Source organism: Vibrio agarilyticus (genome assembly GCF_012641465.1).
GTDB lineage: Bacteria > Pseudomonadota > Gammaproteobacteria > Enterobacterales > Vibrionaceae > Vibrio > Vibrio agarilyticus.
Genome location: NZ_JABAIK010000004.1, coordinates 173,014 through 266,257 on the forward strand (window position 1 = coordinate 173,014; position 93,244 = coordinate 266,257).

The 93,244-nt window shown below is 47.3% G+C and carries 107 protein-coding genes (1 of these 107 cut by a window edge); 40 read left to right on the top strand and 67 right to left on the bottom strand.

Annotated elements, in window-relative coordinates:
* From HGP28_RS05535 to HGP28_RS05550, 4 genes are all read right to left on the bottom strand, one after another.
* Positions 1-56 carry the 5' end (the start) of a hypothetical protein gene (locus HGP28_RS05535; RefSeq protein WP_168835463.1) on the bottom strand. It extends 1,045 nt beyond the left edge of the window, so the window shows 56 of its 1,101 coding nt (coding positions 1-56); the start codon lies at positions 54-56; its stop codon lies beyond the left edge, outside the window.
* A gap of 438 nt (positions 57-494) precedes the next feature.
* Positions 495-1,961 carry a methyl-accepting chemotaxis protein gene (locus HGP28_RS05540; RefSeq protein ID WP_246225591.1) on the bottom strand — a complete coding sequence of 489 codons (1,467 nt, stop codon included), beginning with the start codon at positions 1,959-1,961 and terminating at the stop codon, positions 495-497.
* A gap of 1,001 nt (positions 1,962-2,962) precedes the next feature.
* Complete coding sequence (gene glmS, locus HGP28_RS05545; RefSeq protein WP_168835465.1) at positions 2,963-4,795, bottom strand: glutamine--fructose-6-phosphate transaminase (isomerizing); 1,833 nt, start codon at positions 4,793-4,795, stop codon at positions 2,963-2,965.
* A gap of 119 nt (positions 4,796-4,914) precedes the next feature.
* Positions 4,915-5,676, bottom strand: coding sequence for a DeoR/GlpR family DNA-binding transcription regulator (locus tag HGP28_RS05550; protein WP_168835466.1), 762 nt, complete (start codon positions 5,674-5,676; stop codon positions 4,915-4,917).
* A 430-nt stretch (positions 5,677-6,106) separates the two neighbouring features.
* On the opposite strand from HGP28_RS05550, the gene pykF reads away from it, so the two are divergent.
* Both pykF and HGP28_RS05560 read left to right on the top strand, forming a co-directional pair.
* On the top strand, positions 6,107-7,519 hold the full coding sequence (gene pykF, locus HGP28_RS05555; protein WP_168835467.1) for a pyruvate kinase PykF: 1,413 nt from the start codon (positions 6,107-6,109) through the stop codon (positions 7,517-7,519).
* A 155-nt stretch (positions 7,520-7,674) separates the two neighbouring features.
* Positions 7,675-8,355, top strand: coding sequence for a GntR family transcriptional regulator (locus tag HGP28_RS05560; protein ID WP_343033813.1), 681 nt, complete (start codon positions 7,675-7,677; stop codon positions 8,353-8,355).
* A gap of 123 nt (positions 8,356-8,478) precedes the next feature.
* Here the strand turns inward: HGP28_RS05560 and ilvN are convergent, their stop codons facing one another.
* The 6 genes from ilvN to HGP28_RS05590 form a co-directional block, all read right to left on the bottom strand.
* Positions 8,479-8,973, bottom strand: a complete 495-nt coding sequence (ilvN, locus tag HGP28_RS05565; protein WP_168835469.1) for an acetolactate synthase small subunit — start codon at positions 8,971-8,973, stop codon at positions 8,479-8,481.
* Positions 8,973-10,694 carry an acetolactate synthase 3 large subunit gene (locus HGP28_RS05570; protein WP_168835470.1) on the bottom strand — a complete coding sequence of 574 codons (1,722 nt, stop codon included), beginning with the start codon at positions 10,692-10,694 and terminating at the stop codon, positions 8,973-8,975. Before HGP28_RS05570 ends, ilvN begins: the two co-directional genes overlap by 1 nt.
* A 404-nt stretch (positions 10,695-11,098) precedes the next feature.
* Positions 11,099-12,907, bottom strand: a complete 1,809-nt coding sequence (locus HGP28_RS05575; protein WP_168835471.1) for an AMP-dependent synthetase/ligase — start codon at positions 12,905-12,907, stop codon at positions 11,099-11,101.
* 244 nt (positions 12,908-13,151) lie between these two features.
* Positions 13,152-14,114 (bottom strand): transcriptional regulator LeuO, encoded by a 963-nt coding sequence (gene leuO / locus HGP28_RS05580; protein ID WP_168835472.1) that lies wholly within the window; start codon positions 14,112-14,114, stop codon positions 13,152-13,154.
* 374 nt (positions 14,115-14,488) lie between these two features.
* Positions 14,489-15,547, bottom strand: a complete 1,059-nt coding sequence (locus tag HGP28_RS05585) for an MJ1255/VC2487 family glycosyltransferase (protein ID WP_168835473.1) — start codon at positions 15,545-15,547, stop codon at positions 14,489-14,491.
* Complete coding sequence (locus HGP28_RS05590) at positions 15,544-16,089, bottom strand: phosphatase PAP2 family protein (RefSeq protein WP_168835474.1); 546 nt, start codon at positions 16,087-16,089, stop codon at positions 15,544-15,546. The genes HGP28_RS05585 and HGP28_RS05590 overlap by 4 nt, the downstream gene beginning before the upstream one ends.
* A 587-nt stretch (positions 16,090-16,676) precedes the next feature.
* Here HGP28_RS05590 and leuA point away from each other — a divergent pair.
* The 5 genes from leuA to HGP28_RS05615 all read left to right on the top strand — a co-directional run bounded on the left by leuA (position 16,677) and on the right by HGP28_RS05615 (position 22,624).
* Positions 16,677-18,224 (top strand): 2-isopropylmalate synthase, encoded by a 1,548-nt coding sequence (leuA, locus tag HGP28_RS05595; RefSeq protein WP_168835475.1) that lies wholly within the window; start codon positions 16,677-16,679, stop codon positions 18,222-18,224.
* A gap of 60 nt (positions 18,225-18,284) precedes the next feature.
* Positions 18,285-19,376, top strand: coding sequence for a 3-isopropylmalate dehydrogenase (gene leuB, locus HGP28_RS05600; protein WP_168835476.1), 1,092 nt, complete (start codon positions 18,285-18,287; stop codon positions 19,374-19,376).
* 19 nt (positions 19,377-19,395) lie between these two features.
* Entirely contained in the window at positions 19,396-20,814 is a 1,419-nt protein-coding gene (leuC, locus tag HGP28_RS05605) for a 3-isopropylmalate dehydratase large subunit (RefSeq protein ID WP_168835477.1), read from the top strand.
* Between the two features lie 9 nt (positions 20,815-20,823).
* On the top strand, positions 20,824-21,426 hold the full coding sequence (gene leuD / locus HGP28_RS05610) for a 3-isopropylmalate dehydratase small subunit (RefSeq protein WP_168835478.1): 603 nt from the start codon (positions 20,824-20,826) through the stop codon (positions 21,424-21,426).
* Positions 21,427-21,823: 397 nt separating this feature from the next.
* The gene (locus tag HGP28_RS05615) at positions 21,824-22,624 is read left to right on the top strand and encodes a DUF547 domain-containing protein (RefSeq protein WP_168835479.1); all 801 of its coding nucleotides are present in this window, start codon (positions 21,824-21,826) and stop codon (positions 22,622-22,624) included.
* Positions 22,625-22,637: 13 nt separating this feature from the next.
* On the opposite strand, the gene djlA is transcribed toward HGP28_RS05615, so the two are convergent.
* The gene (djlA, locus tag HGP28_RS05620; protein WP_168835480.1) at positions 22,638-23,492 is read right to left on the bottom strand and encodes a co-chaperone DjlA; all 855 of its coding nucleotides are present in this window, start codon (positions 23,490-23,492) and stop codon (positions 22,638-22,640) included.
* A gap of 136 nt (positions 23,493-23,628) precedes the next feature.
* Here djlA and lptD point away from each other — a divergent pair, with 136 nt between their 5' ends.
* From lptD to HGP28_RS05650, 6 genes are read left to right on the top strand one after another with little or no spacing between them, the layout of a single operon-like run.
* A complete protein-coding gene (lptD, locus tag HGP28_RS05625; protein ID WP_168835481.1) occupies positions 23,629-25,977 on the top strand; it encodes an LPS assembly protein LptD in 2,349 nt (782 codons plus the stop codon).
* A 51-nt stretch (positions 25,978-26,028) separates the two neighbouring features.
* Positions 26,029-27,312, top strand: a complete 1,284-nt coding sequence (gene surA, locus HGP28_RS05630) for a peptidylprolyl isomerase SurA (protein WP_168835482.1) — start codon at positions 26,029-26,031, stop codon at positions 27,310-27,312.
* Complete coding sequence (gene pdxA / locus HGP28_RS05635; RefSeq protein WP_168835483.1) at positions 27,302-28,291, top strand: 4-hydroxythreonine-4-phosphate dehydrogenase PdxA; 990 nt, start codon at positions 27,302-27,304, stop codon at positions 28,289-28,291. The genes surA and pdxA overlap by 11 nt, the downstream gene beginning before the upstream one ends.
* Complete coding sequence (rsmA, locus tag HGP28_RS05640) at positions 28,288-29,094, top strand: 16S rRNA (adenine(1518)-N(6)/adenine(1519)-N(6))-dimethyltransferase RsmA (protein WP_168835484.1); 807 nt, start codon at positions 28,288-28,290, stop codon at positions 29,092-29,094. Before pdxA ends, rsmA begins: the two co-directional genes overlap by 4 nt.
* A 55-nt stretch (positions 29,095-29,149) precedes the next feature.
* Positions 29,150-29,530, top strand: a complete 381-nt coding sequence (gene apaG / locus HGP28_RS05645) for a Co2+/Mg2+ efflux facilitator ApaG/CorD (RefSeq protein ID WP_168835485.1) — start codon at positions 29,150-29,152, stop codon at positions 29,528-29,530.
* Positions 29,531-29,541: 11 nt separating this feature from the next.
* On the top strand, positions 29,542-30,348 hold the full coding sequence (locus tag HGP28_RS05650; RefSeq protein ID WP_168835486.1) for a symmetrical bis(5'-nucleosyl)-tetraphosphatase: 807 nt from the start codon (positions 29,542-29,544) through the stop codon (positions 30,346-30,348).
* Positions 30,349-30,391: 43 nt separating this feature from the next.
* Here HGP28_RS05650 and folA read toward each other — a convergent pair whose 3' ends face one another.
* From folA to rplU, 6 genes are all read right to left on the bottom strand, one after another.
* Positions 30,392-30,874, bottom strand: a complete 483-nt coding sequence (gene folA, locus HGP28_RS05655) for a type 3 dihydrofolate reductase (protein ID WP_168835487.1) — start codon at positions 30,872-30,874, stop codon at positions 30,392-30,394.
* A 15-nt stretch (positions 30,875-30,889) separates the two neighbouring features.
* Positions 30,890-31,354, bottom strand: coding sequence for a threonine/serine exporter family protein (locus HGP28_RS05660; protein ID WP_439333837.1), 465 nt, complete (start codon positions 31,352-31,354; stop codon positions 30,890-30,892).
* Between the two features lie 2 nt (positions 31,355-31,356).
* Positions 31,357-32,124, bottom strand: a complete 768-nt coding sequence (locus HGP28_RS05665) for a threonine/serine exporter family protein (protein WP_168835489.1) — start codon at positions 32,122-32,124, stop codon at positions 31,357-31,359.
* 139 nt (positions 32,125-32,263) lie between these two features.
* Positions 32,264-33,436: an Obg family GTPase CgtA gene (gene cgtA, locus HGP28_RS05670; RefSeq protein ID WP_168835490.1), complete on the bottom strand. Its 1,173-nt coding sequence runs from the start codon at positions 33,434-33,436 to the stop codon at positions 32,264-32,266.
* A 233-nt stretch (positions 33,437-33,669) separates the two neighbouring features.
* Positions 33,670-33,927 carry a 50S ribosomal protein L27 gene (gene rpmA / locus HGP28_RS05675; RefSeq protein ID WP_004401772.1) on the bottom strand — a complete coding sequence of 86 codons (258 nt, stop codon included), beginning with the start codon at positions 33,925-33,927 and terminating at the stop codon, positions 33,670-33,672.
* Between the two features lie 20 nt (positions 33,928-33,947).
* Positions 33,948-34,259: a 50S ribosomal protein L21 gene (gene rplU, locus HGP28_RS05680; protein WP_168835491.1), complete on the bottom strand. Its 312-nt coding sequence runs from the start codon at positions 34,257-34,259 to the stop codon at positions 33,948-33,950.
* A gap of 266 nt (positions 34,260-34,525) precedes the next feature.
* Here rplU and ispB point away from each other — a divergent pair, with 266 nt between their 5' ends.
* Entirely contained in the window at positions 34,526-35,497 is a 972-nt protein-coding gene (gene ispB / locus HGP28_RS05685; protein WP_168835492.1) for an octaprenyl diphosphate synthase, read from the top strand.
* 56 nt (positions 35,498-35,553) lie between these two features.
* On the opposite strand, the gene mdh is transcribed toward ispB, so the two are convergent.
* Positions 35,554-36,492 carry a malate dehydrogenase gene (gene mdh, locus HGP28_RS05690; RefSeq protein ID WP_168835493.1) on the bottom strand — a complete coding sequence of 313 codons (939 nt, stop codon included), beginning with the start codon at positions 36,490-36,492 and terminating at the stop codon, positions 35,554-35,556.
* 497 nt (positions 36,493-36,989) lie between these two features.
* Here mdh and argR point away from each other — a divergent pair, with 497 nt between their 5' ends.
* Complete coding sequence (gene argR, locus HGP28_RS05695; RefSeq protein ID WP_168835494.1) at positions 36,990-37,460, top strand: transcriptional regulator ArgR; 471 nt, start codon at positions 36,990-36,992, stop codon at positions 37,458-37,460.
* A 96-nt stretch (positions 37,461-37,556) separates the two neighbouring features.
* On the opposite strand, the gene HGP28_RS05700 is transcribed toward argR, so the two are convergent.
* The 8 genes from HGP28_RS05700 to mlaF all read right to left on the bottom strand — a co-directional run bounded on the left by HGP28_RS05700 (position 37,557) and on the right by mlaF (position 43,091).
* Positions 37,557-38,297, bottom strand: a complete 741-nt coding sequence (locus HGP28_RS05700) for a 1-acylglycerol-3-phosphate O-acyltransferase (RefSeq protein ID WP_168835495.1) — start codon at positions 38,295-38,297, stop codon at positions 37,557-37,559.
* Between the two features lie 202 nt (positions 38,298-38,499).
* Positions 38,500-39,765, bottom strand: a complete 1,266-nt coding sequence (gene murA, locus HGP28_RS05705; RefSeq protein WP_168835496.1) for a UDP-N-acetylglucosamine 1-carboxyvinyltransferase — start codon at positions 39,763-39,765, stop codon at positions 38,500-38,502.
* A 9-nt stretch (positions 39,766-39,774) separates the two neighbouring features.
* Positions 39,775-40,029: a BolA family iron metabolism protein IbaG gene (gene ibaG / locus HGP28_RS05710; RefSeq protein WP_168835497.1), complete on the bottom strand. Its 255-nt coding sequence runs from the start codon at positions 40,027-40,029 to the stop codon at positions 39,775-39,777.
* A gap of 4 nt (positions 40,030-40,033) precedes the next feature.
* Positions 40,034-40,351 carry an STAS domain-containing protein gene (locus tag HGP28_RS05715; RefSeq protein ID WP_168835498.1) on the bottom strand — a complete coding sequence of 106 codons (318 nt, stop codon included), beginning with the start codon at positions 40,349-40,351 and terminating at the stop codon, positions 40,034-40,036.
* On the bottom strand, positions 40,351-40,971 hold the full coding sequence (locus HGP28_RS05720; RefSeq protein ID WP_246225596.1) for an ABC transporter substrate-binding protein: 621 nt from the start codon (positions 40,969-40,971) through the stop codon (positions 40,351-40,353). Before HGP28_RS05720 ends, HGP28_RS05715 begins: the two co-directional genes overlap by 1 nt.
* Before the next feature lie 33 nt (positions 40,972-41,004).
* Positions 41,005-41,493: an outer membrane lipid asymmetry maintenance protein MlaD gene (gene mlaD, locus HGP28_RS05725; RefSeq protein ID WP_168835500.1), complete on the bottom strand. Its 489-nt coding sequence runs from the start codon at positions 41,491-41,493 to the stop codon at positions 41,005-41,007.
* A 1-nt stretch (position 41,494) separates the two neighbouring features.
* A complete protein-coding gene (mlaE, locus tag HGP28_RS05730) occupies positions 41,495-42,274 on the bottom strand; it encodes a lipid asymmetry maintenance ABC transporter permease subunit MlaE (protein WP_439333838.1) in 780 nt (259 codons plus the stop codon).
* A gap of 13 nt (positions 42,275-42,287) precedes the next feature.
* Entirely contained in the window at positions 42,288-43,091 is an 804-nt protein-coding gene (gene mlaF / locus HGP28_RS05735) for a phospholipid ABC transporter ATP-binding protein MlaF (RefSeq protein WP_168835501.1), read from the bottom strand.
* A gap of 408 nt (positions 43,092-43,499) precedes the next feature.
* Here mlaF and HGP28_RS05740 point away from each other — a divergent pair, with 408 nt between their 5' ends.
* From HGP28_RS05740 to mgtE, 12 genes are all read left to right on the top strand, one after another.
* Positions 43,500-44,465, top strand: a complete 966-nt coding sequence (locus tag HGP28_RS05740) for a calcium/sodium antiporter (RefSeq protein WP_168835502.1) — start codon at positions 43,500-43,502, stop codon at positions 44,463-44,465.
* A gap of 30 nt (positions 44,466-44,495) precedes the next feature.
* Complete coding sequence (kdsD, locus tag HGP28_RS05745) at positions 44,496-45,470, top strand: arabinose-5-phosphate isomerase KdsD (protein ID WP_168835503.1); 975 nt, start codon at positions 44,496-44,498, stop codon at positions 45,468-45,470.
* Positions 45,470-46,027 (top strand): 3-deoxy-manno-octulosonate-8-phosphatase KdsC, encoded by a 558-nt coding sequence (kdsC, locus tag HGP28_RS05750; protein ID WP_168835504.1) that lies wholly within the window; start codon positions 45,470-45,472, stop codon positions 46,025-46,027. The genes kdsD and kdsC overlap by 1 nt, the downstream gene beginning before the upstream one ends.
* The gene (gene lptC / locus HGP28_RS05755) at positions 46,024-46,587 is read left to right on the top strand and encodes an LPS export ABC transporter periplasmic protein LptC (protein WP_168835505.1); all 564 of its coding nucleotides are present in this window, start codon (positions 46,024-46,026) and stop codon (positions 46,585-46,587) included. Before kdsC ends, lptC begins: the two co-directional genes overlap by 4 nt.
* A complete protein-coding gene (lptA, locus tag HGP28_RS05760; RefSeq protein WP_168835506.1) occupies positions 46,568-47,065 on the top strand; it encodes a lipopolysaccharide transport periplasmic protein LptA in 498 nt (165 codons plus the stop codon). The genes lptC and lptA overlap by 20 nt, the downstream gene beginning before the upstream one ends.
* The gene (lptB, locus tag HGP28_RS05765; RefSeq protein ID WP_168835507.1) at positions 47,065-47,790 is read left to right on the top strand and encodes an LPS export ABC transporter ATP-binding protein; all 726 of its coding nucleotides are present in this window, start codon (positions 47,065-47,067) and stop codon (positions 47,788-47,790) included. Before lptA ends, lptB begins: the two co-directional genes overlap by 1 nt.
* A 92-nt stretch (positions 47,791-47,882) precedes the next feature.
* Complete coding sequence (locus HGP28_RS05770; RefSeq protein WP_439333839.1) at positions 47,883-49,304, top strand: RNA polymerase factor sigma-54; 1,422 nt, start codon at positions 47,883-47,885, stop codon at positions 49,302-49,304.
* A gap of 23 nt (positions 49,305-49,327) precedes the next feature.
* Positions 49,328-49,615 (top strand): ribosome hibernation promoting factor, encoded by a 288-nt coding sequence (gene hpf / locus HGP28_RS05775; RefSeq protein WP_168835509.1) that lies wholly within the window; start codon positions 49,328-49,330, stop codon positions 49,613-49,615.
* A 2-nt stretch (positions 49,616-49,617) separates the two neighbouring features.
* A complete protein-coding gene (gene ptsN, locus HGP28_RS05780) occupies positions 49,618-50,064 on the top strand; it encodes a PTS IIA-like nitrogen regulatory protein PtsN (protein ID WP_168835510.1) in 447 nt (148 codons plus the stop codon).
* Between the two features lie 19 nt (positions 50,065-50,083).
* Positions 50,084-50,947, top strand: a complete 864-nt coding sequence (gene rapZ, locus HGP28_RS05785; protein WP_168835511.1) for an RNase adapter RapZ — start codon at positions 50,084-50,086, stop codon at positions 50,945-50,947.
* A gap of 2 nt (positions 50,948-50,949) precedes the next feature.
* Positions 50,950-51,225 carry an HPr family phosphocarrier protein gene (locus HGP28_RS05790; protein ID WP_168835512.1) on the top strand — a complete coding sequence of 92 codons (276 nt, stop codon included), beginning with the start codon at positions 50,950-50,952 and terminating at the stop codon, positions 51,223-51,225.
* Positions 51,226-51,339: 114 nt separating this feature from the next.
* A complete protein-coding gene (gene mgtE / locus HGP28_RS05795; protein WP_168835513.1) occupies positions 51,340-52,698 on the top strand; it encodes a magnesium transporter in 1,359 nt (452 codons plus the stop codon).
* Between the two features lie 62 nt (positions 52,699-52,760).
* Here mgtE and pmbA read toward each other — a convergent pair whose 3' ends face one another.
* Positions 52,761-54,104 (bottom strand): metalloprotease PmbA, encoded by a 1,344-nt coding sequence (gene pmbA, locus HGP28_RS05800; RefSeq protein WP_168835514.1) that lies wholly within the window; start codon positions 54,102-54,104, stop codon positions 52,761-52,763.
* Between the two features lie 118 nt (positions 54,105-54,222).
* Here pmbA and yjgA point away from each other — a divergent pair, with 118 nt between their 5' ends.
* Positions 54,223-54,750, top strand: a complete 528-nt coding sequence (gene yjgA / locus HGP28_RS05805) for a ribosome biogenesis factor YjgA (RefSeq protein WP_168835515.1) — start codon at positions 54,223-54,225, stop codon at positions 54,748-54,750.
* Between the two features lie 96 nt (positions 54,751-54,846).
* Here yjgA and HGP28_RS05810 read toward each other — a convergent pair whose 3' ends face one another.
* Positions 54,847-55,497 (bottom strand): flavin prenyltransferase UbiX, encoded by a 651-nt coding sequence (locus HGP28_RS05810; protein ID WP_168835516.1) that lies wholly within the window; start codon positions 55,495-55,497, stop codon positions 54,847-54,849.
* A complete protein-coding gene (gene mpl / locus HGP28_RS05815) occupies positions 55,494-56,873 on the bottom strand; it encodes a UDP-N-acetylmuramate:L-alanyl-gamma-D-glutamyl-meso-diaminopimelate ligase (protein ID WP_168835517.1) in 1,380 nt (459 codons plus the stop codon). Before mpl ends, HGP28_RS05810 begins: the two co-directional genes overlap by 4 nt.
* Before the next feature lie 493 nt (positions 56,874-57,366).
* On the opposite strand from mpl, the gene fbp reads away from it, so the two are divergent.
* Both fbp and ppa read left to right on the top strand, forming a co-directional pair.
* On the top strand, positions 57,367-58,380 hold the full coding sequence (gene fbp, locus HGP28_RS05820) for a class 1 fructose-bisphosphatase (protein ID WP_168835518.1): 1,014 nt from the start codon (positions 57,367-57,369) through the stop codon (positions 58,378-58,380).
* Between the two features lie 599 nt (positions 58,381-58,979).
* Positions 58,980-59,510 carry an inorganic diphosphatase gene (ppa, locus tag HGP28_RS05825; RefSeq protein ID WP_168835519.1) on the top strand — a complete coding sequence of 177 codons (531 nt, stop codon included), beginning with the start codon at positions 58,980-58,982 and terminating at the stop codon, positions 59,508-59,510.
* Positions 59,511-59,583: 73 nt separating this feature from the next.
* Here ppa and HGP28_RS05830 read toward each other — a convergent pair whose 3' ends face one another.
* The 5 genes from HGP28_RS05830 to tamA all read right to left on the bottom strand — a co-directional run bounded on the left by HGP28_RS05830 (position 59,584) and on the right by tamA (position 67,194).
* Positions 59,584-59,934 (bottom strand): DUF2799 domain-containing protein, encoded by a 351-nt coding sequence (locus tag HGP28_RS05830; RefSeq protein ID WP_168835520.1) that lies wholly within the window; start codon positions 59,932-59,934, stop codon positions 59,584-59,586.
* 807 nt (positions 59,935-60,741) lie between these two features.
* On the bottom strand, positions 60,742-61,089 hold the full coding sequence (locus tag HGP28_RS05835) for a DUF2799 domain-containing protein (protein ID WP_168835521.1): 348 nt from the start codon (positions 61,087-61,089) through the stop codon (positions 60,742-60,744).
* 79 nt (positions 61,090-61,168) lie between these two features.
* A complete protein-coding gene (locus tag HGP28_RS05840; RefSeq protein ID WP_168835522.1) occupies positions 61,169-61,534 on the bottom strand; it encodes a gamma-glutamylcyclotransferase family protein in 366 nt (121 codons plus the stop codon).
* 99 nt (positions 61,535-61,633) lie between these two features.
* Complete coding sequence (gene tamB / locus HGP28_RS05845; RefSeq protein ID WP_168835523.1) at positions 61,634-65,485, bottom strand: autotransporter assembly complex protein TamB; 3,852 nt, start codon at positions 65,483-65,485, stop codon at positions 61,634-61,636.
* Positions 65,482-67,194: an autotransporter assembly complex protein TamA gene (gene tamA / locus HGP28_RS05850; RefSeq protein WP_168835524.1), complete on the bottom strand. Its 1,713-nt coding sequence runs from the start codon at positions 67,192-67,194 to the stop codon at positions 65,482-65,484. The genes tamB and tamA overlap by 4 nt, the downstream gene beginning before the upstream one ends.
* Positions 67,195-67,385: 191 nt before the next feature.
* Here tamA and msrA point away from each other — a divergent pair, with 191 nt between their 5' ends.
* The 7 genes from msrA to HGP28_RS05885 all read left to right on the top strand — a co-directional run bounded on the left by msrA (position 67,386) and on the right by HGP28_RS05885 (position 73,589).
* The gene (gene msrA, locus HGP28_RS05855; protein WP_168835525.1) at positions 67,386-67,994 is read left to right on the top strand and encodes a peptide-methionine (S)-S-oxide reductase MsrA; all 609 of its coding nucleotides are present in this window, start codon (positions 67,386-67,388) and stop codon (positions 67,992-67,994) included.
* A gap of 131 nt (positions 67,995-68,125) precedes the next feature.
* Positions 68,126-68,677 (top strand): YtfJ family protein, encoded by a 552-nt coding sequence (locus HGP28_RS05860; RefSeq protein WP_168835526.1) that lies wholly within the window; start codon positions 68,126-68,128, stop codon positions 68,675-68,677.
* Positions 68,678-69,016: 339 nt separating this feature from the next.
* On the top strand, positions 69,017-69,655 hold the full coding sequence (zrgA, locus tag HGP28_RS05865) for a zinc uptake protein ZrgA (RefSeq protein ID WP_211091897.1): 639 nt from the start codon (positions 69,017-69,019) through the stop codon (positions 69,653-69,655).
* A 74-nt stretch (positions 69,656-69,729) separates the two neighbouring features.
* A complete protein-coding gene (locus HGP28_RS05870) occupies positions 69,730-70,431 on the top strand; it encodes an ABC transporter ATP-binding protein (protein ID WP_168835528.1) in 702 nt (233 codons plus the stop codon).
* Positions 70,428-71,687, top strand: coding sequence for an ABC transporter permease (locus tag HGP28_RS05875; RefSeq protein WP_168835529.1), 1,260 nt, complete (start codon positions 70,428-70,430; stop codon positions 71,685-71,687). The genes HGP28_RS05870 and HGP28_RS05875 overlap by 4 nt, the downstream gene beginning before the upstream one ends.
* Positions 71,688-71,716: 29 nt before the next feature.
* Positions 71,717-72,211: a DUF3299 domain-containing protein gene (locus HGP28_RS05880; protein WP_168835567.1), complete on the top strand. Its 495-nt coding sequence runs from the start codon at positions 71,717-71,719 to the stop codon at positions 72,209-72,211.
* 481 nt (positions 72,212-72,692) lie between these two features.
* Entirely contained in the window at positions 72,693-73,589 is an 897-nt protein-coding gene (locus HGP28_RS05885) for a TIGR03899 family protein (RefSeq protein WP_168835530.1), read from the top strand.
* A 9-nt stretch (positions 73,590-73,598) separates the two neighbouring features.
* On the opposite strand, the gene cobA is transcribed toward HGP28_RS05885, so the two are convergent.
* Complete coding sequence (cobA, locus tag HGP28_RS05890; RefSeq protein WP_246225578.1) at positions 73,599-74,456, bottom strand: uroporphyrinogen-III C-methyltransferase; 858 nt, start codon at positions 74,454-74,456, stop codon at positions 73,599-73,601.
* Between the two features lie 196 nt (positions 74,457-74,652).
* On the opposite strand from cobA, the gene HGP28_RS05895 reads away from it, so the two are divergent.
* Positions 74,653-75,102 carry a GNAT family N-acetyltransferase gene (locus tag HGP28_RS05895; RefSeq protein ID WP_168835532.1) on the top strand — a complete coding sequence of 150 codons (450 nt, stop codon included), beginning with the start codon at positions 74,653-74,655 and terminating at the stop codon, positions 75,100-75,102.
* Positions 75,103-75,184: 82 nt separating this feature from the next.
* Positions 75,185-76,060 carry a DMT family transporter gene (locus HGP28_RS05900; RefSeq protein WP_168835533.1) on the top strand — a complete coding sequence of 292 codons (876 nt, stop codon included), beginning with the start codon at positions 75,185-75,187 and terminating at the stop codon, positions 76,058-76,060.
* Positions 76,061-76,108: 48 nt separating this feature from the next.
* Here HGP28_RS05900 and HGP28_RS05905 read toward each other — a convergent pair whose 3' ends face one another.
* Positions 76,109-76,732: a LysM-like peptidoglycan-binding domain-containing protein gene (locus HGP28_RS05905; RefSeq protein WP_168835534.1), complete on the bottom strand. Its 624-nt coding sequence runs from the start codon at positions 76,730-76,732 to the stop codon at positions 76,109-76,111.
* 246 nt (positions 76,733-76,978) lie between these two features.
* On the opposite strand from HGP28_RS05905, the gene bamJ reads away from it, so the two are divergent.
* Positions 76,979-77,599, top strand: a complete 621-nt coding sequence (gene bamJ, locus HGP28_RS05910; RefSeq protein WP_168835535.1) for a BamJ family beta-barrel-assembly machinery protein — start codon at positions 76,979-76,981, stop codon at positions 77,597-77,599.
* Positions 77,600-77,860: 261 nt separating this feature from the next.
* Here the strand turns inward: bamJ and rplQ are convergent, their stop codons facing one another.
* The 31 genes from rplQ to HGP28_RS06065 all read right to left on the bottom strand — a co-directional run.
* Complete coding sequence (gene rplQ / locus HGP28_RS05915) at positions 77,861-78,244, bottom strand: 50S ribosomal protein L17 (RefSeq protein WP_011078810.1); 384 nt, start codon at positions 78,242-78,244, stop codon at positions 77,861-77,863.
* Between the two features lie 26 nt (positions 78,245-78,270).
* A complete protein-coding gene (locus HGP28_RS05920) occupies positions 78,271-79,263 on the bottom strand; it encodes a DNA-directed RNA polymerase subunit alpha (protein WP_168835536.1) in 993 nt (330 codons plus the stop codon).
* Between the two features lie 24 nt (positions 79,264-79,287).
* Positions 79,288-79,908 carry a 30S ribosomal protein S4 gene (gene rpsD, locus HGP28_RS05925; protein ID WP_168835537.1) on the bottom strand — a complete coding sequence of 207 codons (621 nt, stop codon included), beginning with the start codon at positions 79,906-79,908 and terminating at the stop codon, positions 79,288-79,290.
* Positions 79,909-79,935: 27 nt separating this feature from the next.
* The gene (gene rpsK, locus HGP28_RS05930) at positions 79,936-80,325 is read right to left on the bottom strand and encodes a 30S ribosomal protein S11 (RefSeq protein WP_001118870.1); all 390 of its coding nucleotides are present in this window, start codon (positions 80,323-80,325) and stop codon (positions 79,936-79,938) included.
* An 18-nt stretch (positions 80,326-80,343) separates the two neighbouring features.
* Positions 80,344-80,700 (bottom strand): 30S ribosomal protein S13, encoded by a 357-nt coding sequence (rpsM, locus tag HGP28_RS05935; protein WP_011078812.1) that lies wholly within the window; start codon positions 80,698-80,700, stop codon positions 80,344-80,346.
* Positions 80,701-80,847: 147 nt separating this feature from the next.
* Entirely contained in the window at positions 80,848-80,961 is a 114-nt protein-coding gene (gene rpmJ / locus HGP28_RS05940) for a 50S ribosomal protein L36 (RefSeq protein ID WP_000868186.1), read from the bottom strand.
* 39 nt (positions 80,962-81,000) lie between these two features.
* Complete coding sequence (gene secY, locus HGP28_RS05945; RefSeq protein WP_168835538.1) at positions 81,001-82,335, bottom strand: preprotein translocase subunit SecY; 1,335 nt, start codon at positions 82,333-82,335, stop codon at positions 81,001-81,003.
* A gap of 20 nt (positions 82,336-82,355) precedes the next feature.
* Positions 82,356-82,790, bottom strand: coding sequence for a 50S ribosomal protein L15 (rplO, locus tag HGP28_RS05950; protein ID WP_168835539.1), 435 nt, complete (start codon positions 82,788-82,790; stop codon positions 82,356-82,358).
* A 5-nt stretch (positions 82,791-82,795) separates the two neighbouring features.
* On the bottom strand, positions 82,796-82,972 hold the full coding sequence (gene rpmD, locus HGP28_RS05955; protein ID WP_004398455.1) for a 50S ribosomal protein L30: 177 nt from the start codon (positions 82,970-82,972) through the stop codon (positions 82,796-82,798).
* A 7-nt stretch (positions 82,973-82,979) separates the two neighbouring features.
* Positions 82,980-83,483, bottom strand: coding sequence for a 30S ribosomal protein S5 (rpsE, locus tag HGP28_RS05960; RefSeq protein ID WP_168835540.1), 504 nt, complete (start codon positions 83,481-83,483; stop codon positions 82,980-82,982).
* 14 nt (positions 83,484-83,497) lie between these two features.
* Positions 83,498-83,851 (bottom strand): 50S ribosomal protein L18, encoded by a 354-nt coding sequence (gene rplR / locus HGP28_RS05965; protein ID WP_168835541.1) that lies wholly within the window; start codon positions 83,849-83,851, stop codon positions 83,498-83,500.
* 9 nt (positions 83,852-83,860) lie between these two features.
* On the bottom strand, positions 83,861-84,394 hold the full coding sequence (rplF, locus tag HGP28_RS05970; protein ID WP_168835542.1) for a 50S ribosomal protein L6: 534 nt from the start codon (positions 84,392-84,394) through the stop codon (positions 83,861-83,863).
* A 12-nt stretch (positions 84,395-84,406) separates the two neighbouring features.
* A complete protein-coding gene (gene rpsH, locus HGP28_RS05975) occupies positions 84,407-84,799 on the bottom strand; it encodes a 30S ribosomal protein S8 (protein ID WP_168835543.1) in 393 nt (130 codons plus the stop codon).
* 29 nt (positions 84,800-84,828) lie between these two features.
* Positions 84,829-85,134: a 30S ribosomal protein S14 gene (rpsN, locus tag HGP28_RS05980; protein WP_168835544.1), complete on the bottom strand. Its 306-nt coding sequence runs from the start codon at positions 85,132-85,134 to the stop codon at positions 84,829-84,831.
* Between the two features lie 17 nt (positions 85,135-85,151).
* On the bottom strand, positions 85,152-85,691 hold the full coding sequence (gene rplE, locus HGP28_RS05985) for a 50S ribosomal protein L5 (RefSeq protein ID WP_114787356.1): 540 nt from the start codon (positions 85,689-85,691) through the stop codon (positions 85,152-85,154).
* A gap of 23 nt (positions 85,692-85,714) precedes the next feature.
* Positions 85,715-86,032 (bottom strand): 50S ribosomal protein L24, encoded by a 318-nt coding sequence (gene rplX / locus HGP28_RS05990; protein ID WP_168835545.1) that lies wholly within the window; start codon positions 86,030-86,032, stop codon positions 85,715-85,717.
* A gap of 11 nt (positions 86,033-86,043) precedes the next feature.
* Positions 86,044-86,415, bottom strand: a complete 372-nt coding sequence (gene rplN, locus HGP28_RS05995; protein WP_168835546.1) for a 50S ribosomal protein L14 — start codon at positions 86,413-86,415, stop codon at positions 86,044-86,046.
* A 156-nt stretch (positions 86,416-86,571) separates the two neighbouring features.
* The gene (gene rpsQ, locus HGP28_RS06000) at positions 86,572-86,826 is read right to left on the bottom strand and encodes a 30S ribosomal protein S17 (RefSeq protein WP_168835547.1); all 255 of its coding nucleotides are present in this window, start codon (positions 86,824-86,826) and stop codon (positions 86,572-86,574) included.
* Positions 86,826-87,017: a 50S ribosomal protein L29 gene (gene rpmC, locus HGP28_RS06005; protein WP_004398465.1), complete on the bottom strand. Its 192-nt coding sequence runs from the start codon at positions 87,015-87,017 to the stop codon at positions 86,826-86,828. The genes rpsQ and rpmC overlap by 1 nt, the downstream gene beginning before the upstream one ends.
* Positions 87,017-87,427: a 50S ribosomal protein L16 gene (rplP, locus tag HGP28_RS06010; RefSeq protein ID WP_168835548.1), complete on the bottom strand. Its 411-nt coding sequence runs from the start codon at positions 87,425-87,427 to the stop codon at positions 87,017-87,019. Before rplP ends, rpmC begins: the two co-directional genes overlap by 1 nt.
* Before the next feature lie 11 nt (positions 87,428-87,438).
* Entirely contained in the window at positions 87,439-88,137 is a 699-nt protein-coding gene (gene rpsC / locus HGP28_RS06015) for a 30S ribosomal protein S3 (protein WP_075651044.1), read from the bottom strand.
* A 19-nt stretch (positions 88,138-88,156) separates the two neighbouring features.
* Positions 88,157-88,489 carry a 50S ribosomal protein L22 gene (rplV, locus tag HGP28_RS06020; RefSeq protein ID WP_168835549.1) on the bottom strand — a complete coding sequence of 111 codons (333 nt, stop codon included), beginning with the start codon at positions 88,487-88,489 and terminating at the stop codon, positions 88,157-88,159.
* A gap of 10 nt (positions 88,490-88,499) precedes the next feature.
* Positions 88,500-88,778 (bottom strand): 30S ribosomal protein S19, encoded by a 279-nt coding sequence (gene rpsS / locus HGP28_RS06025; protein WP_168835550.1) that lies wholly within the window; start codon positions 88,776-88,778, stop codon positions 88,500-88,502.
* Between the two features lie 19 nt (positions 88,779-88,797).
* Positions 88,798-89,622: a 50S ribosomal protein L2 gene (gene rplB / locus HGP28_RS06030; RefSeq protein ID WP_168835551.1), complete on the bottom strand. Its 825-nt coding sequence runs from the start codon at positions 89,620-89,622 to the stop codon at positions 88,798-88,800.
* A 16-nt stretch (positions 89,623-89,638) separates the two neighbouring features.
* Positions 89,639-89,941, bottom strand: coding sequence for a 50S ribosomal protein L23 (gene rplW / locus HGP28_RS06035; RefSeq protein WP_168835552.1), 303 nt, complete (start codon positions 89,939-89,941; stop codon positions 89,639-89,641).
* Positions 89,938-90,540 carry a 50S ribosomal protein L4 gene (gene rplD / locus HGP28_RS06040; RefSeq protein WP_168835553.1) on the bottom strand — a complete coding sequence of 201 codons (603 nt, stop codon included), beginning with the start codon at positions 90,538-90,540 and terminating at the stop codon, positions 89,938-89,940. Before rplD ends, rplW begins: the two co-directional genes overlap by 4 nt.
* Before the next feature lie 16 nt (positions 90,541-90,556).
* Positions 90,557-91,186, bottom strand: a complete 630-nt coding sequence (gene rplC / locus HGP28_RS06045; protein WP_168835554.1) for a 50S ribosomal protein L3 — start codon at positions 91,184-91,186, stop codon at positions 90,557-90,559.
* Between the two features lie 12 nt (positions 91,187-91,198).
* A complete protein-coding gene (gene rpsJ / locus HGP28_RS06050; protein ID WP_004410492.1) occupies positions 91,199-91,510 on the bottom strand; it encodes a 30S ribosomal protein S10 in 312 nt (103 codons plus the stop codon).
* Positions 91,511-91,993: 483 nt separating this feature from the next.
* On the bottom strand, positions 91,994-92,470 hold the full coding sequence (gene bfr / locus HGP28_RS06055) for a bacterioferritin (RefSeq protein ID WP_168835555.1): 477 nt from the start codon (positions 92,468-92,470) through the stop codon (positions 91,994-91,996).
* A gap of 73 nt (positions 92,471-92,543) precedes the next feature.
* Positions 92,544-92,732 (bottom strand): (2Fe-2S)-binding protein, encoded by a 189-nt coding sequence (locus HGP28_RS06060; RefSeq protein ID WP_168835556.1) that lies wholly within the window; start codon positions 92,730-92,732, stop codon positions 92,544-92,546.
* Between the two features lie 334 nt (positions 92,733-93,066).
* A partial coding sequence (locus HGP28_RS06065) for an EF-Tu C-terminal domain-related protein (RefSeq protein WP_500691549.1) occupies positions 93,067-93,244 on the bottom strand: 178 nt, incomplete at its 5' end.

A 93,244-nucleotide genomic window follows, 5' to 3' on the forward strand; every position in this document is an offset into this window, starting at 1 on the left:
GTCGTTGCACCACAAGCGGCGCTCGCCATTACAGCAGCTAACACTGTTTTTCTCATGTTTAACTCCAAAAATATTGATTGTTATTTTTATGCCGCTCTCTTGTCTTATTAACGATGCGAGCAAACGCCCAACGAGTGTCAAACATCTCATCGAATTCAAAGAACTAGAGAACAATACCGATACCTTGAAGCCACACATTTAAATCAACGCAGCAACGCATCATTTCATCACGTTCACTCGGTCATTTATGCCGATGATATGTCATGCTCTCAAGCAAATGACGCGCACGCGCAACCCCCTCATGTTGATAGCGAAATGGTAGGAGCCCAATCGCAATTCGACGGATAAGGTGGTGATTAAAAATGGGGTCAAGGAGAGTGATGGCAAGTTATCGCCACCATGATAACTGAATCGCGACAATTCAATCCTGAAGCGCTTGGCTACCCACCTTACGCTAATTCAGAATGTCATCGTCGCTATCAGTGAAATTGCGCCTAACTCACTTTAAAGACACTCGTCAGTTGAGTTAAGTTAGACGTAATGTGGTTGATATCTTTCGCTACTTGGTCAAGCTGGCTGACGCTACTTGCCGTACCTTGTGCCATCACCTTGATATCATTGATCGTAGATTCAAGCCTTGAAGAGCTTTGTTCTTGCTGCTCGGTTGCCGAAGCAATTAATTCGTTGCGCTGACTGATTTCAGACACATCTGTGGTAATTCGCAGTAACGATTGTTCAGCCACCAACGACTTTTCAACACAGCCTTGTGCTTTTTCGGCACTTTCACCGATCAGCATTGACGCCTGTTTGGTTTGTTCTTGCAACTGCTGCAATACGCTGTGAATTTCTTGAGTAGAAGATTGAGTGCGCGAAGCCAGTGTACGAACTTCATCGGCCACCACGGCAAATCCACGGCCTTGCTCTCCCGCACGAGCCGCCTCAATTGCGGCGTTCAAAGCAAGTAAGTTGGTTTGCTCAGCAATCGCACTGATGGCATCCAAAATCGAACTGGCACTTTGCGCGCTGGCGTTCAAACGCTGCACCAATTCCGAGGCATTTTGCACATCTTGCGTTAGCTCTTGAACCGCTAAGATGGTGCTCTTCACTTGCTCATCACCCGTCAACGCTTGTTCACGTGCGCTGTTGGCAGAGCTAGATGCATCATTTGCGTTTTGTGCAATATGGCGAGCCGCTTCAAATAGTTGACTTAACGCATGAGAAACATCGTCAATCGCTGCGTATTGGCGAGTAGAAAGTGCACTCGTTTCATGGCTTGATTCCACGAGCGAATTGGAAATGCTGTCTAGTTTTCCCACGTTATCAATGGTATTCGTGACGTTATTTTGCAACTTCTCCACAAAACTATTAAATGAATTGACCAACCCATTTAATTCGTCATTTTTATCGTGCACCAGACGGACGGTGAGGTCACCATCGCCCTCAGCAATGTCTCTCATCTTATCGCTAATTCGTGCTAGATCATTTTTGATCCCACGTACGACAAAACCACCGACACACGCGATCAATGCTAAAGCAATCACACCAAGGGTATTCATTAGACGAGCAGACTGTTTATTTTCACGTTCAAGAGTATCCACTGAGGCTTCAAACTCCGTAACGCGATCTTCCGAAAAACGGTTGATCTGGTCAGTAATTGACTCTAGCAACGTATTATTTTTTACAGCGGTCTGTGAGGCTTGCTGTAAATTAATCGTACCTTCAATCATGCCGCGAGCCATGGCAAACGCTTGATCAAAATAACGTTGCAACTGAGAACGAAGCTGAACAATCTCATTGCTCAAATCTTTATCCAGCTGCTGCTGCAATTCTAAATTATCAACAATTTGTTGATAGGTTGCTCGGTTCATCTCCAGTAGCTCGATATCGCCAAGCGTCACGGCCAAATTAAAACGCTCAGCAAGTTGACTCAGCAAAAAACGATTCAGTGATGCTGAGTTCATTTCCGGATAATACACTTTGTCGATTTTTGTCACTTGCAATGTATTATCAGAAAGGGTCTGACTTGCGACGTAAAGTATGCTGACAAAACCCATTAATGACAGTAAACAGAGTGCAATGATTTTATTTTTAATCGACAGCGAAATCATGTTAAATCCTTGTTAAGCTAACACATAAATTATTTATATTTTTATTATTTAATTTGAATATGCCACAAGGACGTAATTAAATGAAAGACACCAATAAGAACGGAATTTTATCGTAAGGTTAACGCTTTTTTATCGAACTAATCGTTTTGTTTATCTTACTGTTTTAAAAGAAAATTACAGCAAACATCTGTACGCACATTTGTTTCAGTTTTATTTATTTCATAATAAATAATATTAAAATAATGACAATGATCAAATTTCCACTTCAAAATATAAAATCGAGCTAACTTTATATTTTACATACTCTTTTATGAATTATTTGCACTGACATTATATTTATCTTAAAAGTTGAGTTATTTATATCCAACAAATAGCTCACACCACCAACAAACTCATATCAATTCACCAACTATTCATCTGTCATTATTTTTATGTCGCATGTGTTTTTCATATCTATTTGCCTGCCAAATGAATTTAAAATGAAGATGTATCAAAAAGTTACATTCGCAAATCGAATAATGGTTAACAATTTTAGCTGTGAACAAATCCGTGGGTTGCAATAGACAGTCGCATAAAAAAAAGAAAGATTTAAAATAGAAAAAAGTCATATCGAAATAACTTGAAAATGCAGGCAGGTGGCAAATGGTCAAAGACTCTGATCATCGACCAATTATGTAATGATAGCCAGCTAACAACTCTGTCACGTCAAGAGAGGCGAACATATACCCAATGCATCAATCGATGCACTGGGTATATCAAATCATTAAAACAATATTTTCATATTAATGAGGGGAATGACTACAAGCGCAAAATAAAAATTAAGACGCTTAGTAAAAACGTTATCCTACTGCGGTTTATTCCACGGTCACGGCTTTAGCTAAGTTGCGCGGCTGATCGACATCCGTGCCTTTAATTAGGGCAACGTAGTAAGACAATAACTGCATTGGAATGGTGTAATAAATTGCAGCTGTAATATCACTGACGTGCGGCATGGTGATGATTTTCATTGTATCGTCCGCTTCAAAACCCGCTTTTTCATCAGCAAACACGTACAAGAGCCCACCGCGAGCACGCACTTCTTCGATATTCGATTTAAGTTTTTCCAACAGGTCATTGCTTGGTGCTACTACTACGACAGGCATATCTGCATCAATCAACGCCAGTGGTCCATGTTTAAGCTCACCAGCTGCGTAGGCTTCCGCATGAATGTAGGAAATCTCTTTGAGTTTTAATGACGCTTCCATCGCAATAGGATAAAACTCGCCGCGACCTAAAAAGAGCGTATGGTGCTTGTCTGCAAAATCAGTCGCCAGCGCCTCAATCTCTTTCTCAAAGGTTAAGGCATCATGAATGTGGTTTGGCAGCGCATGCAAAGCTTCAACAATTTCTTTTTCACGCTCTCGGCTAATACGATTTTGCTGTTTACCCAATGCTGTGACTAGCATGAGTAAAGCGCATAACTGAGTCGTGAACGCTTTTGTTGAGGCGACACCAATTTCAACGCCTGCGCGTGTCATAAAGGCAAAGTCAGACTCACGCACCAAAGATGAACCAGCAACGTTACAAATGGTCATTGCCGCCATGTAACCTTTTTCTTTGGCTAGGCGAAGAGCTGCGAGCGTGTCTGCCGTTTCACCCGATTGGGATAAGGTGATCAACAAGCTGTTTGGTCGAGTGACAAATTTGCGGTAACGAAACTCAGAAGCGATCTCCACGTCGCAGCTCACACCAGCAATATCCTCAAACCAGTAACGTGCGGTCATGCCTGCATTATAAGAGGTGCCACAAGCGACAATTTGAATGTGCTCAACCTTGCTAAGGATCTCAGGCGCGTTCACACCGATGGATTCGGTGATCACCGCATCGGCGGTTAAACGACCTTCCATCGTGTTAATCAATGCCGTCGGCTGCTCATAAACTTCTTTTTGCATAAAGTGACGGTAAGGGCCTTTGTCACCCGCGTCATGCTCGGCATTCGATTCAATCACATCGCGTGTCACTTGTTCACCAGTAACATCAAACACATTCACTTCGCGACGGGTAATCTCAGCAACATCGCCTTCTTCAAGGTAAATGAAACGACGCGTAACGTTTAACAGAGCCAACTGATCAGAGGCCAAAAAGTTCTCACCCACGCCTAAGCCAATCACAATCGGGCTGCCAGAGCGTGCAACAACCAAACGGCTTGGATCTGTGCGCTCAAGCACCACGGTGCCATACGCACCTTCCAACTGCGCAACAGTTTTCTGCACAGCCTCAAGCAGTGAGCTAGCACTGCGACGTTCCCAAGCCACAAGATGCGCGATAACTTCAGTGTCGGTTTGTGATTCAAAATGATAGCCGCGCGATTGCAACAAGCTTCGAAGCGCTTCGTGGTTTTCAATAATGCCATTGTGCACCACTGCGATGTCACCTGACATGTGAGGATGTGCATTAATTTCAGACGGTTCGCCATGCGTTGCCCAACGCGTGTGGGCAATACCTGTGCCACCCGTAACTTGCGCGGTTTCAACCGCATCAGCGAGCGCTTGAACTTTGCCCAAGCGGCGAATACGCGTAAGGTTTGAGTCACCATCAATGATGGCAACCCCGGCTGAGTCATAACCGCGGTATTCCAAACGGCGTAAACCTTCGACTAAAATTTCTGCTACATCACGCTGCGCAACGGCGCCAACGATTCCACACATGGGGCTCTCCCTTAATTTTTAATTTCGTTGTCGTGACACCCGTCCCCATGCCACCTAGCGTTGTTTGGGGACTTAATCAGCAAGCAAAAACATCAAGTGCACGACAGCCAGATAATAAATTAGGCGCAAATCACTTTGACGCCCTGTTCCTCAATAAGTAATTTTTGCTCGGCAGATAAATCGCTGTCTGTGACTAAGACATCGATGTGTTGCCAAGCAAGTTCAAGATTCGGAATTTTACGGCCGATTTTCTCCGACTCGACCATGACGATAACTTCACGCGAGACATCGGCCATCACGTTACTTAGGCCAACCAATTCGTTAAAGGTGGTTGTGCCGCGCTCGAGATCGATACCGTCTGCACCGATAAAAAGCTGGTCAAAGTCATAGGCTCGCAACACAGATTCTGCGATCTTGCCTTGAAATGAATCTGAGTGAGCGTCCCACGTGCCACCTGTCATTAATAATGTCGGCTCGCTTTCTAATTCATTCAGCGCATTGGCAACATGTAACGAGTTGGTCATCACCACCAATCCACGTTTCTCATTCAACTGCTGAATTAATGCGGCGGTGGTACTGCCACTATCAATCACGATTCGATTGTGATCGCGAATCAATAATGCTGCCGCTTTTGCCAATTCAATCTTTCGAGTCGAAACATTTTTTGCTAATTCGTCTTGCACCACTTCCGTCGGCAAAGCAATGGCACCACCATAACGGCGTAACAGTTGACCATTTTGTTCCAGCGAGGCCAAATCCTTTCTAATTGTCACTTCTGAGGTGGAAAATTGCTGAGCCAGCGCATCGACACTGACTTCGCCAAGCTCATTAACCAGCGCTGAAATTGCGTGTCGTCTTAGTTGAGTATTTCGTTTTGACATTCTGGTGCAGACTCAAAGTTTCGATTCGAAATTTATTCTAACCGATTCAAAAGATGCTGCGCCATTTATTTCGCTGCAAAAAATTAATAATTGCATCAAAACCTTGTTCTAAGACAAATCTTAAACAGTGATATCACGGTAATTCGGTGGTAGAATTTGCCCGCGAAAAGAAAGTAAATTACAAAACCCGCTGTTATTTATTTGCAACTATCCGCATATAAAGTGGCTTAAATCACAGAAGTGCGGCATGTAACCCCATCAAGTTAGTCATTTAGTAACTAAACTTGATGAAAGACTTTCAGATCTAAAGCGGCCGCTCGTTGAGGTTTTACCCCGGGCTAAACTACCCTTTACAACGGGTCACCAGTACGCTTTAGTCTCAAGCAATAGACTTTCAAATTGTAACTATATTGACCGGAGAGTATCTTCCATGAAAAAGACCAAAATCGTATGTACGATTGGCCCGAAAACTGAATCTGTAGAGAAGCTAACTGAGCTTGTAAACGCTGGCATGAACGTTATGCGTCTTAACTTCTCTCACGGTGACTACGCGGAACACGGCACTCGCATCGACAACTTCCGCAAAGTTATGGAAGCAACTGGTAAACAACTTGCAATTCTTCTTGACACTAAAGGTCCTGAAATCCGCACTATCAAACTAGAAAACGGCGACGACGTTGATCTAGTTGCAGGTCAAGAATTCACGTTCACAACTGACACTACTGTTGTTGGTAACAAAGACATCGTAGCGGTAACTTACCCAGGTTTTGCTAAAGATCTTGCTGCTGGTAACACTATCTTGGTTGACGACGGTCTTATCGAGATGGAAGTCGTTGCGACTACTGAGACTGAAGTTAAATGTAAAGTACTGAACAACGGTGCTCTAGGTGAGAACAAAGGTGTTAACCTACCTGGTGTTTCAGTTAACCTACCTGCTCTATCTGAAAAAGATAAAAACGACCTTAAATTTGGTTGTGAGCAAGGCGTTGATTTCGTTGCTGCTTCTTTCATCCGTAAAGCGGCTGACGTAAAAGAAATCCGTGAAGTGCTTGCAGCTCATGGCGGCGCAGACATTCAAATCATCTCTAAAATTGAAAACCAAGAAGGTGTGGATAACTTCGATGAGATCCTAGAGCTTTCTGACGGTATCATGGTTGCTCGTGGTGACCTAGGCGTTGAGATCCCAGCAGAAGAAGTTATCTTTGCTCAGAAAATGATGATCGAGAAATGTAACCGCGCACGTAAAGTGGTTATCACTGCAACTCAAATGCTTGATTCAATGATCAAAAACCCACGTCCAACTCGCGCAGAAGCGGGCGACGTAGCGAACGCGATCATGGACGGTACTGACGCAGTTATGCTTTCTGGCGAAACAGCAAAAGGTAAATACCCTGTTGAAGCGGTTACCATCATGGCTCAAATCGCTAACCGTACTGATGGCGCTCTAAAAGCTGAATTGGGTTCTCGCCTAGACAGCCCACGTCTACGTATCACTGAAGCGGTATGTAAAGGCGCGGTAGACACAGCAGAGAAACTAGCAGCTCCACTTATCGTTGTTGCAACTGAAGGCGGCAAGTCTGCTCGTTCAGTACGTAAGTACTTCCCAACTGCAAACATTCTTGCACTGACTACCAACAAGAAAACTGCAGCGCAGTTGGTTCTAACCAAAGGTGTTCGCCCTGTTCTTGTTGACTCTATCGACAGCACTGATGCGTTCTACATCAACGGTAAGCAAATTGCGCTTGAGTCTGGTCTAGGCAAGAAAGGTGACATCGTTGTTATGGTTTCAGGCGCACTTGTTGCTTCTGGCACTACCAACACTGCGTCAGTTCACGTTCTATAAGATACAGTAACAAATTTAACATTTTTATAAAAGAGAGCGCTGGCTCTCTTTTTTTTATGAAATCAATTGCGTTACATCACGAACACTCGTACTATTATTGCACTTCGTTGCACACTTTGCGGCGAAGCTAGGAAGAATATGTTAATGGATGTAATGTGAGGTTTTCTGTGTCAAGCCCAACTCTTGCCAATAAAGTCGCCCAAATGATTCGAAATGATATTTTGATGGGTGAACTGAAGCCAAATCAAAAATTGGTCGTTGCTGATCTGAAAGAGAAATACAACGTTGGTGCCTCTCCAATTCGCGAAGCTCTTGTCGAACTCTCTTGGATTAAATATGTCAAACTCGCACCTCAAAAAGGGTGCTGGGTTGCGCCATTGTGCTTAATTGAATTGCATGAACTGTACGAAAGTTTGCGCGTGGTCTCTGGCGTGTTATTACGTAAAGCCATCGAAACGGGCGATGAGAGCTGGGAGCTTGCCGTATTGACCTCATTCCACAAATTATCGCGCATTAAACAAGATGCTTACAGTATCGATTGGATTGATTGGGAAGAGAAACACCACTCATTTCATTCCGCATTGTTAGAAGGTTCAGGCTCTAAACTGATGTTTGAGTTTTTCAATGATGTGTTATGCCAAGTAAAACGCTATCGTCATTTCGCCGCTCAATCGTTGTCACGCGATGCCGCTCAATTATGCGAACTCGAAGAGCACGAACAAATTATGAAACTGGTGTTGGCGAAAAAGCCAGATGAAGCTATCGCATTACTGGATAAACATCTTGAAACGTCGTTAATGCAAATTACATCAAGCGTACAAGCTCACGCAGCTTAAGCGTCAAAAACGCCTTATGTTGAGGTAAGGTGTTTGACAATGGCCTATTTAAACGATGTGTTTCAAATAAAAAAACCCAATGATACTGACTCATTGGGTTTTTATTTTTAATCCAACAAATCGTTATGCGCGCAGCGCTCGTTCACCTCGAGCAATGCCGACCACACCGCTTCGCGCCACTTCAATCACATCCGTCACTTCACTTAATGCGGCTAAAAATGCGTCCAACTTGTCGCCCGATCCGGCTAACTGTACGGTGTACTGAGAAGCGGTCACATCGACAATCTGACCTCGGAAAATATCGGCGGTTCGCTTTACTTCAGCTCGAGCAAAACCACTGGCTTTGACCTTAACCAGCATCAACTCACGCTCAATATGTTCAAGCTCAGACACTTCTTGAACCTTAAGCACATCAATAAGCTTATGCAGCTGCTTTTGAATTTGCTCTAGCTGCAACTCACTCGATTTGGTGGTGATGTTGAGTCGCGATAAAGTGTCATCATCGGTCGGCGAGACCGTCAAAGATTCAATATTGTACCCACGCTGAGAAAATAGCCCCACCACACGAGATAGCGCACCCGGTTGGTTTTCCATAAGCAATGAAATTATGTGTCGCATTAGGTTCTCTCCGTTTTACTCAGCCACATTTTATCCATCCCTTCGCCTTTAATTTGCATCGGGTACACATGCTCAGTTTCATCAACATTAATATCAACAAACACCAATCGATCTTTCATCTCAAGTGCTTTCGCCAATCCTGACTCCAACTCACTTGGCGATGAAATGCGAATGCCGACATGACCATAAGCCTCTGCAATCGCGGCAAAATCTGGCACCGAACTCATGTATGAATTCGAATGACGACCTTGGTAGATAATATCTTGCCACTGCTTAACCATACCGAGGAATCGATTATTAAGGTTGATGATTTTCACGGGGATCGCATATTGCAGTGCGGTCGACAGCTCTTGAATATTCATCTGAATACTGCCATCGCCTGTCACGACAACCACCTCTTCATCGGGGAACGCAAATTTAACCCCAAGACCTGCGGGCAGCCCAAAGCCCATGGTGCCCAGTCCACCCGAGTTGATCCAGCGACGCGGTTTGTTAAATGGGTAGTAAAGCGCGGCAAACATCTGGTGCTGACCCACATCTGAAGCGACAAAAGCATCACCTTGTGTCAAGCGATGTAAGGTTTCTATCACTTGTTGTGGTTTGATTCGCTCAGGATCGGTTTGATACGCCAAGCAATCACGTTCTTGCCACGTTCGAATCAATTGCCACCAGGCTTCAAGTGCTTCACGATCGTTAGTCTCACCCTGCTCTTCGAGCAGTGCGACCATGGTGGTCAACACTTTGTCGGCAGAGCCCACAATAGGCAGGTCAACATGAACGTTTTTGGAGATCGAAGAAGGATCAATATCGATGTGGATCACTTTGGCATCGGGACAATATTTTTCCAAATTATTGGTGGTACGGTCATCAAAACGGACACCGACCCCAAAAATAAGATCCGCATTGTGCATCGCCATATTGGCTTCATATTTGCCATGCATGCCCAGCATACCCAGTGCATTGGCGTGCATTCCAGGAAACGCCCCCAAGCCCATCAAGGTACTGACTACAGGTAAGTTGAGTGCTTCAGCAAGGCGCAATAACGGCTTATCAGCTTCTGAAATGATCGCGCCACCACCGACATAAAGCACCGGTTTCTTTGCCGCTAATAACGCTTTGAGCGCTTTTTTGATCTGCCCTTTATGGCCGGATGTGGTTGGCTTATAAGAGCGCATCGTCAACGTTTCTGGGTATTGATACGCCAGTTTAATTTGTGGATTAAGCACATCTTTTGGCAAATCAATCACCACAGGACCGGGGCGGCCTGTGGTCGCGATGTAAAACGCTTTTTTAATTGTTTCAGGAATGTCTTCGGCTTTTTTAACCAAAAAGCTGTGCTTTACCACCGGACGAGAGACCCCAACAATATCGCACTCTTGAAAAGCATCATTACCAATAAGGTTGTTTGGCACGTTCCCAGAGATGACAATCATCGGGATCGAGTCCATATAAGCGGTTGCAATACCGGTGATGGTGTTGGTTGCGCCAGGTCCAGAGCAAACTAACACCACGCCAGGCTTGCCTGTGGCCCGTGCGTAGCCATCGGCCATATGCGTTGCTGCTTGTTCGTGGCGAACTAATACGTGTTTGATTTGAGATGTTTTTTCGTGCAACGCATCGTAAATATCCAGTACCGATCCTCCGGGGTAACCAAATATTTGCTCAACCTGCTCTTCTATCAGAGATTGGACTACCATCTCTGCGCCGGATAACCATTCCATCGCGTCTCCTTATTCGCTCAATGATGCGCTCGGTCAGCGCAATCGGCGAGTGTCTACATAGTTAGGGCTTATTTGTAGCCTAATTCGAAATACTTCCACTTTCGGCTATGTCTTGAAGCGGTCATAACCGACCTCAAGCGTGATTTCACTCTACCGCGTTCAATGCTGAAGATCTACGCGAAAACGGTTCAGATCTTAGACTTCGCCTCTCTTTTTTTGACAAGTCATAGACAAAATTTCCATATTTAACCCCAAATTTAGTACGACAATGAAACCATAACGTCATTTACGCCATAAAACTTCAAAATAACCGTTTTGTTAATTATTGAGGAAACGTCAAAGAGATAAAAAAGCGCCCTGCAACGCTTAGTTGCAGGGCGCTTAATATTGAATCGAAAAGGACGTTATTTGCTGGATGCGTTATCGCGATACATCTCTTCGATTTCATTTTGGTAGCGATCATTAATCACTTTGCGGCGCAACTTTTGTGTTGGCGTCAACTCACCATCGTCCATCGAAAAAGCTTTAGGCAATAATTTGAATTTTTTCACTTGCTCAAATTTAGCGAGCTCTTTTTGCAGATCATTTAAGCGAGATTCAAACATCGCCATCACTTGGTGGTTTTTAATCAGCTCAAGACGGTCTTGATACGCAATATTGAGCTCTTTGGCGTATGTCTCTAATGAATCAAAACACGGCACTATTAGCGCAGAGACAAATTTTCGAGTATCGGCAATCACGGCAATCTGTTCGATAAAGTGATCTTTTCCAATCGTGCCTTCAATGTGCTGCGGCGCAATGTATTTGCCATTTGATGTTTTCATCAGTTCTTTGATGCGATCTGTGATGAATAGGTTGCCATTTTCATCAATATGGCCGGCATCTCCGGTTTTTAAAAAGCCTTGCTCATCAAACGCATCTAGCGTTTCTTGGTCCAGCTTATAATAACCGCGCATCACCATAGGCCCACGCACGAGGATTTCATTATTCGCGCCGATTTTCACTTCCGCGCCAGGCATCGACATACCGATTGAGTCCGGAGCAAAGTGTTTATCATCCCAGCACGATACAGTCGCCGTCGTTTCCGTCATGCCGTAGCCAAGCTTAACGTTAACCCCAATAGCGTGGAAAAAACGCCCAATGGTCGGATCCAGCTTTGCACCGCCACACGGCATGAAATGAATGCGACCGCCTAAAAGCGCACGCAGCTTACTCAGCACCAATTTGTCTGCCAAGGCGTGTGAACGGCGCAGCAAAGACGATGGCGTTCGGCCTTCTTGGTGACACAGCGCGACACGAGCGCCCATGTTAACAGCCCAAGTAAACAGTAGCTTACGAATGACTGGCGCTTTAGATACGCGTTCATGAATCGCTGAAAAAATCTTTTCATAAAAACGCGGTACAGCCGCCATGACGGTTGGACGAACTTCACCTAATGCATCACGCACCTGCAGCGTATCTTTGAGATAACAGTTCGTTGCGCCGTTATACAGTACGTAATAAGTCCAAGCACGCTCAAACACATGCGACAGCGGCAAAAAGCAGAGCGAAACATCGCTATCACTAAGGCTTAGGCGTTGATCGTGTCCTTCAAGCTGGGCACCAATATTGGCGTAATCGAGCATGACGCCTTTAGGCTGACCTGTGGTACCCGACGTGTAAATCAAGGTTAACAAGTCATCCATTTTGGCACCGGCCAGACGTTCATCCAAAGCCGCTTGGCACGTCTGACTGCCTTGTGCGATGAACGTTTGCCAATCACAGCTGTGGGCAAAATCGCCGTGTTCAATGTCATCAGAAAGCGTCACGACTAATTCGAGCATTGGGCAGGTGTCAAAAATCGTCACCGCCGCATCAAATTGGACCTGTTCGCCAACAAACAGCACGCGAACATCGGCATTTTGCAAAATATACGCGGATTGAGCGGGCGTATTCGTCGGGTAAATAGGCACCGTCACCAAGCGCGCTTGCAGCGCAGCGATATCGGTGATGGTCCATTGAGGCATGTTGTTGGAGAAGATCCCAACCTTATCTTGAACTTCAAGACCTCGATTAAGTAACGCGAGCGATAAAGCGTCAATTTGCTCGCCAAATTGCGACCAGCTAATGCTGTGCCACGCGCTATCGATTTTATGTTTGAGCGCCGCTTTGTTACCGCCTTTGGCGATTTGCTCACGAATGCGTTTTACAATATGAAAATCTAAGTTGGCCATGCTACTACCTTTTGGCTTACACATGTAAGCTAATTTCAGCGGACAGTGTACTGCTGAGCGCACAAAACGCAACTGATGCGGGTCAAAGTTTGATGACAAATTGATGAATAACTGGTCTGATGACGCTGTTAGATATTGTTTTTATAAGAAATAAAACTAGCGGGAATGCGCTGTGTCAGCATGAAAAGAGTGTAAAAATGAGTAACGAAATGCTGAGTTTCGTTACTCATGATGATTTGTTTCGTTAACCGCGACTTGCGATCACTTCACCACAGGTGACCATCAACAAGTCACGTAACCAAATGTGGCCTTTGTCTTTCTCACTCGACTCATGCCAGCTGAGATAGCCGCTAATTTCACTATGCGCAAAAGGACAAGATAGAATTTGCAACTGCGACTGATTCGCTGCATTTTCAACCATCCAACGTGGCGCTATCGTGACCAACTCTGACTGACCTACCACATACAGCACATTACTCAAACTTGTGCCTTCATAGTGAGCGACAACATCAAGATCGCGGTAGGCTTGTTCCGAGAAACTGCGCAGTCCGTGAATACGCGACAGCTTAGCATGGCGCTCACTGTGGAGCTGTTCCAGCGAAACCGTGTCGCTAATACGCGGGTGATTTTTCGCGGCAACCACCACAAGCTCATCTTTAAAAATTTCTGTGCTGGAAAAGCCTTGTTCATCAAACCGAGCGTAATCAATCACAAAATCGACTTCTTGATAACGCATTCGCTCCGAGAGACGGCGATCAAACTCCGCATCCACATGCAATTGAACATGAGGCGCTTGCGTATAAACGTCGGCTAAAATACGTGGCGTAAAACGCATATCGCAGGGGCTGCAAATAGCAAGCTTAAACATGCGAGTAGAATTGTCTGGCTGAAACACAGAGCTTGGTAACTCGTTGCGGATCAATTGCAAGGCTTGACGAATTGGACCAAAAAGTTGACGGGCTCGTTGAGTGGGTTGAATTCCCCGTCCTTGGCGCATAAACAGTTCGTCGTTGAACATCACTTTTAGCCGCGCCACAGCGTTACTCACTGCAGGTTGCGACATCCCCAAATTGTGTGCGGCGCGAGTAATATTTTGCTCTTGCATAACAGCATCAAATACCGTCAGCAAGTTCAAATCCACACCGCGTAATGTGCTTTCCATTCGATAACTGGCAATCGCACTAATGGCATCTTTTTTTTCTAACATCTCGAGCGCCTCATATAAAACGGTCAATTTTTACTGTCATCAGTGTTCACCATTGACTCGTCAATGCACTCAAATCAAAGCTTACAAAACCGTGCTATTGAAACGCACAGTCCAATGTAAGACACTGAATTGAGCCAATTGATAGTTCGAATAAATTCGAACCTAAAGCGCATATCAGCCTATAATATTACTTTTGGCAATAAGATTGACAATTTATCACCAAATTTTACCTACCCTGGACAAAAACCCTTAAAATACAAAGAAATACGCAAAACATAAAAAAACACAAAAAATCAAAAAGTAAACGCTTTCTTTTTGATTTTATTATTTTGCAAAGCAGATCTAAAATTACCCATTCTGTATTTTCTTATTAATCAATATTCATTGGCAAAATTTGAGACATAAGTCGGAAAATTCACCTGAGACCAGAGATGACTCGCCAGATTTTTCTGATCATGCCAAGCACCTTGAAGTAACCAATCACAGATGGCACCGGCCACATCCGGATAACCAACGCGCTCCGCCGCAGGCTCTTGAAGCCAATCACCTAGTATTGTTAAATCGAGCTCTTCCATCATGGTCGCCAAACCCAACGCATCAAGTGTGGCTGCGTTACTCAATTGTTCAAATTGCCCCTTAAGTGGCTTGAGCAGTATTTTTTTGCCAAGCGAAAGAGCTTCTGACGGCAACTCAAAGCCACCATTTGCGACCACGCCTAAACACTGTTTTAGCGCGCGCTGAAACCCGTGTCTTGATGGTGGACGAAATTCAATATTATTCGAACGGTATGGCTCACGAACTTCGGGGTGATAACAGATAAAATGTTGATTTGGCACTTGCCGCAACCAATGACCAATATCAGCGCAAGCTTCAAACGGCAAATAAACTAAAATAAACGACTCCAGCTCGGCCTCAACGGGTAAGGTCGCAATAATGGGTGGTAACAATGGCTGCTCAAAATGATACCAATGCAAACCAATGTGATGGGTTGCTGGCGCGAAATGCTGAATCATCTGTTTGTCGAACCAATTGGCACCACGCAATGGGACATTATGACGAAACGCATTTTGATGGCTGATGCTAATGGTGGTCTTACCCTGACGCTTTGCCGCCCAAGCGGAAACGGGTTCAAAATCATTCAGGATAAGGGTGTACGGCGAGAGATCCAGCGTCTGAATGTCACGCATCAATCGCCAAGGCCGCACTGCAGCGGCGGTTTTACTGTAACTGACCTTGCCCTTTTCCGTGACAAAACTCAGACCTTTGCAAGTGCGATACGCACCAAATTCTTCCATCGCAAAATAGTTCGACTCATCACGCCCTGAAAACAGATAATCAACCTCAACCCCTCGTTTTTTGAGTGCACTGCACATCGCTCGAGCGCGTGCGATATGACCATTTCCAGTCCCTTGCACTCCATAAAGCACTTTCATAACGCCCCCGAAAATAGGTGTAGTGCAGACTGAGCGCATGCCAACCCAAGACCTGCGCCAAGCACAACATCGGTAAGAAAATGCACGCCGAGTAAAATACGAGAAAAGCCAATCAGATGCGCCCAAACAAAACTGAACAAAGCCAGCGATGGAAAGTAAGCACTCACTACAGAGGCCATTAAAAAGGCGGCGGCAGTATGCCCTGATGGCAAGCTGTATCGATCTGAGGGGGTAATAAATGCCATGAGGCCTTCACACAATTCAGCAGGACGGCGGCGTTTAACGGCATTTTTGACCCACCAATAGAGTGGCAATTGCAACCCAAATGCGACTAAACCTGTCAGTAAAAATTGCCCACCCAAGTCACCATAATGCCACCAAGCAAATAACCCAACCAGCGCGTAAAGTGGCCCATCACCACTACGCGAAACTAGGCGACTGACTAAAGCGATTTGCTGGTTGAAGCGGTGTTGCAGGAAGAGAGTTGAAATTGCCATATCGAATTGGACAATCGGTTTTGTCATGTCAAGCCACGCTCTCATCGTGTCTCCTTATCACTTCACTGTTCTATTGGTGAGGTTTGAAAAACCACTCTTAAGCTTCATTAGGTATAGGTTGGTTGCGTGACAAAGCCGTGACGCTGATTTGGCGGTTTAGTGACATTCAAGCACCACACAGCAACCGCGCTTTTTTCACCATGTTTCGCGATCAGGTCGGACAAGTTCATTCTTTGTTTAAATATTGCACTTAAAGGTTGACGCTAGAGGTTATGTGCGGTACTAATTTGTTAATTGATTAAGTGGATTGCATTATTTTTGCGTCGAATTCATGTCAACTTTGAGTAACTGGATAACAACCCAATGATTGCACGTTTTTCTCTCCTGCTCAGCCTCCTCCTTATCGTGGATAACTCGCGCGGGTAGGCAGTGGATAGAAAACACCACAACATTTTTAAAAAGCCCGCTGATTTAGCGGGCTTTTTTGTTTTTCGACTTGCGATTTTGGATGTATCGCAAACACGTAAGCGAAACCTGAATTACGGCCAGTAACGCGGGCATTCGAGTGGCAATGGCATGGGCAATCGGCAACCTCCGCCGCCCCAACACCAAAAGTTTAAAAGGACGTACTTATGAAGGATCAAGTCATTATTTTCGACACCACACTACGTGATGGTGAACAAGCGCTATCGGCCAGTTTGACGGTCAAAGAAAAGTTGCAAATTGCGTACGCCCTTGAACGTCTTGGTGTGGATGTTATCGAAGCCGGCTTTCCCGTCTCATCACCGGGTGATTTTGAATCCGTTCAAACCATTGCTCGCCATATTAAAAACAGTCGCATTTGCGCCTTATCTCGCGCCGTGATTGGCGATATCGACGCGGCCGCGGCCGCGCTCAAAGTGGCTGACGCGTTTCGCATTCACACCTTTATTTCCACCTCGACCATTCATGTGCAAGACAAACTGCGCCGCAGTTACGATGATGTGATTGAGATGGCCGTCAAAGCGGTTAAACACGCTCGCAACTTAACCGATGATGTGGAATTTTCTTGTGAAGATGCTGGCCGTACGCCAATTGACAATCTGTGTCGTATGGTGGAAGCGGCCATTAATGCCGGCGCACGCACCATTAATATTCCTGACACGGTCGGCTACACCGTGCCCAATGAATTTGGCGGCATCATTCAAACGCTATTTCAACGCGTGCCAAACATTGATAAAGCGGTCATTTCAGTGCACTGCCATGACGATCTTGGTATGTCTGTCGCCAACTCGATTGCCGCTGTGCAAGCGGGCGCGCGCCAAATTGAAGGCACCATCAATGGTATTGGTGAGCGCGCGGGTAACTGCGCCTTGGAAGAGATCGCCATGATCATCAAAACGCGCCAGGATCTACTTGGGGTTCATACCGGTATTAAACACGATGAAATTCATCGCACCAGTAAATTAGTGAGTCAATTGTGTAATATGCCGATCCAATCGAACAAAGCGATTGTTGGCTCAAATGCATTCAGCCACTCTTCTGGTATTCATCAAGACGGCATGCTGAAAAATAAAAATACCTACGAAATCATGACGCCTGAGTCGATTGGCCTCAAGCAGCAAAGCCTGAATTTAACCAGTCGCTCCGGGCGCGCTGCGGTAAAATCACACATGGATACGCTGGGTTACCAAGAAGACGAATACAACCTAGACGCTTTGTACGACGATTTCTTAAAGCTTGCTGATCGCAAAGGCCAAGTCTTTGATTACGATCTTGAGGCATTGATGCACTTTGCCAATCTGCGTGAAGAGGATGACTTCTACAAACTCAATTACCTCAGCGTTCAATCGGGCAGTGTGATGGCAACCACCAGCATCAAAATTCAATGTGGCCAAACCGAACGCTGCGAAGCCGCGGTAGGCAATGGCCCTGTTGATGCGCTCTATCAATGCATTTACCGGGTCACAGGTTACGATATTGTGCTGGACAAATTCGACTTAACCGCCAAAGGCGAAGGCGAAGATGGTTTGGGTCAAGCTGATATCATTGCCAACTATAAGGGCCGCAAGTACCACGGTACAGGGGTCTCAACAGATATCGTTGAAGCGTCAGGCCAAGCACTATTGCACGTGATCAATAGTATTCATCGCGCCGATAAAATCGCAGAAATCAAGCAGCAAAAAATTGCAACGGCATAACATTACGTTCGAATATTTGACAAAAACACGCTCATTTCACACCGTCTTAAAGGATTAACAATGACAAACAAAACTTATCAAATTGCGGTACTGCCTGGTGATGGTATTGGCCCAGAAGTCATGGCTCAAGCACACAAAGTGCTGGATGCGATTGAGCAAAAACACGGCCTACGCTTTTCCCGTAGTGAGCACGACGTTGGCGGCATCGCAATTGATAATCACGGCAGCCCACTGCCGGAGAGTACCTTGCGTGGCTGTGAAGAAGCCGATGCGGTGTTATTTGGCTCGGTTGGTGGCCCAAAATGGGAACATTTGCCGCCGAATTCCCAACCTGAGCGTGGCGCGTTGCTGCCACTACGCAAACATTTTCAACTGTTTTGCAATTTGCGCCCAGCGCAAATTCACACCGGCTTAGAGACATTTTCACCACTGCGTGCCGATATTTCTGAGCGTGGGTTCGACATCGTTGTGGTTCGCGAGCTGACGGGCGGAATTTATTTCGGCCAGCCGAAAGGACGTGAAGGCGAAGGGCCGACCGAGAAAGCGTTTGATACCGAGGTGTATCATCGCTTTGAAATTGAGCGTATTGCTAAAATCGCGTTTGAGTCAGCGCAGCTACGCCGCAAAAAAGTCTGCTCGATTGATAAAGCGAACGTGCTGCAAAGCTCTATTTTATGGCGTGAAGTGGTGGAAGGGGTTGCCAAAGATTACCCAGATGTTGAACTGTCACACATGTACATCGACAACGCCACCATGCAGCTGATTAAAGACCCAGCGCAATTTGATGTGATGCTCTGCTCTAATATCTTTGGTGACATCATCTCTGATGAATGCGCCATGATCACCGGTTCGATGGGAATGTTGCCTTCTGCCAGTCTTAATGAAAGCCAGTTTGGTCTCTATGAGCCCGCAGGTGGCAGTGCGCCTGACATTGCAGGAAAAAACATCGCCAACCCTGTGGCGCAGATCCTGTCTGCCGCACTCATGCTGCGTTATAGCCTAGGTGAAGAAGCGGCAGCACAAGACATTGAAGCGGCCGTTAGCAAAGCCTTAGCCGCAGGCGAACTGACCGCGGATCTGTCGGGTAACAACCCAGCATTAAGCACGTCAGAGATGGGCGATAAAATCGCAGCCTACATTCTAAATTCATAAAAACACGGAAGTTTGAGCAATGGGTAAAACACTGTATCAAAAGGTCTACGACGCGCACGTTGCCGTCGCAGCCCCAGGCGAAACGCCGATTTTGTACATCGACCGTCACTTAGTTCACGAAGTCACTTCGCCACAAGCGTTCGATGGCCTACGTGAAAAGGGTCGTCAAGTCCGTCAGGTAAGCAAAACATTTGCCACTATGGACCATAACGTTTCCACCACGACCAAAGATTTGAATGCGTCAGGCGATATGGCGCGTATTCAGATGGAAACCTTGATGAAAAACTGCGCCGATTTTGGCGTAACGCTTTACGACATCAACCACAAATACCAAGGTATTGTTCATGTCATGGGGCCTGAGCTTGGCATCACTTTGCCCGGAATGACCATTGTGTGCGGTGATTCACATACCGCCACACACGGTGCATTTGGCTCGCTTGCGTTTGGTATTGGCACTTCTGAGGTGGAGCATGTATTAGCGACACAAACCTTGAAGCAAGCTCGCGCTAAGACGATGAAAATTGAAGTGAAAGGCAAAGTCGCGCCTGGGATCACCGCAAAAGATATCGTACTGGCTATCATCGGCAAAACCACCGCGGCTGGCGGTACTGGCTACGTCGTTGAGTTCTGTGGCGAGGCGATCACCGATCTCTCGATGGAAGGCCGCATGACGGTGTGCAACATGGCCATCGAGCTTGGTGCAAAAGCGGGCTTAATTGCTCCAGATCAGACCACCTTTGATTACATTAAAGGACGCAAATTTGCCCCTAAAGGGGCGGGTTGGGACGCCGCTGTCGCGTATTGGCAAACTCTAAAAACCGATGATGATGCCCACTTTGATGCGGTTGTCACCTTGGATGCGGCAGCGATCAAACCGCAAGTGACCTGGGGCACCAACCCAGGTCAAGTGATCAGCGTTGATGAGCCGATTCCTGCACCGAACAGTTTTAGCGATCCTGTTGAGCAAGCTTCTGCCGCCAAAGCATTGGCCTACATGGGACTTGAAGCGGGAAAAGCGTTATCCGATTACAGCGTGGATAAAGTGTTTGTCGGATCGTGCACCAACTCACGCATCGAAGACATGCGCGCTGCGGCAGCGGTTGCCAAAGGCAAAAAGGTCGCCGCGCACGTTCAAGCATTGATTGTACCGGGATCAGAACAAGTTAAAGCGCAAGCCGAAGCTGAAGGGCTAGATATCATTTTCAAAGACGCCGGATTTGAATGGCGTCTGCCCGGCTGCTCTATGTGCTTGGCGATGAATAATGACCGCCTTGGCCCGCAAGAGCGCTGCGCCTCCACCTCCAACCGCAATTTCGAAGGTCGCCAAGGCCGTGATGGCCGAACGCATTTGGTGAGCCCTGCGATGGCTGCCGCAGCGGCAATCGCGGGCCGTTTTGTCGATATTCGTGAATTGACTTCTTTTGATAAACAGGACTAGGAGCGCATCATGTCTGGATTTACTCAACACACTGGGCTTGTGGTGCCCTTAGATGCCGCAAACGTCGATACTGATGCGATTATTCCAAAGCAATTTTTACAAAAAGTCTCTCGACTTGGCTTTGGTCAGCACCTTTTCCACGATTGGCGCTTTTTGGATGACGCAGGGCAAGAGCCGAACCCTGATTTTGTTATGAACGCTCCTCGCTACCAAGGAGCCTCCATTTTACTGGCTCGTGAAAACTTTGGCTGCGGTTCATCGCGTGAACACGCGCCTTGGGCATTGGCCGATTATGGGATCAAAGCCATGATTGCTCCCAGCTTTGCCGATATTTTCTATGGCAACTCAATCAATAACCAAATGGTGCCCGTGCGTCTCACTGAGCAAGAAGTCGATGAACTGTTCCAATTTGTCGAAAGCAACGTTGGCGCGCAGATAGAAGTTGATCTTGATGCATTAAAAGTTCGCGCTAATGGCAAAGAATACTCATTTGAAATCGATGAATTCCGCCGCCATTGTTTGCTCAACGGGCTGGATAATATTGGCTTGACCCTGCAACACGAAGCCAAAATCGCGGAGTACGAAGCGCAAATTCCTCGCTTTCTCGCTTAAGCGTCTCTCGCCTATCCAAATCACTACCACAAAGGCTGACAATCATGTCGGCCTTTGTTTTTTTAATCACCGATTGAAATAAAATCACCACGATTCAGGTCGTTATATACCCAAGTAACCTCAAGATGCATGGTTCAGCGAGAATGACTTGGTTTGTCAGTGAGGCGAGGGTTTGAAGATTGAGTGGCCCTCAATCGAAAATCGTCAACAAAGCTGATGAGCCAAGACAGCTCGCCCCTTGGGAGCCAATCACTGAACCGATAGCTGCGTTAAACAACTTGAAAATAGACTCGCTATTTCGCTGCGTTGTTTGCCTTGCTCTCAGCTCAGTGAGCCGGCTCTGAATCCAGCATCTTGAGGTCACTTGGGTATATTAAATTTAACGAAGGAGACAAGGATGACTGGACGACACGACTTTTGGCACGCTTTTCTCTCACTCGGGCTGATTCTGGCTTCTTTTCAGCTTTATGCGGCCCCCAAAGCCGAATTGTGGCCTTTTTGGCAAGCTTCTAATGAAAGCAATCACGCCACCATTGACCACCAGCCATGGCAAACCATCTTAGACCGCTATCTCTTGGTTCAAGGCCAGCATCATCTGTTTGACTATCAAAATGTCAGTGCAAGCGATAAACACGCACTCAAGCAGTACATTCGTGCACTTGCCAGCCTTGATCCTCGCGATTATCGTCAAGCCGAGCAATACGCTTACTGGGTCAATCTGTACAATGCTCTGACAGTTGACGAGATTTTGGATCACTACCCTATTCGCTCGATCACCAAACTTGGGGGCATTTTTACATTTGGCCCTTGGGATGAGGATCAAGTGATCGTCGCAGGGAAAACTCTGACATTAAATGATATCGAGCATCGAATTTTACGCCCGATTTGGCAAGATCCCCGCACCCACTACGCCGTCAATTGCGCCAGCCTTGGCTGCCCAAATTTGCAGTTAAATGCGTTTACCAGTGCCAATCAAGAGCAACTGCTTGATCAAGCTGCAAAGGCTTTTATTCGCAGTCCTAAAGGAGTTCTAATCCAAGGAAATCGAGCCCAACTTTCAACGATTTATCAATGGTTCAGTGACGATTTTGGTGGGGAGAAAGCGCTGTTTGAGCATATCAGCCAATACGCGCCGGAATATCGCGGGTTTACTGGGAAAATCCGTTATGATTATGACTGGTCTCTCAACCAGCCATAATGTCAGCGCGAGATTATTTGAACCCCTTCTCTTTTTTGATCAAATCGTACGCGTTTTGAATTTCTTGCGCTTTCTCTTTCGCCATGTTCATCATTTCTGGCGGAAGCCCCCGCGCCATCAATTTATCGGGATGATGTTCATTCATCAGCTTACGGTGCGCGCGTTTCACCGTTTTTGCATCGGCATCCTCGTCAACACCGAGAATTTTGTACGCATCGGTCAATTGACTTGCACTAGTGGCCTGTTGCCAGCTCGAGCCTGACGAGTGTTGCTGACGCTGCCCGCCAAAACCGCCTTGACGCTGAAAACGAAAAGCCGCCTCTTGCATTTGTAGGCGTCGCTCCAACTGAGCTTCCGAAAACCCTAAACCGCGAGCAATGCGATGCAATACTTGACGCTCGCTCGGGTGAATCGCGCCATCGGCAAACGCAGCTGAGATCTGCAATTCAAGGAAAAACTGCAATAGATCATAACGACCACCCACAGATGAGTGCACCGTTTTTAACACGTCCTCAAGCGGAAAATCTGCCTCTTTACCCTCACGAAACGCCGCTTGAGCGGCACGGCGCTGATCGCCATGCAAATCCATGCGATCCATCATTGCACTTGCCAGTTCGATCTCTTCGCGTGTCACCTGCCCCTTGGCTTTAGCGACGTGGCCCATAATGGAAAAAGCGGCCGTGAAAAACGCCTCTTGTCGCTGCGCAGAGTTGCCTTGCTGACTAAAACCACCACTTTGAAAACCCGCTTGCTGCATTCCTCGCGCTTTATCAAATCGGTGGCCTAAATAAAGTCCTAACGCGGCGCCAATCGGTCCACCAAATAAAAAACCGAAAAAAGCGCCAAGAATTTTGCCAAAAATCTGCATTCTGTGTTCTCTATCTATGAATTTTTACATCGAGCTGCGGTCATATAGTGCTGGATAGTCGGAAATCCTTTATGATAAGAAACCCTTCGGCCAGATTACGCCATCGAGCAGTAGTGACACAGGAAAGTTCAGTTCAATGCAACATTTCTCCCGCACCCTATTAGCGGCCTCTATCAGTACCGCCTTACTGGCAACGCAAGCGCTCGCCAATACCTCTAAGCCCGTTTCGGATAGTGCATCATTGCCGCCAACGGATCAATGTATGATGCAAGAAGGTGCGGCAGACAATCAAGCGCCGATTGTGATCCAAGCGGATCATTTGCAAGCCATAGGCAATGATAAGGCGATGTATTCCGGTGATGTTGAAGTCACTCAAGGCGCAAAACGCATTACCGCAGAAAGCATCACTTACCATCAAAATGAACAAGTTGCCATTGCCGAAGGTGATGTGTCGTTCACTGATGGTCAAGTGATGGCGCACTCTGCGCGCGTGACCAGTAATCTTGAAAACGACACGTTTGAGCTTGAAGATACTCGTTTTCATTTCCTTTGTGATCAAGGCCGGGGGAATGCCGCCTATGTGGCTAAGATCATTAGCCGAACCGGGCAACCAATTTACGAGCTAGAAGACGGGTCGCTGACATCGTGCCCTCCTGGGGACAACGCTTGGCAGATGGTCGCAGAAAATATTGAAATTGACCAAACTGAAGAGACGGCGACGTTCTACCATTCACGCTTTGAAGTGCTGGATGTGCCGATTTTCTATATGCCCTATCTGACACTTCCTGTCGGGGATACGCGCAAAACGGGTTTTCTGTTTCCGTCGATTTCATATGGCTCAAATGACGGTTTTGAACTGGAAGTGCCATTTTATTGGAACATTGCGCCCAATTACGATTTGACGTTTACCACCTTGTACATGTCACAGCGTGGCGTGAAATTTGATAACGACTTTCGCTATCTCACCGATGGCTACGGCATGGGTGAATTGAAAGTCGAATACATGCAGCATGATAAAAAATACCAACGTGACGACTCGCGCTGGGGTTATCAAATCAAGCACGATGGCATTATTGATAAGCAGTGGCTCGTCAATCTCGATTACTCACAAGTCAGTGATATTGATTACTTCCTCGATCTTCCTAGCGACATTGGTAATCGCGAAGATGGTCAATTGTTACAACAAGGTCGAGTGGCTTATCGCTCCCAGTTTTGGGATATGTCACTCATGGTACGTGACTTCCAAATTCTCTTAACTGAGGATAATCAGCCTTATCGCTTGCTGCCACAATTGGCATTTAATTACTATAGTCCGTTGTGGGATAACACACTGCGCTTTGACGTTCGCAGTCAAGCGAGCCATTTCGACACCAATGACGCAGACAAACCCAATGCGATGCGTCTGCATGTAGAGCCTGGGCTTATTTTGCCACTCTCTAACACATGGGCAGAATGGACAACAGAAGCGCGTGCTATGGCGACTTACTACCGCCAAGATCTCAAAGACAACGCGATGCTTGAACATCTCTATGACGAAACCGTGAACCGTTTTGTCCCTGAGTTTCGTTCGCACCTGCGCCTGCACCTAGAGCGACCGACCACCATTTTTGAAGGCTACACGCAAACGCTTGAGCCACAAATGCAATATCTGTACGTTCCTGATGAAAATCAAAGTCGTATTTTTAACTACGACACGACACTTTTACAAACGGACTACTACGGCCTGTTCCGCAGTCGTAAGTACAGCAGTATCGATAAAATTGCGCCGGCAAATCAGCTCAGCTACGGTGCTAGCACACGCTTTTTTGATGAAAACTATCGCGAGCGTCTCAATATTTCGTTTGGTCAAATTTACTTTATTGATACCAAGACCAAACTGAACCAAATCAATGATGATGCCTCCAACTATTCATCGTGGGCTGTGGAAGCGGACTTCAATTACAACGATATGATTTATTATCATGGCGGCGTGCAGTACGACATTGATCTCAAAGCGATGCAACTGGCCAACAGCACGTTGGAGTACCGCTTTGACAAAGGCTTTGTTCAAGGCAACTACCGTTACGTTACGCGCGATTACATTGCTGCGACCGTCAGCCCGGTTGGAGGCGATTGGTCACGCGTCACCAGTGATGGTATTTCACAAGCGGGGATCGTGGCCGCTTATGATATGAACCCTAACTGGTCATTTGCCGGACAATATTACTATGACTTGGTTGAGCACATTGACCTAGAATGGCTTGCCAGCCTTCGCTATCAAAGTGACTGTTGGTACATAGGGTTAACCTATGCCAACCAAATTGTCGGTTGGAATGATGAAGTGGTTGGAATTAACCATGGCAATCTCGACTACGAAAGTAACGTTAGCGTAAACTTTGGTATTCAAGGCTTTGCAACCAACAGCAAAGCGTATACCGCCGCGAAAGAGCTCGACAGCTCAGATAATGCGATCACCTATGGTCGCCCATTCTATCTCAACGATTAATTCAACTCGGCGCAGAGCGTCTGCGCCGAGCTATTAACTATGGAACACAAAATGAAAGCTTGGAAATCCCTCTTACTGGGTCTATTACTGGCTAACGGTGTGGTTGCCGCCCCGGTAGAACTCGATAAAGTGGCCGTGATTGTTAACGATGGCGTGATTTTGCAAAGTGACATTACAACCGCGCTGAAATCTCTTCAGGCGAACGCTAAAAAGCAGGGGCAAACCCTGCCTGAGCAAAGTGTATTGCAAGAGCAGATCCTTGAAAAACTGATCGTTGACGCGTTGCAAGCGCAAGAGGCGAAACGCATCGGGGTACGCATCGATGATGAGCGCCTCAATCAAACGATTGCGTCGATTGCTGAGCAAAATCAACAAACTTTAGCGCAGTTGCAAGCCTCACTGGCCAGTGATGGCATCAGCTACCCTGAGTTTCGCGAACAAATTCGTAAGGAGCTCGCGCTTTCTGAAGCACGCAACGCGCTTGTGCGTCGCCGAATCAACATCTTACCGGCTGAAGTGGACAGTCTTGCTGACGCATTGGCTCAAGAAACCAATGCTAACGTCCAGTACCAGGTACGCCACATTCAATTGCGTTTAGATGGCCAAGATAACGCGGCACTTGAGCAACAAGCGCAAGACATCATCACCAAATACAATCAAGGTGAGGATTTCAGCACGCTTGCTTACACCTATTCAAAAGGGCCGAAAGCCTTAGAGGGTGGCGATTGGGGTTGGTTGCGCAAAGAAGAGATGCCGACCATTTTCGCCGATCAAATTACCACACAAGGTAAAGGGGCTTTAATTGGTCCGTTCCGCAGTGGCGTGGGTTACCACATTCTGCTTATCGAGGATGTTCAAGGTATGGAAACAGTTGCGGTTACCGAAGCCAATGCGCGCCATATTTTGATCAAACCGTCGGTGATCCTCAGCGATGAGGGGGCGAAACAAGAGCTCAATGAAATGATCCGCCAAATTAACGCTGGGGAAGCAACCTTTGGCGATCTTGCCGCTCAGCACAGTCAAGATCCCGGTTCAGCCGCGCGTCAAGGCGAGTTAGGTTATCAAACGCCAGATCTTTATGTCCCTGAATTCAAATACGTGGTCGAAACCCTGCCTGTTGGCACCATTTCTGAACCATTCAAAACCGTGCATGGCTGGCACATTGTTGAAGTGCTTGACCGTCGCCAAGTGGATCGCACGGATGCAGCAATGAAAGATCGTGCTTATCGTTTATTGTTCAACCGTAAATTCAATGAAGAAGTTGACGCGTGGCTGCAAGAGCTTCGCGCCGGCGCCTTCATTGAAGTCCTTGGAGATAACCCCGATGCGCGTTAAACGATTAGCCATCACGGCAGGAGAGCCTGCTGGCATTGGCCCTGATCTCGTTCTCGCATTAGCGCAGCAATCATGGGCACACCAGTTGGTGGTCATTGCTGACAAATCGCTATTAACCCAGCGCGCGAAACAGATCGGTATTGAGGTTGACATCATCGATTATGATGCTCACGCCAAAGCGATGCCAGCACGCGCGGGCTGTCTCGTGGTTGACCATATCAGCATGGATGCCCCCTGCATCGCGGGCGAATTAAATGAAAATAACGGCCATTACGTACTGAAAACGCTCGAACGCGCGGCTTTGGGCTGTATGGCCGATGAATTTGATGCTATTGTCACCGGCCCGGTACACAAAGGGGTTATTAACCGTGCTGGCGTTGCCTTTAGTGGTCATACCGAGTTTTTCGCAGAAAAATCCAACACACCACTGGTGGTTATGATGTTGGCGACAGAAGGTTTGCGAGTTGCGCTAGTCACAACCCACATTCCACTGGCGTACGTTTCAAAAGCGGTTACCGAAGAGCGATTGGAAATCATCATTGAGATCCTTCATCGTGATTTAGTCACAAAGTTTGCCATTGCTCATCCGACGATTTACGTCTGTGGTTTAAATCCACATGCGGGTGAAGATGGCTGCCTTGGCCGTGAAGAAATTGAAACCATCACGCCGACCTTGGAGCGCATTCGCCAAGAAAAAGGCATCAACTTAATTGGACCACTGCCAGCGGATACCATTTTCAACCAGAAATATCTTGAGCAAGCCGATGCGGTTCTCGGGATGTATCACGACCAAGTTCTGCCTGTGCTGAAATACAAAGGCTTTGGTCGTTCAGTAAACATTACTCTTGGTCTACCCTTTATTAGAACATCGGTAGATCATGGCACCGCATTAGACTTGGCAGGCACTGGAAACGCTGACTCGGGTAGCTTTGTCACTGCACTCATGCATGCGATTGAATTAGTAGAGAATAAACAATGAGAAATGATGTCCATTTAGGACACAAAGCGCGAAAACGTTTTGGCCAAAACTTCCTCAATGATCCTTATATTATTGATGGCATTGTGTCATCAATTAACCCAAGACCTGGGCAGAATTTGATTGAAATCGGTCCCGGTCTTGCGGCAATTACCGAACCTGTGGGTCGCGAAGTGGATCACCTAACCGTGATCGAACTGGACCGAGACTTAGCAGAGCGCCTACGCAACCATCCAGAACTGGGCAGTAAGCTGACTATTTATGAAGGTGATGCAATGCGGTTTGATTTCAACCAATTGGTGAAACCAAACAACAAAATGCGCATTTTTGGTAATTTACCATACAACATTTCGACGCCATTGATGTTCCACCTTTTTGAATTTCATAAAGACATTCAAGACATGCACTTTATGTTGCAAAAAGAAGTGGTCAATCGTTTAGCGGCAGGTCCGGGTAGTAAAGCTTACGGCCGTTTAACGGTTATGGCGCAATACTACTGTAAAGTGGTTCCGGTTTTGGAAGTGCCACCAGAGTCATTTGTGCCACCACCAAAAGTTGACTCTGCCGTCGTACGCCTTGTTCCGTATGAAGAGTTACCTTACCCAGCTAATAACTTAAGTTGGCTTGAGCGTGTCTGCCGTGAAGGTTTTAACCAGCGCCGCAAGACCGTTCGTAACTGCTACAAATCTCTGCTGAGTGTGGAAACGCTAGAAGAGCTTGGGATCAACCCAGGTATGCGACCAGAGAATTTGACCTTGCAACAATTTGTCGCCATGGCCAACTGGCTTGACGCGCATCATCAGTAACGTCACTCGCAAAGCAGGCTTCGGCCTGCTTTGCTTTTTAGCATAAGGAGCATACATGGACAGCGTGCAACCTTGCCTGAAAATTCAAGTGCATACTAAATACATTCCCGAACAATCCGAGCCTGAACAACAGCGCTACATTTTTGCCTATACCATCACTATCAAAAACCTCAGCCAAAGCGATGTACAGCTGCTTAGCCGTTATTGGCTTATCACTGACGCCAACAATAAAAAAATGGTCGTTGAGGGTGAAGGCGTGGTAGGCCAAAAGCCTTTGATTCACGCAGGCGATGAGTACACCTATACCAGTGGCACTGCCATTGAAACCCCACTCGGTGTCATGCAAGGCCATTACATTATGCAAGATCCGCGCGGCAACGAATTTGTTGTTGAGGTTGATCCGTTTCGTTTGGCGATGCCAAATATTTTGAATTAGTTGGAGTCCATGTGGCGACTTATCTTGTTGGTGATCTTCAAGGCTGTCTTGATGAATTACAATTGCTCCTTGCGCGAGTCGAGTTTGATCCGGCACGCGACACTCTATGGCTAGTAGGTGACTTAGTCGCACGAGGCCCAAAATCACTTGAGACGTTGCGTTTTATTTATGGCTTAGGTGAGAGCGCCAAAGTGGTGCTTGGCAATCACGATCTACACTTGCTCGCTGGTGCTTACGCCCATGGTCGTGTCAAAGAGAAAGATCGCACCGCTGCGATATTCAGCGCGCCAGATAAAGCGTGTTTACTTGAATGGCTGCGTGGTCAGCCCCTTTTGCAAGAGCACGATGACTTTGTCATGTGTCACGCAGGCATTAGCCCTCTATGGGATATCGCGACCGCGAAACATCACGCCAAACAGGTTGAAGCCGTGCTACAAAGTGAGCGCTTACCTTGGCTGCTTGATAGCATGTACGGCAATAGCCCGGCATTATGGAGTGACGATCTCAATGAGCTAGATACGCTTCGCTATACCATTAACGCCTTTACTCGTATGCGTTTCGTATTACCAAACGGCGCACTGGATATGCACTGTAAGTTACCGCCTGATGAGGTCGATAGTGAACAATTCTGCCCATGGTTTGATTGGCCACAACGCAAACCGCTGGATAAAACAGTCGTCTTTGGTCACTGGGCTGCGTTAAGTGGCATTGCTCGCACTGATGTTATTGGGCTCGATACGGGGTGCGTTTGGGGCGAAGTTATGACAATGCTTCGCTGGGAAGATAAAGCCATATTTACTCAAGCGGCGCTCAATTAACGCCCTTTTTTGAGCGGTTAACTGGCTACCCACTGATGACACATTACTCTTTGTTCCAAATGGTAAAGCGCATGTTATATGCGTTTTTTTCATCGGCTGAATAACACGACTCAAAGGTCTGCTCAAAATGTTCATCCCATTGCGGGAACTGAGTATCCCCGCCAATATTGGCATCGATGAACGTCAAATAGAGGCGTTTGGCCAAAGGCAAACACGCCTGATAAATCGCGCCGCCACCGATCACCATTACCTCGTCGACAGTTCCTGCAGCAATCAAAGCCGCTTCAATGCTTGTTACCACGGTGACACCGTCAATATGACGCTCTGGATCACGGCTTATCACGATATTATGGCGACCGGGAAGCGCGCGGCCAATCGAATCGTACGTTTTGCGTCCCATAATCACAGGTTTGCTCATCGTACACTGCTTAAACCACGCGAAGTCGGCGGGTAAGTGCCATGGCATTTGATTATCCAAGCCGATGACACGGTCATGAGCCATTGCCGCTATCATACTGATGATCATGGGTTTTCCTTATAATTAAACGATGGGTCTGCGGCGGTAGAATAGCAGTCCTGGCATCGCAAGGCCAATTGCAAGCCCCGCAATAATAAACATCGCTTTGAGAAAATTTTCCATACACAGCGCAATTAGCTCGGGAGAGTACCCAATATGATTAATCTCAACCATCGCAATCATTGCCTTAAAAGCATACACGCCGGGAATCATCGGGATCATAGCCGCCACAGTGAACACTTTTGGGTGCGCCAATAACTTGTGCGACCAATGCACGCCTATCATTCCCACGATAGTCGCGGCAAAAAACGTCGCCCACTCAATCGGGATCCCCAGATGCATCATTGCATAGCGACTACCATGACCGAGTGCACCACCCACAGCGCAATAGATTAAAGCGCGTTTTGGCACATTAAACACCAAAGCAAACCCCACCGCAGGAACCGCGGCAAACAGCATGTCGTTTATCAGGCCGAATAAAAATTGCATCATTACCCCATCCATCCCCAAACGCCGGTGATCCCCATCGCGCCAACAATACCCAGACACGTCGCCAAGGTTAATAAACTGGCCATCACAAACCGAGCAATTCCCATATTGGTGTGCCCTTTCAGCATATCGGCAACAGAATTGATCAAAGGAAAGCCTGGGACCAGCATCAAGACTGAGGATGCCATTACTACGGTTGGCAAATTGCCAATATTAAAAATCACCGCTTGAGTTGAAATTAACGTTGTGACAAACGCCGTCGCGGCAAAATTGACCAGAGGATTAAAATGTCGATGGCCAATCTCTTGGCGCACGATCATGCCACACGCCGAGGCGATAAATGTCATCAGAAACACGGCCCAGTCACCTCCCGCCAAGCGACTAAAAGAGGCACAAGAGAGGCCAATCATAGCCACTACCAACCATCGGTTATAGCGTTCGGGGCTTATCGCATCTAATTTGGCCTTCGCCATACTTAGATCCAAAATCCTTTTTTCCAATAAAATGCAGATCCGCTGGATCTCCGTCACCACTCGCATGTTGATCCCACGATCCGCGCAGCTTCGCGTGGTCGTAATGCAGTGGCCTTTCATTACCGTCGTGACAACCAGAGCGTCCGCAGAAAGTGCAACCTCCACTTCATCGACGCCACACGCTAAGCCAACACGCCGCATAATACTACTGACTAACGCACTCTCTGCACCATGCGCAAGAAGCATTTGCCCAGCTTGGGCGACTAAGCGCGATATCGCTCTTTGGGTTACTTCCATGTTTCAACCTTTCACCAAATTCTTGACGCTATTTTGCCTGAAATTGCAGCACGGCCCCAATGTCTCAGCACAAAAAAGCCGCAATCATAGATTGCGGCTTTAAGCAGTTAATGCGGTTTTCGACGTTTATTGGACCGAATTATTCACGAACATAGATAACGTGACCGTCATCTTCTTCATCGTCCCAATCATCCCAATCCTCGTCATCTTCATCGATAACATGAGCACCGGCTATGGCGTCTTTGTGGTAATCATCCCACATGAAGTCGACTTTCTCTTCTTCGCTCAGCGCTTCTTCTTCGCGAGGTAAGTTTTCCATGAACTCGGCTAAGTCACGGCAAAGCTCTTTGGTCCCCTGCTTATTGACCGCTGAGATCTTGTAGTACTTCTCTTCCCAACCTAGCGCATCAATGACGTTTTGGATCACTTCATCGGCTTCATCTTCAAGCAATAAGTCGGTTTTGTTAAAAACCAACCAGCGCGGTTTGTCTGCCAGTTTTTCACTGTATTGCTCAAGCTCATCTAAAATCGTCAACGCATTTTGCACAGGATCGCTGCCATCAATCGGCAAAATATCAATCATATGCAGCAAAACACGACAACGTTCAAGGTGCTTCAAGAAGCGAATACCAAGACCGGCTCCTTCAGCAGCACCTTCAATCAAACCAGGAATATCGGCAACAACAAAACTCTTTTCCGGTACCACACTAACAACACCAAGGCTTGGAATAAGCGTGGTAAATGGGTAATCCGCCACTTTTGGTTTTGCCGCAGACACTGCACGAATGAACGTCGATTTACCTGCGTTTGGTAAGCCCAGCATACCAACATCGGCAAGCAGCAATAGCTCAAGACGCAACTCGCGAATTTCACCCTTGGTGCCCAATGTTTTTTGGCGTGGGGCGCGGTTTACCGACGATTTGAATCGCGTGTTACCCAAACCGTGCCAGCCACCTTTGGCAACCATGGCTTTTTTGCCATGCTCAGCCACTTCCGCCACAATTTCATTGGTATGAATGTCGACCGCACGCGTACCCACTGGCACTTTCAATACTTTGTCTTTACCACGCTTACCAGTACAGTTGCCGCCTCGGCCATTTTCGCCGCGTTCTGCTTCGTAAAAACGTTGAAAACGGTAATCAATCAGTGTGTTGAGGTTTTCATCTGCAACAATATAAATGTCGCCACCATCACCGCCGTCGCCACCATCTGGACCACCTTTAGTGACAAACTTCTCACGCCAAAAGCTGACAACGCCGCTACCGCCATCGCCCGCTTGAACTTTTACCACAGCTTCATCAACGAACTTCATCTTTTACTCCGACTACTTGCGTGTCAATCAACAATCACTACATTTTAGCAGATGACAGAGGCGAACTCCCAGACCACTGTTCGCTCGAAACACGAGTAGATACTCGCCTCTATCGACTGCTCGAATGCACCCCATCCCGTTGGAGCCACAAGACAATTAATAATAAAAAACCCCGCCGAGTAGGCAGGGCTTTTAAATTCAGCTAGAAACCAGTTCTAAGCGTAAAGTGAGAATTACTCAGCTTCGATGCTTACGAATTTACGGTTTTTAGGACCTTTCACTTCAAACTTAACTTTACCGTCAGTTAGAGCGAATAGAGTGTGGTCTTTACCTAGGCCTACGTTGTTACCAGCGTGGAATTTAGTACCACGTTGACGAACGATGATGTTACCTGCAAGAACAGATTCACCACCGAAACGCTTAACACCAAGACGTTTGCTTTCTGAATCGCGGCCGTTACGAGTAGAACCACCAGCTTTTTTGTGTGCCATTGTTAAACTCTCCTAATCGATTACGCGTTGATACCAGTGATTTTCACTTCCGTGAACCACTGACGGTGACCTTGTTGCTTACGAGAGTGCTTACGACGACGGAATTTAACGATTTTTACTTTATCGCCACGACCGTGTTGTACAACTTCAGCTACAACTTTGCCGCCCTCTACTAGAGGAGCACCAACTTTAATGTCGTCACCGTTAGCAACTAGAAGTACGGTATCGAACTCGATAGTTGCGCCAGTTTCAACGTCTAATTTCTCTAAACGAAGAGTTTGACCTTCGCTTACACGGTGTTGTTTACCACCAGATTGGAAAACAGCGTACATATTTTACTCCGCTTTTTCCGCACAGCCTGCATACAAATTGAGCTAGGGTGTGCGCTAAACTAATCATCAATAGGGCGCAGATTCTACAGAAAGGATGCCCCTATGACAAGCCATATTTTGAAAAAATTGGCGAAAAGCTAATCGCCAAAGAAAAGTGCCGCAATCATGCCCTTAAGCCATGTATTTATCAACGTTTTTTAGTGTATTATTCGACAATTATGCGAATCGAATAAGCCTTGCAGGGTCTAACTTCAGCCGGATACACAATGGATTTTAAAACTATCCAAGCGCTTACTGCCGACGACATGGCAAAAGTGAATGAAACGATACAGGCACAGCTCAACTCTGAGGTGTCATTAATTAACCAACTTGGTTTTTATATCATCAGCAGTGGTGGCAAGCGGATCCGCCCGCTACTTGCGATCTTGTCGGCACGCGCACTCGGCTACCAAGGTGAACAGCACACCATGGCTGCGGCTTTTATTGAATTTATTCACACGGCAACGCTACTTCACGACGATGTGGTCGATGAGTCCGATATGCGCCGTGGAAAAGCAACCGCGAATGCCACTTTTGGTAACGCAGCCAGCGTGTTAGTCGGAGATTATATTTACACTCGCTCGTTTCAGATGATGACAGAGCTTGGCTCAATGAAGATTCTGAAATTAATGAGCGAAGCGGTCAATGTGATTGCCGAGGGTGAGGTTCAGCAATTGATCAATTGCAATGATCCCGATACCACTGAAGCCAGTTATATGGCGGTGATCTACTCGAAAACGGCGCGCCTGTTTGAGGCAGCAACTCAAGTCGGTGCCATTTTAGCCGGAGCCAATAGTGATGTAGAACTCGCACTACAAAACTATGGCAAATATTTAGGTACGGCATTCCAATTGATTGACGATGTGATGGATTACACCGCCGATGGCAAAGAAATGGGTAAAAACGTTGGTGATGATCTCGCCGAAGGAAAGCCAACTCTGCCACTGCTGTACGCCATGCGGCATACGAATGACGAAAATGCGGCCATGATTCGTCAAGCGATTGAACAGGCCAATGGCCTTGAAAAGCTTGATGATATTCTGGCAGTTATGGCTGAAACGGATGCGCTGACTTACACTACCACGCGCGCACAATATGAAGCCGATAAAGCGATTGCAGAGCTCGCCGTGCTTCCCGACTCGCCATACAAAGAAGCGTTGATCACACTCGCTCACATGGCCGTACACCGCTCAAAATAAGATAAAAAAATAGCCGATCTTGAGATCGGCTATTTTTTCACTCGAATGCGAAATCATCACTTGGCAGCAAATTCAACGCCAATGTCGATGTCTTTATTAAGTGTTTCCAGCATGCCATCCAGCGCTGCCTTTTCATATTCACTCAATTCACCGTAAGGCAATACCGCTTCGATACCCTCTTTGCCCAATTTTACTGGTTGCGCAAAGAAAGGCGCGTGCTCGCCAGCGCCTTCAACATAGGCATATTCGATCACGCTTTCATCACCTTGCAAGGCTTTAACCAACGCGAGGCCAAAACGGCACGCAGCTTGTCCCATAGACAAGGTCGCAGAGCCGCCACCCGCTTTAGCTTCAACCACTTCGGTTCCTGCGTTTTGAATTCGAGTCGTTAATGCTGCAACTTCTTCGTCGCTGAATGTCACGCCATCAACTTGTGACAATAGCGGTAAAATAGTAACGCCAGAGTGACCACCAATCACAGGCACTCGAACTTCACCAGGATCTTTGTCTTTAAGTTCTGCGACAAAGGTTTCGGAACGGATCACATCCAGAGTCGTTATGCCAAACAACTTACGCTTGTCATACACACCCGCTTTTTTGAGAACTTCTGCCGCGATAGGTACGGTGGTATTGACTGGGTTAGTGATAATGCCAATACACGCCGTTGGGCAGACTACCGCGATTTTTTCGGCCAATGACTTAACAATGCCCGCATTGACGTTAAACAGATCCGAGCGATCCATGCCAGGTTTACGCGCGACACCGGCAGAAATGAGTACCACATCGGCCCCCTCGAGCGCTGGAGTGGGATCTTCTCCGGCATAACCTTTGATCCGCACCGGCGTTGGAATATGGCTAAGATCCGCGGCAACCCCGGGGGTCACTGGAGCAATATCGTAAAGGGCTAAATCTGAACCCGCTGGAAGGCGGTTTTTCAATAACAGGGCCAGTGCCTGACCAATGCCACCTGCGGCACCGATAACAGCAACTTTCATGTCATTCTCCTTTTGAGAGTTAATCTCTTCTAATCGTGGTAGGTACCCGTTTTTAAAACGTTCTAATAAGAAAAACTATCGAACTTACATCCTGATTACAATCAGGCAACGTCAGCTTTGCGACCTTGCGCAAGTCAAAATCTGCGTGCTACATCAAACTTATTGATTCATAGGGTGATTATGCCACAAGCGTATCCATTCATCTCCGCACTAAATAAATGGACATCTATGCAACAATTTTTGATTAATATTTGCCCACCAAAGTGATCTTTTCGACAGAACATCATCATCATTTGGCGCATATTGCATATCTATGCGAAACTATACTCAAACAACTTGAAGATGCAGGTGGGCGACCAACGAGCAAAGCCTCTGAGCACTTCGTGAACATAGATAAACGATGTGATGGGTTTTGTGAATGCAAGCCAGCACCGCTCAAACTTCAAGTCGGACAGGCATATCATTTCCATATGATGAAATAAGAGAAATCACGCCCTATGCGTAGTTCAGAAAAACAAGACAACCTGGTACGTGCCTTCAAAGCATTACTGAAAGAAGAGCGCTTTGGCTCTCAAGGTGAAATCGTTGACGCCCTCAAATCAGAAGGCTTTGACAGCATTAACCAATCCAAAGTCTCACGTATGCTGACCAAATTTGGCGCGGTACGTACGCGTAACGCCAAAATGGAGATGGTGTACTGCCTTCCGGCAGAGCTTGGCGTTCCCACCGTCAGTAGCTCATTGCGTGAATTGGTGCTTGATATCGACCATAACAATGCGCTCGTCGTAATTCATACCGGCCCAGGCGCGGCGCAACTTATCGCTCGCTTACTCGACTCACTCGGTAAGTCTGAGGGGATCTTAGGGGTTGTGGCTGGTGACGACACGATTTTTATAACGCCTACGCTAGCGGTTTCAAGTAAAGAGCTATTTGACTCCGTTTGTCTACTGTTCGAATACAAAGGCTAACCTCGATACCCGCCGAGTTTACTGTAGTACTAAAAATAATGACCACTCAAAAGGTGGTCATTATTTTTTCGAGAAAGCCGCTATTTGACGCGATAATTAAACTCGAACGCCTTCCGCCTCATTACGTTGAGCTACCTCGTTGTCTAGTGCCATCAACTTTTGTTCCATGAGATCGCGACATTGAGTTGCGAGTTTGCGCACATCCTCTTTGCCATAACCATCAATGCTCACAGGAGGCAACATCTCGACGATAACATGGCCGTTATTCCAACGATTTAACTTAATATTACCGGTTGAACTGCACACAATTGGAATAATGGGGACTTGAGCGCCAATCGCGGCATGAAACGCACCGGTTTTAAACGGCAATAGGCCTCGACCTCGTGAACGCGTTCCTTCTGGAAACATCCATACCGAAACATCGCTTTGCTTAATGCTTGCCACCACTTGGTCAATCGTGCCTTTCGCTTTGGCCTTATTGGCACGATCAATCAAAATATTTCCAGATAACCAATAGAGCTGACCAAACAAAGGCAGCCAGGCAAGACTCTTTTTCCCAACCGTAACCACCTTCGGCGTTACTGCGCCTGAGACAGTAAAAAGATCCCAGTTATTTTGGTGATTGGCGATGTAAATATGCTGACCACGATGATACGCATCCGGTGGTAAACGAAATTCAAGTTTGATACCAAAAACGCGCGCCATTTTGGCAAATTGACGTCCAAAGGTGAACACGTGTTTGGGATTGCGTGGGCTTAGCAAGCAGTAACCACAGCCAAAGACAAACATGAAGATAGCAAACAGTGCTACCGCCACCAAACGCAGCAGGGCAATCATTTAGACTCCAAGTGGCACTTAGGCCAAAGGTAGTAAAGTAACAAAAAACGAGCGTAATATGCCCTAACGCAACGCCAAGTGATTGGGGGATCTCTTTTTATTGCAAAGCAAAACGATGCAATAAAAAGAATCAAACTTGCCACCATAACACCGACGTTCAAACGAACAGGCATATCTTGAACAATGCTCTTAATTAAAGCGATTAATTTTCGTCGCGAAAACGTTCAATATTGGCGCCTAACGCCGCCAGTTTGTTCTCAATACGTTCATAACCACGGTCAATGTGGTAAATACGATCAACAATGGTTTCGCCTTTGGCAATACAGCCAGCAATGACAAGACTTGCCGAAGCTCGTAGATCCGTTGCCATCACCTGCGCGCCGCTTAACGTATCGACATCACCACAAATCACCGTATTACCTTCGATTTCCGCTTTGGCTCCCATACGCATCAATTCAGGAACGTGCATAAATCGGTTTTCAAAGATGGTCTCCGTGATCACACCACCACCTTTCGCCATCATGTTAAGCAAAGTAAATTGCGCCTGCATGTCGGTCGGAAAACCAGGGTGTGGCGCAGTACGAATACTGACCGCTTTCAACTCACGCCCCGTCATATCTAGTGAAATCCAATCGTCACCAGAGTTGACAAGCGCTCCGGCCTCTTCCAATTTGGCTAACACAGCTTCCATCAGGTGAGCATTGGTGTTTCGACACACCACTTTTCCGCCAGAGACCGCTGCCGCAACCAAAAACGTGCCCGTCTCAATACGATCGGCAACCACGCTATGACGACCACCACCAAGGCGTTCGACCCCTTCAATGGTGATCGTATCGGTGCCTGCACCGGAAATTTTAGCCCCAAGCGTATTAAGAAACGCCGCGGTATCCATAATTTCTGGCTCGCGCGCCGCATTGTCCAACACTGTGGTGCCTTGCGCTAACGTCGCGGCACACATCACGGTGATCGTGGCGCCGACACTGACTTTGTCCATGACAATGTGCGCGCCTTGCAATCGACCCTCGACTTCCGCTTTCACATAGCCATCTTCAAGGGTGATTTTTGCCCCCAGCTGCTCAAGGCCAGTAATGTGCAAATCAACCGGACGCGCACCAATCGCACAGCCACCGGGTAACGACACTTGCCCTTGGCCAAAACGCGCCACCAAAGGCCCTAACGCCCAAATAGACGCGCGCATGGTTTTAACTAAATCGTATGGAGCGCAGAACTCATTAATTGTACTCGGATCCACATGAACCGAACCGTTGCGGTGCACCTGCGCACCGAGGCGTTTCAGTAATTCCATCGTGGTGTCAATATCACGCAGATGCGGAACATTGGCGACTTCAACTGGCGCTTCTGCCAAGATTGAAGCAAATAAAATCGGCAGGGCGGCATTTTTGGCCCCAGAAATGGTCACTTCACCACTCAGTGGTGTCTCAGACCCAATGACTCGAAACTTTTCCATCATTCAACCTTACAACGACATCAGTTTCTTATCACGTGCCCATTCCGCTGGCGTCAGCGCTTTGATTGACAGCGCATGAATATCATTACGTTGAATGTATTCCATAAGAGGGCCGTAAATCAGTTGTTGTTTTTTAACGCGGCTCATGCCATCGAAACAGGCATCAACAGCCACGACTTCGTAATGGCTACCTTCACCTTTCACATGAACTTCTTCTAAGTTCAACGCTTGCTCAAGGAGTTGTTGTACTTTGGCACTATCCACAATCTTACCTCTGATAATTCTGTATGTGGTCGGCGACCAACGACTCGACATTACTCAGCTGGAATAACGTACCCAGTTGCGTCGGTACAAAACGCAGCATTATATGACAGTTTTGTCTTTTTGCATGCTCAATTAAGTGGATCAAAAACGCCATTCCCGCAGAATCGACCCTTTCAATTCCACCAAGATCACAATTTGCATCATTGGTTCGGCACACCCAAGCCTGCAATTTTGGCCACAAAGTGGCGACACTGTGGCGGTCGAGCGCGCCAGCAAGGGAAAGGTCGCCATTGCCATCGACGTGCCACTGCGTTTGACTCATTAGTCTTTACTCTCAAATTTGATCGGCTGCGCCGCTTGTTGTTCAAGCGTCTTCGCAACAGCTAAAATTCCTTTTTGACGAATCTCACCATTCCACTCTGACTGCTTACTAGAAAGCAAACTGATGCCCTCCGCCACCATATCAAAAGCCAGCCAATCGCCATTCTTTTCTTTACGCAGCTTAAATTCTAAAGAAATATTGGGGCGTGGCGCATCGATGATGGTCACTTTGACACTGGTGATCCGTTTGTTTGGGTCTAATTTTGCCATTGGGGCAAACTCGACTTGCTGATCAGTGTATTGGGTCAGCACTTGGGCGTAAGCGCTAATAAGATAATCACGGAAGGCGTTAATAAAGGTGCCCACTTCGGAGCGATCCGCCCCTTTTAAATTAGTGCCCAGCACTTTCAGAGCCGCGTATTTGTAATTGACATACGGCATGAGCTCTTGCTCAACAATCGTTTTCAGCAAATTGGGATTTTGCCGAATTTGGGCTTGATCGGCTTTAAGACGCGCAAACGTCTGCTGCGCAACTTGTTTCATCATCACTTCAGGGTTGGTTTTATCCACCGTTGCGGCAAAACTGGTACTGGCCAAAAACAAACTGCTGACACACAGCATACGAAACAGAGAAACGAGACGCTTTAACATAACTTACTCCTCATTTGATGATTCAGAGTTGCCTACGCTGTAGAGCACCTGACCTATCAAATCTTCTAGAACTAAAGCGGACTTTGTATCTTCAATGCGATCACCATTGACCAACATCTGTTCATCATCAAAGACAAACCCCGGCACCAGTCCAATGTATTGCTCACCGATCAGGCCAGAGGTCAAAATCTCCAGACTTGATGTTTCCGGAAACTGATCGTACTGACTGCTGATGGCCATTGTTACCGTCGGCAACAGACTCTGCTTATCAAGCTCAATCGCCGTCACACGTCCAACGACCACACCACCCACCTTTACTGGCGAACGCACTTTTAGGCTACCGATGTTGTCAAATTCCGCGTGTAAAGTGTAAGTATCGCTGGAACCAAAACTCTTTACGTCAGCGACTTGAAAAATCATCACTAAAATGGCGCAAATTCCGGCGAGGACAAACGTACCAACCCACAGCTCGATTTTACGTGTTTGTTGCATCTTAATTTCCAAACATAAGCGCGGTCAGGACAAAGTCTAATCCTAAAACCGCCAAAGAAGAATGTACGACTGTGCGAGTCGTCGCACGACTGATACCCTCAGAAGTCGGAACCGCGTCATAACCGTTAAATAACGCTATCCAAGTCACCGTGATCGCAAAAACGATACACTTAATCGCGCTATTGCCGATATCACGACCCAGCTCAACCGACGACTGCATGGCTGCCCAAAAACTGCCGTGGTCGATCCCCTTCCAATCAACCCCCACTAACTGGCCGCCCCAAATGCCGACGGCCATAAAAATCATGGCTAACAGTGGCATTGAGATAAGCCCCGCCCATAGGCGCGGTGCGATCACACGCTTTAATGGGTCAACGGCCATCATTTCAAGACTTGATAACTGCTCAGTGGCTTTCATTAAACCGATTTCAGCAGTTAAAGCCGAGCCCGCTCGCCCAGCAAACAAAAGCGCGGTGACCACAGGCCCCAACTCTCGAAGCAACGATAACGCGACCATTTGGCCTAGGCTCCCTTCGGCGCCATAATCAACCAAAATCACATACCCTTGCAAACTCAGCACCATACCAATGAACAGGCCCGATACCACAATAATTGCGAGCGACTGGACGCCGACGTTATATAACTGCTGGATCAATAGAGGGACACTTTTTTTCGGACGTGGCAAACACGCCAACGCGCCCAACAGCATTAAGCTGGCGCGCCCGACTGAGCGGCATTTTGCTAACGTACGATGGCCAAAAAAGACCAATCCGTTCGTCACTCGATTCTTCACGCTATTTTTCACAAAACAGATCCTTGTCTATCGGCTCAGCAGGAAAACGAAACGGCACAGGACCATCGGCATTTCCTTGTAGAAATTGCACGACTCGAGGTTCTTGACTCAAACGCAGTTCTTCCGGCGTGCCTTGAGCAATGATTTTGCCATCCGCCAGAATGTAAGCCCAATCGGCAATACTCATCACCTCAGGAACATCATGCGATACCACAATCGACGTAATCCCAAGAGCTCGGTTCAAATTGCCAATAAGCTCCACCAGCACACCCATAGTAATGGGGTCTTGTCCGACAAAAGGTTCATCGTACATGATGAGTTCAGGATCCAGTGCAATTGCTCGAGCCAAAGCGGCACGCCTTGCCATACCGCCAGACAGTTCACTCGGCATCAGGTTGGCTGCGCCTCGTAAGCCGACCGCTTCCAACTTTAATAACACCAGAGTATGAATTAAGGATTCGGGGAGTTCAGTATGCTCACGCAGTGGAAAGGCGACATTGTCAAAGACAGATAAATCAGTGAATAACGCCCCAGATTGAAACAGCATGCTCATTTTTTGGCGAGCGTCATAAAGCTTACGCCGAGACAATTGAGGAATGTTGTCGCCATCAAACCAAATGTCCCCATGCTCTGGCAGTAACTGGCCACCAATAAGTCGCAGTAGTGTGGTTTTACCAATGCCAGACGGCCCCATAATGGCGGTAATTTTACCTTTGGGTACGCGCAGATTGATATCATCAAATATCACGCGATTACCGCGAGAAAATGTGAGATGGTTTATCGTAACCAGATCATGATTGGGCATAGTGTCTCTATCAACTCGGTCGCCATTGTCTTAAGGTTTCGGCGATATTGTACGCAATCATAAGCAGTTCAATCTCAAATTAAAAGCACTGTTCAATTAAAATGTTTCCTACCGTGTCATTGAATAATCAATAAAAAAGTATTAAATCAATCCAGTTCATCGGGACACTATCCTTGCTTACGGCCCCACACTCGCGCTCGATAGACTCTCATTTCATCAAAGAGTTCCCTTACCGACTCTTTTCTGCGGTTATCGAACGCAGTGGCTCAAATTGACGCAGTGTGTTGACTAAGTTGCAATTTGTTAAGGTGCCGTCTTCCCTTTTTGAGATCAACACGTCACAATTGGCAGTTAACTGGCGTTCTCGCCGCTATCTTCTCACGCTCATTGACATTTTCAGGAACGCTCATGCTCGTCGCCACTTCGCTGCTCATTGTTGGTCTTATATTGTTGGTCTGGAGTGCAGATAAATTGGTCTTTGGATCGGCCGCTCTTGCGCGCAATATGGGAATTTCCCCCTTAGTTATAGGTATGACCATTTTGGCTATGGGCTCTTCGGCTCCCGAAATGATGGTTTCAGCCACCGCGGCATTGGATGGCAATACTGACACCGCCGTTGGGAATGTCATTGGTTCTAATATCGCCAACATTGCCTTTATTCTCGGCGTAACGGCACTCGTAAAACCTCTTGCGATTAGCTCTGCCGTGGTGCGTCGAGAATTGCCGCTGATGCTTGCCGTAACGGTATTATCTGGTTTGCTGCTGTGGAACAACTTCCTCGGTTTCTATGAAGGCGTGTTGCTACTACTATTTTTTGCTGCATTTTTGATCATCATGCTCAAAGTGAGCCGCAGTGAACAACCAAACGGCGATCCATTACTGGAAGAGCATGAGGCCGAAATCCCTCAAGGTGTTAGCAATGGCAAAGCGGCATTTTGGGTCGTTGTGGGTTTGATTTTTTTACCTATCGCGGCAAGCCTGCTGGTTGATAATGCGGTGATCATTGCGCGAGCGCTCGGTATGAGCGATCTGGTTATCGGCCTAACCATCATTGCTGTTGGAACCAGCTTACCAGAATTAGCCGCATCACTGGCTGGCGTACTTAAAGGTGAAGATGATATGGCGGTAGGCAACGTTATTGGCTCTAACGTCTTCAATATTTTGGCCGTTATGGGATTGCCTGCGATCATCAACCCGTCGGCGTTAAGCCCACTGGTAATGGAGCGTGACTTTTGGGTCATGTTAGCAGTATCTCTGCTGCTCGCGTTTATGGCGCTGGGCAAGTCACGTCGCATCTCTCGCCTTGAAGGGGGGATTTTGGTGCTCTGTTTTATTGGCTATATCGCATATCTATTGATGAATATGGCAGCATAACGCGCCACCGTATTCGCAGGAGTATTATTGATGTTCGACTCTTCTTTTGATTATTGTGCGGCTGGTAAAGCCGTGCTGCAGACCGAAATTGAAGGCTTGCAGCAACTCAGCCAATATATCGATGCGCAGTTTGCCGCCGCTTGTGAGCTCATTTTGCATAATAAAGGTAAAGTCGCGGTAATGGGGGTTGGAAAATCCGGCCATATTGGTAATAAGATCGCCGCAACTCTTGCCAGTACAGGCACATCAGCTTTTTTTGTCCACCCAGGTGAAGCCGCTCATGGCGATTTGGGCATGGTCGAACCCAATGACGTCGTCATCGCAATTTCAAACTCTGGCGAAGCCAGTGAGATTTTGGCGCTTTTTCCTGTATTAAAAAGACAGAAAATTCGCATCATTAGTATGACGGGAAAACCGACATCATCCATGGCAACTTTGGCTGACATTCATTTGCAAGTCAGCGTGCCAAAAGAAGCCTGTCCGCTCGGTTTGGCGCCCACCAGCAGCACCACAGCTGCGCTTGTCATGGGGGATGCGCTTGCAGTCGCCTTGATGCAATCTCGCGGATTTACCGCCGAAGATTTTGCGCTCTCCCATCCGGGCGGCGCCCTAGGCCGTAAATTGCTGCTTAAGCTGAGCGATATCATGCACACCGGGGTCAAACTGCCTAAAGTCGCACCAAGCGCATTGATCAAAGATGCGCTTTTTGAAATTACGCAAAAAGGGCTTGGTATGACCGCTATCGTCGATGACAACGAGCAATTACTTGGCATTTTTACCGATGGCGATTTACGCCGCCTGCTTGATGGGCGCATTGATATTCATCACACCACGATTGGCGACGTCATGACGCCAAATCCAACAGTTGCCCACCCTGATATGCTTGCGGTTGAAGGCCTAAACCTGATGGAAGAGAAAAAAATTAATGGCTTGATGCTCTGCGTTGACGGGCGCCTTATCGGCGCGCTCAACATGCACGATTTATTGCGCGCGGGGGTAATGTAATGACAATCTTAGTCGATACACTGTATGGCCCTGTCGAATCTGATATCGTGGCGATCGCCAAAGAGATCCAACTGCTCATCTGTGATGTTGACGGCGTCTTTTCCGATGGGCTCATTTATATGGGCAATCAAGGGGAAGAGCTAAAAACCTTTCATACGCGAGATGGCTATGGCGTCAAAGCACTGATGAAAGCCGGTGTTGAGTTGGCTATCATTACTGGACGTCAATCAAATATTGTTGAGAATCGTATGAAGGCACTTGGTATTTCTCTGATTTATCAGGGCCAAGACAATAAAATGGTCGCTTATCAAGATATTTGCCAGCGCCTTAATATTGCCCCCCAGCACGTTGGTTATATTGGTGATGATTTGATTGATTGGCCGGTTATGGCACAAGTTGGCCTAAAGGTGTGTGTGGCCGATGGGCATCCGTTGCTACGGCAAAAAGCCAATTATGTTACGCAGATCAAAGGCGGTCACGGCGCCGTTCGCGAAGTGTGCGATCTCATTTTACAAGCGCGAGGTGAGCTTGAAGCCCATCAAGGGCTTAGCATATGAGCGGCGAGCGTCTGACAACGCTTGCACTGCTGTTATTGGTTTTAGGGCTTGCGTATTACCTTTACCTCGATGAGCCAGATGCACCGCTCTCAGCATCGCCCAGCCAAGAGCTGCCGATTTTTTCTGGTGAGCAATTACGCAACACGAGCTATGACTCAATGGGTGTTCGAAATTATCAAATTACCGCGCAAAATTTGGCCCATTATGCCAGCAGCGGCGATACTGAATTTCAGCAACCAACGCTGTCTATATTTCATGATGGCGCCACAGAGGAGTGGCGTGTGTCGGCAAAACGCGCCGTTCTCGATGACGCGCAGCAATTAACCCTGTACGATAATGTGCAAATGCAAAATCTGCTGCCAGATGCAGGGTTTACCACTATGGTAACCGAGGTATTGGTTATTGATCTTACGACTCGAGATTTTCATGCAGACCAACCAGTGATGCTGATTGGTCCATTATTTGAAACCCGCGCGCAAGCGATGAAGGGCAACCTCAGAGCAAATCACGCGACTCTCTATGATAATGTACAAGGTAGATATGAAGTCGATACACCTTAGTTTATTAGCCTTGGTGCTCGCAGCGCCGTCAGCGCTGGCATTGAAGTCTGATACAGAGCAGCCTATCTACATCAATTCTGACTCACAGCAGTTAGATATGAAAAGCAACCAAGTGATCTTTGCTGGCGATGTATCCTTAAAACAGGGCAGCATCGACATCAGCGCCGATCGCATTGTTGTCACGCGCAGCGCTCAAGGCGAAGCAATAGAAAAAATTGAGGCTTTTGGCAAGCCAACCCATTTTTCACAGTTGCTTGACGACGGTAAAACCCTCTCGGCGCAAGCGGATACGCTTGAGTATCAAATTGTTACCGATGAGTTGACGATGCGCGGTAATGCACAACTGGCTCAAGAGGGCAATGTGATCAAGGGCTCTATGATACGCTATCAAATTGAGCAGCAAAAACTGATCGCTGATGGATCTCAAAATGAGCGCGTCACCACCATCTTGCAACCTAACCAGCTTGAGAATCAGTAATGGCGGTGTTGAAAGCGGCCAACTTGGCCAAAAGCTATAAAAAACGAAAAGTGGTTACCGATGTGAGTCTGCAAGTGGAGTCCGGTCAAATCGTCGGCTTGCTTGGTCCAAATGGTGCAGGAAAAACCACCTCATTTTATATGATTGTCGGCCTTGTTCCTCGCGATGCAGGTACTATTTCAATTGATGACAACGACATCAGTATTTTGCCGATGCACAGTCGCTCACGGTTAGGGATCGGCTATTTACCACAAGAAGCCTCCATTTTTCGCAAACTGTCAGTCGAAGATAACATTATGGCGGTGCTGCAAACTCGCCAAGAACTGACCCACGAAGAACGCCAAGACAAGCTAGAAGATCTGCTTGAAGAATTTCACATTCAGCACATTCGTCATAGTGCTGGTATGGCGCTCTCCGGTGGTGAACGACGCCGAGTGGAAATCGCTCGAGCATTAGCGGCCAACCCCAAATTCATTCTGCTCGATGAACCCTTTGCGGGCGTTGACCCTATTTCGGTCATCGACATCAAAAAAATCATTGTTCACCTGCGTGATCGTGGGCTTGGCGTCTTAATTACCGATCATAATGTTCGTGAAACGTTGGATGTGTGTGAAAAGGCGTATATAGTCAGCCAAGGCCGTTTAATTGCCGAGGGAACCCCGGAGCAAGTTCTCAACAATGAGCACGTAAAACAAGTTTATCTCGGCGAACAATTCCGACTATGATTAAATCGATGTCGACCAGATGCTAGGTATAACAAGGTAAGACAATCTGAATGAAACCGTCACTTCAGCTCAAACTTGGGCAACAGTTAGCCATGACCCCTCAGTTGCAACAAGCGATTCGCTTACTGCAACTGTCGACATTGGATTTACAACAAGAAATCCAGGAAGCGCTAGACTCCAACCCATTGCTTGAAGTTGATGAAGCCGCTGACAACAGCAGTGAAACCAACGAATCAGAATCTGAGAACCAGGACGCCGAGCCAAAAGAGCAGGAACGTGAGTCTGAGGTCGTCGACAGTTCTGATGCAATTGAACAATCGCAGATCAGCGATGAGCTGGAAATGGACACCACTTGGGACGACGTTTACAGCGCTAATACCGGCAATACTGGCATCAGCCTTGATGACGACATGCCGGTGTATCAAGGTGAAACCACCGAGACACTGCATGACTACCTACTTTGGCAGCTCGATTTAACCCCGTTTAGCGACACCGACCGCACCATCGCCCTTGCAATTATCGACGCTATCGATGATTACGGTTATCTCACTCAGTCTTGCGAGGAGCTGCTCGATAGTGTTCGCCTGCCAGATGTCGAGCTGGATGAGGTGGAAGCGGTGCGCAAGCGCATTCAGCAATTTGACCCTCTTGGCGTCGCCTCGCACAATCTGCAAGAGTGTTTACTGTTACAGCTCAACACCTTTGCCGAAGACACGCCTTGGCTTAGTGAAGCGCGTATGATTTTACGCGATCACATTGAGCAACTCGGCAATCGCGATTACAAACTTATTCTCAAAGAAACGCGATTAAAAGAGAACGAATTGCGTGACTGCCTAAAGCTTATCCAGCAACTCGATCCAAGACCAGGTAGCCGTGTCAGCGCAGAAGAGCCACAGTACGTGGTGCCTGATGTATCTGTCTTCAAGCAGCATGGCACTTGGCAAGTCTCAATTAACCCGGACAGCGTTCCGAAGTTAACCGTTAATCAACAGTACGCCAGCTTAGCAAAAGGGAACAATCCCGACAGCCAGTATATTCGCAGTAATTTGCAAGAGGCGAAATGGTTAATCAAAAGCTTAGAAAGTCGCAATGACACTTTGCTTAAAGTTGCTCGGTGCATTGTTGAGCATCAGCATGACTTTTTTGAGTACGGCGAAGAAGCAATGAAGCCCATGGTACTCAATAACGTCGCCTTAGCCGTAGATATGCATGAATCCACCATTTCGCGTGTCACCACGCAAAAATTTATGCACACCCCACGAGGAATTTTTGAACTCAAATACTTCTTCTCCAGCCATGTCAGTACCGACAATGGTGGAGAGTGCTCATCGACAGCAATTCGCGCTTTGATCAAAAAATTGGTCGCGGCAGAAAACACCGTGAAACCATTGAGTGATAGCAAAATTGCTGCACTTCTTGCTGATCAGGGGATCCAAGTCGCGCGGCGAACTATCGCCAAATATCGCGAATCTCTGGGCATTGCCCCGTCCAGTCAGCGTAAACGCCTACTTTAGGCCCCAACAGCAAAGGAAAGTCTATGCAAGTCACCATCCAAGGCAACCACATCGAACTGACCGATTCGCTGCAAGACTATGTTCACGCAAAAATCAACAAGCTTGAGCGCTTTTTTGACCACATCAACACCGTGCATGTGATATTGAAAGTTGATAAACTGCGCCAAATCGCGGAGGCGACGCTCCACGTTAATCAGGGTGAGATCTTTGCCTCTGCCGATGATGAGCAAATGTACGCAGCCATTGACGCATTAAGCGACAAATTGGCTCGTCAACTCACTAAACACAAAGAAAAACTAAACAGTCATTAATCATGCAACTTAGTAATGTACTGTCACTGGACTGCACCAAGAGTGCGGTTCAGTGCACAAGTAAAAAACGTGCCCTTGAAATCATCAGCAAATTAGTTGCTGAACACACAGGCCAAGACTCAACAGAACTGTTTGAATGTATGTTGAGCCGCGAAAAAATGGGCAGTACGGGTATTGGAAATGGAATAGCCATTCCCCATGCGCGTATGTCTTCAAGCGATCATGCTATCGCTGTCCTACTGCAATGCGAGTCGGGAATTGAATTCGACGCCATTGATAATCGCCCCGTTGACCTACTCTTTGCCCTGCTTGTCCCTGAATCACAGTGTAAGGAGCATTTAAAAACGCTCTCTTGCATGGCAGAACGACTCAACGATAAGCAAGTGCTCAAACAATTGCGCAATGCCCAAAGCGATGAGGAGCTTTACGACATCATGGTGAGTCAATAACGACAAGGATTTCATTTCGATGAGACTGATTGTAGTCAGTGGTTATTCCGGTGCGGGGAAAAGCGTTGCGCTTCGTGTACTGGAAGATTTAGGGTACTACTGTGTCGATAACCTGCCAGTATCACTCCTTGAGGGATTTGTCGAATCGGTGCGCCAACAGCAGCAGCATGTAGCGGTCAGTATCGATATTCGTAATATCCCCAAAAGCTTGTCAGAATTAGCCGAAAAGCTCAACGAACTCAAAAGCAGTTTCGATGTGCGCGTGCTCTTTCTCGATGCGCAGATCGATACCTTGCTCAAACGCTACAGCGAAACCCGTCGTATTCACCCTCTGTCTCTTGGCGACACTAACTTATCCCTCGCCCAAGCGATCGAATTGGAAAAAGATCGGCTGCGCCCGTTAAAAGCGCACGCCGATATCGTGCTAGACACGACAGCTTTATCACTGCATGAATTGGCGGAAACGGTTCGGCTGCGCGTCGAAGGGCGTGAGCGTAAAGAGCTGGTTATGGTCTTTGAGTCTTTTGGCTTTAAATTTGGTCTGCCTGCCGATGCCGATTACATTTTTGACGTCCGCTTTTTACCCAATCCCCATTGGGAGCCAACATTACGCCCATTAACCGGGCTTGATAAACCCATTCAAGTGTTCTTAGAATCACACCCTTCGGTTATCGAACTGCGCCATGATATTCAGCAATTTGTCGAAAAATGGTTACCGATGCTCGAGCAAAACAATCGCAGTTATCTTACTGTCGCGATTGGTTGTACCGGAGGCAAACATCGCTCGGTTTATTTAACCGAAATGATTGGACACTATTTTGCCAACCAAGGGCATACCGTCCAAATTCGTCACACATCGTTAGAAAAATCGCTCAAGGATTGAATGTGGAACTGAGCCGCAAAGTACTTATCGAAAATCGCCTCGGGCTGCACGCGCGCGCCGCGATTAAATTAGTGGAATTGGCACAAAGCTTTGATGCCGTTATCACCATCGATAACGAGGAAGAAAAAACCGCCACAGCCAACAGCGTCATGGGACTACTGATGTTGGAATCAGCGCAAGGCCAGCATATCACCATTCACGCACAAGGTGGAGAAGCACAAGCCGCGCTTGACGCGGTATGTCAGCTGATTGAAGCAAAATTCGATGAGAACGAGTAAGCGGCTAAAATTGTTATTGAAATAGCCATCAAACCCTAAGTTACCCTATTAATTAAATGGCCAATTTAAGTTACCATGCGGACAATTGTACCGTTTATGAGCTAGGGGGAACCGATGGCCGAGCAAAAAGAATTTGACCAAGCTCACCTAACCCTCCAAGAAGTGACCGAGGCCATTGATAATGGCCGGTTTGTTCACGTCCGTCGTCAACTTCAGGATATGGAACCTGAAGATATCGCTCACCTTTTAGAAGCGTCACCACGTCGCAGCCGCGATGTTCTTTGGCAACTGACTGACCCTGAAGATTATGGCGAAATTCTTGACGAACTCAGTGAAGACGTTAAGGACAGCCTAGTCTCAAAAATGGCGCCACAAGATCTGGCCGAAGCCACCGAGGGTATGGAGACGGATGACGTCGCCTACGTTCTGCGAAGTTTGCCAGACAGCGTCTCCAAGCAAGTGCTTGAGCAGATGGATCTCGAAGACCGTCTGCGTGTTGAAACCGCACTCTCTTACCCAGAAGACAGTGCCGGCGGCTTGATGAATACCGACGTCATCACCATACGTGCCGACGTTGATGTTGATGTGGTATTGCGTTATTTGCGCATTAAAGGCGAAGTTCCTACCAACACCGATGCCATTTACGTTGTCGACAGTGAAAGCCGCTTAATCGGTGAACTGCCCTTCACCACATTACTGACCACGCAACCAGACGTGCAAGTCAGCGAAGTCATGGAAGATGCGGATGACGCGATTCTAGTAACCACTAGTGACAATGAAGTCGCCAGTTTATTTGAACGACGCAATTGGCTTTCTGCCCCTGTTATCGATGAAAATCAGCAGCTTGTTGGGCGTATCACCATCGATGACGTGGTTGATGTCATTCGTGAAGATGCTGAGCACTCCATGATGAGTATGGCGGGTATGGACGATGACGAAGATACCTTTGCCCCAGTTGTAAAATCAGCGCGCAAACGCAGTATTTGGCTTGGTGCAAACGTGCTGGCGGCTCTAGCAGCCGCATCGGTCTCCAACCTATTTGAAGCGACACTGTCGCAAATGGCCGCCATTGCCGTGTTAATGACCATAGTTCCGTCCATGGGGGGCGTGGCGGGTAACCAAACTGTCGCCTTGGTCATTCGTGGCTTGGCGCTTGGTCACATCGGCGATGCCAACAAACGTGAATTACTGCTCAAAGAAGCCGCGGTCGGCCTATTAAACGGCATCACTTGGGCTCTCATTATTGGTGGCATTGTGGTGCTCTGGAAAGGCAATTGGCTGCTCGGTGGCATCATATCGGCCGCCATGCTAACCAACTTACTGGTTGCCGGAATTGCCGGTGTAACGATTCCGATTATGCTAAAGAAAATGAAAATTGACCCTGCACTTGCCGGAGGCATGGCACTCACAACGGTCACGGATGTCATTGGTCTCTCGGTTTTCTTAGGACTCGCAACCTTATTGATTCGCTAATATTGAAGAGGTAGCGATGTTCGCTACCTCTCAAGATATCGCAACAAACCAGATAGGAAAACTTACTGCCCAGCAACCTTCATCGACTCAAGCAATACTGATCCTGTTTGGATTTGCGAGCGGGTTTCAATATCATTCCCGACCGCAACGATTTGCTGGAACATAGTTTGTAAATTCCCCGCGATGGTCAATTCAGAAACCGGATACTGAATTTGGCCATTTTCTACCCAAAAACCAGACGCACCACGCGAGTAATCTCCCGTCACCGTATTCACGCCCTGCCCCATCACCTCAGTGATCACAAGGCCAGTACCGAGCATTTTTAATAACTCTGTAAAGCTTTGTCCGGTGCTACTGACATACCAGTTGTGAATGCCACCAGCGTGTCCAGTCGGGGTCATGTTCATTTTGCGCGCGGCATAACTGGTCAACAAATACGTCGCAAGCACACCATCAGTAATGATCTCTCGATCTTGAGTGAACACCCCTTCACTGTCAAATGGGGTCGAAGCCAGTCCACGCAATACGTGCGGTTTCTCTGCAATATTAAACCAGCTAGGGAAAATGGACTCGCCGAGTTTATCCAGCAAAAATGACGATTTTCGATAGAGATTACCACCACTGATTGCCATAACAAGATGGCCAATAAGCCCAGTAGCAACATCGGGAGCAAACAATACCGGATATTGACCTGTGGCGACATGGCGAGGATCGAGTCGTGCTTCGGTTTTTTCAGCCGCTTGCTGACCAACATACTCGGGCGTCCACAAATCGTCTGTGTGCCGCGCCACCGTATAACTATAATCACGCTCCATGTCACCATGCTGACCTTCGCCGATCACGCAGCAGCTCAGGCTATGGCGGCTTGAAGCGTAGCTTGCCAGCAGTCCATGACTGTTACCATATACACGAACGCCATAATGACTATCGTAGCTGGCACCATCACTCTGTTTAATTCGGCTACTATGACCCAATGCCGCTTGTTCCGTGGCAATTGCCAACGCGGCAGCATGATCGGGATCAAGCGTCTGTGGATGAAAAAGATCAAGGTCAGGAATGTGCTGCACCATCAACTCTTTTGGCGCAGGACCAGCAAAAGGATCTTGCGATGTGTATTGCGCAATATCTAACGCCGCCATAACTGTCTGTTGAATCGCCTCACGGCTCAGATCTGACGTTGACGCACTGCCCTTGCGACCATCACGATAGACAGTAATGCCTAGCGCACCATCACTGTTAAATTCAACATTTTCAACTTCACACAAGCGAGTCGACACACTGAGGCCGGTGCTTTTCGAAATGGCGACTTCCGCCGCATCCGCTTGCTTAGTCGCCAATTCGAGGGCTTGAGCCACGGCGCTTTCAAGCTCAGAACGCTGCTGAGCAACTTGCTGTTTTACATCCATATCTCAGGTTCGGTTGATGATCTCTTGGCTATAGAATAACAAGAATTTCGCTTTCTCCCCATGATTGTTGTTAAAATAGCGCTAAGATTAGGTCGATAGAGTGAAATAGGCAGTATAAATGGCTCGTAAAAACCAAAAAGCGCCATGGGAACCAGAAGAAGAGATCATCTGGGTCAGCAAAAGCGAAATGAAGCGCGACATGGATGCGCTGCAAAAATTGGGTGAAAGCTTGGTGGAACTGAAACCCTCCACCTTGAAAAAATTTCCATTAAGCGAAGAGTTATTTGACGCAATTAAAGACGCACAGCGCTTTGAAAAAGAAGCTCGCCGCCGCCAATTGCAACTCATCGGTAAGTTAATGCGCTTTGAAGATCCGGAGCCGATTCAAGCGGCATTGGATAAAGTGCGCAATAAGCATTCACAAAACACCGCGGTGCTACACAAACTTGAAGCGCTACGCGATCGGGTTGTTGCTGAAGGTGATGCGGCAATTGCCGATGTTGTGGCGCTCTATCCCGAAGCGGATCGTCAGCGCTTGCGTCAGCTCGCTCGTCAAGCCGCGAAAGAAAAGCAGGGACAAAAACCACCCAAAGCATTTCGTGAGATCTTTAAGATCTTGCGCGATCTGAACGATGAGTCTCTATAGCCAAAACCACACTGGCTAAACACAATGTACGCCTCGAATCGATGAGCAAATCGCTCGCCACCGATTCGAGGTTTTTTATATGCCCTGAGGCAGATACTAGCGGTTATCGTAACCCCAACGAGGCACTAACGTCTGCTCTATGCCCATATGATCAAGAACGCGCGCGACAATAAAATCAATCAAATCATCGATACTTTGCGGTTGATGGTAGAACCCCGGTGCCGCAGGCATAATCGTGACACCCATTTGCGACAATTTCAGCATGTTCTCCAAATGCAAAGTGGAAAACGGCGTTTCACGCACCACAAGCAGCAACTGACCGCGCTCTTTTAACACCACATCTGCCGCGCGTTCAATCAGGTTGTCTGACATGCCATGAACGATTGAAGCGACGCTCCCTGCGGAACAAGGACAAACGATCATCTGCTTTGGCGCCGCCGACCCCGATGCGACAGGCGAAAACCAATCTTCCTTACTGCAAACCGTCAGCTCTCCTGCCGTGCATTGCAAATAATCCATTAATGCCTCTTGCGCCAAAGCAGGCCGACTTGACAATTTGAGCCCCTGCTCGGTGGCTAAGACGACGCGTGCCGCTGATGAGATCAACAAATAAACGTGATAATCGGCTGCTAATAAACAGTGTAAAAGCCGAAGACCGTATGGCGCGCCAGAAGCGCCTGTCCAAGCTAGCGTTATCGCTTTACGCTTTATCGAGGCAGAAGCAACTGTGTTCTGAGTTGGGTTCATTGAGCATCCTCGGTTTTTTCGAAGCGCTCGGCTAATCCATCTAAGATCTGCCGATGAATCCCACCAAACCCACCATTACTCATCACGACAATATGATCGCCGGGGTTGGCATAGTGAACAATCTGATGCGCCAATGAGCGAACATCATCTTCTACCCATGTTGGCTGAGACATAGACTGAGTAATATCCTCAACGGACCAGTCAATATCCGCTGGTTGATGAAGAAACAGAGCATCGGCGTGATTGAGTGAAGGTGCTAACGTGTTTTTGTGTACACCGCGCTTCATTGTCGCAGAACGCGGCTCAAGCACAGCCAAAATACGCGAGTCCGCAACATGGTGACGCAAACCTTGCAAGGTCGTTTCAATCGCCGTCGGATGGTGAGCAAAATCATCATACACTGTGATCCCCGCAACCTCTCCCTTGCGCTCCAAGCGACGCTTGGTGTTAATGAAGGTTTGCAGTGCGTCGCAAGCCAAATTCGGCAAAACACCGACATGGCGAGCCGCCGCAATCGCCATCATGCCGTTATGCACATTGTGATCACCAAGCAGCTCCCAGTGCACTTCCCCCACCTTCTGATCATCAAACCAAACCACAAACGCGCTGCCATCCTCGTGCAGCTTTTCCGCGCGCCACTGCCCTTGCTCACCAAGCGTTTCGTGCTCGCTCCACAATCCGCGCGATAACACATCGGCCAAGGCAGTATCTTGGCTTGGAGTAAAGACTCTACCTTGCCCAGGTACGGTGCGGACTAAATGATGAAATTGACGCTTAATCGCCTCTAAATCATCAAAGATATCGGCATGATCAAACTCAAGATTGTTTAGCACTAACGTTCTGGGGTGATAGTGAACAAATTTGGAGCGTTTATCAAAAAACGCACTATCGTATTCGTCCGCTTCTACCACAAAAAAATCGCTCTCACCTAAGCGAGCAGAGACCCCAAAGTTACCCAACACACCGCCAACCAAAAAGCCGGGCTGATAGCCACAATGCTCGAGGATCCAAGTCAACATGCTCGATGTGGTTGTTTTACCGTGAGTGCCTGCCACTGCGAGTACCCAGCGGTCTTGCAACAAAAACTGATGCAACCATTGCGGCCCAGAGGTGTAATTCAATTGTCGATTGAGCACCGCTTCAACACAGGGGTTACCGCGACTCATCGCGTTACCAATTACCACTAAATCTGGTGCAGGATCGAGCTGCGCCGGATCAAAGCCTTCAATAATCTCAATGCCTTGCGACTGCAATAAGGTACTCATCGGGGGATAAACATTGGCATCGCTGCCTGTCACCTTATGCCCAAGCTGTTTCGCTAAGAGGGCGGCCCCCCCCATGAAAGTGCCGCAGATCCCTAAAATATGAATGTGCATTCAATTCGCCTAATTTTTCGATAACCACTTTCGGTAACACCGTCACTGTCACTCTGAGAAAGCCACTTGTCACCGGAGAACCTTATATTTCACCCAATATATACTATACCCAAGTGACTTCAAGATGCTGGATTCAGAGCCGGCTCACTGAGCTGATAGCAAGGCAAACAACGCAGCGAAATAGCGAGTCTATTTTCAAGTTGTTTAACGCACTTTCGCTACAACAGAAAGCAGTTCAGTGATTGCCCCCATAAATGCACCTAAAATGACGCCAGCTCAGCAGAGCGCAACCGTTTAAAACCCTCAAAAAATTAACAAATCGCGTACAATTTTCATTTGTCATACAATTTTAGATTAAAAACGCGATCTCGGTCGCTTAGTTTATAACTCGTAATAAGATTTCACTCTTACAATAAACAACAGGGCGATTACAAAATTTTTCAATATCGCCATACATTGATACTTGTTATTTTTTTGTCAAAAAGGAAAGCCCATGTCCGGAATGCGTACGCTTGGCGAATTTATCGTCGAAAAACAAGCGGACTTCCCTCATGCCAGTGGTGATCTCTCATCACTACTCTCATCGATTCGTTTGGCGGCAAAAATCGTCAATCGTGAGATCAACAAAGCGGGTTTGGCCGACATTATTGGTGCCGTTGGCACAGATAATGTTCAAGGAGAGGCGCAACAAAAACTCGACCTGTACGCCAATGAAAAATTTAAGGCAGCGTTAGAAGCACGCGATCAAGTTTGCGGCGTCGCCAGTGAAGAAGAAGATGAGGCGGTCGCGTTTAATAAGGCGCTCAATCAAGACGCGAAATATGTCGTGCTGATGGACCCGCTTGACGGTTCATCAAACATTGATGTGAATGTGGCGATTGGCACCATTTTCTCAATCTACCGTCGAGTGTCGCCGATTGGTACGCCACCGGTTGAAGCGGATTTCTTACAGCCGGGTCATAAACAGGTCGCCGCAGGTTATGTGATTTATGGTTCATCCACCATGTTGGTTTACACCACAGGTCACGGCGTCAATGGTTTTACTTATGATCCTTCTTTGGGCACGTTCTGCTTATCTCATGAAAACATGATGATCCCGAAAAAAGGCACGATTTATTCAATTAATGAAGGCAACTATATCCGCTTTCCACTTGGGGTAAAAAAATACATCAAGTATTGCCAGGAAAACGAGCCACAAGATCAGCGTCCGTACACATCACGATATATCGGCTCTCTCGTGGCGGATTTTCATCGCAACTTACTTAAAGGCGGAATCTACCTCTATCCAAGCACGCTCAGCCATCCGGAGGGGAAATTACGTTTATTGTACGAATGCAATCCGATGGCATTCTTAATTGAGCAAGCTGGTGGTTTGGCAAGCGATGGGCAGCGGCGTATTTTGGATCTGGTGCCGACCGAGCTGCATCAACGTACCCCCTTCTTTGTCGGCTCTTCGGAAATGGTCAATAAAGTGGAAGAGTATTTAGAAACCTATCCAGATCAATAACAAGCCAATGCGGTGATGCTCCTTGCCTCAAATTTAACCTTGCCGATGAACAAGTGTCAGGGTGGAAAAGCCGAGTAACGCAGCCATCACCGCAATATCAAACACGTTTATCCTCAAACAACTTGGCGTTGCAGGTAGGCGGCCAACGAACAAAACCTCTGAACACTGATAAACCAAGTCATTCTCGCTGAACCATGCATCTTGAGGTTACTTGGGTATACACCAAATTACAGTATGGAATGTGAGACACATCGAACCGCTCGACTTACATATTTGCTGGTCAATCGCTAAATTGAACAATACCCAAATCATTTCAATGCTCATGCCGATTTTTTTAGAACCCGTGAATGGCAGGCAAATATACCCAAACAACTTGAAGATGCAGGTAAGCGACCAGCGAACAAAGCCTCTGAGCACTTCGTGAACATAGATAAACTATGTGATGAGGTTTGTGAGTGCCCGTCCCTTACTTTGTAACGAAAAGCGCTGCTACTTCAAGTAGGACAGGTATACTCAATCCGCCAGTATCACACTGAAGTTGCGCAAAACAAGCATGATCCGCTTTGGGTTTTCATAACAAAAGCACAAGGAAATGCATCATGAGTTTAAACCAGGTTCCTGCTGGCCCATCATTACCCGATGATATTTACGTCATCATTGAAATCCCCGCCAATGCCGATCCAATCAAGTACGAAGTCGATAAAGACTCTGGCGCCGTCTTTGTCGATCGCTTTATGTCAGCCCCTATGTTTTATCCCTGCAACTACGGCTATGTGAACGATACTCTATCGCTCGACGGCGATCCGGTTGATGTTCTTGTTCCAACGCCTTACCCACTCCTGCCCGGTTCGGTGATTCGTTGCCGCCCTGTTGGGGTGTTAAAGATGAGCGATGAGTCCGGTGAAGATGCCAAAGTCGTTGCAGTCCCTCATAGCAAGTTGTCAAAAGAGTATGACAACATTCAAGATGTGGATGATTTACCGACCTTACTCAAAGCGCAAATTACTCATTTTTTCGAGCGATATAAAGAGCTTGAGGTGGGAAAATGGGTCAAAGTCGATGGGTGGGAAAACGCACAAGCCGCTCGTGATGAAATTCTAACGTCCTATCAACGTGCACAAAATAAATAGCATACCCAAGGGACGAGAATAACTTAGGTTTAAGCCCATCGCGATTCGGGATGGGCTTATTGTGAAAGATTACTTAATTAATGCGCTCAAACCGACCTTCATAATATTGTGAGCGAAACAGTGGATCGATGGTGTCACAAATGCCGCGATAGGTGAAATCCCGCAATCCAACATTTCGCGCATCTTGATCGCAATACTGAATTCGGCCAATCTCCCACCCTTGGCTATAAGCTTGGTATTGCGCTACCGTCATTCCTGCTACCTGTCCACCCAGCCCTCGCTGCGATAACTTTCGCTGCCCTTCTAACGCTTGATCTTGACCAAATTGCTCCCATGCACTCGCCTGCTGCTGGCCACTGGGAAACGGAATGCCCGCGCAACCTACAACGAACATGAGTACTATTGAACTGATTACAAATTTCATAGTCATCCTCTGATGATTTACTCGATTAGCAATGCTGACATCGCTATAAATGTATGTCTGTTCGAGTGCGATACCTTGCGTATTACAACGACCACACTATGTGATGAGACCGCTCAAACAGTTGCGGTCATAAGGTGAGATCGCCTCGAACCCAAAGTCATCCTTTGAAACGTAACCACCAAGCTCAAACTGCGTGAAAAGTGCTTGTGGCACATCACCAAATCACATCTGACTGAATATTATTGATATGCCACATTGCGCTGAGTCTCCATCGCCAACCCGTCTTAAAAAAGAGATATCGCAACAATCGAGTCATTAGTACGCAGATCAGATTCAGCTCTATCAATAAATCCATACGTCAAAATTAATTTTTTAATTTAAATATCAACATATTAAAACCAAAAATCTTACCAAGAACTGTTACTTAAACATTCGTGCTATAAAGCAAATAAAATAAATGAAATCATCAGGCTTAACCGAGACGTCCAAATAACGTCAAAAGGCAGGATTCAGAGACGACTCACTGAGCTGAGAGCAAAGCAACCCCGCAGCGACATATACCAAGAGCACTTGGCGTTGTAGGTCGGCGGCAAACGCACAAAGCTTCTGAGCACTTTGTGAACACTTGGTGCACATCTCCTGAACATAGATAAACGGTATGATGAGGTTTGTGAGAGCTGCCCCCTGCAACTTCAAGTAGAAAGGGGACAACGACTACGCGGAAAACAAAAAAGCAGCACTTGTATGTGCTGCCTTGACAAACATGGTGCAAACACCAAATTAAAACGCCATCACCTAACCGCCACTTTAGAACGCGTTTTCTTGGCGTGCATTGTTATAGTCTTCTCGAAAGAAGGGATTGATGGTATCGCAGATCCCCATATAGGGGCGCTCTTCAATTGCCAACATCTGTGGGCTTTGGCTGCAATACATTGCTTGACCTTTATCCCATCCCTCGCTGTAACTTTGGTATTGCTCTGAGGTTAAACTGGAGACGTTGGCGCTCATCTGAGTTTGAGTCTGCTTTGGTTCGCCGGCTTGCGCTTGAGTCTGCCCAAACTCCATCCACTGACTCGAAGACTCACCAACAGGGAATATCGGTCCTGCACAACCGATTAATCCTAAAAGAAGCACACTTAATAGCCATTTCGTCATATTTACCTTCTCCTCTGCTTCGGGTCCCAACCTCACGATACAAAGCTGAGTAACCACTCACTTGCAGCGCTAAACCCCCTCAAAGCATCTCCCTCCGTTGACACCAGTCTCCAGATGGGATCACTTTACTCAGCGCTTGTTCATTTTGATAAAGATAAATCCATGCTGCTCCAAATGGTGTTATCACCTCAGCTCGGCGATACTCCAACGGCACATCTTCAAGTTCATCGAGCGCGACCAAAGTCTGCTCATCCACCTGATACACTTCACCGAAAATCGAATGCGTTCCCAAAACCAGCGCTGGGTAGGGCCCTAAATCAAACAAGGTATAGCAAGGCGGCGTTCGCCACTCTCCTAATTTTTGACAATGCTGCAAATAATGATGGTTGCTCTCGCCACGACGCAGCGTGCCATAAACAAAAACGCGATGTCCCTTGGTTATCATCGTGTTAATCTCACTCCCAACTTCAAATACCACCGTGGCAAACGTCTTATACTCACACGAGCTAACGATGTGATTTAACGACAAACGAAAAAAAGGACATCAATTAAATTCAAATTGATATAGTAGATCCAAAGCACTGTCTAAACCTGAGACAGCCTCAATATAGAAATCACGGAACAGTTGATAACGCACCGTAAACTCGCCAACCGGTTTAAAAATACCGACACCATACTTCACCTGAAGCCCCGGCGCGATGTAACCACTCACTTCGACTGTCGAATCATCCCCACTGCCGACGGTACCTAATTGTAAGTCACTCACGCCAAAGGCTTTGCCTATATTGCCCACCAGTTTGCCACTTTGCGCCAAACTCAACCCGATCAGCATTGACGTCATCGCATCACTTCCACCGGAGTCCGCGCCGATATTTTGCCCGCGCAACAGATAAGAGAGTGCGTTAGCTTGTGGCATGGCGGGTTCTGAAAAAATCGTAATCGTTGGATCGGTTGCCAAACCTGTCACTTTAATCCCAGCGGTCACATCGTCTTCGGTATTTTCCGGATTTCGAATCGCAGTGATCGACACATAGGGCTGATCGACTGGGCCATTAAGCAGCACTTTTCCTTCTTGGATCACCAAATCCTGCCCAAACGAGGTGTAAGTACCATTCAGCACGTTCACTTCTCCAGAAACAAACGGACCATTATCACGCTCCGTTAAACTCAATGTGCCGGCTAAATTGCCTTTTAAACCAAAAGCAGAGAGCTTAAACGCCTCATCTATCGTTAAGGTCACATTGGTTTTTACCGTAAATGGTATCGCGTTTTGCTCATCAATTGGCTGCAGCTTGGCGTTCACCAGTACCTGATCTTTTGACACACTGACTGCGCTTTCTGGCAATTGCTCAATCACGATTGAACCTTTTGGTACGACAATCTTGCCATCAATGCTGGCCTCATGAGGCTTGATATCAATGGTCATATCGGGCTCGACCCAAATGGCAATCGTCGGCGGCATGCTCACTTCCAGCTGATTCGCATAAACTCGAATTTGGCTATGCCATGCCGCAAGATCTTGCCAATCCCCCGTACCAGTGACAGAAAGCGAACCCTCTGGCGTGACGATGTCAGAGCTCAATTGCGCTTGATATTGATTCAATTTCAGCGTCATTTGGCCTGAATTAATATCGATCGGCGTCACTTCACCTTTTAGCACCATATTTGACAGCGAAATATCACCAAACAGCTGAGGATGAAGCACATCACCGCTAAAGCGAATGTCGCTTTGCAATTGACCATCCAACTCACTGTACTCGCCAATCAACGGGCGCAAAAACGTCAAATCAAACTGGGATAGGCGTAAGGTTCCTGTCATTTGTGGATCGTCACTGTTGACGTCACTCAACTGAGCCTGCCCGGACAGATCGCCATTGTTGGTAAAATCCAACTGCCAATCCGCCGTTAACTTATCGTTTTGCAGCTGCGCATTTAACGCTATCGAGTCCCAGCCTACGCTTATTGGGGTATTAAGTTCTTGAGTCACAGAGCCCTTAGGCAAGCGAATTGATGCGGAGACAAAGGGCGAGCGTTTCGGCGCCCATTTGGCTCGAAGGGTGGCACTCACTTCGCCTTTGACTTGGGTTTGCTTGGGTATAAATTCGCTGATTTGGTCAAAATTAAATTGATTGATTTTTGCACTAATATCGCCCGTTTGACCGATAGAAACCATATCACCAAGGCAAATACTCGACTGCGCTTGCTGCCAGCAGTGGCCTCGAATATCAACTTCATTAGTTTCTAAATCAACGCGGATCGGCGTAGCTTGTGCCAATTGCCAACGCCCTTGTTGCGTGGTGACTTGCATTGAGGATAACGCGCCCTGCCACTGCGCTTGAGGTTTTAATCTGAGCCCACCTTGAATATTCAGCTCACTCGATAGCCAATTCGATACTAACGTCGCATCAAGCGTTTGTTGAGATTGCTTGCCCGTTAACGTCACTTTTAATGAATCAAATTGGCGTTCGCCTTCACCAAAGCGAGTGGCATCCAGCGTTAGCTCACCTTGCGGATCGTCACTGAGCGCAACGGTACCCTTTAAACCCAAGCTTGCCGCAGTCAAAGCTTGATAAGCGAGTTGCTGAGCCTTGAAATCCACCTGAGCGGTCGGCGTCGCAAAAGGGCCTGTCAAATTAAGAGCGCCTCGTGCCACTCCCTTCGCATTCGGCACACTCTTACTCAAATCGGCAATATCGATGTCAAGATCCAATGCCCAAGTTTGATTTAAACGGCCGTGGGCGGAAATTCGATTTGGCCCGTGAGAGAGCACCAGTTTCTCGGTGGTTAACGCGATATCACTGTCACGAGTTGGCTGCTCAATCATCAATTTTCCAGAGACATTCAACGGATAATCGCGCAGCACACCATCGACATCGAGCTTGGGTAAGTTAACCCACCAACCCCCTTTATCGGTTAAATGCCCCTGGGTTTGCACTTGCCCACTCAATTTGCCCTCAGCTTCTGGCCACTGCAACCCCGGCTCGAGATCACGAAATGCAAGCGATGCTTGCCATTTGGCTAACTCTTGCCAATCGGCGTTTGCACTACCGGAAATGTCACCGCCTAAGGTGTTAAGCATGAGCGTCGTCAAATTGACGTTTGTTAACGTTCCTTCGCCCTTTAACACCGAGTGAATTGATGGTATCGACGCTCCGGCCAATTGAGCGTCAAGTGCAAATTGATAGCCTTGCAAAGAGCCATTAGCCTTTAAGTCAGTCTGAGAAAATTGATATTCCGGTGTTCCTGTCAGCGGCCACTGACCTGCGCCATCACTCAATTCAAATGCAAAAGGAAGACTTGGCTCAAGTGGTGACAAGGTGGCATCTAACATCGCATCAACATCCCCTTGCCACTGGCTACTCACAGCCAACGACGCCACCGATTGGCTGGCCGTCAGGGTCAATGACTGTTGTGTTAAAGGAGCTTGCGTCGTGTCGGCAGTCAGTGAAAGAGAGAGCGGATAATCCCCTTCCAGCGTGACATCTCCTTGCAAGCTGGCGTTTAGGGTAGGCATGGCCAGCGTCAATTGTTCAACCGTCACTTTGCGCTGCTCGGTGTGCGCTTTGAGCTCTAATCGCTCAATCTCCAGAGGCGTATTCGCACTCGATTTTGCGTTGCTTTTGCCTGTGGTTTTCGTCGCAGAGGATGGGGCTTTGTTTGCGTCATTGCCTGTGGCCAAAATCACCTTCGCGTTTTGTAGCTCAAAACCCTGCAATTCGATATCCAATGGCAGATCAACGGTCGGTAAAGTGATAGGCGTGCGCTCTGTGTTAACCGCATTTGCAGCGGACTCGGACTCCGCAGTGTTGTCTGAGCTCGTTGACGATGCCACCGCTGGTTTGACTTCCAGCGATTGCCACTGCGTGGGCGCTATGGTCAACTTTGAACCCGCCAGTGTCACGCCAGTGTGAAATTGAGCCCATCGCACCTGATTGCCTAAAATATTGAGCGACACCTGATTCAAGGAAACGCCATTTAACGCAATCGGCAGTGGCAAAGAGAACGAGGTCGACGTTTGGTTTGGGGCCGGCTCATCCTGCGAAGCGGGTAGGTGTGGCAAACTGACTGTGACGCGATTAAGTTGCAGCGCATTTACGCACAGCTGTGGTGTCAAAAGGCAGCGAAAATCATTGGCTAATGTTAGCTCGCCCACGTCAATATCGAGTTTCAGATCTTTGTCGTTATAACGCACATCGCTGAGTGTAAATCGAGGAAACAGCGCGCCGGAGTGGCTAGCCACCGACAAGGAGGGCAGCGCTTTTTCGCCAACCCACAGCAGCGCGCTCAAACCTAAATTGGTAAAGGTTAAACACACCACTGCAAGGAGGATCAGCGTAATGAACCCAATTAACGAGACTGATAACCATTTGATCCAGCGCCAAACTGAACGCGTCATAATTCAGGTCCTAAGGTAAATTCAAGGCGGAACTTGTCCCCGGGTTTTTCATCTAATCCCCAGGCAAAATCAATGCGTACTGGCCCTATCGGTAGAACCCAACGCAAACCAAAACCGACGCCGGTTTTCCAGTCAGGACGTTTGTTAAAGGCGTCTCCTGAGTCGACAAAAACCGCGCCCCACCAGTCGCCTTTAAGGCGATATTGCGCTTCCAAGCTTCCTGTCACCATAAACTCACCGCCCGTCAGTGCCCCAGTAGAGTCTCGAGGAGAAATCGACTCATAACTGTAACCACGAATGCTATTTTCGCCGCCGGCAAAAAAGCGCAATGATGGCGGTAGTAACTCAAATCGACTCACCACATTGGCACCCGCGTCCAAGCGCGCGATACCGCGAATTTTATCATCGTGACTGCGAATCCACATTTGTCTTCCGGTCACGCGAACCAAATCGGCTTCCGATAGCAGTGCTTTACTGCCAAATTCAACCGTAACGCTTTGCTTATCACCCCACATAGGAAAGCTTGCGCCACGGGCTCGAGTGCGGGAAAACGAAAAACCAGGCAACCAATAATGCGCCGTTGCGTCTTGATCGCCTTGGGTATAGCTTTCCAGCAAATAACGCAAAAATACCGCTCGATGCCAATCATCTTGTAACCGCCAGTAGCGATACACGGCCATCGAACCTTCGGTACTGCGCGTATCATTGTTATCGATTTTCTTTAGGCCAAATTCGATGCGGTAGTAATCCCTAAGTACATCCTCAAGCGGAATTTGATAGCCCGCTGTCAGCACTTTTTCCGGCTTTGAATATTTGACTGAACCATCAAAACTATTACCACGGGATCCGACCCATGGTTTTTTCCACGATAACGTTGCACGCGCACCATCATCTGTCGCATACCCCAAACCCACACCGAGCTGATTTTTCACTTGTGGTGTCACATCAATTCGCATCGGTAACTCACGCGAGCTATCGAGTAACTTAAGATCGGGTTCGACAAAGACCGACTTATACCACCCCGTATTTGAGAGATTTTGGTTAAGCTCACCCACATCTTTCAACTGGTAAGGAGCGCCTTGCTTATAAGGCAGCAGTGAAAGCACTCTGTCAGTGCGAATTTGACTGCCCGTCACTGTGGTTTCACCAAATTGATAACGAATGCCGCTGTCGAAATAGAGGTACACAAAGGCCTGCTCAAGCTCCGGCGACACTTCAAGTTCATGTTTGGTAAAACGGCCTTTAAAGTAGCCACGCTGCAGCGCTAAGTTACGAATCGACGACTTCAGTGATTCATATTGACCATGATTGAGCACCTTGCCTTTTTGCATTGGGTCTTTGGCCACCAGCTTAATAAACTCGGAGTCATTTTTAGCCTCGCCATCGATTTTTACATCGACGATTTGGTAACGGACCGGAGGACCTAATGTAATATCAACCACCAAGGCTTTTTTATCATCGCTGACCCGGTAATCTATTTTGGCGTTGTAGTAACCCACCGCATTCAAAGCATCTTGAATGCTTTTGCCCAGTCGCGCCTGAAAGCGCAATGAAGTGGAATACTGTTTTTTTGGAATGGAAGAGAGATAAGCATCGACATTCTTTTTGGGCTCGCCCGAAATCCCTTGGATTTTAAGATCAACCTCCGCTCGCAACGGTGCGGCGAGTAATGTCAAAGCTAGCCCTAATAGGGCGTAATATTTGCTCATATCGATGCGCGTTCTCTTGATTCTTTCAATGGAATAACACAGCAATGCACTGGTCAAAATTCAATGCATTCAAAAAGGTAATATTTTTATTATATTCACACTCACGTTTTTTCAGTACTAGTTGTTACTCATTTATATCACTTGTTAAGCTTATGCGACGAGTTCACAAACGTTCATTTAAGGAGCCGATTATGTCCCGCTTGCACAATAAGCCCACCACTCAAGCGTCCATGAGCATCACTGAAAAGCATTGGGTGACCGGTCGTGATATTACCCAACCTCCCAAAGACAACGAAGCTCTGATTTATTTTGCTATGGGCTGCTTTTGGGGGGCGGAGCGCTTATTTTGGCAACAGCCGGGCGTCATTACCACTGCGGTTGGCTATGCCGGTGGCTCGACCCTAAATCCCACTTACCAAGAGGTTTGTCGCGGTGACACCGGCCACGCAGAGGTAGTAAAAGTGCGCTTTGACCCACAACAAATTACACTGGAGCGCCTTTTGACGCTGTTTTGGCAAAACCACGATCCCACTCAAGGCATGCGCCAAGGCAATGATGTCGGTAGTCAGTATCGTTCGGCGATTTACACCACGAGTGCGGCGCAACTGGAACAAGCCCAGTGCTCTATGGCTCGTTATCAACATGAACTCACCGCAGCGAAACTGGGCCTCATTACCACGGAAATTGCCCCTGCTGGCGCATTTTATTTTGCAGAAGAGGCGCATCAGCAATATTTGGCCAAGCATCCTAACGGTTATTGTGGCCTTGCGGGCACCGGTATCTGCTTACCGCCCGCTTGAGCGTGGTACTTTTCAATACATGTTTTGAATCAGTGGTCGGAGATGTTCAAAACAAAACCGCACTATAATGCGGCCAAAACATTATATTCGACTAATAAACATCGATAGCACGAAATAATATGGAGTTTAATATGAAATCTCGCTTAAGTTTGGTTCTAGCACTGACGGCTTTGCCGTTTTATGCTGCTGCACACACGATTACCGTCGGCCAACCCGTTCCAAATGTCGATGTGAATGCTTATGGTGAAATCGTACTTCAAGGGGAAGGCACGGCATTTCAACCCTGGAATAGCCAATTAATGCTGGGTAAAGTTCGCGTGATCCAGGCCATTGCTGGCCGCTCAAGTGCAAAAGAGATGAATGCACCATTAATGAGCGCCATTACCCAGGCGCAATTTCCAAGTGAAAGCTACCAAACCACGACTATTATCAATCAAGACGATGCAATGTGGGGCACCGGATCGTTTGTCAAATCATCAGCACTGGAAAGCAAAACGGCATTTCCTTGGTCTTCGATGGTGTTAGATGAATCAGGCGTGGTCGCCAGTGCGTGGCAATTGGCCCCAGAAAGCTCCGCTATCGTAGTTCAAAACAAGCAAGGTGATGTTCTGTTTGTCAAAGAAGGCGCGCTCAATAACGATGAAATCAGCCGCGTCATTACATTGATCCGCGAGCATCTTTAGAATTTAACCCCATTTCATTCACTGCTGGTCAATCAAAAGGCCAGCAGCCTCACTTGCCACACCTCGATAGAAATAGTCTTCGTTTTTCTGGTTGATTTTGTTATGTTATAACAAATCAAGAGACCCCAATCAGTTGACGTTGACGATTCAAGTATGTCAGGGATATACCCAAACAACTTGGAATTGCAGGTAGGCGGCAAACGAACAAAGCCTCTGAGCATAGACAGACTATGTGATGAGGTTTGTGAGAGCCAGCCAACAACCCTGCAGCTTCAAGTGGAAAGGGTATAAATGTTTGTGATTCACCCCAGACACAGAATGACAATAAGAGGAAACATAATGACACTTCGCCCAATTACACTTGCCCTTTGCGGCTTATTTGCCAGTTCTGCTGCGATCGCGGCCTCTCATGGGCATGAAGCCCATGTTCATGGCAAAGTTGCATTACACATTGCTCAAGATGGCCCTCAAGTTCTCATTGAAGTTGAAGCCCCAGGTGCAGACGTGGTGGGTTTTGAGCATGCGCCAAGCAACGCCAATGAACGTGCGGCCATCGCCAAGGCAAATGAGACCCTGCGCCAAGGCGATGCTCTGCTATTACTTGCTGCAAATGCGGGTTGTCAATTGACTGATGCTGACATCGACAGTGGCAGCGCATCCGACGATCACGATGAACATGAGCACCACGACCATCACGATGACGCACATCAAGAGCATAGCGAGCATGATCATCACGGTCACGATGACCATGACCAGCATAGCGAACATAATCATGGTGATCACGATGCCGGGCATAACACGTTTCGTGCGCACTACCTCTTCCAGTGCGATAATATCGCCGCACTTGATGCGATTGATGTCACTTGGTTCAAAGCCTTTCCTGCCACTCAAAGCATTGAAGCAAACTTATTCCTCGATAACATACAAGGCGTACAAGAACTGACTGCGACACAGTCTCGCATTCATTTAACGCGCTAATTGCTGACAGGCGAGAGAGCCAATGTAATTTTGTCGGCTTTTGCTTTGCGAGCCGCGCCTTTGAGAGCCACAAAATGACACTGAAAACCGATTTGGCGATTGAGCTCAATCAACTTGAATTTCGCTGGCCAAACGATCATCGATTCGCATTATCGATTGATCATTTGGCCATCAATAAAGGGGAACAGCTTTTTCTTCAAGGACCGAGCGGCTGCGGAAAATCGACGCTATTGGGCTTGCTGACCGGCATGCATCGGCCGACTCAAGGTCAAGTCCGCTTATTAAATGTTGAACTGACCAAGCTCAACGAATCACAGCGCGATCAGTTCCGAGCCAATCATATTGGCTATATTTATCAGCAATTTAATTTAATACCTTATCTTTCTCTGGTGGATAACGTTGTGCTGCCGTGCCGCTTTTCACCGCAACGCACCGCTCGCTGCTTGCCCTCTCCGGTAGTACAAGCGCAGCAACTGCTAACCGATTTAGGGTTGGATTCTGCATTGTGGGATAAGCCGGCGCATCGCCTAAGTATTGGGCAGCAACAGCGTGTTGCCGCGGCGCGAGCACTGATTGGAGCCCCCGAAATCATTATTGCGGATGAGCCCACCTCGGCATTGGATCACGATCACCGTCAGCGCTTTATCGATTTGTTGTTACGCCATACGCGCGCGCAAGGCTCTACTGTGGTTTTCGTCAGCCATGATCCCACTCTGGCTGACTATTTTGACCGAAAAGTGCAACTGACCGAACTCAACCGAGTGCTTCAGCCATGATATCGTTACGTAAACTCACTTGGCGTAGCCTCGCCAATCGCCGCGCCAGCGTATGGCTTTGTATCGCCACCGTGGCCATTTCCGTCATGTTACTTTTGGCCGTCGAACGCATTCGAACTCAAACCAAAACCAGCTTTACTCAAGCCGTTTCTGGTACCGACTTAATTGTCGGCGCGCGCTCCGGCCAACTCAATTTATTGCTGTATTCGGTATTTCGCTTAGGCGATGCAACCAATAATTTGGACTGGCAAAGCTATAAAATGCTACAAAATCACCCTTCGGTGGCGTGGACGATCCCCATTTCATTGGGTGACTCGCATCGAGGCTATCGCGTGGTTGGTACTAGCCAAAGTTATTTTGACCATTTCCGTTATGGCGCGAAGCAGTCGCTACGCTTTGCTCAAGGTAGTGGCATTGATGGACTGTTTGATACCGTGATCGGCGCGGAAGTGGCCAAGAAACTCGGTTACCAAATTGGCGATCGCATCGTGGTGGCACACGGCCTAGCCGACGTAAGTTTCAGTCGCCATGATACTCTGCCCTTTGTGATCAGCGGCATTTTAGCACCAACGGGGACGCCAGTAGATCACAGTGTTCACGTCTCTCTTGAAGCAATAGAAGCGATTCACGTCGGTTGGGAATCTGGTGCCAAACTGGGTCCAACACCCTCTGCCGACGCTTTAAAAGCGCAGCAATTTGAACCCAAAAGTATCACCGCCGTATTAGTGGGGTTAAAATCACGCCTGCACGCATTTCGTTTACAGCGCGAGATAAATCAATATGCTCCCGAAGCGCTTAGCGCTATCATGCCGGGGATTGCGCTGCAGCAGCTGTGGCAAATGTTGGCACTGGCAGAAACGGCATTACTTGCGGTATCTATGCTTGTGGTTGTCGCCGGATTACTCGGAATGCTTGCAACCTTACTCAGTGGGTTGCGCGAACGTCGCCGAGAGATGGCGATACTTCGTGCAATGGGCGCGCGTCCCTATCACTTGGTGGGTTTGTTAGTTGGCGAAGCCAGTTTACTCACGTTTGCAGGCTGCGCCTTTGGCACCATTGGGTTTTACGCGGCGATGAGCCTAGCACAATGGCCTATCGAGCAGCTGATTGGTGTGCGTTTGACCCTCTCACTCCCCAGTATGATGGAGTGGACAATTTTGCTGCTGGTCTTCACGCTGGGTACCTTGATTGGCCTGATTCCAGCACTGAGCGCATATCGTCAAAGCCTGAGTGACGGTATGAATATAAGGATCTAACTATAATGCGTTTTTTCGCGACTTCACTAATGAATGTTATCGTCTGTGCTGGCCTGTTGCTGTCATTTATAGCACCAGTATCGGCCAGTGATGAGGCGCCACTGACCTTAGATTGGATTGATTTGATCCCAGAAAACGAACGCCTCTCATTTGATGATCTCGGCATGCCGATGATTCAAGATCACAGTGGCGCTGCGGCGCAGCAAAGTAAACTTGGTGCGATTCGTCCGGAATTAAATGGCAGTTTGGTCAAAATCCCTGGTTTTGTCGTACCACTGGAAGGGACTGAAGATCAAATTACTGAATTTCTCCTCGTCCCTTATTTTGGCGCCTGCATCCACGTGCCGCCACCGCCACCAAATCAGATCATTTACGTCAACTTCCCCAAAGGCGCTCCGGTCACTGAACTTTGGGATGTGGTGTATGTGATTGGAACATTACGCACTGAAGTGGTGTCTCTCGATTTAGCGGAAACAGGTTACGCACTTGAAGGGCTCGAGCTAGCCCCTTATGACGATATGTAATGGTCTGCCAATGCACTTTATACCCGTCGCACTTGAAGTTGCAGCGTTGTTGGCTGACTCTCACAAACCTCATCACACAGTTAGTCTATGTTCACGAAGTGCTCAGAGGCTTTGCTCGTTTGCCGCCTACCTGCATCTTCACGTTGTTTTGGTATATGCCAGAGTAAAATCTCGCGACAAGGCAAACCATCGCTGGCTTGGCACGACCTAGAACAGATAACGCGCTAACCCCACCATGACAAGCAAATAAATAGCGAGCATGAGCGAGAGCGAAATTGCTCGCCTTATCTTTTTCTTACTATCAATGTGGTTGGTGTTTTTCATTCCACTTGACTGTTTGAATGCAAATTACGCAACAATTTTAACAAATTATTAGCATTGCGAACAGCGGTTTGTGCACATCGCCACGCAATTTGATTACCAATTTTGTAAGGTTCGCGGTACAGTAATTCATCAATAGTGATGATCGATTTCGCAAACGATGGCTGAAAATACTTCCTCAGTAGTGATAGAACCTGGGGTACGAAAAACCTCCAACCACACTGACAAACAAGCGTATGTCAAAGACAGTGCGCAGCGCATTCAGATGCTAGCCGAAACCCACGGCATTGCTGCGCGGCTGCAGAGCTCAACGCCCGAACACTCACCATTAGAGCGTGCATTAGCTCGCGAGCAAAAACGCAAAGCACAGCGTCAAATCAACTTAGAATCGATTATCAAACAAGCTCATACAAGCTGTCGCGATGAAACGGGGGCGGAACCAGAACGAGATTGGCTTGAGCGTTATTTCGATATGGCTCAAGAAATCCATAACCCAATGATGCAAAAATTGTGGGCGCAAGTGCTACGGCGCGAAGTAACGAACCCCGGCGCAACGTCGATGAAGGCTCTGCGCATATTAAAAGAGATGACGCCAAAAGAAGCGCAAACACTTCAGCGCGCGGCGGCACTGGGTTGCAGCTTTGGCGGGGATGGCAGCCGAAAATTATTGATGGGGTATAAAGCCACAGCAGGATTGTGGCATTTTGGCAAGCGCGAGCAACTTTCCAGCCTAAGCCTAGCAAGCTTTCAACTGCCTTACGCCAGTATTTTAGTATTGATGGATTTAGGCTTGCTTCATAGCGGTGAGCTGGAATCTGGCGAGATTGACCCGCTGGCACCACTGCGCCTTGACTATCAAGGCAAGAGCTTAACGCTTAATGTAAATACTCGTGGTTTGCGTCTGATTTATTATCGATTCACGCCTACGGGAAATGAGCTGTGCAAGTTATTAGGTAACAAGCTCAATAACGACTATTACGACCAGCTCTTAGCCTTACTAGCGCAAAAGTTTCTCGTTAAGCACGACAATGACAGCGCTGTCCACTATTCAGTTTAAAGTCAAATCTCATCCAACTTGGCTATGGGCTGCAGTCGTTGTGTCTGCCACTGGATGCTTTGCCTGAAACCAAGCTAACTTATCAGCAAGGCGCACCACTTCACCAATCACAATTAACGCTGGAGATTCTGCTTGCGTTGCCATATTTGCCAACTGGGACAGCTCTCCTCGCCACACTTTTTGATCCGCTTGAGTGCCTCGCTCTATGATAGCCACTGGGGTGGTTCCAGATCTGCCATAAGTCAAAAGCTGCGCTTGAATGTGGGCCGATTTCATTAATCCCATATAGATAACCAACGTTTGTTGGCTTCGAGCCAACGTGCTCCAGTCAAGATCGCTGTCTTGATCTTTTAAATGCCCCGTAATAAACAGCGCCGATTGGGCGTGATCACGATGAGTCAGTGGGATCCCGGCATAAGCCGTTGCCCCAGCAGCCGCGGTGATCCCCGGTACCACCTGAAACGCGATTCCAGCGTTTGCCAATACTTCTAGCTCTTCACCGCCTCGACCAAACACAAAAGGATCGCCGCCTTTGATCCGTACCACTCGGTAACCGCGCTGAGCAAAATCAACCAGCAGTTGATTGGTTTGTTCTTGCGGCACGCTGTGGTGCCCTGCTCGCTTACCTACACAGACAAGTATCGTCGACGAGGGCACGAGCGCCATAATTGCATCAGACACCAAATAGTCATAAAGCACCACGTCGGCTTGCTCAAGCATTCGTAACGCTTTGAGCGTTAATAACTCCGGATCGCCCGGGCCGGCGCCAACCAATGCAACTTCACCAGGATTCAACTGACTGTGCGGCCCTGTGTGCAAAGCGCTTTTTTGCACTAATGAGGTTGGAAACGGGGTAACAGTACTCATTGGTAAACACTCCATTGTTTATATCCGTGATGTCACTTGCTCACACTTGGAGTATCCCGTGTTTTTATTAGAACAGGAAATTCTTAAAGATTATTTTTTATACCCATATCGACTATTGCAGCGAAAAAACGAAATATGATTTATCAATCAGTTACCGTAAAATGCGCCATCGCCTTTTTATGATAATTTGTTCATTATGATCACCTGGCACCAATGCCCACTTGAGCACTTTTCTGCGCTTGAGCTTTACCACCTATTGCAACTGCGTGTTGACGTATTTGTTGTCGAACAGAACTGCCCTTACCCTGAGCTCGATGGTAAAGATACTCTGCCACACGTGGAACACCTTGTGGCAAGAGAGGGTGAGACGGTTATCGCATGTGCTCGATTGCTACCACCAGAGGTCAGCTATCCCAGTGCGAGCATTGGCCGCGTTGTCTGTCATGCCGATCATCGTCATACAGGTCTAGGACATGAGCTTCTCAAACGCGCTATCCAAGCTTGTAAAGAAAAATGGCCCGATAGCGAGATTGAAATTGGTGCTCAAGCCTATCTTCGCCGATTTTATGAGCAACACGGATTTGTTGAGGAAGGTGAAATTTATCTTGAAGATGGCATTGAGCATATTCATATGCGTCGAATATAAGCGGTCAATTTAGAGGCAAAATAGTCTTTAGAAGCACTGATACGTGAAATGGGATCATCACGTTACCGTAGGAAACCAAATAATGAGTCCAACTACTGGCGCTGTGCTGCTATTGATCATCGGCAACTTGTTAGCCACATTTTCCGATGTCGCCGTAAAATTACTTGAATTGGGTATCAGCCCTTTTCAATATATGTTTCTACGTCAACTCGTCTCCCTATTGGTGATTGCCCCTCTTTGGTGGTGCCAGCCGCTTCCTGCGCGAGTTTTCGTGCAAAAACGTATTACTTGCCTTCGCGCTCATCTCGTTTTAATTGGCAGTGGCTGCACTATGATGGCGCTCAGCTATCTGCCTATCGCCACGGCAAACGCGATCTTCTATGCCGCCCCCTTACTCATGTTGCCACTGGCGGTCGTCATACTTAACGAGCGCGCATCGCGAAATAAAGTATTGAGCACGGTGTTTGGCTTTATTGGCGTTCTTGTGGTCTTGCGCCCTTCGCAGTTTCACTGGGCCGCTCTGTTTGCGCTTGGCACTGCATGCACATTAGCGCTATTCAATCTGTTAGTACGCAAATTACCGTCAGAGCAGTCGGTCATCACAACCCTTTGGTGGACAACCGTATGTTCGCTGCCGATTTCGCTGATATTGGCGATCAATGATTGGCGTCCATTGTCGATGGATCAGATTACGCTCGTGGCAGTGAGCGCGGTGTGCATTTTAAGTTATAACGGGCTTGCGGTGGCCGCGTACCGTAAGGCGCCGCCGGGTGATGTCGCGCTATCTGAATATTCAGGCTTAGTCTTTGCGGCGCTATTTGGCATACTGTGGTTTGGTGAAGTACCCGATTGGCTGACCGCAATAGGGATCTTGATGATCATTGTGCCGCTCATGCCATGGCGCAGCCGAAACGCTCGCCATTTGCCTCGAAAAGCTCAAGCGCCGGCGAGGCGCTAAAAAAAACCAGGCAAAGCACGATCACCCAGCTGAGAAACACATTATTGGCTAGCGATTGCGCTTAAATCCACCATCAGAGGCGCGAAAAAAAGTCACCTCGTCATTGCCGCGAGTCAGTTTTAATATATCTAATTCACCACCCTCTGTGCGTTTAAAGCGGACCATTTGCCCCTGACGGATGTGACTCAACGGTTTATCACCACCTTCAATTTTAACTAATGCGTTAAGATCTTGCATAGGTAACTGGTTAGCTCGAAACACTTGAGCCAATGTATCGCCTTGTCGAACTGTATATTCATGCCAATCAGTTGCGGCGCTTCGCTGTGGTAATACTGCTTTTTGAGGCGCTGCGACAGATTGTTCACTCAGCCCGGTGGTGTTCACCGCAAGCGGAATTCGTTGTTTCTCGGTTTGTAGCGGCTGCGCGAGCTCGGGCGAACTTGGCATTAATACAAGTGCCACAATAACCAACAGACTCACGAACACTAGCCGCTGATGTAACTTCGGTAATCGTTGCCACAATTGCGTTACTTGTGTCTGTGACCACTTTGTCTTAAACGACGCAAAAGAGATCCCTCGAATCGCGTCCATTGACAATTTGTGTTGTTGAAGACGCAGCATAAATTGCTGCCATAACGTTAGCTTTGCAGTGCGCTTTCTACGACGATTCATACACCTTACTCTCCTATCGGCGTTAGCCTCAGTATATGAAGAGACGCAACGCGAGTATAGCCGTTACAAGATAAAATCCCGAGAAAGCGTCAATTAACCCGTTAATTTCAGACAATTTAAAAACAAAATTGACCGTGACCGACGAGATGACGCAGTTTCAGTGCCGAAACGGCACTCTATCGTTTCACCTAAACTGCGAACCTGCTATCCTAAGTGGTTCAATTCGCCAACTAATGAGTAAAATTCATGTCTGACGTACAATTTGAAACTGCAGAGCAAAAAGCCAGCTACGGCATCGGCCTGCAAATGGGCCAACAACTTGCTGGCTCAGGTCTTGAAGGGCTAAATGTCGACGCGATTGCCGCTGGTATTGCAACGGCACTAGCAGGTGATATGCCTGCTATCGAAATCGACGAAATCAACCAAGCGCTACAAGAACTCCATACACGTGCAGAAGCTGTGCGCCAAGAAGCCGCTAAAGCTGCTGCCGCAGAAGGCGAAGCGTTTCTAGCTGACAACGCAAAACGTGATGAAGTGACTGTATTGGACTCAGGTCTGCAATACGAAATCTTGACTGAAGGCACCGGCGAAATCCCATCATCGGATAAAACCGTTCGCGTTCATTATCACGGTCAATTGACCGACGGCACTGTGTTTGATAGCTCAGTATCGCGTGGCCAACCAGCGGAATTCCCTGTAACTGGCGTGATCAAAGGTTGGGTTGAAGCTCTGCAGCTAATGCCTGTAGGCTCAAAATGGAAGCTCTACATTCCACAAGACCTTGCTTATGGCGAGCGTGGCGCAGGCGCAGCCATCCCACCATTTGCCGCATTGGTGTTTGAAGTAGAATTACTCGATATTCTGTAATCAGAATGTGGTTCCAAAATGGCGCTCACTAGAGCGCCATTTTTTTACATACTTATACCAAGTAACTTCAAGATGGATGATTCAGCGAAAGTGACTTGCTTTGGCTTTGTCAATGAGACAACAAGCGGGCCCACAGAGTATCGACACGCACTGTGATGTGGCTTATGAGTCCATTAAAACGTCAAGTGGCACGAGTATGAGCAGAATGTTTAGATACAAAAAAACCGAGCAGATGCTCGGTTTTTTCGTTTTACGAACTGATTACTCAGCAGCAGCTTCTTCAGCAGCTGGGCGATCAACTAGCTCAATGTATGCCATTGGAGCTTTGTCACCAGCACGGAAGCCAGCTTTTAGGATACGAGTGTAACCGCCCTGACGAGCAGCAAAACGTGGACCTAGTTCGTTAAATAGTTTTGCAACTACTTCGTTGTCACGAGTACGTGCAAACGCTAGACGACGGTTAGCAACACTGTCAGTCTTAGCTAGTGTAATCAAAGGCTCAACTACACGACGCAGTTCTTTAGCTTTTGGCAAAGTTGTCTTGATCACTTCGTGACGAACAAGAGAGCTAGCCATGTTGCTAAACATCGCTTTGCGATGGCTGCTGTTGCGGTTGAGTTGACGACCACTCTTACGATGGCGCATGACCTAATCCTTCTAACTAGTATCGATTAATCTTCAGCGATTGATGCAGGTGGCCAGTTCTCGAGGCGCATGCCCAGAGACAAACCACGTGACGCCAGTACGTCTTTAATCTCAGTAAGAGATTTCTTACCAAGGTTTGGCGTTTTAAGTAGCTCAACCTCAGTACGTTGTACTAGATCACCGATGTAGTGAATCGCTTCTGCTTTCAGGCAGTTAGCAGAGCGAACTGTTAGTTCAAGATCGTCTACAGGACGCAGTAGGATCGGATCGAATTCTGGCTTCTCTTCCTTCTCCTCAGGTACACGTACATCACGAAGATCTACGAACGCATCCAATTGCTCAGCTAGGATTGTAGCTGCGCGACGGATAGCTTCCTCAGGTTCTAGAGTACCGTTCGTTTCCATGTCGATCACAAGCTTGTCTAAATCGGTACGTTGCTCAACACGTGCAGCTTCTACAGCGTAAGCAATTTTATCTACAGGGCTGAATGTAGCATCAACCAATAGACGACCAATAGGACGCTCATCATCTTCAGTGTGAATACGAGCTGAAGCTGGAACATAACCACGACCACGTTCTACTTTAATACGCATAGCGATTTCAGCATTGTCATCGGTTAGATGGCAAATAACGTGTTCAGGGTTAGCGATCTCTACATCACCATCATGGGTGATGTCACCTGCAACCACAGGGCCCGAGCCAGATTTGTTTAGTGTGATAAACACTTCGTCTTTGCCTTCAGCGACACGCACTGCCAAACCTTTAAGGTTTAGAAGAATCTCAAGAATATCTTCTTGAACACCTTCTTTAGTGCTGTACTCGTGAAGCACGCCTTCAATTTCAACTTCAGTCACTGCGCAACCTGGCATTGACGAAAGTAGAATGCGGCGAAGCGCATTACCTAGAGTGTGACCAAAGCCACGCTCTAATGGCTCAAGAGTTACTTTTGCATGAGTCGTGCTGATCTGTTCAATGTCAACAAGACGTGGCTTAAGAAATTCTGTTACAGAACCCTGCATTGTGTCCTCTCTTTAATTTAAACCTTACTTAGAGTAAAGCTCGACGATCAATTGTTCGTTGATATCAGCTGATAGGTCAGAACGCTCAGGCATACGCTTGAATGTACCTTCCAATTGGCCAGCATCTACTTCAATCCAAGTTGGTTTTTCACGTTGTTCTGCAACTTCTAGAGCCGCTTTAATACGCGCTTGCTGTTTAGCTTTTTCGCGAATTGATACAACGTCATTAGCCGCTACTTTGAAAGAAGGAACGTTTACAACTTTACCGTTAACTAGGATAGCTTTGTGGCTAACTAGTTGACGTGCTTCTGCGCGAGTTGCGCCAAAGCCCATGCGGTAAACTACGTTATCTAGACGACCTTCAAGAAGCTGAAGCAGGTTTTCACCTGTGTTGCCTTTAAGGCGAGCGGCTTCTTTGTAGTAGTTACGGAATTGTTTTTCTAGAACGCCGTACATACGACGAACTTTTTGCTTCTCACGAAGCTGAACGCCATACTCAGATAGACGACCGCGACGAGCGCCGTGTACACCTGGTGCGTTATCAATTTTACACTTGGTATCGATCGCGCGAACACCAGACTTAAGGAACAAGTCAGTGCCTTCGCGACGGCTAAGCTTCAGCTTAGGACCCAAATATCTTGCCATGATTCTTCTCCAATGGTCCCAGAAACGTTAAACGCGACGTTTCTTAGGTGGACGACAACCGTTATGAGGGATTGGTGTAGCATCAACGATGTTTGTGATGCGGAAACCAGCGGCGTTCAGTGCGCGAACAGTAGATTCACGACCTGGACCAGGACCCTTAACCATAACTTCCAAGTTCTTTAGACCGTACTCTTTGGCCATTTCAGCACAACGCTCAGCAGCAACCTGTGCAGCGAACGGAGTCGATTTACGAGAACCACGGAAACCTGAACCACCTGCAGTAGCCCAAGCTAGAGCGTTGCCTTGACGGTCAGTAATGGTAACGATTGTGTTGTTAAAAGAAGCATGGATGTGCGCAACACCGTCTGCAACTTGTTTGCGAACGCGTTTACGCGCGCGAGTTGGTTGTTTAGCCATTGTACTCTACCTTCCCGATTATTTTTTGATCGGCTTACGCGGACCCTTACGGGTGCGAGCATTGGTTTTAGTACGCTGTCCACGTAGTGGTAGACTGCGACGATGACGAAGACCACGGTAACAGCCAAGGTCCATAAGACGCTTGATGTTCATAGATACTTCACGACGTAGATCACCTTCTACAGTGTATTTAGCTACACCATCACGCAGTTGATCGATCTGCTCTTCAGTTAGTTCACTGATCTTAACATCTTCAGCAATACCCACGTCAGCTAGAATAGCTTTCGAGCGAGTCTTACCGATACCGTAAATTGCAGTAAGTGCAATTACAGCATGTTTCTGATCAGGAATGTTAATGCCTGCAATACGGGCCATTATTCACTCCTAGGGGTTCTTAAAAGAATTATCCGCAGCAAAGCCCGTAATGGATACGCTGCGGGATACTACTTCTTTTGCACGCAAAAGGTAGGCCGAGGAATATACTCGACGCTACCTTACATTTCAAGTAAAAATTTCTGCTAATTAGCCTTGGCGTTGCTTATGCTTTGGCTCACTGCAAATCACGCGTACAACACCGTTGCGCTTGATAACTTTACAGTTACGGCAGATTTTTTTAACGGAAGCACGAACTTTCATTGCTAAACTCCGTAAATGAAACTGAGTACCACCACCGCCTTAGCGGCCATAGCCTTTCAGATTCGCTTTCTTCAACACAGACTCATATTGTTGTGACATCATATGCGTCTGTACCTGTGCCATAAAGTCCATGATAACCACCACTACAATCAGTAGTGAGGTGCCGCCGAAGTAGAAACGAACGTTCCACGCGACCATCATGAATTCTGGGATCAGACAGATAAAGGTAATATACAGTGCGCCCGCAAGGGTTAGACGTGTCATCACTTTATCAATGTACTTGGCTGTCTGCTCGCCTGGGCGGATGCCGGGTACGAATGCACCTGACTTCTTCAGGTTATCTGCTGTTTCACGCGGGTTGAAAACCAACGCCGTGTAGAAGAAACAGAAGAAAATAATCGCTGCTGCATAAAGCATGACATACAAAGGCTGACCAGGGCTAAGAGCCAATGACACGTCAGTTAACCAACCGAACGCGCTGCTCTCACCGTTTTGACCAAACCATTGCGCCAATGTTCCTGGGAACAGAATGATGCTTGATGCAAAAATCGCCGGAATAACACCTGCCATATTAATTTTTAATGGTAGATGCGAGCTTTGCGCAGCAAACACTTTGCGGCCTTGCTGGCGTTTTGCGTAGTTGACAACGATACGACGTTGACCACGCTCCATAAACACCACAAAGTAAATAACTGCAAAAGCAATCACGCCGATTAACAGCAGAAGAAGTACATGCAATTCACCTTGACGCGCTTGCTCGATTGTTTGACCGATTGCCGATGGCAATCCAGCAACAATACCTGCAAAAATCAGCAACGAAATACCGTTACCAATTCCTCGCTCTGTAATTTGTTCACCTAACCACATGAGGAACATGGTGCCGGTTACTAAACTTACGGTCGCAATCAGCATAAACATGGTTTGATCGATAACGACCAGATTTTCGACCATGTTTGGTAAGCCAGTTGCAATACCTATCGCTTGGAAAATTGCAAGCACAAGCGTGCCATAGCGCGTATATTGGCTGATCTTACGACGCCCTGCTTCGCCCTCTTTTTTGAGCTCAGCTAACGCGGGATGAACTACCGTTAGCAATTGGACAACAATAGACGCCGAAATATACGGCATGATGCCCAATGCTAAAATAGATGCACGCTCAAGAGCACCACCGGAGAACATGTTAAACATTTCTACGATGGTCCCTTTTTGCTGTTCGAACAGATCGGCAAGTACAGCAGCGTCAATACCAGGGATCGGCACAAAAGAGCCTGCTCGGAATACTAAAAGTGCACCTAATACGAACAGTAGACGCGACTTTAGTTCACTTAAGCCGCTCTGAGCACTACGAAAATCTTGTCCTGGTTTCTTAGCCATCTGTACCTCTTCCCTCGAGATTATTCCTCGATTTTACCGCCTGCAGCTTCGATTGCAGCTTTAGCGCCTTTAGTCACGCGTAGACCTTTAACAGTGACAGCTTTGTTGATCTCACCAGAAAGAACGATTTTTGCAAATTCGATGTTCTTAGTGATAAGGTTCGCTGCTTTCAAGCTGTTTAGGTCAACAACATCACCAGTTACTTTCGCTAGTTCACCTAGACGAATTTCAGCAGACACTAGGCTCTTACGAGAAGTGAAACCGAATTTTGGTAGACGCTGTTTAAGAGGCATTTGACCGCCTTCAAAACCTGGACGTACTTTGCCGCCAGAGCGTGACTTTTGGCCTTTATGACCACGGCCACCAGTTTTACCTAGGCCAGAACCGATACCACGGCCAAGACGCTTAGGAGCGTGCTTAGAACCAGCAGCCGGCGCAAGAGTATTCAAACGCATTCTGATTACTCCTCAACTTTAACCATGTAGTAAACTTTGTTGATCATACCGCGTACGCACGGAGTATCTTCAAGTTCTACAGTGTGGTTGATACGACGAAGACCTAGACCACGCAAAGTCGCTTTGTGCTTTGGTAGGCGGCCAATTGAGCTTTTAGTTTGAGTTACTTTAATAGTTGCCATGGTGTTCTTACTCCGAAATAGCTTCAACAGTTAGACCACGTTTAGCAGCAACCATTTCTGGTGACTTAACGCTTGCTAGTGCATCGATCGTTGCACGAACGATGTTGATAGGGTTCGTAGAACCGTATGCTTTAGACAGTACGTTATGTACGCCAGCAACTTCAAGTACTGCACGCATCGCACCACCTGCGATAACACCAGTACCTTCTGCAGCAGGCTGCATGTAAACTTTAGAGCCCGAGTGGCGACCTTTCACTGGGTGGTGAAGAGTGCCTTCGTTTAGCGCGATAGTAACCATGTTACGACGTGCTTTTTCCATTGCTTTTTGGATCGCTGCAGGTACTTCACGAGCTTTGCCGTAACCGAAACCTACACGACCGTTACCGTCACCAACTACAGTTAGTGCAGTAAAGCTCATGATTCGACCACCTTTAACCGTTTTAGAAACGCGGTTAACTGCGATTAGCTTTTCTTGCAAATCATTCGCTTGAACTTGTTGTTCTTTAGCCATCTTCCAACCCTACCTTAGAATTTCAGACCAGCTTCGCGAGCAGAATCTGCTAGCGCCGCTACTCGACCGTGGTATTGGAAACCAGAACGATCAAATGCAACTGCAGTTACGCCTTTTTCAAGAGCGCGTTCTGCAACAGCTTTACCTACTGCTTGAGCTGCTTCGATGTTACCAGTGTATTTCACTTGCTCACGGATCGCTTTTTCTACAGTAGAAGCAGCTGCGATAACCTCAGAGCCGTTTGCCGCGATAACTTGAGCGTAAACATGGCGAGGAGTACGGTGTACTACCAGGCGAGTTGCACCAAGTTCTGCAATCTTACGACGTGCACGTGTAGCACGACGGATGCGAGATGCTTTCTTATCCATAGTGTTACCTTACTTCTTCTTAGCTTCTTTGGTACGCACATTTTCATCTGCGTAACGAACACCTTTACCTTTGTAAGGCTCTGGTGCGCGGTAAGAACGAATGTCAGCCGCAACTTGACCAACAAGCTGTTTATCACAACCAGTTAGCACGATTTCAGTTTGGCTTGGACATTCAGCTTTGATACCCGCTGGCAACTCGTGCTCAACTGGGTGAGAGAAGCCTAGGGTTAGACCTACAGCGTTGCCTTTGATAGCAGCACGGTAACCAACACCTTTAAGAGTCAGCTTCTTAGTAAAGCCTTCAGTAACACCGATGACCATGTTGTTAACAAGTGCACGTGCAGTACCTGCTTGTGCCCATGCGTTAACCACACCTTCACGAGGACCGAAAGTCAGGTTGTTTTCTTCCTGAGCGACAACTACAGCGTTGTTAAGAACGCGAGATAGTTCACCTTTCGCACCTTTTACAGTGATTTCTTGGCCGTTTAGTTTCACCTCTACGCCAGCTGGAATAGCGACAGGTGCTTTAGCAACACGAGACATATTCTACTCCTATTACGCTACGTAGCAGATGATTTCACCACCAAGACCTGCTTTACGTGCAGCACGGTCTGACATTAGACCCTTGGAAGTTGAAACGATAGCAATACCTAGACCACCCATTACAGAAGGAAGTTGATCTTTCTTCTTATAAACGCGTAGACCAGGGCGTGAAACACGCTTAAGTTGCTCGATTACAGGTTTAGCTTGGAAGTACTTAAGAGTAACTTCTAGCTCAGGTTTTGCTTCGCCTTCGACAGCGAAATCAACGATGTAACCTTCAGCTTTTAGTAGTGCAGCAATTGCAACTTTAAGCTTTGAAGAAGGCATTTTAACAGCAACTTTGTTTGCTGCCTGACCGTTGCGAACGCGGGTCAGCATATCCGCGATCGGATCTTGCATGCTCATATGATTTACTCCAAATGATTAAGTGGCAATTACCAGCTAGCCTTACGAAGTCCAGGAATCTCGCCTTTCATGCAAGCTTCACGAACTTTGATACGGCTTAGACCGAATTTACGTAGGTAACCGTGTGGACGACCAGTTTGGTTGCAACGGTTGCGCTGACGTGATGCACTTGAATCACGTGGTAGTGATTGCAGTTTAAGCACTGCATCCCAACGATCTTCTTCAGATGCGTTTACATCGCTGATGATAGCTTTTAGCGTTGCACGCTTTTCAGCGAACTTAGCTACTAGCTGTGCACGTTTTGCTTCACGTGCTTTCATTGATTGTTTAGCCATAACAGTAACCCTTCACCTTACTTACGGAATGGGAAGTTAAAGGCAGCCAGCAGAGCACGGCCTTCCTCATCAGTGCCAGCAGACGTCGTGATAGTGATATCAAGACCGCGCACTCGATCAACTTTATCAAAGTCGATTTCCGGGAAGATGATTTGCTCGCGAACGCCCATGCTGTAGTTACCGCGTCCGTCAAAAGACTTAGCGCTAACACCACGGAAGTCACGTACACGTGGAAGAGCAATCGAAATTAGACGCTCAAGAAAATCCCACATACGTTCGCCACGCAAGGTTACTTTACAACCGATAGGGTAGCCTTCACGAATTTTAAAACCTGCAACAGATTTACGAGCTTTAGTGATAAGTGGCTTTTGACCAGAGATCGTTGCCATATCAGACGCTGCGTTTTCTAGCAGTTTTTTATCGTTGATTGCTTCGCCCACACCCATGTTTAGGGTGATCTTTTCGATTCTAGGGACTTGCATGACGCTTGTGTAGCTGAACTGTTTGGTCAGTTCAGCGACTACAGACGACTTGTAGTAATCATGCAGTTTCGCCATAGTAGAACTCCAAATTACTTCTATTAGTTAGAAACGGTTTCGCCGTTAGACTTAAAGAAACGAACTTTCTTACCATCTTCGAAACGGAAACCGATACGGTCAGCTTTACCAGTAGCTGCGTTAAAGATAGCCACGTTAGAAACATCCATCGCCGCTTCTTGCTCAACAATACCACCTTGGATATTTAGAGCAGGAACAGGTTTCTGATGCTTCTTAACTAGGTTGATACCTTCAACGATAACTTTACCAGTTGCTAGAACCTTAGTTACTTTACCTTTCTTGCCTTTGTCTTTACCAGCAAGAACGATTACTTCGTCATTACGACGGATTTTAGCTGCCATTGTAGCGCTCCTTACAGAACTTCTGGAGCCAGTGAAACGATCTTCATGAACTTATCGCCACGAAGTTCGCGAGTCACGGGACCAAAGATACGTGTACCGATTGGTTGCTCAGTATTGTTGTTAAGCAATACGCAAGCATTTCGGTCGAAGCGAATGACAGAACCGTCAGGACGACGTACGCCTTTACGGGTGCGCACTACCACCGCCTTCAGAACATCACCTTTTTTAACTTTACCGCGAGGAATTGCTTCCTTGACAGTAACTTTGATGACGTCACCGATATGTGCATAACGGCGGTGAGAGCCACCCAGAACCTTAATACACATTACGCTGCGTGCGCCTGAGTTATCAGCTGCGTCCAGCATAGTTTGCATTTGGATCATGTTAGTGCTCCGCTAAATATTAAAACTAGACCCATCACGGGTCGGGCTGCCTCTTTAAAAGGGACGCGAATTGTACCACCCTTTTTCGTGATTGGGTAGTCAAAAAACAAACGGCTCCAATAAAATCTTGGAGCCGTTTCTTATAGAATGACGAAATTAAATTTTCGCTTTTTCTACAACTTTTACCAAAGTCCAAGACTTAGTCTTAGACAGTGGACGACACTCTGCGATTTCAACTGTGTCGCCAATGCCACACTCGTTGTTCTCATCGTGCGCGTGTACTTTAGTCGTACGTTTAACGAACTTACCGTAAATTGGGTGTTTTACGAAACGTTCGATAGCAACTACGATAGACTTGTCCATCTTGTCGCTAACTACACGACCTTGTTGAGTACGTTTTACTTCGCTCATTATGCGCCTGCCTTCTCAGTCAAAACAGTTTTCACACGTGCGATATCACGGCGTACAGCTTTAAGAGTATGAGTTTGCTGTAGTTGACCAGTTGCCGCTTGCATACGCAAGTTGAACTGTTCACGAAGCAAATTCAATAGCTCAGCGTTAAGCTCTTCAACGCTCTTTTCGCGTAGATCTAGTGCTTTCATCACATCACCTGCTTAATTACGAATGTCGTTTTGAATGGCAGTTTACGAGCCGCTAGGCGGAACGCTTCACGCGCCAATTCTTCAGGGACACCGCCCATTTCGTACATTACCTTACCAGGTTGGATTTGGGCTACCCAGTACTCAACGTTACCTTTACCCTTACCCTGACGAACTTCAAGCGGTTTTTCAGTGATTGGTTTGTCTGGGAACACACGGATCCAGATTTTACCTTGACGCTTAACGTGACGCGTCATTGCACGACGTGCTGCTTCGATTTGACGAGCAGTTAGACGACCACGGCCTACCGCTTTCAAACCGAAAGTACCGAAGCTTACGTCAGTACCTTTCGCTAGACCACGGTTACGACCAGTATGAACCTTACGGAACTTAGTACGTTTAGGTTGTAGCATCTGTCGACTCCTTACTTACGGCCTTTACGCTGCTTCTTAGGCTTGTCAGCCTTTGGCTCTACAGCGTTAGCTGCTGGCATACCGCCTAGGATTTCACCTTTGAAGATCCAAGTCTTAATGCCGATCACACCGTATTGGGTGTGAGCCGAAGAAGTTGCGTAATCAATGTCAGCACGTAGAGTGTGTAGAGGTACACGACCTTCACGATACCACTCAGAACGTGCAATTTCAGCGCCGCCTAGACGACCGCTTACTTCCACTTTGATACCTTTAGCGCCTAGACGCATAGCATTTTGTACCGCGCGCTTCATAGCACGACGGAACATAACGCGACGCTCTAGTTGAGACGCGATGCTGTCACCAACAAGCTGTGCATCAAGCTCAGGCTTGCGTACTTCAGCGATGTTAATTTGAGCTGGTACACCTGCAATTTTTGCTACAGCTGCACGTAGTTTCTCAACGTCTTCACCTTTCTTACCGATAACAACACCTGGACGAGCAGTGTGAATAGTCACACGGATGCTCTTAGCAGGACGCTCGATAACGATGCGTGATAGTGACGCTTTTGCTAGTTCCTTAGTTAGGAACTGACGTACCTTGAAGTCGCCGTCTAGGTTGTCAGCGAAATCTTTGGTATTAGCAAACCATGTAGCATTCCAAGGCTTAACGATGCCAAGACGAATACCATTTGGATGTACTTTTTGACCCATTGCTTACTCTCCTAGTCTCTTAGCGATCTGCTACAACAACAGTGATGTGGCTTGAACGCTTCAAGATACGATCCGCACGACCTTTTGCACGAGGCATAATACGCTTCATGACTGGGCCTTCATCTACGAAGATTTTAGCGACTGATAGATCGTCGATATCTGCACCTTCGTTGTGCTCCGCATTCGCGATTGCTGATTCAAGAACTTTCTTAACCAATACAGCAGCTTTTTTGTTGCTGAAAGTTAGGATTTCAAGTGCTTGATCAACTTTTTTACCACGAATAAGATCTGCAACTAAGCGAGCTTTCTGAGGCGAAATGCGAGCAAAGTTATGTTTAGCAATAGCTTCCATCATTTACTCCTTAACGCTTCTTAGCTTTCTTATCCGCAGCGTGACCGCGGTAAGTACGAGTTGGTGCGAATTCACCCAGTTTGTGACCGATCATTTCATCAGTTACAAATACTGGTACGTGCTGACGACCATTATGGACAGCGATGGTCAAACCGATCATTTGTGGAATGATCATTGAACGACGGGACCAAGTCTTAAGTGGCTTTTTGTCTCCGCTTTCCACCGCTTTCTCTACCTTCTTCAGCAAGTGTAGGTCGATAAATGGACCTTTCTTGAGAGAACGTGGCATGGCGATTCCTCTTTATAGATTATTTGTTACGACGACGTACAATGTACTTGTCAGTGCGTTTGTTCTTACGAGTCTTGAAGCCTTTAGTTGGCATACCCCATGGTGATACTGGATGACGGCCACCAGAAGTACGACCTTCACCACCACCGTGTGGGTGATCAACCGGGTTCATTACTACACCACGTACGGTTGGACGTACGCCGCGCCAGCGTGAAGCACCAGCTTTACCAAGTTCACGTAGCATATGCTCTGCGTTACCAACTTCACCGATCGTTGCACGACCTTCAGAAAGTACTTTACGCATTTCGCCAGAACGTAGACGGATAGTCACGTAAGTGCCATCACGCGCAACGATTTGAGCGTATGCGCCAGCAGAACGAGCAAGCTGACCACCTTTACCAGGCTTAAGTTCAACGTTGTGTACAGTTGAACCTACAGGGATGTTGCGCATTGGCAACGTGTTACCCGCTTTGATCGGCGCATCAACGCCAGACTGGATAACATCACCCGCTTTAAGACCTTTAGGTGCTAGGATGTAACGACGCTCACCGTCTTTGTAAAGAACTAGAGCGATATTTGCGCTACGGTTTGGATCGTATTCTAAACGCTCAACTGTCGCTGGGATGCCGTCTTTTGAACGTTTAAAGTCAACTAGACGATAGTGTTGCTTATGACCACCACCGATGTGACGTACTGTGATACGACCGTTGTTGTTACGACCACCGTTCTTAGAGTTTTTCTCTAGAAGAGGTGCGTAAGGCTTGCCTTTGTGTAGGTCAGCGTTAACAACTTTAACAACGTGACGACGACCAGCCGAAGTCGGCTTACATTTAACAATAGCCATTTTTCAACTACTCCTGTTATTCCGCGCCGCCAACGAAGTCAAGATCTTGACCTTCTTTCAAAGTAACGTACGCTTTTTTGACGTCAGAACGACGACCTTGGCGTAGACCTTGACGCTTGGTCTTACCCTTAGTGATAAGAGTATTTACAGACTTAACTTCAACTTCAAATAGCTTTTCTACAGCTGCTTTGATCTCTTTTTTAGTGGCATCTTTCGCTACTTTGAAAACGATAGTGTTCGCTTTCTCAGCAACCATTGTTGCTTTTTCAGAGATGTGCGGTGCACGTAGAACTTTTAGTAGACGCTCTTCAGTCATCATGCCAGCATCTCCTCAACTTGCTTAACTGCTGCTGCAGTCATTAGAACCTTGTCAAACGCAATTAGAGAAACTGGGTCAATACCAGCTACATCACGTGCGTCAACTTTGTACAGGTTGCGAGCTGCTAGGAATAGATTCTCATCTACTTCGCCAGTTACGATTAGTACATCGTTAAGCTCAAGCTCTTTTAGCTTAGCTACTAGCTCTTTAGTCTTTGGTGCTTCAACTGAGAACTCTTCAACAACGATTAGACGCTCTTGACGAACTAGCTCAGAAAGAATGCTCTTCATAGCACCGCGGTACATTTTCTTGTTAACTTTTTGGCTGTGATCTTGTGGTTTCGCAGCAAAAGTAACACCACCTGTACGCCAGATTGGGCTACGAATTGTACCAGCACGTGCACGGCCAGTACCTTTTTGACGCCATGGTTTAGCGCCACCGCCAGAAACTTCTGAACGTGTTTTTTGAGCACGAGTACCTTGACGAGCACCTGCTGCGTACGCAACAACTACTTGGTGTACAAGAGCTTCGTTAAACTCACGTCCGAAAGTAGTTTCAGAAACAGTTAGTGCGTTTGCACCTTTAACCATAATTTCCATTACTTACTCCTAGACGTTATGCTTTAACAGCTGGTTTAACGATCACGTTACCGCCAGTTGCGCCTGGGACTGCACCTTTAATAAGAAGCAGGTTGCGCTCAGCGTCAACACGTACGATCTCTAGGTTTTGAGTCGTTACACGCTCAGCACCCATGTGACCAGCCATTTTCTTGCCTTTGAACACGCGACCTGGAGTTTGACATTGGCCAATTGAACCAGGAGCACGGTGAGACAATGAGTTACCGTGAGTCATATCTTGAGTACGGAAGTTCCAGCGCTTAACAGTGCCTTGGAAACCTTTACCTTTAGATGTACCAGTAACGTCTACTTTCTTAATTTCGTTGAACAGTTCAACAGTCAGTTCAGCACCAACTTCAAACTCTTCACCGTTTTCTAAACGGAATTCCCAAAGACCGCGGCCAGCTTCAACACCTGCTTTCGCAAAGTGGCCAGCTTCTGGCTTAGAAACACGGTTAGCTTTCTTAGCACCAGCAGTAACTTGAATTGCTGCGTAGCCGTCAGACTCAAGAGATTTAACTTGAGTTACACGGTTCGCTTCAACCTCAACAACTGTTACTGGGATAGAAACGCCTTCTTCAGTAAATACGCGGGTCATGCCCACTTTACGTCCGACTAGACCAATCATTCTTTATCTCCCTTAACCTAGGCTAATTTGTACGTCAACGCCCGCAGCAAGGTCTAAACGCATTAGAGCGTCAACAGTTTTATCTGTTGGCTCAACGATGTCGATCAGACGCTTGTGAGTACGGATTTCGTACTGGTCACGAGCTTTCTTGTTAACGTGTGGAGAGATAAGAACTGTGAAACGCTCTTTACGAGTAGGTAGTGGGATTGGACCACGAACCTGTGCGCCAGTGCGCTTAGCCGTTTCAACGATTTCCGCAGTAGAAGCGTCGATTAGTTTGTAATCGAATGCTTTTAGGCGGATACGAATGCGTTGGTTCTGCATGAGACAGAGCTCCAATTATTAAAAATTACACAAACAATATCGCCACTCAAACTCGTCAAGACGAGAGAATGCCGATTGATTTATGTGAAACCGTAGTATCCTAATTGGATACATTGTCAGTTAATTTGGGTTGCTCACCCTGATACCAAAGGCATCAAGTACAACAAACAACACTTTTTAACCGCGAACATAAGCTGAGTATACATTACCTGAAAAATCCGAAGATTTGTCAGCTCCTCGCTGCTCATTGGTTCACAACTGGCTTAACCAGTGCGAGGCATTATACAGATTGAAAAGCGTGATGCAAGTCTTGTTGGAAAAAACAGCATTTTTTCGTGCGAGGTGCGAGGTGCGAGGTGCGAGGTGCGAGGTGCGAGGTGCGAGGTGCGAGGTGCGAGGTGCGAGGTGCGAGGTGCGAGGTGCGAGGTGCGAGGTAGAATGGCCGTTGTTTGGGCTCATGTCCACCCCGCTTTCATTTTTAAACTAATCTTCATCCACATATTGCGCTTGAAGGTAATTTTCTAAGCCGCTCATCTCAATTAAGCCTAGCTGAGTTTCGAGCCAATCAACGTGATCTTCTTCGTCTTCGAGAATATCGAGAAACAGATCTCGTGAGACATAATCCCTGACGTCTTCTGCGTACGCTATCGCATCTCGCAAATCGGGGATTGCTATCATCTCTAGCTTGAGATCGCACTCCAGCATCTCTTTTGGATCTTCACCAATCAAGAGCTTTCCTAAATCTTGTAAATTGGGTAAACCTTCGAGAAACAAGATGCGCTCAATAAGATGGTCCGCATGCTTCATTTCATCGATTGACTCATGGTACTCCTTGTCCGCGAGATGCTTGAGACCCCAGTCCTTGTACATTCGCGCATGAAGAAAATACTGATTAATCGCTATAAGCTCATTGCCCAAGATCTTATTGAGGTGTTGAATAATGATTGGATCGCCCTTCATGACAAAGCCCTCCTTAATGACTTCTATAAACTGTAGAAGCATTTAAGAAGGTGTCAAAGCGCAAAAAGACGAGTTAGCTTGCGCGGCGATATTGATTGATCAATGTTTCATCGATGATCTGTCTGGCTTGACGTAAACATTTGCCACATTGACTGCCAAGGCGCGTGCAACGTTTTATCCCCTTTAAGTCGGTGACTCCCTCTTCTGACACTAATCGTCTGATTTTCTTGTCTGAGACACCATGACAAAGACAAACGTACATATTTACGAACCTCTAAACCCAATAGACACACTGAATATAAACAAGAATAGTTTTCGTTACCAGTTGTATTCATCATGCCAATAGATCATTTTGTTCTAAGCGTTTCTTACGATTTTGCACGATCAATGAGTTAAGAAAGGATAGATTTTAAGTCACCAAACAGCCACATTAACCTTATGATTAAACAAGCCAAATTTAAGATAAAATCAAAAACCGCTTATAACTGTTTTATAGCAGAAGCAAATCTAAAAAATGAAAAAGGGAAGCCAAAGCTTCCCTTTTCTGTGCGAGCCTTTCAAACGAAAGGTCACTAGATATCGACTAATTCAAAGAATTAAGCGATGATCTTAGCAACAACACCAGCACCTACAGTACGGCCACCTTCACGGATAGCGAAACGTAGGCCTTCATCCATTGCGATTGGAGCGATTAGCTCAACGATCATTTGGATGTTGTCGCCTGGCATTACCATTTCTACGCCTTCTGGTAGAGAGATGTCACCAGTTACGTCA

What these genes read in the sequence shown, in the direction of transcription:
- msrA (WP_168835525.1), top strand. Translation starts at nt 67,386, where the DNA reads ATGTCCCGCTTGCACAATAAGCCCACCACTCAAGCGTCCATGAGCATC.
- rplF (WP_168835542.1), bottom strand. Translation starts at nt 84,394, where the DNA reads ATGTCTCGTGTTGCTAAAGCACCTGTCGCTATTCCAGCTGGCGTAGAG.
- folA (WP_168835487.1), bottom strand. Translation starts at nt 30,874, where the DNA reads ATGATCATCAGTATGATAGCGGCAATGGCTCATGACCGTGTCATCGGC.
- pmbA (WP_168835514.1), bottom strand. Translation starts at nt 54,104, where the DNA reads ATGGATGTAAAACAGCAAGTTGCTCAGCAGCGTTCTGAGCTTGAAAGC.
- leuC (WP_168835477.1), top strand. Translation starts at nt 19,396, where the DNA reads ATGGGTAAAACACTGTATCAAAAGGTCTACGACGCGCACGTTGCCGTC.
- HGP28_RS05870 (WP_168835528.1), top strand. Translation starts at nt 69,730, where the DNA reads ATGACACTGAAAACCGATTTGGCGATTGAGCTCAATCAACTTGAATTT.
- rplN (WP_168835546.1), bottom strand. Translation starts at nt 86,415, where the DNA reads ATGATCCAAATGCAAACTATGCTGGACGCAGCTGATAACTCAGGCGCA.
- rplB (WP_168835551.1), bottom strand. Translation starts at nt 89,622, where the DNA reads ATGGCTATTGTTAAATGTAAGCCGACTTCGGCTGGTCGTCGTCACGTT.
- rpsK (WP_001118870.1), bottom strand. Translation starts at nt 80,325, where the DNA reads ATGGCTAAACAACCAACTCGCGCGCGTAAACGCGTTCGCAAACAAGTT.
- surA (WP_168835482.1), top strand. Translation starts at nt 26,029, where the DNA reads ATGAAAGCTTGGAAATCCCTCTTACTGGGTCTATTACTGGCTAACGGT.
- apaG (WP_168835485.1), top strand. Translation starts at nt 29,150, where the DNA reads ATGGACAGCGTGCAACCTTGCCTGAAAATTCAAGTGCATACTAAATAC.
- HGP28_RS05700 (WP_168835495.1), bottom strand. Translation starts at nt 38,297, where the DNA reads ATGATTGCCCTGCTGCGTTTGGTGGCGGTAGCACTGTTTGCTATCTTC.
- tamB (WP_168835523.1), bottom strand. Translation starts at nt 65,485, where the DNA reads ATGACGCGTTCAGTTTGGCGCTGGATCAAATGGTTATCAGTCTCGTTA.
- rplX (WP_168835545.1), bottom strand. Translation starts at nt 86,032, where the DNA reads ATGGCAGCTAAAATCCGTCGTAATGACGAAGTAATCGTTCTTGCTGGT.
- HGP28_RS05665 (WP_168835489.1), bottom strand. Translation starts at nt 32,124, where the DNA reads ATGGAAGTAACCCAAAGAGCGATATCGCGCTTAGTCGCCCAAGCTGGG.
- tamA (WP_168835524.1), bottom strand. Translation starts at nt 67,194, where the DNA reads ATGAGCAAATATTACGCCCTATTAGGGCTAGCTTTGACATTACTCGCC.
- pdxA (WP_168835483.1), top strand. Translation starts at nt 27,302, where the DNA reads ATGCGCGTTAAACGATTAGCCATCACGGCAGGAGAGCCTGCTGGCATT.
- cobA (WP_246225578.1), bottom strand. Translation starts at nt 74,456, where the DNA reads ATGAGTACTGTTACCCCGTTTCCAACCTCATTAGTGCAAAAAAGCGCT.
- HGP28_RS05835 (WP_168835521.1), bottom strand. Translation starts at nt 61,089, where the DNA reads ATGACGAAATGGCTATTAAGTGTGCTTCTTTTAGGATTAATCGGTTGT.
- lptB (WP_168835507.1), top strand. Translation starts at nt 47,065, where the DNA reads ATGGCGGTGTTGAAAGCGGCCAACTTGGCCAAAAGCTATAAAAAACGA.
- mlaF (WP_168835501.1), bottom strand. Translation starts at nt 43,091, where the DNA reads ATGCCCAATCATGATCTGGTTACGATAAACCATCTCACATTTTCTCGC.
- ppa (WP_168835519.1), top strand. Translation starts at nt 58,980, where the DNA reads ATGAGTTTAAACCAGGTTCCTGCTGGCCCATCATTACCCGATGATATT.
- HGP28_RS05840 (WP_168835522.1), bottom strand. Translation starts at nt 61,534, where the DNA reads ATGATAACCAAGGGACATCGCGTTTTTGTTTATGGCACGCTGCGTCGT.
- rpmJ (WP_000868186.1), bottom strand. Translation starts at nt 80,961, where the DNA reads ATGAAAGTTCGTGCTTCCGTTAAAAAAATCTGCCGTAACTGTAAAGTT.
- rplW (WP_168835552.1), bottom strand. Translation starts at nt 89,941, where the DNA reads ATGATGACTGAAGAGCGTCTACTAAAAGTTCTACGTGCACCGCACATC.
- mpl (WP_168835517.1), bottom strand. Translation starts at nt 56,873, where the DNA reads ATGCACATTCATATTTTAGGGATCTGCGGCACTTTCATGGGGGGGGCC.
- ilvN (WP_168835469.1), bottom strand. Translation starts at nt 8,973, where the DNA reads ATGCGACACATAATTTCATTGCTTATGGAAAACCAACCGGGTGCGCTA.
- rpsJ (WP_004410492.1), bottom strand. Translation starts at nt 91,510, where the DNA reads ATGCAGAACCAACGCATTCGTATCCGCCTAAAAGCATTCGATTACAAA.
- glmS (WP_168835465.1), bottom strand. Translation starts at nt 4,795, where the DNA reads ATGTGTGGAATCGTTGGCGCCGTTGCGCAGCGTGATGTAGCAGAAATT.
- rpsD (WP_168835537.1), bottom strand. Translation starts at nt 79,908, where the DNA reads ATGGCAAGATATTTGGGTCCTAAGCTGAAGCTTAGCCGTCGCGAAGGC.
- rplV (WP_168835549.1), bottom strand. Translation starts at nt 88,489, where the DNA reads ATGGAAGCTATTGCTAAACATAACTTTGCTCGCATTTCGCCTCAGAAA.
- HGP28_RS05770 (WP_439333839.1), top strand. Translation starts at nt 47,883, where the DNA reads ATGACCCCTCAGTTGCAACAAGCGATTCGCTTACTGCAACTGTCGACA.
- HGP28_RS05875 (WP_168835529.1), top strand. Translation starts at nt 70,428, where the DNA reads ATGATATCGTTACGTAAACTCACTTGGCGTAGCCTCGCCAATCGCCGC.
- rplP (WP_168835548.1), bottom strand. Translation starts at nt 87,427, where the DNA reads ATGCTACAACCTAAACGTACTAAGTTCCGTAAGGTTCATACTGGTCGT.
- lptD (WP_168835481.1), top strand. Translation starts at nt 23,629, where the DNA reads ATGCAACATTTCTCCCGCACCCTATTAGCGGCCTCTATCAGTACCGCC.
- leuO (WP_168835472.1), bottom strand. Translation starts at nt 14,114, where the DNA reads ATGTTAGAAAAAAAAGATGCCATTAGTGCGATTGCCAGTTATCGAATG.
- HGP28_RS05905 (WP_168835534.1), bottom strand. Translation starts at nt 76,732, where the DNA reads ATGAATCGTCGTAGAAAGCGCACTGCAAAGCTAACGTTATGGCAGCAA.
- lptC (WP_168835505.1), top strand. Translation starts at nt 46,024, where the DNA reads ATGAGCGGCGAGCGTCTGACAACGCTTGCACTGCTGTTATTGGTTTTA.
- rpsH (WP_168835543.1), bottom strand. Translation starts at nt 84,799, where the DNA reads ATGAGCATGCAAGATCCGATCGCGGATATGCTGACCCGCGTTCGCAAC.
- rplE (WP_114787356.1), bottom strand. Translation starts at nt 85,691, where the DNA reads ATGGCGAAACTGCATGATTACTACAAGTCGTCTGTAGTCGCTGAACTG.
- leuD (WP_168835478.1), top strand. Translation starts at nt 20,824, where the DNA reads ATGTCTGGATTTACTCAACACACTGGGCTTGTGGTGCCCTTAGATGCC.
- rpsS (WP_168835550.1), bottom strand. Translation starts at nt 88,778, where the DNA reads ATGCCACGTTCTCTCAAGAAAGGTCCATTTATCGACCTACACTTGCTG.
- pykF (WP_168835467.1), top strand. Translation starts at nt 6,107, where the DNA reads ATGAAAAAGACCAAAATCGTATGTACGATTGGCCCGAAAACTGAATCT.
- rpsQ (WP_168835547.1), bottom strand. Translation starts at nt 86,826, where the DNA reads ATGAGCGAAGTAAAACGTACTCAACAAGGTCGTGTAGTTAGCGACAAG.
- HGP28_RS05880 (WP_168835567.1), top strand. Translation starts at nt 71,717, where the DNA reads ATGAATGTTATCGTCTGTGCTGGCCTGTTGCTGTCATTTATAGCACCA.
- HGP28_RS05830 (WP_168835520.1), bottom strand. Translation starts at nt 59,934, where the DNA reads ATGAAATTTGTAATCAGTTCAATAGTACTCATGTTCGTTGTAGGTTGC.
- ispB (WP_168835492.1), top strand. Translation starts at nt 34,526, where the DNA reads ATGGATTTTAAAACTATCCAAGCGCTTACTGCCGACGACATGGCAAAA.
- HGP28_RS05900 (WP_168835533.1), top strand. Translation starts at nt 75,185, where the DNA reads ATGAGTCCAACTACTGGCGCTGTGCTGCTATTGATCATCGGCAACTTG.
- rpmA (WP_004401772.1), bottom strand. Translation starts at nt 33,927, where the DNA reads ATGGCACACAAAAAAGCTGGTGGTTCTACTCGTAACGGCCGCGATTCA.
- HGP28_RS05715 (WP_168835498.1), bottom strand. Translation starts at nt 40,351, where the DNA reads ATGAGTCAAACGCAGTGGCACGTCGATGGCAATGGCGACCTTTCCCTT.
- rpsE (WP_168835540.1), bottom strand. Translation starts at nt 83,483, where the DNA reads ATGGCTAAAGAACAACAAGTTCAAGCGAATGATTTGCAAGAAAAGCTA.
- rpsC (WP_075651044.1), bottom strand. Translation starts at nt 88,137, where the DNA reads ATGGGTCAAAAAGTACATCCAAATGGTATTCGTCTTGGCATCGTTAAG.
- HGP28_RS05660 (WP_439333837.1), bottom strand. Translation starts at nt 31,354, where the DNA reads ATGCAATTTTTATTCGGCCTGATAAACGACATGCTGTTTGCCGCGGTT.
- rplD (WP_168835553.1), bottom strand. Translation starts at nt 90,540, where the DNA reads ATGGAAATTATGGTTAAAGGTGCAAACGCACTAACTGTTTCTGAAACT.
- lptA (WP_168835506.1), top strand. Translation starts at nt 46,568, where the DNA reads ATGAAGTCGATACACCTTAGTTTATTAGCCTTGGTGCTCGCAGCGCCG.
- rpmC (WP_004398465.1), bottom strand. Translation starts at nt 87,017, where the DNA reads ATGAAAGCACTAGATCTACGCGAAAAGAGCGTTGAAGAGCTTAACGCT.
- HGP28_RS05740 (WP_168835502.1), top strand. Translation starts at nt 43,500, where the DNA reads ATGCTCGTCGCCACTTCGCTGCTCATTGTTGGTCTTATATTGTTGGTC.
- HGP28_RS05575 (WP_168835471.1), bottom strand. Translation starts at nt 12,907, where the DNA reads ATGGCCAACTTAGATTTTCATATTGTAAAACGCATTCGTGAGCAAATC.
- leuB (WP_168835476.1), top strand. Translation starts at nt 18,285, where the DNA reads ATGACAAACAAAACTTATCAAATTGCGGTACTGCCTGGTGATGGTATT.
- HGP28_RS05585 (WP_168835473.1), bottom strand. Translation starts at nt 15,547, where the DNA reads ATGAAAGTGCTTTATGGAGTGCAAGGGACTGGAAATGGTCATATCGCA.
- HGP28_RS05720 (WP_246225596.1), bottom strand. Translation starts at nt 40,971, where the DNA reads ATGCTGTGTGTCAGCAGTTTGTTTTTGGCCAGTACCAGTTTTGCCGCA.
- rplQ (WP_011078810.1), bottom strand. Translation starts at nt 78,244, where the DNA reads ATGCGCCATCGTAAGAGTGGTCGTCAACTCAACCGCAACAGCAGCCAT.
- rsmA (WP_168835484.1), top strand. Translation starts at nt 28,288, where the DNA reads ATGAGAAATGATGTCCATTTAGGACACAAAGCGCGAAAACGTTTTGGC.
- rplC (WP_168835554.1), bottom strand. Translation starts at nt 91,186, where the DNA reads ATGATTGGTCTAGTCGGACGTAAAGTGGGCATGACCCGCGTATTTACT.
- HGP28_RS05810 (WP_168835516.1), bottom strand. Translation starts at nt 55,497, where the DNA reads ATGAACCCAACTCAGAACACAGTTGCTTCTGCCTCGATAAAGCGTAAA.
- argR (WP_168835494.1), top strand. Translation starts at nt 36,990, where the DNA reads ATGCGTAGTTCAGAAAAACAAGACAACCTGGTACGTGCCTTCAAAGCA.
- ptsN (WP_168835510.1), top strand. Translation starts at nt 49,618, where the DNA reads ATGCAACTTAGTAATGTACTGTCACTGGACTGCACCAAGAGTGCGGTT.
- mgtE (WP_168835513.1), top strand. Translation starts at nt 51,340, where the DNA reads ATGGCCGAGCAAAAAGAATTTGACCAAGCTCACCTAACCCTCCAAGAA.
- rpsN (WP_168835544.1), bottom strand. Translation starts at nt 85,134, where the DNA reads ATGGCTAAACAATCAATGAAAGCACGTGAAGCAAAACGTGCACAGCTA.
- HGP28_RS05615 (WP_168835479.1), top strand. Translation starts at nt 21,824, where the DNA reads ATGACTGGACGACACGACTTTTGGCACGCTTTTCTCTCACTCGGGCTG.
- bamJ (WP_168835535.1), top strand. Translation starts at nt 76,979, where the DNA reads ATGTCTGACGTACAATTTGAAACTGCAGAGCAAAAAGCCAGCTACGGC.
- fbp (WP_168835518.1), top strand. Translation starts at nt 57,367, where the DNA reads ATGTCCGGAATGCGTACGCTTGGCGAATTTATCGTCGAAAAACAAGCG.
- HGP28_RS05885 (WP_168835530.1), top strand. Translation starts at nt 72,693, where the DNA reads ATGGCTGAAAATACTTCCTCAGTAGTGATAGAACCTGGGGTACGAAAA.
- yjgA (WP_168835515.1), top strand. Translation starts at nt 54,223, where the DNA reads ATGGCTCGTAAAAACCAAAAAGCGCCATGGGAACCAGAAGAAGAGATC.
- rplO (WP_168835539.1), bottom strand. Translation starts at nt 82,790, where the DNA reads ATGCGTTTGAATACTCTTGCGCCGGCTGCTGGTTCTAAGCACGCTCCT.
- HGP28_RS05590 (WP_168835474.1), bottom strand. Translation starts at nt 16,089, where the DNA reads ATGAGAGCGTGGCTTGACATGACAAAACCGATTGTCCAATTCGATATG.
- mlaD (WP_168835500.1), bottom strand. Translation starts at nt 41,493, where the DNA reads ATGCAACAAACACGTAAAATCGAGCTGTGGGTTGGTACGTTTGTCCTC.
- rpsM (WP_011078812.1), bottom strand. Translation starts at nt 80,700, where the DNA reads ATGGCCCGTATTGCAGGCATTAACATTCCTGATCAGAAACATGCTGTA.
- secY (WP_168835538.1), bottom strand. Translation starts at nt 82,335, where the DNA reads ATGGCTAAGAAACCAGGACAAGATTTTCGTAGTGCTCAGAGCGGCTTA.
- zrgA (WP_211091897.1), top strand. Translation starts at nt 69,017, where the DNA reads ATGACACTTCGCCCAATTACACTTGCCCTTTGCGGCTTATTTGCCAGT.
- mdh (WP_168835493.1), bottom strand. Translation starts at nt 36,492, where the DNA reads ATGAAAGTTGCTGTTATCGGTGCCGCAGGTGGCATTGGTCAGGCACTG.
- murA (WP_168835496.1), bottom strand. Translation starts at nt 39,765, where the DNA reads ATGGAAAAGTTTCGAGTCATTGGGTCTGAGACACCACTGAGTGGTGAA.
- cgtA (WP_168835490.1), bottom strand. Translation starts at nt 33,436, where the DNA reads ATGAAGTTCGTTGATGAAGCTGTGGTAAAAGTTCAAGCGGGCGATGGC.
- HGP28_RS05540 (WP_246225591.1), bottom strand. Translation starts at nt 1,961, where the DNA reads ATGAACTCAGCATCACTGAATCGTTTTTTGCTGAGTCAACTTGCTGAG.
- HGP28_RS05920 (WP_168835536.1), bottom strand. Translation starts at nt 79,263, where the DNA reads ATGCAGGGTTCTGTAACAGAATTTCTTAAGCCACGTCTTGTTGACATT.
- HGP28_RS06060 (WP_168835556.1), bottom strand. Translation starts at nt 92,732, where the DNA reads ATGTACGTTTGTCTTTGTCATGGTGTCTCAGACAAGAAAATCAGACGA.
- bfr (WP_168835555.1), bottom strand. Translation starts at nt 92,470, where the DNA reads ATGAAGGGCGATCCAATCATTATTCAACACCTCAATAAGATCTTGGGC.
- HGP28_RS05570 (WP_168835470.1), bottom strand. Translation starts at nt 10,694, where the DNA reads ATGGAATGGTTATCCGGCGCAGAGATGGTAGTCCAATCTCTGATAGAA.
- rapZ (WP_168835511.1), top strand. Translation starts at nt 50,084, where the DNA reads ATGAGACTGATTGTAGTCAGTGGTTATTCCGGTGCGGGGAAAAGCGTT.
- rpmD (WP_004398455.1), bottom strand. Translation starts at nt 82,972, where the DNA reads ATGGCAACTATTAAAGTAACTCAAACTAAAAGCTCAATTGGCCGCCTA.
- hpf (WP_168835509.1), top strand. Translation starts at nt 49,328, where the DNA reads ATGCAAGTCACCATCCAAGGCAACCACATCGAACTGACCGATTCGCTG.
- rplR (WP_168835541.1), bottom strand. Translation starts at nt 83,851, where the DNA reads ATGGATAAGAAAGCATCTCGCATCCGTCGTGCTACACGTGCACGTCGT.
- HGP28_RS05550 (WP_168835466.1), bottom strand. Translation starts at nt 5,676, where the DNA reads ATGTCAAAACGAAATACTCAACTAAGACGACACGCAATTTCAGCGCTG.
- kdsD (WP_168835503.1), top strand. Translation starts at nt 44,496, where the DNA reads ATGTTCGACTCTTCTTTTGATTATTGTGCGGCTGGTAAAGCCGTGCTG.
- kdsC (WP_168835504.1), top strand. Translation starts at nt 45,470, where the DNA reads ATGACAATCTTAGTCGATACACTGTATGGCCCTGTCGAATCTGATATC.
- djlA (WP_168835480.1), bottom strand. Translation starts at nt 23,492, where the DNA reads ATGCAGATTTTTGGCAAAATTCTTGGCGCTTTTTTCGGTTTTTTATTT.
- HGP28_RS05860 (WP_168835526.1), top strand. Translation starts at nt 68,126, where the DNA reads ATGAAATCTCGCTTAAGTTTGGTTCTAGCACTGACGGCTTTGCCGTTT.
- HGP28_RS05895 (WP_168835532.1), top strand. Translation starts at nt 74,653, where the DNA reads ATGATCACCTGGCACCAATGCCCACTTGAGCACTTTTCTGCGCTTGAG.
- rplU (WP_168835491.1), bottom strand. Translation starts at nt 34,259, where the DNA reads ATGTACGCTGTTTTCCAATCTGGTGGTAAACAACACCGTGTAAGCGAA.
- leuA (WP_168835475.1), top strand. Translation starts at nt 16,677, where the DNA reads ATGAAGGATCAAGTCATTATTTTCGACACCACACTACGTGATGGTGAA.